General features: G+C 64.0%; 75 protein-coding genes, 1 pseudogene and 1 riboswitch (1 of these 77 only partly in view). Of the genes and pseudogenes, 45 read left to right on the top strand and 31 right to left on the bottom strand.

The window, feature by feature from the left end; all coding sequences use genetic code 11:
• The first annotated feature begins 157 nt into the window (after positions 1-157).
• From Q7C30_RS11475 to Q7C30_RS11460, 4 genes are all read left to right on the top strand, one after another.
• Positions 158-307: a hypothetical protein gene (locus Q7C30_RS11475; protein ID WP_317871569.1), complete on the top strand. Its 150-nt coding sequence runs from the start codon at positions 158-160 to the stop codon at positions 305-307.
• A 446-nt stretch (positions 308-753) separates the two neighbouring features.
• The gene (locus Q7C30_RS11470; protein WP_039577318.1) at positions 754-1,434 is read left to right on the top strand and encodes a response regulator transcription factor; all 681 of its coding nucleotides are present in this window, start codon (positions 754-756) and stop codon (positions 1,432-1,434) included.
• Complete coding sequence (locus tag Q7C30_RS11465; protein ID WP_116888084.1) at positions 1,412-2,803, top strand: HAMP domain-containing sensor histidine kinase; 1,392 nt, start codon at positions 1,412-1,414, stop codon at positions 2,801-2,803. The genes Q7C30_RS11470 and Q7C30_RS11465 overlap by 23 nt, the downstream gene beginning before the upstream one ends.
• Before the next feature lie 109 nt (positions 2,804-2,912).
• Complete coding sequence (locus Q7C30_RS11460; protein WP_116888083.1) at positions 2,913-3,482, top strand: N-acetyltransferase; 570 nt, start codon at positions 2,913-2,915, stop codon at positions 3,480-3,482.
• Between the two features lie 67 nt (positions 3,483-3,549).
• Here the strand turns inward: Q7C30_RS11460 and Q7C30_RS11455 are convergent, their stop codons facing one another.
• A complete protein-coding gene (locus Q7C30_RS11455; protein ID WP_029614050.1) occupies positions 3,550-4,296 on the bottom strand; it encodes an outer membrane beta-barrel protein in 747 nt (248 codons plus the stop codon).
• Between the two features lie 158 nt (positions 4,297-4,454).
• Positions 4,455-4,680, top strand: a riboswitch (cobalamin riboswitch).
• A gap of 107 nt (positions 4,681-4,787) precedes the next feature.
• Here Q7C30_RS11455 and Q7C30_RS11450 point away from each other — a divergent pair.
• The 3 genes from Q7C30_RS11450 (at position 4,788) to Q7C30_RS11440 (ending at position 8,395) form a co-directional block, all read left to right on the top strand.
• Entirely contained in the window at positions 4,788-6,917 is a 2,130-nt protein-coding gene (locus Q7C30_RS11450; protein WP_317871568.1) for a TonB-dependent receptor, read from the top strand.
• Positions 6,918-7,017: 100 nt separating this feature from the next.
• A complete protein-coding gene (locus Q7C30_RS11445) occupies positions 7,018-8,172 on the top strand; it encodes a DUF1624 domain-containing protein (RefSeq protein WP_317871567.1) in 1,155 nt (384 codons plus the stop codon).
• A 67-nt stretch (positions 8,173-8,239) separates the two neighbouring features.
• The gene (locus Q7C30_RS11440) at positions 8,240-8,395 is read left to right on the top strand and encodes a hypothetical protein (RefSeq protein ID WP_155290521.1); all 156 of its coding nucleotides are present in this window, start codon (positions 8,240-8,242) and stop codon (positions 8,393-8,395) included.
• Positions 8,396-8,414: 19 nt separating this feature from the next.
• Here Q7C30_RS11440 and Q7C30_RS11435 read toward each other — a convergent pair whose 3' ends face one another.
• Positions 8,415-8,753 (bottom strand): hypothetical protein, encoded by a 339-nt coding sequence (locus tag Q7C30_RS11435; RefSeq protein ID WP_317871566.1) that lies wholly within the window; start codon positions 8,751-8,753, stop codon positions 8,415-8,417.
• A 173-nt stretch (positions 8,754-8,926) separates the two neighbouring features.
• On the opposite strand from Q7C30_RS11435, the gene Q7C30_RS11430 reads away from it, so the two are divergent.
• A complete protein-coding gene (locus tag Q7C30_RS11430) occupies positions 8,927-9,406 on the top strand; it encodes a hypothetical protein (RefSeq protein ID WP_317871565.1) in 480 nt (159 codons plus the stop codon).
• A gap of 45 nt (positions 9,407-9,451) precedes the next feature.
• Here Q7C30_RS11430 and dgt read toward each other — a convergent pair whose 3' ends face one another.
• Genes dgt through Q7C30_RS11415 form a run of 3 tightly spaced genes read right to left on the bottom strand, consistent with a single transcriptional unit; the run spans position 9,452 to position 12,379 of the window.
• Positions 9,452-10,684, bottom strand: a complete 1,233-nt coding sequence (dgt, locus tag Q7C30_RS11425) for a dGTP triphosphohydrolase (RefSeq protein ID WP_317871564.1) — start codon at positions 10,682-10,684, stop codon at positions 9,452-9,454.
• Between the two features lie 44 nt (positions 10,685-10,728).
• A complete protein-coding gene (locus tag Q7C30_RS11420) occupies positions 10,729-12,141 on the bottom strand; it encodes a radical SAM protein (RefSeq protein ID WP_317871563.1) in 1,413 nt (470 codons plus the stop codon).
• Positions 12,131-12,379: a hypothetical protein gene (locus Q7C30_RS11415; RefSeq protein ID WP_317871562.1), complete on the bottom strand. Its 249-nt coding sequence runs from the start codon at positions 12,377-12,379 to the stop codon at positions 12,131-12,133. The genes Q7C30_RS11420 and Q7C30_RS11415 overlap by 11 nt, the downstream gene beginning before the upstream one ends.
• A 167-nt stretch (positions 12,380-12,546) precedes the next feature.
• Between Q7C30_RS11415 and Q7C30_RS11410 the strand changes: the two genes are divergently transcribed.
• The 10 genes from Q7C30_RS11410 to Q7C30_RS11365 all read left to right on the top strand — a co-directional run bounded on the left by Q7C30_RS11410 (position 12,547) and on the right by Q7C30_RS11365 (position 23,107).
• Positions 12,547-14,121, top strand: coding sequence for a sensor domain-containing diguanylate cyclase (locus Q7C30_RS11410; RefSeq protein ID WP_317871561.1), 1,575 nt, complete (start codon positions 12,547-12,549; stop codon positions 14,119-14,121).
• A gap of 79 nt (positions 14,122-14,200) precedes the next feature.
• Positions 14,201-15,262 carry a UV damage endonuclease UvsE gene (locus Q7C30_RS11405; RefSeq protein WP_317871560.1) on the top strand — a complete coding sequence of 354 codons (1,062 nt, stop codon included), beginning with the start codon at positions 14,201-14,203 and terminating at the stop codon, positions 15,260-15,262.
• 45 nt (positions 15,263-15,307) lie between these two features.
• On the top strand, positions 15,308-15,721 hold the full coding sequence (locus Q7C30_RS11400; RefSeq protein WP_317871559.1) for a hypothetical protein: 414 nt from the start codon (positions 15,308-15,310) through the stop codon (positions 15,719-15,721).
• A gap of 133 nt (positions 15,722-15,854) precedes the next feature.
• Positions 15,855-16,574 carry a TorF family putative porin gene (locus Q7C30_RS11395; RefSeq protein ID WP_317871558.1) on the top strand — a complete coding sequence of 240 codons (720 nt, stop codon included), beginning with the start codon at positions 15,855-15,857 and terminating at the stop codon, positions 16,572-16,574.
• 221 nt (positions 16,575-16,795) lie between these two features.
• On the top strand, positions 16,796-17,263 hold the full coding sequence (locus tag Q7C30_RS11390) for a (2Fe-2S)-binding protein (RefSeq protein ID WP_039577293.1): 468 nt from the start codon (positions 16,796-16,798) through the stop codon (positions 17,261-17,263).
• Positions 17,263-19,512 carry a molybdopterin cofactor-binding domain-containing protein gene (locus tag Q7C30_RS11385; protein ID WP_317871557.1) on the top strand — a complete coding sequence of 750 codons (2,250 nt, stop codon included), beginning with the start codon at positions 17,263-17,265 and terminating at the stop codon, positions 19,510-19,512. The genes Q7C30_RS11390 and Q7C30_RS11385 overlap by 1 nt, the downstream gene beginning before the upstream one ends.
• Before the next feature lie 13 nt (positions 19,513-19,525).
• The gene (locus Q7C30_RS11380) at positions 19,526-20,866 is read left to right on the top strand and encodes a cytochrome c (RefSeq protein WP_317871556.1); all 1,341 of its coding nucleotides are present in this window, start codon (positions 19,526-19,528) and stop codon (positions 20,864-20,866) included.
• A 53-nt stretch (positions 20,867-20,919) separates the two neighbouring features.
• Positions 20,920-21,942, top strand: a complete 1,023-nt coding sequence (locus Q7C30_RS11375) for an XdhC family protein (RefSeq protein ID WP_317871555.1) — start codon at positions 20,920-20,922, stop codon at positions 21,940-21,942.
• Entirely contained in the window at positions 21,939-22,529 is a 591-nt protein-coding gene (locus Q7C30_RS11370) for a nucleotidyltransferase family protein (RefSeq protein ID WP_317871554.1), read from the top strand. Before Q7C30_RS11375 ends, Q7C30_RS11370 begins: the two co-directional genes overlap by 4 nt.
• 77 nt (positions 22,530-22,606) lie before the next feature.
• Positions 22,607-23,107, top strand: coding sequence for a GNAT family N-acetyltransferase (locus Q7C30_RS11365; protein ID WP_304484384.1), 501 nt, complete (start codon positions 22,607-22,609; stop codon positions 23,105-23,107).
• Between the two features lie 38 nt (positions 23,108-23,145).
• Here the strand turns inward: Q7C30_RS11365 and Q7C30_RS11360 are convergent, their stop codons facing one another.
• From Q7C30_RS11360 to Q7C30_RS11335, 6 genes are all read right to left on the bottom strand, one after another.
• Positions 23,146-24,336: a multidrug effflux MFS transporter gene (locus tag Q7C30_RS11360; protein WP_317871553.1), complete on the bottom strand. Its 1,191-nt coding sequence runs from the start codon at positions 24,334-24,336 to the stop codon at positions 23,146-23,148.
• A 45-nt stretch (positions 24,337-24,381) separates the two neighbouring features.
• Positions 24,382-24,981 (bottom strand): thermostable hemolysin, encoded by a 600-nt coding sequence (locus Q7C30_RS11355; protein WP_052192019.1) that lies wholly within the window; start codon positions 24,979-24,981, stop codon positions 24,382-24,384.
• Between the two features lie 15 nt (positions 24,982-24,996).
• Positions 24,997-26,481, bottom strand: coding sequence for an AMP-binding protein (locus Q7C30_RS11350; RefSeq protein ID WP_317871552.1), 1,485 nt, complete (start codon positions 26,479-26,481; stop codon positions 24,997-24,999).
• Positions 26,478-27,410, bottom strand: coding sequence for a TauD/TfdA family dioxygenase (locus tag Q7C30_RS11345; protein ID WP_317871551.1), 933 nt, complete (start codon positions 27,408-27,410; stop codon positions 26,478-26,480). The genes Q7C30_RS11350 and Q7C30_RS11345 overlap by 4 nt, the downstream gene beginning before the upstream one ends.
• A 240-nt stretch (positions 27,411-27,650) precedes the next feature.
• On the bottom strand, positions 27,651-28,589 hold the full coding sequence (locus Q7C30_RS11340) for a LysR family transcriptional regulator (protein WP_116888067.1): 939 nt from the start codon (positions 28,587-28,589) through the stop codon (positions 27,651-27,653).
• Positions 28,590-28,614: 25 nt separating this feature from the next.
• Positions 28,615-29,121, bottom strand: a complete 507-nt coding sequence (locus Q7C30_RS11335) for a MarR family transcriptional regulator (RefSeq protein WP_317871550.1) — start codon at positions 29,119-29,121, stop codon at positions 28,615-28,617.
• Positions 29,122-29,241: 120 nt separating this feature from the next.
• On the opposite strand from Q7C30_RS11335, the gene Q7C30_RS11330 reads away from it, so the two are divergent.
• The 3 genes from Q7C30_RS11330 (at position 29,242) to Q7C30_RS11320 (ending at position 31,700) form a co-directional block, all read left to right on the top strand.
• On the top strand, positions 29,242-29,568 hold the full coding sequence (locus Q7C30_RS11330) for a hypothetical protein (RefSeq protein WP_317871549.1): 327 nt from the start codon (positions 29,242-29,244) through the stop codon (positions 29,566-29,568).
• 1 nt (position 29,569) lies between these two features.
• Positions 29,570-30,736 (top strand): MFS transporter, encoded by a 1,167-nt coding sequence (locus tag Q7C30_RS11325; protein ID WP_317871548.1) that lies wholly within the window; start codon positions 29,570-29,572, stop codon positions 30,734-30,736.
• 298 nt (positions 30,737-31,034) lie between these two features.
• Positions 31,035-31,700 carry a cytosine permease gene (locus Q7C30_RS11320; protein WP_317871574.1) on the top strand — a complete coding sequence of 222 codons (666 nt, stop codon included), beginning with the start codon at positions 31,035-31,037 and terminating at the stop codon, positions 31,698-31,700.
• Positions 31,701-31,749: 49 nt separating this feature from the next.
• Here the strand turns inward: Q7C30_RS11320 and Q7C30_RS11315 are convergent, their stop codons facing one another.
• On the bottom strand, positions 31,750-32,043 hold the full coding sequence (locus tag Q7C30_RS11315; protein ID WP_317871547.1) for a DUF1330 domain-containing protein: 294 nt from the start codon (positions 32,041-32,043) through the stop codon (positions 31,750-31,752).
• Positions 32,044-32,119: 76 nt separating this feature from the next.
• On the opposite strand from Q7C30_RS11315, the gene ribBA reads away from it, so the two are divergent.
• The 6 genes from ribBA to yghU all read left to right on the top strand — a co-directional run bounded on the left by ribBA (position 32,120) and on the right by yghU (position 38,386).
• Positions 32,120-33,241: a bifunctional 3,4-dihydroxy-2-butanone-4-phosphate synthase/GTP cyclohydrolase II gene (gene ribBA, locus Q7C30_RS11310; protein ID WP_029614063.1), complete on the top strand. Its 1,122-nt coding sequence runs from the start codon at positions 32,120-32,122 to the stop codon at positions 33,239-33,241.
• Between the two features lie 207 nt (positions 33,242-33,448).
• Positions 33,449-34,474, top strand: coding sequence for an ABC transporter substrate-binding protein (locus Q7C30_RS11305; protein WP_039577262.1), 1,026 nt, complete (start codon positions 33,449-33,451; stop codon positions 34,472-34,474).
• Positions 34,471-35,382 carry an ABC transporter permease gene (locus Q7C30_RS11300; RefSeq protein WP_029614065.1) on the top strand — a complete coding sequence of 304 codons (912 nt, stop codon included), beginning with the start codon at positions 34,471-34,473 and terminating at the stop codon, positions 35,380-35,382. Before Q7C30_RS11305 ends, Q7C30_RS11300 begins: the two co-directional genes overlap by 4 nt.
• A 6-nt stretch (positions 35,383-35,388) precedes the next feature.
• Positions 35,389-36,198, top strand: a complete 810-nt coding sequence (locus Q7C30_RS11295; RefSeq protein WP_029614066.1) for an ABC transporter permease — start codon at positions 35,389-35,391, stop codon at positions 36,196-36,198.
• Between the two features lie 18 nt (positions 36,199-36,216).
• The gene (locus Q7C30_RS11290) at positions 36,217-37,365 is read left to right on the top strand and encodes an ABC transporter ATP-binding protein (protein ID WP_039577258.1); all 1,149 of its coding nucleotides are present in this window, start codon (positions 36,217-36,219) and stop codon (positions 37,363-37,365) included.
• 181 nt (positions 37,366-37,546) lie between these two features.
• Positions 37,547-38,386 (top strand): glutathione-dependent disulfide-bond oxidoreductase, encoded by an 840-nt coding sequence (gene yghU, locus Q7C30_RS11285; protein ID WP_317871546.1) that lies wholly within the window; start codon positions 37,547-37,549, stop codon positions 38,384-38,386.
• Positions 38,387-38,428: 42 nt separating this feature from the next.
• On the opposite strand, the gene zwf is transcribed toward yghU, so the two are convergent.
• Positions 38,429-39,922, bottom strand: coding sequence for a glucose-6-phosphate dehydrogenase (gene zwf, locus Q7C30_RS11280; protein ID WP_029614068.1), 1,494 nt, complete (start codon positions 39,920-39,922; stop codon positions 38,429-38,431).
• Positions 39,919-40,950, bottom strand: a complete 1,032-nt coding sequence (gnd, locus tag Q7C30_RS11275; RefSeq protein WP_275898092.1) for a phosphogluconate dehydrogenase (NAD(+)-dependent, decarboxylating) — start codon at positions 40,948-40,950, stop codon at positions 39,919-39,921. Before gnd ends, zwf begins: the two co-directional genes overlap by 4 nt.
• Before the next feature lie 156 nt (positions 40,951-41,106).
• Between gnd and Q7C30_RS11270 the strand changes: the two genes are divergently transcribed.
• The 7 genes from Q7C30_RS11270 to glgX all read left to right on the top strand — a co-directional run bounded on the left by Q7C30_RS11270 (position 41,107) and on the right by glgX (position 52,476).
• Positions 41,107-41,274, top strand: coding sequence for a DUF6026 family protein (locus Q7C30_RS11270; protein ID WP_317871545.1), 168 nt, complete (start codon positions 41,107-41,109; stop codon positions 41,272-41,274).
• A 528-nt stretch (positions 41,275-41,802) separates the two neighbouring features.
• Positions 41,803-43,362 (top strand): glycogen synthase GlgA, encoded by a 1,560-nt coding sequence (gene glgA / locus Q7C30_RS11265; RefSeq protein ID WP_039577250.1) that lies wholly within the window; start codon positions 41,803-41,805, stop codon positions 43,360-43,362.
• Between the two features lie 15 nt (positions 43,363-43,377).
• On the top strand, positions 43,378-45,120 hold the full coding sequence (gene treZ, locus Q7C30_RS11260; protein ID WP_317871544.1) for a malto-oligosyltrehalose trehalohydrolase: 1,743 nt from the start codon (positions 43,378-43,380) through the stop codon (positions 45,118-45,120).
• Positions 45,117-47,186 (top strand): 4-alpha-glucanotransferase, encoded by a 2,070-nt coding sequence (gene malQ, locus Q7C30_RS11255; protein ID WP_317871543.1) that lies wholly within the window; start codon positions 45,117-45,119, stop codon positions 47,184-47,186. The genes treZ and malQ overlap by 4 nt, the downstream gene beginning before the upstream one ends.
• Positions 47,183-49,957 (top strand): malto-oligosyltrehalose synthase, encoded by a 2,775-nt coding sequence (locus Q7C30_RS11250; RefSeq protein ID WP_317871542.1) that lies wholly within the window; start codon positions 47,183-47,185, stop codon positions 49,955-49,957. The genes malQ and Q7C30_RS11250 overlap by 4 nt, the downstream gene beginning before the upstream one ends.
• Before the next feature lie 17 nt (positions 49,958-49,974).
• Positions 49,975-50,235, top strand: a complete 261-nt coding sequence (locus Q7C30_RS11245; protein ID WP_029614074.1) for a DUF2934 domain-containing protein — start codon at positions 49,975-49,977, stop codon at positions 50,233-50,235.
• 87 nt (positions 50,236-50,322) lie between these two features.
• Positions 50,323-52,476 carry a glycogen debranching protein GlgX gene (gene glgX / locus Q7C30_RS11240; RefSeq protein ID WP_317871541.1) on the top strand — a complete coding sequence of 718 codons (2,154 nt, stop codon included), beginning with the start codon at positions 50,323-50,325 and terminating at the stop codon, positions 52,474-52,476.
• 146 nt (positions 52,477-52,622) lie between these two features.
• Here the strand turns inward: glgX and Q7C30_RS11235 are convergent, their stop codons facing one another.
• The 7 genes from Q7C30_RS11235 to Q7C30_RS11205 form a co-directional block, all read right to left on the bottom strand.
• Positions 52,623-55,271, bottom strand: a complete 2,649-nt coding sequence (locus Q7C30_RS11235; protein WP_317871540.1) for a hypothetical protein — start codon at positions 55,269-55,271, stop codon at positions 52,623-52,625.
• 89 nt (positions 55,272-55,360) lie between these two features.
• On the bottom strand, positions 55,361-60,439 hold the full coding sequence (locus Q7C30_RS11230; RefSeq protein ID WP_317871539.1) for a SpvB/TcaC N-terminal domain-containing protein: 5,079 nt from the start codon (positions 60,437-60,439) through the stop codon (positions 55,361-55,363).
• The gene (locus Q7C30_RS11225; protein ID WP_317871538.1) at positions 60,432-64,976 is read right to left on the bottom strand and encodes a neuraminidase-like domain-containing protein; all 4,545 of its coding nucleotides are present in this window, start codon (positions 64,974-64,976) and stop codon (positions 60,432-60,434) included. The genes Q7C30_RS11230 and Q7C30_RS11225 overlap by 8 nt, the downstream gene beginning before the upstream one ends.
• A gap of 30 nt (positions 64,977-65,006) precedes the next feature.
• Complete coding sequence (locus Q7C30_RS11220) at positions 65,007-69,671, bottom strand: Ig-like domain-containing protein (protein WP_317871537.1); 4,665 nt, start codon at positions 69,669-69,671, stop codon at positions 65,007-65,009.
• Between the two features lie 200 nt (positions 69,672-69,871).
• On the bottom strand, positions 69,872-72,085 hold the full coding sequence (gene glgB / locus Q7C30_RS11215; protein WP_317871536.1) for a 1,4-alpha-glucan branching protein GlgB: 2,214 nt from the start codon (positions 72,083-72,085) through the stop codon (positions 69,872-69,874).
• A 70-nt stretch (positions 72,086-72,155) separates the two neighbouring features.
• Positions 72,156-75,467, bottom strand: a complete 3,312-nt coding sequence (gene treS / locus Q7C30_RS11210) for a maltose alpha-D-glucosyltransferase (RefSeq protein ID WP_317871535.1) — start codon at positions 75,465-75,467, stop codon at positions 72,156-72,158.
• A gap of 27 nt (positions 75,468-75,494) precedes the next feature.
• The gene (locus Q7C30_RS11205) at positions 75,495-77,528 is read right to left on the bottom strand and encodes an alpha-1,4-glucan--maltose-1-phosphate maltosyltransferase (protein WP_317871534.1); all 2,034 of its coding nucleotides are present in this window, start codon (positions 77,526-77,528) and stop codon (positions 75,495-75,497) included.
• 135 nt (positions 77,529-77,663) lie between these two features.
• Between Q7C30_RS11205 and Q7C30_RS11200 the strand changes: the two genes are divergently transcribed.
• A complete protein-coding gene (locus Q7C30_RS11200; protein WP_317871533.1) occupies positions 77,664-77,825 on the top strand; it encodes a hypothetical protein in 162 nt (53 codons plus the stop codon).
• Between the two features lie 49 nt (positions 77,826-77,874).
• Here Q7C30_RS11200 and Q7C30_RS11195 read toward each other — a convergent pair whose 3' ends face one another.
• Together Q7C30_RS11195 and Q7C30_RS11190 are read right to left on the bottom strand one after the other, a co-directional pair.
• Positions 77,875-79,539, bottom strand: a complete 1,665-nt coding sequence (locus Q7C30_RS11195; protein WP_317871532.1) for an AMP-binding protein — start codon at positions 79,537-79,539, stop codon at positions 77,875-77,877.
• Positions 79,540-79,824: 285 nt separating this feature from the next.
• Positions 79,825-80,481: a S24 family peptidase gene (locus Q7C30_RS11190; RefSeq protein ID WP_295488210.1), complete on the bottom strand. Its 657-nt coding sequence runs from the start codon at positions 80,479-80,481 to the stop codon at positions 79,825-79,827.
• A 129-nt stretch (positions 80,482-80,610) separates the two neighbouring features.
• Here Q7C30_RS11190 and Q7C30_RS11185 point away from each other — a divergent pair, with 129 nt between their 5' ends.
• Positions 80,611-80,919, top strand: coding sequence for a hypothetical protein (locus Q7C30_RS11185; RefSeq protein ID WP_317871531.1), 309 nt, complete (start codon positions 80,611-80,613; stop codon positions 80,917-80,919).
• A 104-nt stretch (positions 80,920-81,023) separates the two neighbouring features.
• Here Q7C30_RS11185 and proP read toward each other — a convergent pair whose 3' ends face one another.
• From proP to Q7C30_RS11170, 3 genes are all read right to left on the bottom strand, one after another.
• Positions 81,024-82,523: a glycine betaine/L-proline transporter ProP gene (gene proP, locus Q7C30_RS11180; RefSeq protein WP_317871530.1), complete on the bottom strand. Its 1,500-nt coding sequence runs from the start codon at positions 82,521-82,523 to the stop codon at positions 81,024-81,026.
• Positions 82,524-82,718: 195 nt separating this feature from the next.
• Positions 82,719-83,963, bottom strand: coding sequence for an NEL-type E3 ubiquitin ligase domain-containing protein (locus Q7C30_RS11175; protein WP_317871529.1), 1,245 nt, complete (start codon positions 83,961-83,963; stop codon positions 82,719-82,721).
• Positions 83,872-87,093, bottom strand: coding sequence for a DUF6543 domain-containing protein (locus tag Q7C30_RS11170; protein WP_317871528.1), 3,222 nt, complete (start codon positions 87,091-87,093; stop codon positions 83,872-83,874). The genes Q7C30_RS11175 and Q7C30_RS11170 overlap by 92 nt, the downstream gene beginning before the upstream one ends.
• Before the next feature lie 84 nt (positions 87,094-87,177).
• On the opposite strand from Q7C30_RS11170, the pseudogene Q7C30_RS11165 reads away from it, so the two are divergent.
• Both Q7C30_RS11165 and Q7C30_RS11160 read left to right on the top strand, forming a co-directional pair.
• A pseudogene (locus Q7C30_RS11165) lies at positions 87,178-87,273 on the top strand (glyoxalase superfamily protein); the annotation flags it as partial.
• Positions 87,274-87,386: 113 nt separating this feature from the next.
• The gene (locus tag Q7C30_RS11160) at positions 87,387-88,403 is read left to right on the top strand and encodes a branched-chain amino acid aminotransferase (RefSeq protein WP_029614697.1); all 1,017 of its coding nucleotides are present in this window, start codon (positions 87,387-87,389) and stop codon (positions 88,401-88,403) included.
• A gap of 90 nt (positions 88,404-88,493) precedes the next feature.
• On the opposite strand, the gene cysS is transcribed toward Q7C30_RS11160, so the two are convergent.
• Both cysS and Q7C30_RS11150 read right to left on the bottom strand, forming a co-directional pair.
• Entirely contained in the window at positions 88,494-89,876 is a 1,383-nt protein-coding gene (cysS, locus tag Q7C30_RS11155) for a cysteine--tRNA ligase (protein ID WP_317871527.1), read from the bottom strand.
• 9 nt (positions 89,877-89,885) lie between these two features.
• Positions 89,886-91,586 (bottom strand): glutamine--tRNA ligase/YqeY domain fusion protein, encoded by a 1,701-nt coding sequence (locus Q7C30_RS11150; RefSeq protein ID WP_317871526.1) that lies wholly within the window; start codon positions 91,584-91,586, stop codon positions 89,886-89,888.
• Positions 91,587-91,832: 246 nt separating this feature from the next.
• Between Q7C30_RS11150 and Q7C30_RS11145 the strand changes: the two genes are divergently transcribed.
• A complete protein-coding gene (locus Q7C30_RS11145; RefSeq protein ID WP_317871525.1) occupies positions 91,833-92,333 on the top strand; it encodes a peptidylprolyl isomerase in 501 nt (166 codons plus the stop codon).
• Entirely contained in the window at positions 92,330-93,052 is a 723-nt protein-coding gene (gene lpxH, locus Q7C30_RS11140) for a UDP-2,3-diacylglucosamine diphosphatase (RefSeq protein ID WP_317871524.1), read from the top strand. The genes Q7C30_RS11145 and lpxH overlap by 4 nt, the downstream gene beginning before the upstream one ends.
• Positions 93,053-93,096: 44 nt before the next feature.
• Here lpxH and Q7C30_RS11135 read toward each other — a convergent pair whose 3' ends face one another.
• Positions 93,097-95,412, bottom strand: a complete 2,316-nt coding sequence (locus tag Q7C30_RS11135) for an acylase (protein WP_317871523.1) — start codon at positions 95,410-95,412, stop codon at positions 93,097-93,099.
• 264 nt (positions 95,413-95,676) lie between these two features.
• Between Q7C30_RS11135 and Q7C30_RS11130 the strand changes: the two genes are divergently transcribed.
• A complete protein-coding gene (locus tag Q7C30_RS11130; RefSeq protein ID WP_317871573.1) occupies positions 95,677-96,012 on the top strand; it encodes a fe2+ zn2+ uptake regulation protein in 336 nt (111 codons plus the stop codon).
• Between the two features lie 19 nt (positions 96,013-96,031).
• Here Q7C30_RS11130 and Q7C30_RS11125 read toward each other — a convergent pair whose 3' ends face one another.
• Positions 96,032-96,220 carry a hypothetical protein gene (locus tag Q7C30_RS11125; RefSeq protein WP_029614693.1) on the bottom strand — a complete coding sequence of 63 codons (189 nt, stop codon included), beginning with the start codon at positions 96,218-96,220 and terminating at the stop codon, positions 96,032-96,034.
• A gap of 153 nt (positions 96,221-96,373) precedes the next feature.
• On the opposite strand from Q7C30_RS11125, the gene Q7C30_RS11120 reads away from it, so the two are divergent.
• From Q7C30_RS11120 to Q7C30_RS11105, 4 genes are all read left to right on the top strand, one after another.
• Complete coding sequence (locus Q7C30_RS11120) at positions 96,374-96,832, top strand: hypothetical protein (protein ID WP_317871522.1); 459 nt, start codon at positions 96,374-96,376, stop codon at positions 96,830-96,832.
• A 232-nt stretch (positions 96,833-97,064) separates the two neighbouring features.
• Positions 97,065-97,445 (top strand): Mor transcription activator family protein, encoded by a 381-nt coding sequence (locus tag Q7C30_RS11115; protein ID WP_039577197.1) that lies wholly within the window; start codon positions 97,065-97,067, stop codon positions 97,443-97,445.
• Between the two features lie 37 nt (positions 97,446-97,482).
• Entirely contained in the window at positions 97,483-98,151 is a 669-nt protein-coding gene (locus Q7C30_RS11110) for a DUF2589 domain-containing protein (protein ID WP_295488188.1), read from the top strand.
• A gap of 99 nt (positions 98,152-98,250) precedes the next feature.
• Positions 98,251-98,796 (top strand): DUF2589 domain-containing protein, encoded by a 546-nt coding sequence (locus tag Q7C30_RS11105; RefSeq protein ID WP_039577194.1) that lies wholly within the window; start codon positions 98,251-98,253, stop codon positions 98,794-98,796.
• 39 nt (positions 98,797-98,835) lie between these two features.
• Here Q7C30_RS11105 and Q7C30_RS11100 read toward each other — a convergent pair whose 3' ends face one another.
• On the bottom strand, positions 98,836-99,524 hold the end of the coding sequence (locus tag Q7C30_RS11100; protein ID WP_317871521.1) for a translocation/assembly module TamB domain-containing protein. The gene runs 2,986 nt beyond the window's last position; only the last 689 of its 3,675 coding nucleotides appear in the window; the start codon falls outside the window, past its right edge; the stop codon is at positions 98,836-98,838.

The following is a 99,524-nucleotide window of genomic DNA, read 5'->3' as shown; positions in this document are numbered from 1 at the left end:
CGGCCCCTGCGCTACGCGCAGGGGTTCCCTCGCGCCGGCGTCGCTCCGGGAGGACCGCGCTTAGGGGCCGTCCTGGCCCCAAGCGCTTGACGGGCATCCATGCCCGTCACCTCCCTGCGCAACGCCTATGCTCGGCCTCCTGAGGTCGCGATGGGCGGTGTTTGAACTACCGCGCACTAAGATCAAGATCAACGGCAACGGCAACGGCAACGGCAACGGCAACGGCAACGGCAACGGCAACGGCAACGGCAACGGCGATTCGATCGCGCAGCGCACCCGCACATCTGCCCCACCGCCCCGCTTCTAAGCGCGCAATCGTGCAGACGCCGCCCATCGCGACTTCAGGAGGCCGAGCAGAGGTGGCACGGAGGGGGTTGACGGGCATGGATGCCCGTCAAGCGCTTGGGGCCATGGATGGCCCCTAAGCGCGGTACCCCCGGAGTGCCACCGGCGCGAGGGAACCCCTGCGCGCAGCGCAGGGGCCGGATGCGGGAGCAAGCGGTTTTTGCCCCCCTTTTTTCCAAGAAAAAAAGGGGGTCGCCGTAAGGGCGAAAAGGTGACTAAGCCTCACCAAAGCCACCGGATATCCACCCAAACCCAGCAGCAGCAGCAGCAGCAGCAGCAGCCCCCCAAAAAAGGCCAAAGCGCCGAAGTAGCACACCCCCACCCCACCCAAGATGAATTTTTCTTAAATTCCTGCTTTTCTATTCTTTGGCACAATCCCTCCATCCACCCGCCGATCAGGTTATTAGCATGCCCCGCGTACTGACCATCGAAGACGACGCCGTCACCGCCCAGGAAATCGTCGCCGAGCTTTCCAGCCACGGCCTGGAAGTCGACTGGGCGGACAACGGCCGCGAAGGCCTGGCCAAAGCCATCGCCGGCGGCTATGACATGATCACCGTCGACCGCATGCTCCCGGAGGTCGATGGCCTGACCATCGTCACCACCCTGCGCAGCTTGAAGATCGCCACCCCCATCCTCATGATCAGCGCCCTCTCGGACGTCGACGAACGCGTGCGCGGCCTGCGTGCCGGCGGTGACGACTACCTGACCAAACCCTTCGCCTCCGATGAAATGGCCGCCCGCGTCGAAGTGCTGTTGCGTCGCAACAGCGTGCCCATGACCCAGACCCGCCTCCAGGTCGCCGACCTGGAGCTGGACCTGATCAGCCACGAAGCCCGCCGCGGCGAAAGCAGCCTCAACCTGCTGCCCACCGAATACAAATTGCTCGAGTTTCTCATGCGCCATTCCGGCCAGGTGATCACCCGGATGATGATCTTCGAAGAAGTCTGGGGCTATCACTTCGACCCAGGCACCAACCTGATCGACGTGCACATCGGCCGCCTGCGCAAGAAAATCGATCCCCCCGGCCAGACGCCCCTGATCCGCACCGTACGGGGCTCCGGCTATGCCATTGCCGAACCCGTCTAAAGGCTGGAGCTCCTCCACCAGCCGCCTGCTGGCGCTGTACAGCTTCCTGTTCGTGGCCTGGAGCAGCATCCTCATGGGCGTGCTGTACTTCGAGGTCACCAGCTACCTGAACAAGCTGACCCGCCACTCGATGCTGCAACGTCAGCACCTGTTCGTGCACATGTCCGGCAAGCAACTCGATGACGCCCTTATCGCCAGCCAGGCCTTCGAGGAGCGCAGCTTCGATGCCTATGGCCTGTTCGATGCACAACTCAATCCGCTGGGCGGGCGCATCCGCTCGGTCCCGTCCGAGCTCGCCCTCGATGGCAAGGTCCACGAACTCAAGCGCTGCCTGGACGCCGACGATCCGCACCTGCCGCGCGACAGTTGCGATGCCGTGGGTCTGCGGGTGGCCGATGGCCGCTGGTTGGTCCTGGTGCGCGATAACGGCTCGCTGTTCGTGGTCACGCGGATCATCCTGCACGCGCTGCTGTGGGGTATCTCGCTGACGTTGATCCCAGGCTTCGCGGGCTGGTACCTGCTGCGCAGACGGCCGCTCAAGCGCATTCGTGCGGTGCAGGCCAGCGCTGAGCTGATCGTCGCCGGCGACCTCACCCACCGCTTGCCGCTGTCGGCGCGGCGCGACGAGCTGGACATGCTGGCCGCCATCGTCAACGCCATGCTCGACCGCATCGAACGACTGATGCACGAGGTCAAGGGCGTGTGCGACAACATCGCTCACGACCTGCGCACCCCGCTGACCCGCCTGCGCGCCCAGCTCTACCGCATCCGCCAGCAAAGCGGCGCCGACTCCGCCCAGGCCGAGGCCCTCGACCAGGCCATCGGCGAGACCGACACGCTCATGGCGCGCTTTCGCGGGCTGCTGCGCATCAGTGAGCTGGAAGACCGCCAACGCCGCGCCGGCTTCGTCGAGCTCGATCCGCACAACCTGCTGGTCGAACTGCACGACTTCTACCTGCCCCTGGCCGAAGACGGCGGTATTCGCCTGACACTGCAACAGCCCGCGCACCTGCCCGCCTTGCACGGCGACCGCGAACTGTTGTTCGAGGCCCTGGCCAATCTGGTCGGCAATGCCATCAAGTTCACTCCCGAAGGCGGACAGGTGCGCATCCAGGCCGTGCAGGACGCCGCAGGCGTGCATGTGGCCATCGAGGACAGCGGTCCGGGCATCCCCGAACAGGAACGGACCGCCGTGCTCAAACGCTTCTATCGCAGCGAAGAAGGCCATCGTCATCCAGGCTTCGGCCTCGGGCTGTCGATCGTGGCGGCGATCGTCGACCTGCATGGCTTCACCCTTGAAGTCGGTGGCAGCGAATGGGGCGGCGCACGCCTGGTGCTGCACTGCCTGCCGGCCGACGCGCGCGCCTAGCCCCAGCACCGGTCTGATCGCCTCTGGCCAGCCCTGGACTCCTCATCCAGGCTTGCCAGGGGCCAGCCACGCCGCCAGACTTGCCTGCCCAGCCCTGGCAGGAATTCCCATGATCCAGCTCCGCCCCATGACCGCCGAGGACTTCGAGCGCTTCTGGCCGACCTTCCAGCACGTCGTCCAAGCGCGCGAAACCTACGCCTACGACCCGCAACTGACCCAGCAGCAGGCTCGCCAGCTTTGGCTCGACCTGCCGCTGCACACCTACGTGGCCGAGGCCGACGGTCAGTTGCTCGGTTCCTACTACCTCAAGGCCAATGCCGCAGGCCCCGGGGCCCATGTGGGCAACTGCGGTTACATGGTCACCGAGCAGGCGCGCGGGCGCGGTGTGGCCCGGGCGATGTGCGAGCACTCGCAGAAGCTGGCGCGCCAGGAAGGCTTTCTGGCCTTGCAGTTCAATTCGGTGGTGTCGAGCAACGAGGTGGCGGTGGCGCTGTGGCAGAAGCTGGGCTTCGAGATCGTCGGGCGCCTGCCCAAGGCCTATCGCCATGCCCACCTGGGACTGGTGGACTGCCTGGTGATGTACAAGTGGTTGGCCGATGAGCCGGTCACGGAAAAACCTGCGCTGCTGATCGGACGCAAGAACATCGAGGCAAAAGTGTCACGGCGACGCGGTCGGTAGAGGCTGTCGCACAGCCACTACCGATCACGTACGTTGCGCCCCTGCCGGACGGCGGGGGCACGCGGGGTCAGAACGCCAGACCGACCTTCACGCCAAACTCGTCACGCTTGAGCTTGGTGTTGTCGGCAGCCGGCGAATCTTCGTCGATCTTGTATTCGGTGCGGGTGTAGTAGAGGCCGGCCTGAATCGGCATGGCGCCTTGCTGGTTCATCAGCAGCGACACTTCGGCGTACGGGTTGGTACGGTCCTTCATGTCGACGCTGTCGCTCTCGAAGTCTTCGACCTTAAGACGCGCGCGACCGTCGATGCTGCGACGAGCGCCCACTTCCACACGCAGGGTGGAGGCGTCGAACTGGTGGTTGTAACCCAGCGCGGCCTTGGCGAACGGCGACTTGTAGGTCAGCTTGGTGTCCAGATCGTTGATCTCCGGTTCGAAGCGGGTCCAGCTGTAGCCGCCACCGATGATCACGTCGACGAAGTTGCGCGCATCCAGCGCGGCGCGCCAGCCCAGGTCCAGGTCAGCCTGAGCTTCCTTGAGCTTGTCGTCGTTTTTCTTGCCGTACTTGGCTTCGGCACCCACTTGGTAGATGAAGCCGGATTCGGCGGTCATCTTGTTGCCAAAGTTGGCGAACACGCCGCCTTGACCCATGTGCTCCTTGTCGGAGTCGCTGCCGCCTTCGAATTTGAACTTGTTGTACGAGCCCAGCAGACCAAAGGTGAACAGAGGATCGGTGCTGGGCGCAGCCATCGCTGCCAGAGGCGTACCGACCAGGGCCAATGCGCAAGCGTGACGCAGCAGTTTTGCAGTAAACATTCGCAGAAGTCTCCATGACTGAATAAATAGGGCGAACGGTCGTTTCGAGACAACGTGCAGCAGAAAAGTTCGAAAAAAATATGAGAAAAAAGCGTGAATTTGCGGTCTGTCACATCGCCATCCCCTCAAACGATTGACTCGCCCACAGGCAGGTGGTCATATGCGCGCCAGTTTCAGGTGTCCTGCGCCGCCGTGCGCAGGGTGAAACGGGAAGCCGGTGCGTCCATGTGGACAAGTCCGGCGCTGCCCCCGCAACGGTAAGCGAGCGAATCCTTCAACACACCACTGTGCATCGGCATTGCACCGGCAATGCATCGGCATGGGAAGGTGAAGGCTTCACGATCCTCGCAAGCCCGGAGACCGGCCTGAAGCTTCAGTTGGCAAACCCGCGGTGGGCGGGCGCAGGCCGGTGCCCCGCGCTTGCGTGCGGGGCCGCGCGTCTTTGCGTTGTTTCCACCGGGATCCATTCATTCCTGCAACAGTGGAACGACATGTCCCGACACTTCACCCTTCACACCCTGGCCGCCTGCATGGCCGTCTCCTTGCCGTCCCTGGCCGAAACCTCCACCGGCGGCGTGCTCGCACTGCCGGCAACGGCCGTCACCGACACACTGGAAGAATCACGCATCGACCTGGCCACCCCGACCCAGGCCGGCTCGCGCCTGAACCTCAGCGCCTTCGACACCCCGGCCAGCACCAGCAGCCTGACCGCCGAGCAGATCCAGCAGCGCGCCAACCGCACCGTACAGGACGCCGTGACCCGCGCGCCGGGCATCACCTCGATCGGCACGCCCGGCAACGGTAACACCGCCCTCTCCGCCCGAGGCTTCACCGGCCACAGCTCGGTGATGACCCTGTTCGACGGCTCGCGCCTGTACACCGGTGCCGGCACCCAGAGCTTTCCGGTCGATCCATGGATGGTCGAGCGCATCGACGTGATTCGCGGTCCGGCCTCGGTGTTGTACGGCGAAGGTGCCACCGGCGCGGTCATCAATGTGATCCCGAAAAAGCCCCTGGCAGGCGAAGTTCGCAACCACCTGCGCCTGGGCTACGGCTCCTGGGACCGCCAACAGATGGGCCTGGACAGCGGCGGTAGCCTGAGCGAGCGGCTCAGCTACCGCCTGGTCCTCGATCAGCAGCAGGGCAATGGCTGGGTCGATCGCACCGATTCGCGCAGCCTCGCGGTGAACGCGGCGCTGCGCTTCGACGCCAGCGACGACCTGAGCTTCACCCTCGCCCACGACCGTGGCGATGACCAGCCGGCGAACTATTTCGGCACCCCGCTGATCGACGGCCGCCTGCACGGCAGCCTGCGCGACAAGAACTACAACATCCGCAACGATGTGCAGCGCTACCACGACGAGTGGACGCGACTGAACACCGACTGGGCCATCAGCGACAGCGTCAGTGCCAGCAACCAGCTGTACTACGTCAAGAGCCGTCGGCACTGGCGCAATGCCGAGGATTACCGTTGGGACCCGGATCGCGACCTGCTGGCCCGGCAAAGCTACCTTGAAATCCGCCACAACCAGGAACAGGTCGGCGACCGCCAGAGCTTGAGTTTCGATCACACCCTGTTCGGTTTGACCAGCAAGACCGTGGTCGGCGCCGAGTACAACCGGATCCGCTTCAACGTCGACAGCAATTCGCCCTACGACGACCTGCAACCCGGCGACTTCATCGACCCCTGGAGTCCAGCGCCCGGGCGTTTCCAGAGCGCCAGCGCGACCCGCCCGCAAACCCTGTCCACGACTCGCACCTTCGCCCTGTTCGCCGAAAACCGTACCCAACTCAGCGAGCGCTTGTCGCTGGTCACCGGCATCCGCCGCGACCAGAACCATATCGAGCGCGACAGCCTGGTGGACGACAGCCGCGTCGACCGCAGCCTGAACGGCGGCAACTGGCGTGCAGGACTGGTGTTCGCGGTCAGCGACGACCTGTCGCTGTACGGCCAGTTTTCGACCAGTGAGGACGGCGTGGGCGACCTGGTCAGCCTCAGTGCCAGCCGTATCGGCTACGACCTCACCGAGTCCAGGCAAACCGAGCTAGGACTCAAGCAGCGCTTCTGGGAGGGGCGTGGCGAGTGGACCCTGGCGGCGTACCACATCGTCAAGAAGAAGCTGCTGGTGGACGATCCGCTGACCCATGACAAGCAGCAGGCCGGCCAGCAGCGCTCGGACGGACTGGAAGCCAGCCTGGAGCTGGACCTGGGCCAACACTGGCAACTGTCGGCCAACGCTGCGGTGGTGCGCGCCCGGTACGACGATTTCGATGAACGCGTCGATGGCGTGTTCCAGGATCGCGCCGGCAATCGACCGGCCAATGTGCCTCGGCGCACCGCCAATCTATGGCTGAGCAAAGGCTTCGGCGAGCGCGTCGATGCCGGCGTCGGCCTGCGCTACGTCGATCAGCGTTACGCCGACACTGCGAACCTGGCCAGCGTACCGGGCTATACCGTGGTGGACGCCAACCTTGGCTGGCAGGTGCTGCCCGAGGTGCGTCTTGGCCTGCAACTGAACAACCTGTTCGACCGCCAGTATGTGGTCGCGGCCCACAGTGGCGAGCAGTGGCTGCTGGGCACGCCGCGGTCGTATTTCGCGACGCTGGACTACCGCTTCTGACGCTGTGCCGCTTCGCTGGGAAAAGGCCTGCGAAGCGGCAAGACAACGCCACACCGCCAAAAGAAATAAGATAACATCTCGCTTTTTTCAGACTTCCCCCATGCCAAACTCAAACATTCCTGCTACTCGCCTGCACAGCATCGACGCCCTGCGTGGCCTGGTCATGCTGTTCATGCTGCTGGACCACGTGCGCGAGACGTTCCTGTTGCACCGCCAGGTCGGCGACCCGATGGACATCGACACCACGGAGCCTGTGCTGTTCTTCAGCCGCACCCTGGCGCACCTGTGCGCGCCGGTGTTCGTGCTGCTGACCGGTCTGAGCGCGTGGCTGTATGGCGAAAAATATCAGGGCCGGGGCGACGTTTCGGCGTTCCTGTTCAAGCGCGGCCTGTTTCTGGTAGTGCTCGAACTGACCTTGGTGAACCTCGGCTGGAGCCAGCAACTGCCGCCCAGCGTGGTCTACCTGCAGGTGATCTGGGCCATCGGCCTGAGCATGATCGCCCTGTCGCTGCTGATCTGGCTGCCACGCCCGATGCTGCTGGCATTGGGTGTGCTCATCGTGGCCGGACACAACCTGCTCGACGGCCTGCATGTCCCCCCCGATTCGCTGTGGCACGCACCCTGGGCGGTGTTGCATGAACGCAGTTGGCTCGAGGTGGCGCCACAACTGCGCCTGCGCGTCACCTACCCTCTGCTGCCCTGGATCGGCGTGATCGCCCTGGGCTACGGCCTCGGCCCCTGGTTCGCGCGCGGCAGCGATGCCGCATCGCGCGCCAGCAAATTGCTGATGGCCGGCTGCGGCGCCTTGTTGGGCTTTGTCGTGTTACGCGCGATCAATGGTTACGGCGAAGCGGCCTGGCGTGTGTATCCCGACCTCACGCACACCGTCATGAGCCTGCTCAACATCACCAAGTACCCACCGTCGCTGCTGTTCCTGCTGCTCACCCTCGGCATCGGTCTGCTATTGCTGCGCGCGTTCGAGCGCGTGGGTGATACACGCTGGATAACTGTGCTGACGGTGCTGGGCAGCGCGCCGATGTTCTTCTATCTATTGCACCTTTATGTGCTGAAAGCGCTGTACCTGATCGCCCTCGGCATGTTCGGGCGCAATCACGGCGATTATTTCGGCTTCGGCAGCGTCGCAGACGTCTGGGCGATGACGGTGCTGCTGGCCGTGGCCTTGTATCCGCCGGTGCAGCGTTTCGCCCGGTTCAAGGCGCGGCGCCGCGACATTCGCTGGCTCAAGTACTTGTGAGCCGGGGCGACGACAGACGGGCGATGGGGTTACCATCGCCCTCCCGCAAACAACCGAGGCCGGTCAGATGAGCAGAATGATTCAATTCCTGGTGGTCGTCGTGCTGTGTACGGCCATCGGCGTGCTGTGCGAACGCTTCGCCGTGAACCAGTACCTGAAGTGGCTGCTGATGGCATTGCCCGCCATCGTCTGGGTGCGCCTGCGCAATCCACTGAAGGAATGAGACGCGCCGCCTGGCGGCATCAGTACGCAGCGCGGTCGTAGCCTGAACCGTTGGTGGCACGCAGGAACGCGTCGTAGTAGCTGGCCAGATTGCTGCCTTTTTCGTACAGGATGGTGGCGAAGTCGGCCGGAACAATGGAGTCCTGTTCCCACAGCCGGTTCATCTGCCCAGAGCGCAGGTACGGCAGGAAGTCCTCGTTGACGCAGTCGCTGCCCAAGTGCGAGCGGCCGAAATACAGGGCCGAGATCAGTGCGATCTGATCGTCAGGCGCCAGGGTCGAGAGAAAGGCTTGCGCGGCCTCCACCGAACGGAAAGGCAGATGCGGGACAATGGCGTCAATCAGTTCGTCGATGTGCATGAAGCGCTCCTTTTGAAAGTCGAGCTGCATTAATCCGGCGCACCGCCCTGTGCGTCAAAAACGCGGTGTCGAGCAGCACGGCAGCGCTGCCAGTCGATTCTCAAGGACATTTCCCACGCTGTCGTCCGTACTGCCTTGCAGTACACTGTCGAGAACTTACCCGAGCCTCTTCCATGCCCCGCCTGCCGAAACTGCTGCTGCCCCTGCTGCTGCTCGCCGCCCTCACCGCCTGCGACCAGAAACCCACCCGCGAAGAGCGGATCCTGGCCAACCTGCCGCTGCAGCAAGCCTACGACCACAATATCGAGCGCATGGCCCAATTGCTGGCGATGACCCACCCATCCGTGCCGCAGGACACCATCAAGCAGGTGCTGCGCAAGCATCTGACCGTGGAAGACCAGCGCAACGACCTGTTCAAGCTCTACAGCGAAAAGCACTTCACCGACGCCGAATTCGACACCATCGTCGCGGCCACCCAGGACCCGGCCAAGGCACGGGCGCTGGGGGAAAGCGAAGAAGGCAAGCGTCTGAGCGAAAAGCTCACCGGGCTGATGCGCGCCACCGCCCAGGACAAGCAGGTCCAGGCCCTGGCCGCTCAGCGCATGCAACAGGTTCAGGATGAGTTGGCGAGCTTAAGCGCCGCCAATCGCTGAGACTGCACGGCGCGAAATGACTCCGTCAAAGCAACGGGGGCGTTATCAACGCCTGGGTTCGGCGAAGTAATAGCCGTCCAGGCTGCCCTTGCCGAAGTAGCGTTCATACTCTTGAATAGAATAAAGGTCCATCATGCCCGCAATATAGTCGGTGACCAGTCGGCTCTTGCATGCTGAAACCGACCGAAGCTCGGGCGGCAGCAGGCGGTTGTCGCGATTGTAGCTTTCGTCACTGTAAACCTCGAACAATCCACGGATCACACGTTCGCCACGCTTCTCATAGAGTTGGACATCCTTTTTTCGCAGGATCGCTTTGAACAGTAATTTCTTCAGGCCCTCTGCCAACTTGGCGTGGCTTTTATAGCCGAGTCGGGGGCCATCACTGCCTTCCACCAAACCGATATCTGCGCACAGCGTGTTGACGATCTTCGACGTCAACTCTTTCTTCAAGACCATCGTGTATTCTTCCGACGATCCGGAACGTTTGGCTTTCATGGCATCCCGTTCCACATCTCTGCAAAGGTTCTCGATGGTCGCGTGCGCAGCGGAAAACTCAGCGCTGATATGGAATTCATGGATGATTTCACCCAGGCTGATCAAGCCAAAAGACAGGGCGTCCTCGAGGTCATGCGCGGCGTAGGCAATTTCGTCAGCCAGATCCATGATTTCGGCGTCAATGCTCTTCTTGACATCCACCTCGCGCTCGGACAACGCGTTGTTTAAAAACGCATAATCATCGTCGTAAAGAAATTTGCGCGGATTTTGCTGTCGGGTATGAAAATACTTTGTCACGCCCATCAACGTGCGGACGTTGAGATTAAGGCCATCGTAGAGGTGATGCTTGCGTTCGAGTGTACGGAGTATGCGAAACGCCTGGGCATTACCCTCATAGCCGCCACACCCATGACACAGCTCATTGAGCACGGTCTCGCCGTGATGCCCGAAGGGAGGATTGCCTATGTCGTGGGCCAAGGCGGCCGCTTCTGCAACCACGGTTTCGTTCAGTTCAAGGTCGCTGGCAATTGAACGGGCGATCTGTGCGACCTCAAGACTGTGGGTGAGACGGTTGCGATTGAAGCGTCCCGCATCGATGCCCAAGAGTTGCATCTTTCCCTGTAAGCGGCGGAACGAAGACGAGTAGAGAATCCTCGCATAGTCTCGCATCAACTCTTTACGGCCCACTGTGCGCCCATCTTTGTGTTCAAAGACGCGATACTCTAATGGAGCGATTTTGATTTCCTGCGCTTTCGCATAATCGATGGCGTCGCGGTCGAACATACTAATTCCTTTGCTTGATACAGATCCGTGGGTAATGACGCTCATCATAAGCGGAATGGCAGGCACTGCACATCACTCTCTGCAATGTCCTTGGCATACTCGTCTGCTCGATAATCACGCGGGTAGTATGAGAAACACTTCAAGTCAAAATAGTCGGCAGACGACATATAACGTCGCGACAGCGCCATGCCGTGCGCTTCAGCGTCTTGCTGACTCATCGTCGAACTCAAATGCATCGCCGTGACCCCACAACCCTCTGCGCTTTGCGGGTCTACCGGACGCGCGCCCCACTCACTTAACTGTTGTATAAAGCCTGCGCTATGGCTGGGCGGACCATAAACGACCACCGGTCCGACTGATACGCCTTTGATGCAATGCGCATGCTCATCGAGCCAATCTTGTGTCTGGCGCAAGGTCAGCGCAGACTCACCCGCATACAACATCACGTTGACCTTGGCCCAAACGCCATGATGGGCGCAGGCTTTCAGCAATCGTGACGCCGACTCCAGATAGCGCTGCGGATCGCGCGCCTTGTTCATCGCCTTGATCTGCGTCTGCGAGGCCGACTCCAACCCCAGATCAATGACCTTCAGACCTGCCTGCGCCAACATACCGAGCGTTTCGGGCGTGATACTGTCCACGCGACTTTCAGTGCGCCAGGCAAGCCGGATGTCCCGCTGTTCGACTTCATCAGCCAACTGCCGCGCCCAACGGCGGTTGGGCAAAAAGTATGAAGACTGCAGATAAGGATGAATGTCGGTAGTGGCGTAGTCACTGGCCAGACGTTGCATGTGTTCTACGATTACCGACGGTGTTTGAAGATCGGATAAAGGGATGTCGCGCTCCTCACAGAATGCGCAACGCATGCCACAACCCCGAGACGCTTCGATACTGGGCTGATAGGTGAGGTAATCCTGGACAAGACGGTGATTTAAAAAACCACCCGTGTCTCGTTGCCCTGGACGACAGATAAGAGGAGAGCCTAATAGCCTAGGTAACTGCTCCTCCGCCAAGCCTTGCACGATCTCGCTGGCCCATGGAAGCTTGCCTGCAAGCCACGCTTTGTCCGGTCCCGTCACCCATCGCCCGCCCACGACAATCCGTAACCCCGGCTCTAGCTTGACCATCGCTGCGCAGAATGCCTGTGCCCAGGGCAACGCATAGAAACTGGGAATCGACAGCATCAGAGGAGCATCGCTTCGAACATCGCCCGCCCGATACAAACTCATTGCCAGTGTGGCAGGGCATTCATGCCCACCGTGCACCAGTTTGGCGGGCACTCCATTGAGATCGCAGCGCGTGGCCAAGGCCAAAGCCCCGTAGTTGAGGTAAAGCTGACGCCGGGCGAGTGGGTGATCCCGCTTTTTGGGTGCCAGCAACCCCGCCGAGACGAACAGTACTTGCCTGGCGGTACTACTGAGCAGACGAATCGATTGCGCCCTTTGTTCACTGCACATTGCACTGACGTCCGTTCTGCGTCTCGTGATCGACCCGAGGTTGGCTCTGCGTGCCGCGCTCGCGTCCTTTTGCAAAACGCCGATAAACTAAAGACCTGATCGATGTCATCCCTGTATCCCCCATGTCCGCGCGTTGAAGTTGAACAAGCGCCATTAACGGTTCCGCTTGCCAGCCGGTCAAAAACTTGAAGTTTGCCTGCACGCCTTCTTGGCAAATTTGTCCTACATCATCAATCACTTCTGACCCCATGAAGGCGACTGTAGCGGGCAAGTGGTGGCGCGTCTGGCGGCGGGGAGCCATTGATGATCGGCGAAGCTATCCGGCGGCGTATTAATCAACCCCCATAGCTGCCACCGCACATTCCGAGTAAGGTTATTCCGACCACCCAATCAGCGAGCCTAGGATTGCCATACGCTAAAAAAGGCCTGCGCATGGATCTGCGCACGCTCATCCTCCTGCTGTCGGCGCTCACCGCCGTTGTGATGCTTCTGAGCAGCTACTTCGCCAGCTACCGAGTGCAGCGCCAGTTGCTCATCGATCACGCGCTGGAGTCCAACCGAGTCTATGCGGCCAAGTTGGCGTCGATTACCGAGCTGTTCATGCAGAACGCACTCAAGCAATTGGCCTTCAGTGCCCACGATTTGTCGCAGGCATTGATCGACGGCACCTCGATGCTGGCCGAAACCGAACGGCTGCTCGCTCAGAGCAACGCGTTCAACTCCACCTTCGTCGTGGACAGCCAAGGCGTGCTGCGCAGCATCTCTCCAGCGCCCCTGCGCGGGATCATCGGCCAGCGCATGGACAGTCCCGGCACTGCCGAGGCGCTGCGGGTCAAACGGGCCATGGTGTCTTCGCCCTTCGTGTCCGCAGCGAACAACCTCATCGTAGTGGCTTCGCAGCCCATCTTCAGCGAAGACGGCCGCTACCTGGGATACGTCGGCGGCAGCCTGTACCTGCGCCAGCACAACATTCTCGAGAAACTGCTGGGCGAGCATTTCTACCAGGACGGCTCGTACATCTACGTGGTCGATGCCGAGCGCCGCATGCTCTACCACCCTGACCCCAACCGCGTGGGCATGCTGATCAAGACCAACAGCCTGATCAACGAACTGCACAGCCGCGGCAATGGGGTGCAGCAGGTGACCAACAGTTTCGGTGTGGACATGCTCGCCGGCTTCGCCACGGTCCCCAGCACCGGTTGGGGTATCGTTGCCCAGCAGCCGTTGACGCAGACCCTGGCGCCCACCAAGCGCTTGATCCTCGATGTAGTGGAAATCTCCGTGCCTCTGGCCTTGCTGGCCGGTATCGCCCTGTGGTGGCTGGCGCTGACCATCACCCGGCCCCTCTGGGAGCTGGCCGCAGGCGCGCGCGCATTCGACCGACCTGACACCCTGGAACGTATCCATGGCGTGCGCGCCTGGTACTTCGAGGCCGCCGAGCTCAAGCGCGCCTTGCTGTTCAGCCTGAAGCTGCTGCAAGAACGCATCGGCCGGCTCAACCAGGACGCGCAGACCGATCCACTCACGGGCCTGGGCAACCGCCGTCGACTGGACTTCACCCTGTCGCTGCTGCAGGCCGACGAGCGCCCGTTCTGCGCCATCGTGCTCGACATCGACCATTTCAAGCGGGTCAACGACCAGCACGGCCACGATGTCGGCGACCAGGTGCTGCGCGCACTGGCCGGCCTCATGCGCACCTGCTGCCGCGAAGGCGACGTGCTGTGCCGTACAGGCGGCGAGGAATTTCTCATGCTGCTGCCAGATGCCAGCCTGGAAGTCGCAGCCTTGGTGGCCGAGCGCCTGCGACTGGTGGTGCAGGACACGCCCATCGAGCCTGTCGGCGCGGTGACCATTTCCCTGGGGGTGGCGCGTTGGAGCGGTGGCGTCGACGATCCCGCGCAAGCCCTGAGCCATGCCGACCGAGCCCTCTACCTGGCCAAGCACAGCGGACGCAATCGCGTGCAGGTCAGCGAGAGTTGACCCGCAATCTCAGTGGATCGACTGACCCCGCTGCGCTGTCCTAGACAAAGACCTCCTTGCCCCGCTCAGGACACAGTTCATGCCGCGCCTCGGTTTTGCCTGCCAGTACCGCCATCCCCACCGCGACCAGTCAATCAAGGCACTGGAAGCCATCGAACGCGCCTTCAACCCGCGCACCACCACCCTGCGCTGGCTGTCAGGCGCCAGCCAGGAGGCGGCGCGGGCCAAATTGCTGGAACTGGTGGAGCACAACCTCGACGCCCAGTTGCGCCTGCTGGCCCACGTCGCCCAGTTGCCGCCGATGCTGCACATGCTGCGCCTGTCCAGCGACCTGCTGCCGCTGTACAGCCATCCCGACGTCGCCGCGTTCTACCAGGACGCCGACGTGCAAACGCTGTTGCAGCAACGCTTCGCTACCCTCGGCGCCTTCGCCCGTGCCCATGACATCCGCCTTTCGTTTCACCCAGGCCAGTACTGCGTGCTTGGCTCGGACCGTCCCGAGGTGGTCGAGAACAGCCTGGCGGAGTTCGAGTACCACGCCGACATGATTCGCTGGATGGGCTACGGCCAGCGTTTCCAGGATTTCAAATGCAACCTCCACATCGCCGGTCGCCTCGGCGCCGACGGCATCCGCGCCGTGTGGCCACGGTTGTCCAGCGAGGCGCGCAACGTCATCACGTTCGAGAACGATGAGAAGACCTACGGCGTGGACGATTGCCTGGGCCTGGCCGACCTCGCGCCGGTGGTGCTCGACATCCATCATTGCTGGATCCACGAGAACGACTACATCGAACCGCACGCGCCCAGGGTCGCGCAGATCATCGACAGCTGGCGCGGCGTGCGACCGACCATGCACTACTCGCAACCGCCCGAGCGTCTGCAAGCACTGGGCTTCAGCGCCACCGAGAAACTGACCCTCCCGGCGTTGCTGGAGCACGTGCCCAAGCGTGACCTGTACCAGCACAGCGAGTGCATGTGGAACGACTGGACCAACCGCTATGCACTGCAGTTCATCGATCGTTTCGACATCATGTTCGAAGCCAAGCACAAGAACCTTGCCACCCAGGACTTCTTCGAGCGCTACATACAGGCGCCCCAGACACTGCGACCTTCGGTCGATCCGGCAGCACCCCTGGACTGAAGCGCTGCCCGATCAAGGGCATCCCTCAGCAACAGGAGATCCATCATGATCGGCAAACGCATTCACGCAGGTCTCTTCGTCCTGTGCCTGGCCGCAGGCACACCCTTCGCCATGGCCGCCACGGACATGAATGACCAGCGCACGCCGGGCCAACAGACCCCCGGTATGGGCACCCAGCAAGGGGGTGCCAGCGGCATGGGCACGCCGGGCGACAGCATGGGCTCGGGCAGCGGCACCACCCGCGAAAACGGCACCCATGGCACCGGCGGCGATGGCACCGGAACCGGTAGCATGGGCAATGGCTCGGGCAGCATGGGTAACGGTTCCGGCACCACAGGCAACGGTTCCGGCAGCATGGGCAATGGCTCGGGTTCCACGGGCAATGGCGGCGGCATGGGTGGCGGCACAGGCTCCGGTGGTGGTGGCGCTGGCGGTGGTGGTGCTGGCGGCGGCAGCTAAGGTCGCGCCGCTCAAGGGCCGATACGCGAGCTATCGGCCCAGCGACCAGCGCTCAGCGACAAGCGAGGTTTTCTCAGTAGCGTTGTGGTTGTATCCTCTGGGGCTCTGACACGGCACTTCCAGGACAGCGCGCATGACCAGGCCCCTCCTGTTGCTGAGCGCGACGCTGCTTTTCAGCGCCCCTCTCGCGGCCCAGCAGATCCAACGACAACTGGGCGATTTCGACTTCAAGCTTGGCACCACGCCCTCGCGCAGCATGGCCCAGGGGCTGATCTCACCCAGCGCGTCCGGCGCCTTTCATGGCGGCCTGGACCTCACCCACCGCAGCGGCTGGTACGTCGGCCAGTACGCTCCCAGCATGGGCCTGAGTGCGGCCTCGACCTTCAAGCTCGACAGTTACTTGGGTTACAAGCAGCGCTTCACCGACAGCCTCGGCTATGAAGCGGGCCTGATCCGCTACAGCTACCCCACGCTCTCGCGCCCCGACAGCCACGCGCTGTACGGCGGCCTGTCCCTGCTCGGCACGCGCTTGGGCGGCGCGCTGAACGACAACCCGAGCAATCGCACCGGCACCCTGTTCGCCGATTTCGGCCACGTGCCGCTGATCCAGGCAAGCGTCACCCTCAAGGTGGCGCACCACCGCCTGGGCACGCCATACACCATTGGCGACGGCAGCCAGGTCGACAGCTTCAATGACTGGTCGCTGCAACTGTCGCGGCCCTGGCTGGGCGTGGACCTCGACCTGATCTACAGCAACTCCGACCTCAGTGGCGGCGGCTGCGGGGCGTACTCGGGCATGAATACCTTCTGCGACGGCATGGTCACGCTCAAGGCCCAGCGCAGCTTCTTCTGAACGTCTCTCCGGCGCATGCCTAGCGCAATCCACCTGAATCCTTGCCTGATCCTCTGAACTTGCTGACCGATGGATAGGAAACATCCCTGCCACGGTCTAGAGTTTTCAGGTCAGGAATCCGCCTCGCTGCCCAGCACAGGTCATCCTGCCAGTGCCGCGCCTCGCTGCGCCGTGCTGCCTATAACGACGACACAAGAACCGATGATCAGCGGGTGAACGCCATGGAACTACGCATCAACCAGAAGACCTACCAGGTCGACGCCGACGACGACACGCCCCTGCTGTGGGTGATCCGCGACGACCTCGGCCTGACCGGCACCAAGTACGGCTGCGGCCTGGCGCAGTGCGGCGCCTGCTCGGTGCTGGTGGACGGCAATGTGGTGCGCGCCTGCGTCACCCCGGTGGCCGGCGTGGTCGGCCGTGAAGTCACCACCATCGAAGCGATCGAAGCCGACCCGGTCGGCCAGCGCGTGGTCGCCACTTGGGTCGACCAGCAGGTGGCGCAGTGTGGCTACTGTCAGTCCGGCCAGGTGATGGCCGCCACGGCGCTGCTCAAGCACACACCGGCGCCCAGCGACGAGCAGATCAGCGCGGCGATGGTCAACCTGTGCCGCTGCGGTACCTACAATGCGATCCATGCCGCCGTGCATGCGCTCGCCACCCAGCCCGCCGGGAAGGAGAGCGCCTGATGAACGCCCTGTTCGAACGTGCCCTGGCCCTGCCTGACCTGCCGCTGGATCGTCCACTGAACCTGTCGCGCCGACGCTTCCTGGCCGGCAGCGCCATCGGCGCCTTGGTGCTCGGCTTCGGCCTGCCGCTGGGCTCGGCGCGGGTTCAGGCGGCAACGGCCGCCGCGGATCAACGCGGCACCCAGGTGCCGGCGTTCCTGGAACTGCGCCCCGACGGCAGCGTGCGCCTGCTGTGCCCGTTCATGGAGGGCGGCCAAGGCACCCATACCGCCATGGCGCAGATCGTCGGTGAAGAACTCGACCTGGACCCTGCCCGCTTCGTGGTCCAGAGCGCGCCGCCCGGCGAAGCCTACGTGGTCATGGAAAACGGCATGCGCATCACCGGCGGCAGCATGTCGGTGCGCATGAGCTACCCGACCATGCGCCGCCTCGGTGCCCTGGCCCGCGCCATGCTGCTGCAGGCCGCGGCCGAGAAACTGAAGGTGCCGGTCGGGGAGCTCACCACCGAGCCGGGCAAAGTGCTGCACGCCGCCTCGGGGCGCTCGCTGGACTATGGCGAACTGGCCAGCGGTGCCCTGGACCTGCCCGTGCCGGACCCGAGCACCCTCAAGCTGCGCGACCCCAGCCAGTTCCGCTGGATCGGCAAACCCGTGCGGCGTCTGGATGCCTATGACAAGTCCACCGGCAAGGCGCAGTACTGCATCGACATCGCCGTCGACGACATGCTCCACGCCGCCGTGCAACACGCCCCGCGCCTGGGCATGAGTGTCGGCAGGCTGCGCAACGAGGCGCAGGTCAAAGCCATGAAAGGCGTGCACTCGGTGCATGTACTGCCCGGCGCCGTGGCCGTGGTGGCCGAGCGTTGGTGGCACGCCAAGCGGGGCGCCGAAGCCGTGCAAGTGGACTGGCAAGAACCTGGCGCCGACGTGAAGGTGCGTACGATGCCGGCCGACTTCTCCAGCGACGCCTGGCGCGATCACCTGGCCGCGCAGACCGGCCCGTCACGCGACGACGAGCATGAAGGCGATGTGGCCGAGGCGCTCAAGGGCGCCAAGACCCAGGTAGAAGCCACCTACCACAATCAATACCTCAACCACGCCCAGCTCGAGCCGCCGTCAGCCCTGGCCCGCTTCAATGCCGACGGCTCGCTGGAGGTGTGGCTGCCGAACCAGGCGCCGGACATGTTCCGCGACGACATCGCCCAGCGCACCGGCCTGACCAAGGAGCAGATCATTCTGCACTCGCCGCTGTTGGGCGGGTTCTTCGGTCGCCACTTCCTCTACGAATCGGCCAACCCTTATCCCCAAGCCATTGCCCTGGCCAAGGCGGTCGGCCGTCCGGTGAAGCTGATCTGGACTCGCGAGGAAGAATTCCTGCGTGACGTGCTGCGCCCGGTGGCAGTGGTGAAATTCCGCGCTGGACTCGACGACAAAGGCCTGCCGGTGGCCATCGAGGCGATCAGTGCCACTGAAGGCCCGACCGAAGCGCTGGCCGGCAAACAGGGTGAAAAGATCGATCCGACCGCGCTGGAAGGGCTGTCGGGCAAAGCCTACGCCATCGCCAACAAACGCATCGCGCAGATCTACGTCAAAGGCCCGGCCATGCTCGGCTACTGGCGCTCGGTGGGCAACTCGCTGAACGACTTCTTCTACGAGTCGTTCCTCGATGAGTTGGCCGACAAAGGCGGCCAGGATCCCTTCGAGTTGCGCTTGCACCTGCTGCGCGACAATGCACGCCTGACCACCCTGCTCAAGGCCGTGGGCGAGCTGTCCGGTGGCTGGAAGCCGGGTCCCTTCACCGCCGAGGACGGCTCCCGACGCGCCCGTGGCGTGGCCATGGCCTCGCCGTTCGGCTCGGAGGCGGCAGTGATCGCCGAGGTGTCGCTGGAGAACGGCCAGGTCAAAGTGCATGACATCTGGCAGGCGATCGACCCAGGCAGCATCGTCAACCCGTCGATCATCGAGCATCAGGTCAACGGCGCCGTGGCCCTGGGCCTGTCGCAGACGCTGGTGGAGGAAGCGGTGTACGTCAATGGCCTGCCGCGCGCGCGCAACTACGACCTGTACCCGATCCTGCCGCCGTCGCGCATGGCCCGGGTGCATGTGCGCATCGTCGAGAGCGGCGCGAAGATGGGGGGCATCGGCGAGCCGCCGTTGCCGGCCGTAGCGCCTGCAGTGGCCAACGCCGTCGCGCGGCTGACCGGCCAGCGCGTACGCAGCCTGCCCCTGAGCCGTCATACCTTCGCCTGACACGGAAGCCGCCATGAACAATCGATTGTCCACCACCCTCCGCTGGTTGGCGCTGCCGTGCCTGGTCGCTGCCGGTTTCACCGCCTGGTACGTCAACCGCGAGATCGCCTCACCGTTCGAGCAGCAGGCGGCCGAGCAGGATCGCGCCTTGGTCAGCCGCGGCGAGTACGTCGCGCGCCTGAGCGACTGCGTGGCCTGCCATAGCCTGCCTGGCCAGGCGCCGTTCGCCGGTGGGCTGGAAATGGCCACCCCGCTGGGCGCGATCCATGCCACCAACATCACCCCCGACCGTGACACCGGCATCGGCGCCTATAGCCTGGCCGACTTCGACCGCGCCGTCCGCCATGGCGTCGCACCCGGTGGGCGGCGGCTGTACCCGGCCATGCCCTACCCGTCTTACGCCAAGCTCAGCGATGACGACGTGCGCGCGCTGTACGCCTTCTTCATGCAAGGTGTACAGCCGGTCCAGCAGGCCAATATCCCCAGCGACATTCCCTGGCCACTGAACATGCGCTGGCCGATCGCCCTGTGGAACGGGCTGTTCGCGGCCGACACGCCGTACGCGCAGAAGGCTACCGAAGACCCGCTGTGGAACCGGGGCGCCTACATCGTCCAGGGTCCAGGGCACTGCGGCAGTTGTCACACGCCGCGGGGCCTGGCGTTCAACGAAAAGGCGCTCGACGAGTCTGGCCAGGCGTTTCTCGCCGGCGCCCTGCTCGACGGCTGGTATGCGCCGAGCCTGCGCCAAGACCCCAACACCGGGTTGGGCCGCTGGAGCGAGGCGGACATGGTGCAGTTCCTCAAGACCGGGCGTAACCAGCACGCGGTGGTCTACGGCTCGATGACCGAGGCCTTCAACAACTCCACGCAGTTCATGAGCGACGACGACCTGGGCGCCATCGCCCGCTACCTCAAGTCGCTGCCGGGCGACCCTGCGCGCGACGGCACGCCCTGGCAGTACCAGGCGGTGTCGGCGGCCAGCGAGCTGGACAAGCCCGGCGCGCACAGCTATGTCACCCGCTGTGCGTCGTGCCACGGCCTTCAAGGCCAGGGCCAGGCCGAATGGATTCCGCCGCTGGCCGGCGCCAGCTCGATGCTGTCCAAGGAGAACGCTTCGGCGATCAACATCACCTTGAACGGCTCGCAGCGCATCGTCGCGGCCGGGGTGCCGGACGCCTACCGCATGCCGGCGCTGCGTCAGCAGATGAGCGACGAGGAAATCGCCCAGGTGCTGAGCTACGTGCGCAGCGCCTGGGGGAACCACGGCGGTGCCGTCGATGCCAAAGACGTTGCCAAGCTGCGTGAGCACACCGACCCGGCCAGCAGCAGCCCGATCGTGCTGCACATGCGCTGAAACTCACCCGCTGCGCCAGATGCAGCGGGTCTCGAATCGCCCAAGGAGTGCCCATGGAAAGTATCGACCTGTTGGTGCTGCGCACGGCGCGGGACTGGCTGCAGGCCGGCCACCGCGTGCTGTTGGCCACGGTTGCCCACACCTGGGGTTCCTCGCCGCGCCCGGTGGGCTCGATGATGGCCCTGCGCGCCGACGGCCGGGTGGTTGGCAGCGTCTCCGGTGGCTGCATCGAGGACGACCTGATTCATCGATACACCGACGCCTACGGCGGCCCTGGCTTGCCCGACAGCCCGCCGCAGCAGGTGCGCTATGGCGTCAGCGCCGACGAAGCGCACCGCTTCGGCCTGCCCTGTGGCGGCACGCTGGAACTGATCCTGGAATTCTCGCCCTGCTGGCAGTCGTTGTCCCACCTGCTCGAGCAGCTCGACAGCGGTCACCTGGTGCGCCGCCAAGTGGCCCTGCATGACGGAGAAGCGACCTTGCTGGTCACCGCCACGCCCGAGCAGTTCAACTGCGATGGCCAGTACCTGGTCAACACCCTCGGTCCCGGGTATCGCCTGCTGTTGATCGGTGCCGGCGCGCTGGCCGAATACCTGGCGACCATGGCCCTGTTCAACGGTTTTCGCGTGTCGGTGTGCGACCCACGGCCGGAGTACATCGCCGGCTGGAACGTGGCCGGGGTGGACTGCCGGGTGGGCATGCCCGACGACGTGGTGCGCGACTTCGCCGCCGACCTGCGCACCTGCATCGTCGCCGTCAGCCACGACCCCAAGCTCGATGACCTGGCCCTGCTCGAAGCCCTGCAGGGCCCGGCATTCTACATCGGCGCCATCGGTTCGCGGCGCAACAGCCAGCAGCGTCGGGCACGGCTGATCGAGCATTTCGAGCAGACCCCGGCAAGCCTCGCCCGCCTGCGCGGGCCCATCGGAATTTACATCGGCAGCAAGACCCCTGCAGAAATCGCCGTGAGCGTGATGGCCGAAATCCTCGCGGCAAAGAATGGTGTAGACCTGCCGGGGGCGGTCAGCGTGACCAAGGCCAAGCAGGCCCAGGAACTGGCGCAGCCGGCGGCATGAATCGAACCACCCCATATGCGCGCTGCGCCGCGCTGGTACTGGCGGCCGGACAAGGGTCGCGGTTCGGCAGCGACAAGCGCCAGGCGCAGCTCGATGATACGCACACCGTCCTGCAGGCGACGCTGGCGCGGGCGCTGGAAGGCTTCGACAGGGTCTACGTGGTGCTGCGCCCCGGTGATGATCCGCCTACGCTCGGCATCGGGAGTCGGGTACGCACCGTGCACGCCGAACACGCGCTCGACGGCATGGGCGCCAGCCTTGCCGCCGGCATCGACGCCATGGCGGCCAGCGATGCTCACGCCGTCGCCGTGTTGCTCGGCGACATGCCATGGATTGCAGCGGCAACGCTGACGACACTGGCCTGCCAGGCCGATCAGCAATCGATTGTGCTGCCGTCTTATCGAGGCCGACGCGGCCATCCGGTGATCTTCGGCCGACGCTTCTGGCCCGCACTGGCGCGCCTGGACGGCGACCACGGTGGGCGCGCGCTCATCGAGGCCAATCCTCACGCCTGCCAGGTGATCGAGGTCGACGATCCTGGCATCCTGCACGACATCGATACCCCAGGCGACCTTCAGCGCCATTGAAGGCTTGTCATCACCCTTTGCGGCGCCCCCGCGCACAGGTACGCTAGCGGCCTTGCCCACGACCTGGAGCTGCGCCGGTGACCGATACCCAGACCGTCTACTACCTGGAGATGACTTCCCCTGACCAGTTGCGCGCCAAGCCAGCACGCGACGATCTGAACGTTGTCGAGTGCGAAATCGTACAGCCGGCGTTCAATCGCTTTCTCTACCAACTGGTGGGTAGCGACTGGTCGTGGACCGACCTGGACCACTGGACAGACGAACAATGGCAGGCCGAGATCGGTCAGGCGTGCCACCGCACCTGGGTGGCCTACCACCGCGGGGCCATCGCCGGGTATTACGAGCTGCAACGGCCTGATGGCGAGAACGTCGAGATTCGCTATTTCGGCCTGGCGCCGCAGTTCCTCGACCGAGGCTTCGGTGGCCCCCTGTTGAGCCAGGCCCTGCGCGACGCCTGGAGCTGGCCGGGCACTCGACGCGTCTGGCTGCACACCTGCAGCCTCGACCACCCGGCCGCCCTGGCCAACTACCAGGCACGCGGCATGCGCCTGTACAAGCAGGAAGTGGAACCGGTCTAGTCGGTCGATCGCGCCCTGCACGCGCAGGGCGCGCAGCCTTACGCCAACGACGCCTGCCGGGCCACCCGCGCGCCGACCATCCCCGACAGCGACACCAGCAGCAGCACGCCGAATACCCCGGCGATCGCCAGGTTGCTTTCCACGTCCAGGCCACTGACGCTGGCCGAGGCCAGCGAGCCGAACACCAGCATCAAACAACCCTGCAGGCTCGCCGCCACTCCAGCGCGGTCGGGAAACAGCGCCATCGAGCGGGCCATGGCGTTGGAGAAGATGAAGCCCTGGCCAAAGGCGATGAGCATGATGCCACCGAGCAGCGGCGTCAGGCTCAAGGTCTGGGGCGCGGCGGTGATACACAGTACGCCGCCGAGGAACAGCGCCAGCCCGCTCCACATCAGGGTGTCCGGCGACAGCCTGCGAATCAGCGCGCGATTGACCAAGGTGCCGGTCAGGTAGCAGCAGCCTACGCCCAGCGCCGTACTGCCGAAGTAGTGGGCGTCGTGGCCGAGCACGTCCTGCACGATGTGCGGGCCGAACACGTTCCACAGCAGGAACGCGGAAAAGCTCGAGCCCAGCACCACGACGGCGGCGCGAAAGCCTCGGTCGGCCAGAATCACCCGGTAGCCGCCCAGCGTCTGCAACGGACGGCGCCGCGACTCGACGGGCAGCGACTCCTTGAGCCCGGCGACCACGAACGTCAGTACCAGCAGCGCATAGGCGGCGTAGAGCACGAAGTTGTATCGCCAGCCGAAGTGCACTTCGATCAAGCCGCCGATATAGGGCGCGATCACCGGGCCCAGGCCGAAGGCCAGGCTCAGGTAGATGATCGCCACGTAGAATCGCGGCCCCTTGACCACGTCCACCAGCACCGCGCGCGCCACCACCTGGCAGGCGCCAATGGCGAAGCCTTGCAGGGCGCGGGCCAACAGCAGCATCTCGATGGAGGTGGCGGCGGTCGCCAGCAGGCTGCCGACCAGGAACACCCCAAGCCCGAGCAGCACCGCCGGGCGTCGGCCCCGGGCGTCGGCCATGATGCCGAAGAACAACTGCCCCAGCGCATAGAACAGCAAGGTGATGGTGATGGTGTTTTGCATCAGCGCCGGGCCTGCACCCAATTCGCGACCGATGGATGGCAGGCTCGGCGCGTACAGGTCGATGGCGATGCCGCCGAGGCTGTTGACCAGCGGGGCCAGGAACACGATGAAGTTTTCGTAACGCTTGGTGGCGTGCATAAGCTCTCCGACAGACCGGGCACTCCAGCCCGGTCTGCTCATGGGTCAGACAGACGCCGTTGGGGCGTGCTGCGGTGAGGGTGAAAGCAGGGTCGGCGCCTTCAGCCAGGCACTGGGCGAGGACAGGCGCGAGGCCAATACTCGCGGTGCCTGCTGGTAGTAGCGGCCCCAGTTGACGGCGGGATCCTTGACCCGCCGGGGATCGGCCGCGCCCAGGTCGTCGAGGTTATCGACGATGGGCGCCAGCAGTTGGCGCACCTGCGGCGTGGCAGTCAGCACCACCAGGCCGAAATTGCGCAAGGCCAGGGTGCGGATGACGTTGTCCAGCAAGTACTTGCCGGCACCGCTGCCGCTCTGGAAGGAGGCAAACGCGCCGATTTCGGCGATACGCCCGCGGTCCAGCGCGTAGCGCTGATCCAGCGGCGTATCCAGGTAGTACTCGCTGAACAGCTTGCCGGAATCGCCGTAGCTGATGCCGGCGCAGGCATAGCCCGGCGCACCGCCACTGGAGCCGGTCAGGCAGACGAACAGGTCCGGCTGCGGCTCAGGCGTGGCGTCGTAGTGCTTGAGGTAGTGGGCGCGCACCGCCTCCTGCAGGCAACGGTAGCCGGGACGTCCCTTGTAGAAATTGCGCACGATGTACATGGCTGACGTCCTGTCCTAGGTGTACAAAAGGTCGATGAAGTGCGCTTCGATCTCGGCCCGGCGTGGGCGACCGGTCACGGTGTAGAAGCGCTCACGGAACGTGGCGATGTCGTCGATCACACGCAGCCGCCTGACCCGCGCGAAATCAGCCAGGCGTGGCTCCAGGCGAGTCATCTCGTTCCGTACGGCCGCCTCGTCGGCAGTGCTCAGCACCAGCGCGCACGGCTCGTCACGGCCCTCGCCCATGACGATCATGTCGTCGATCAGCGGGCTCTCCTTGTAGACGTTCTCCACCCATTCCGGCGAAATGTTGCGCGCCGTCGAGAGGATGATCACGTGCTTCTTGCGCCCGGTGATGTACAGGAAACCCTCGCGCAACTCGGCGATGTCGCCGGTGTGCAAGTAGCCGTCGGACAGGTCGCAGGCGGTGTCGTCGGCGTTGTAGTAGCCGGCGCACAGGGTCGGGGTCTTCACCAACAACTCGCCATCGACCAGTTTCGGCTCGATGCCGTCGAGCAGCGTGCCGGCCGAGCCGATGCGGCGTTGGGCGGGAGAATTGAGCGAGATGATCGACGAGTTTTCGCTCAGGCCGTAGGCCTCGAACACCTGCACCCCGTGCGCGTCCAGAGCGTGCAACACACTGGCAGGCATCTTCGCGCCGCCGGTGATGATGTGTGGCGCACCGGGACCGAACAGTTGCTCGACGCTGGCGCCCTGCTCCAGCAACAGATTGGCCTCCTCCAGCAACTTGGGCGGCAGGTACAGGAAGTTGGGCCGGTTCGGTGCGATCAACTCCAGATAGTGACGGGCATTGCCGCTGGCCGCACCGTACTCGGCCACCCCTTCGGGCATCAGGGTCAGGCTGCCGCCGGAAAGCAGTGGGATGAACACCCCCAATACCTGTTCGATCAGCAGGCTCATGGGCACGATGGAAAAGTAATGCAGCGGCTGCGGCGGCAGGCGCTTGAACACGTTGTCCACCAGCAGACCGACCGCTTCGTCGCGGATCATCACGCCCTTGGGCCGCGAGGTGGTGCCGGAGGTATGAATCACCGAGACGATGCCGGCGGGCAGCAACTCGTCGTTCTGCGTCCAGGGTTCACCCGGCCCCTGCGCCATCAACTGGCGGGGAATGAAGCTGGGTTTTTCCGGCAGGATGCGTTGCAGGCGCCGGGCAGTGCCCTGGTCGCTGACGAATACCGCCGCTGCTTTGCCCAGCAAGCTGCCGATCTGGTCGTCGGAGAACTCGATTGGCACCGGCAACAGCACACCACCAACTTTCTGGATCGCCAGCAGGGTGTAGACCCACTCATAGCTCGAGCGCATGGCGATACCGAAGACCTTGCGCTGGCAGTCGCCGACCCGCGCTTGCAGGGCATCGGCCAAGCGCTGCACGTCGTCGCGCAGGCCGTGCAGGGTGTAGCTGCGCCCGTGCATTTCGCGGATCGCCACGCGATCAGGGGTGCTGGCCAGGTAGCGTTGCATCATCTGGCTGATCATTGCTCGGCTCCTGCCAGACGGTAGCTCTGGGCGCCGAAGATGCGCCGGGCAAGATCGTCCAGACGGCGACGGCCATGCATGACCCGGGTGTTGTCGACGACCATGATGTCGCCCTTTTTCCAGAAGTGGCTGTAGGTGTTGCGGGCAGTCACTTCCTTGATTTCGTCCCAGATCTCCAATGCGATGGCCTCGCCGTCAGCCCAGGTGATGCGTGGCGGCTCGTAGTTGACGCTGGGGCCGAGCATGGAGTTGCAGAACGCCTGACGGCCGCTGAAGGCGCTGGTTTCCACGGCGCTGATGATCAGTTGCGAGGCGATCAGGTTCTGGTCGATGCGCCGATAGGTCTGGCCGGCCACCTGCTGGTTGACCTGCTCCAGGTGCTCGTCGGTGATGCTCTCCAGCGGCAGTTGCAACTCGATGCTCAGGAACCGTCGCACGTTGTGCCAGGGAATGCGCCGGGCGTAGCGGATGGGCTGGGTCTGGAAGCGCTTGCGGGTACTCGGCGACAGGTCGAACAGCACCCGCTCACCGTCGCACAGCGTGGTTTCGGAGCCCACGGCGGCCGCCTCCAGGCAGTAGAACCACTGCAGGTCCGGGTTGAACGGCAGGTTGCCGTTCTCCCGGTGCAGACCCATTTCGTGAACGCCTGCGTCGATTTCGGCGGTATTGGTGGTGGCCGCCTGGCGTGCTGGATCGAAGGTCACGCGCGAGGAATGGGCGCTGACGAAGTCGTTGAAGTGCTCGAGCGAATCGGCGAAATCGCGGTAGATCACCGCGCCGGTGTGGGCCAGATCCTCATAGAGGTCCGCCGTGCTCATCGAGTCGAAGACGCGCAATCCCGGTTCGACGGCATGAATGCACTCGAAGCCGTAGCACGGGGTGGGCTGACGGTAGAAGGGTAGGATTCTCGGTTGTGTATAGGCCAGCATCTGACATCTTCCTTGGGAAATGGATTACAGACAGGCGAGCAATCCGCCGCCTGACCAGACCAAGGTAGGGGAAATGTCGGGTGGGCTGGTTTCAAGAAACCGAAAGCCCTGATCAGAAATTAAAACCCTCTGCGCAACAGGGAACGTGCCTGCGCCGACGGTGGTCGGGGCGCACGACGGCGAGTTGTTCATTTTCGGTTCACTCATCCTGAGCACCTGTAGTCCTTGTTCGTCAGCGCCTCAACTGGCCCGAAGCAACTCGCTCGCCACATCCTGGATCAGGGTGCGCAGGCTGGCGACGTCGCCGCTGAGGCTGCGGTCGCGCGACCAGATCATGTCCACCGTGAACACCGGAAAGCCCATCGGCGGCTGGCATTGCATCACCCCCTCGGGGATACGCAGGTGCGCGAGCAGACGCGCCGGCAGCGACACGGTGGCGGGCACCGCCGCGAGTATGTTGACGCAGGCCTGGTAGCCATTGGCGCGCACCAGCACGTTGCGGGTGCGACCGATCTTCTCCAGCCAGCCATCGACCATGTTCTTTTCCGAGATCCACGGCGTGGGAAAAACGTGCGCCGATTGACAGAATTCGTCCAGGCTCATGACCCCCGGCTGAGCCAGACCCCGCTCGCTGGTCAAGCAGACGAATCCGTCACTGAGCACCGGCTGCCATTGCAGTTCCGGATGCAACTGGTGGTAGCTGGGGCCAAAGCCGATGGCCAGGTCGATATCACCGGCGATCAGCCGATCCACCGGCAGGTCGCGACTCAGCCGCTCCAGGTGCAGCGAGGTGTTGGCGTGGCTGCGCGACAGGCTGGCCAAGGCCTGTGGCAGAAAGGCCAACTCGAAATACTCCGGCGCGCACAGACGCCAGATCCGTGGCATGGCCACCCCATCGGCGGATGCATCGGCTTCGGCGCAGCGGTTGACCGATTCGATCACCACGCGCAGGTACGGGGCGATCTTTTCTGCCTTGGCCGTGGGCTGCAGCAAGCCTTGCGACGAGGCGAACAGGGTGTCGTCGAAGCATCCGCGCAGGCGCTTGAGGCAGTAGCTCACGGTTGGTTGGCTGACATTCATCAGTTCGGCCGTGCGCTTGGCGCTGCGGTGTTCCAGCAGGTTGAGAAACACCACGATGTCCTGCAGGTCGAGCTGCTTCAGGTAATTGCTGTGCAGCACGCACAGGTCTCCTCGCCAATGGGATTCATGGGATGGGTTCGCCATCTTCGGGCAGCGCCGCCAGCATGCGCTTGAGCATGCGTGCCAACGCCTCGCGCTCCTCCGGCGCCAGGGAAGAGAGAAACTGGTTCTGCAGCGCGGTATGGCTGCCGACAGCCTGCTCGATGCTGTGCAGGCCCTGGGTGGTGAGCGCCACCTTGTAGCTGCGCTTGTCGGCGGCGTCATGGAGTTGTTCGATCATGCCGGCGTCCTTGAGCCGGTTGAGGCGGTTGGTCATCGCCCCTGAGGTGATCAGCAGTGAGTTGTACAGTTCGGTCGGCGTGAGTTGATAGGGCGCACCGGCACGGCGCAGCGTCGCCATTACATCGAACTCACCCTCCTTGAAACCGTATTGTTCCAGCACCGCGCCGCGCCGGCGCTCCAGGTGCTTCTGCAGGCGCGCCATGCGCCCGAACACCTCCATGGACGAGGCGTCCACCGAGGGCATCGCCTGCGCCCACTGCGCGACGACGAAATCGACATGATCTTTCATTGCGTCACCGTTCGTTCACCCTGAACTGTATGGGCCATATCCCTGCCATCACCTGGCGCTTCCCAAGTATCTTAACGTTAAGTTATCTTGATATGCACGAGTTATGAACCGGGAGAGGACATGGCGTTCTTCGAACACGACCGAAATCGCGATCGCGACATTCACGCCGGGTCCGGCGTCACTGCGCGATTGCCGCGCGGCCGGGGCACTACCGACCGGCCTGGGCGCAATGCGCTGGCGGTGCCGCTGAGCCTGGGGCGCCGCGCAATCGTACCCGACCTGCGCGTCGACAGCGCGCCCATCGCCTCGAAGTACGCTCGACCGTTCTCCCGGGACAGTGCCCACGTACACCTCAATACCCTTGCAGGTCACCCTCATGTCTTCAACGTTTCCCATGCCCCGGCAGTCCACCGGGCACGTTCTGGTTTCCTGCAGGAGTTGCACTGAAATGGGCGATACCCCTTCCAAAGCCTGCGTGGTGGTCCTGGCGCTGCTGGTGGGTATCAACCTGCGGCCGATCATGGCCTCGATCGGACCGTTGCTCGATGTGCTGCAGGCCGACCTGGGCCTGAGCAACCTGCAGGGCGGCCTGCTGACCACGCTGCCGGTGATGATGATGGGCCTGTTCGCCCTCGCCGGCCCGTGGCTGCAACGCCGGGTCGGCGAGGTCAGGGGCGTGGCCATGGGCATGACCCTGATCGCGGCGGCCTGCGCGGTGCGCACCTATGTCGAGTCGTCCGCCGCGCTGATCGCCAGCGCCGCTGTGGGCGGGATTGGCATCGCCGTGATCCAGTCGCTGATGCCGGCCTACATCAAGCGCAATCATCCGCACAGCGCCGGTATGCTCATGGGCCTGTTCACCACGGGCATCATGGCCGGGGCGGCGCTGGCCGCAGCCCTGGCCGCACCCAGCGCCGGCATGCTGGGCTGGAACCTGACCCTGGGTTATGCCGCGTTGCCGGCGATGATCGCCTTGATCGCCTGGCTGCTAGCGGCCGGCCATGTACACGGCCAGGCGTCGGCCGCTGCACTGCCTTGGCGCAGCGGCCGTGCCTGGTTGCTGTTGGTGTTCTTCGGGATCGGCACCGGGGCCTACACGCTGGTGCTGGCCTGGCTGCCACCATTCTTCGTCGAGCTGGGCTGGCCGGCGGAAAGCGCCGGTTATCTGCTGGGCGCGCTGACCATCACCGAGGTCATCGCCGGGCTGTTGGTGTCGGCGCTGATTCACCGTTATCCGGATCGCCGCCGGCCTTTGGCACTGGTGATCCTGCTGCTGATCGGCGGCCTGCTGTGCCTGATGACCGCGCCGCTGACACTGTACCTGCTGGCCGTGCTGTGCCTGGGGCTGGGCATCGGCGCACTGTTCCCACTGTCGCTGATCGTGACCCTCGACCGCGCCCGCTCGCCGGCCGAAGCCGGATCGCTGCTGGCCTTCGTGCAAGGCGGCGGCTACCTCATCGCCGCGAGCATGCCCGTGGTGGCCGGGGTAGTACGCGACCAACTCAGCTCCTTGCATTGGGCCTGGGCAGTGATGGCGATAGGTGCCGGGCTGCTGCTGGTCCTGAGCACCTGGCTGCGCCCGGTGAGCCCTGAGCGCACCCTGGCACACGCCTGACGCCGAGCGATCAGGGCCACTCGCGGTCCTGATCGCCTGGCACTGAAATCGCTCACCTGGGCACCCGCGCGGTGCATAGCATGGAGCCAACCCCGCCACGGCGCCCTCTCCTGCACGCTCGCCACGTCGAATCCTGCCCCATTCGCGAACGTAGCTTTTTTAACGTTCGTAAGCACAAATTTACTAATTTCTCCTTCCCCCTCCGCGCTCCATGATCGCTTCCAACAAGAACGCGCCGCCTTCTGCCGGCGCGCATCCGGGCACCCGTGAAGTGCCCATCCTTGCCTTGGAGTTCCTCATGACCAGCGCAGCGCCTGCGGCCCCCCTCATCGAAAAACACACGATCGGATACGTGCCCCCCGAAGACCGCCATGGAAAGGTCAAGGACCTGTTCACCCTGTGGTTCGGCGGCAACATCGCGCCGCTGCCCATCGTCACCGGCGCCCTGGGCGTGCAGTTGTTCCACCTGAACCTGGTGTGGGGCATCGTCGCCATTCTGGTCGGTCACCTGCTCGGCGGCGTGCTGATGGCGCTGCACTCGGCGCAAGGCCCGCAAATGGGCATTGCGCAGATGATCCAGAGCCGCGCCCAGTTCGGCAGCCTTGGCGCATTGCTGGTGGTGGTGATCGCCGGGGTGATGTACATCGGTTTCTTCGCCTCCAACATCGTGCTGGCGGGCAAGTCGCTGCACGGCGTGGTCGACAGTGTGCCGGTGCCCGATGGCGGCCGCTATGGGCGCTACAACCCGCAGGCGCTGATTGCCTACACCATTGGCATCCTGGTGCAGATCCCGTTCATGAACACGCCGCTGTACGTCGGCCCGGTCTCGGCGCACATCGACGGCGCCGACCTGTCCTGGCTGGTCGGGCTGGCGGTGACCACACCGCTGTACGCGTGGCTGGCGAGCCGCGACAGTGCCTACCGCCGCCGCCAACGTGGCACCGAGCTCGCCACAGGACACTGAGACTGAGCCGTAGCCATCGCGCCTGCTTGGCAGGCGCATCCACCGAAGACTACGGCTCGACCCCTTCCACGATGATGACCTCGGCCATGGCCGCGCCGTGCCGATACTGGCAGGCGTCCTGATAGAGATCCGACCGATAGCAGGCCAACGCCTGCTCGTACGAATCGAACTCGATCACCACGCTGCGTTGCGGCGTGGCCCTTCCCTCCAACGCCTCGCTCTGCCCCCCTCGGGCCAGAAAACGTCCGCCGTAAGCCGCGAACGCCGCAGGCGCGCGCTGGGTGTACTGCTGATACTGCTGCGGGTCGGTGACCTCTACGTGGGCGATCCAATAGGCCTTCATCCAGCGCGCTCCTCTTAGGGTGATTTATGTATTATGGTATACCACAATACTCCACCGATCATCGCGAGCGTGCAACATGGCCTTCAACCGCATCGAAGAACTTCTCGAAGACTACCGCCAGGGCAAGATGGTCCTGCTGGTGGACGATGAAGACCGGGAAAACGAAGGCGACCTGCTGATCGCCGCCGAATGCTGCAACGCCCAGGTGATCAACTTCATGGCCCGCGAAGCACGCGGGCTGATCTGCCTGACCCTCACCGACGAGCACTGCCAACGCCTGGGCCTGGAGCAGATGGTGCCCAGCAACGCCAGCGCCTTTGGCACGGCGTTCACGGTGTCGATCGAGGCAGCCAGCGGCGTCACCACCGGCATCTCCGCCGCCGACCGGGCGCGCACCGTGGCCGCCGCCATGGCCGCCGATGCCCGCCCTGAAGACCTGGTGCAGCCCGGTCATATCTTTCCCCTGCGGGCCCGCGAGGGCGGTGTGCTGACCCGCGCTGGCCACACCGAAGCCGGCTGCGACCTGGCGCGCCTGGCCGGCTTCGCCCCGGCCTCGGTGATCGTCGAAGTGCTCAACGACGACGGCAGCATGGCGCGGCGCCCGGATCTGGAGCGCTTCGCCGCACAGCACGGCATCAAGATCGGCACCATCGCCGACCTGATCCACTACCGCCTGAGCACCGAGCAGACCGTCAAACGCATCGGCGAACGCGAACTGCCGACCGTGCATGGCACCTTCCGCCTGGTCACCTTCGAGGACCGCATCGAAGGCGGCGTGCACATGGCCATGGTCATGGGCCAGATTCACCGCGAGCAACCGACCCTGGTGCGTGTGCATGTCATCGATCCCCTGCGCGACCTGGTCGGTGCCGAGTATGCCGGCCCTGCCAACTGGACCTTGTGGGCAGCGTTGCAACGGGTGGCCGCCGAAGGCAGCGGTGTGGTGGTGGTGCTGGCCAATCACGAATCGTCCCAGGCCCTGCTCGAACGGGTGCCGCACCTCATCCAGGCGCCGCGGCCGTACCAGCGTGGGCAAACCAAGGTGTACTCGGAGGTCGGCACCGGGGCGCAGATCCTGCAGGACCTGGGCGTGGGCAAGCTGCGCCATCTGGGGCCGCCGCTCAAATATGCCGGGCTGGCCGGGTATGAACTGGAAGTCGTGGAGAGCGTGCCATTCGAGCCCACTATGCTCGCGTGAGGGGGTGACGCAGTGATGGCCGGTCGCCAACTCCCTCTTGCGAAAAGTTTGGAATACCATAATATGATATCCCGTAGACCTTAATGCTACCGGCCGTGCCTACACTCACACCACGGCCAGATTCCACTCGAAATAGCGGCTCCCGATTACAATGGGCGGGCGCGACACAGCCCCGCCTCGAATAACAAAAGTCACGAGGGCGTAACCATGCTGTTGAGTAAACGCGTCACCGCAGTGCTGTCCGCCAGCCTGCTGTCCCTGGCCTGCCAGACCACCCAGGCCGCCGACAGCCTGAACTTCGTCAGTTGGGGCGGGACCACCCAGGACGCCCAGAAACAGGCATGGGCCGACCCCTTCAGCAAGAGCAGCAACATCAAGGTCGTGCAGGACGGCCCCACCGACTACGGCAAGCTCAAGGCCATGGTCGAAAGCGGCAACGTGCAATGGGACGTGGTCGATGTGGAAGCGGATTTCGCCTTGCGCGCCGCCAGCGAAGGCCTGCTCGAACCGCTGGACTTCAATACCCTCCAGCGCGACAAGATCGACCCGCGCTTCGTCTCCGACCACGGCGTCGGTTCGTTCTTCTTCTCCTTCGTGCTCGGCTACAACGAAGGCAAGCTCGGCGCCAACAAGCCGGTGGACTGGAGCGCGCTGTTCGACACCCAGACCTATCCAGGCAAACGCGCCCTGTACAAGTGGCCAAGCCCCGGCGTGCTGGAGCTGGCCCTGCTGGCCGATGGCGTCCCGGCCGACAAGCTCTACCCGCTCGATCTGGACCGCGCCTTCAAGAAGCTCGACACCATCAAGAAAGACATCGTCTGGTGGGGCGGCGGTGCCCAGTCACAGCAACTGCTGGCCTCCGGCGAAGCGACCCTGGGGCAGTTCTGGAATGGCCGGCTCTATGCCCTGCAGCAAGACGGCGCGCCGGTAGGCGTGAGCTGGAAACAGAACCTGGTCATGGCCGACTTCCTGGTCATTCCCAAGGGCGCCAAGAACAAGGACGCGGCCATGAAGTTCCTGGCCAACGCCAGCAGTGCCAAAGGCCAGGCCGACTTCGCCAACGCCACCGCCTACGCCCCGGTGAACCTCGACAGCATCCAGCGCCTGGACCCGCAACTGGCACCTAACCTGCCGACCGCCCACGCCCAGGATCAGGTGACGCTCGACTTCGCCTACTGGGCCAAGAACGGCCAGGCCATCGCCGCGCGCTGGAACGAGTGGCTGGTTAAATGAAAGTCGCCATCAATGCCCTGCATAACGCCCAAGGTGCCGACCCCGGCACCCCGCGGGCGGCCTTGCGCCGCGTGCCCCTGAGCCAGCGCTGGCGGGGCAGCGGCAACCTGCTGCCGGCGCTGCTGTTCCTCGGCCTGTTCTTCTTCGTGCCGCTGATCGGCCTGCTGCTGCGCGGCGTGCTGGAGCCGGTGCCGGGGCTGGGCAACTACGAACAACTGTTCGCCAACTCCGCCTACGCCCGGGTACTGTTCAACACCTTCTCAGTGGCCGGCCTGGTGACGTTGATCAGCGTGCTGCTGGGCTTTCCGCTGGCCTGGGCGATCACCCTGGTGCCGCGTGGCTGGGGTCGCTGGCTGCTGAACATCGTGCTGCTGTCGATGTGGACCAGCCTGCTGGCGCGCACCTACTCCTGGCTGGTGCTGCTGCAGGGCTCGGGGGTGGTCAACAAGCTGCTGATGGCCCTGGGCATCATCGACGCCCCGCTGGAGATGGTGCACAACCTCACCGGCGTGGTGATCGGCATGAGCTACATCATGATCCCGTTCATCGTCCTGCCCTTGCAGGCGACCATGCAGGCCTTGGACCCGATGGTGCTGCAGGCCGGTTCGATCTGCGGCGCCAGCCCCTGGACCAACTTCTGGCGAGTGTTCATTCCGCTGTGCCGCTCGGGGCTGTTCTCCGGTGCGCTGATGGTGTTCGTGATGTCGCTCGGTTACTACGTCACCCCGGCCCTGCTGGGCGGTGCGCAGAACATGATGCTGCCTGAGTTCATCATCCAGCAGGTGCAGTCGTTCCTGAACTGGGGCCTGGCCAGCGCCGCGGCGGCACTGCTGGTGGCCATCACCCTGGTGCTCTTCTACCTGTACCTGAAGCTGCAGCCGGAATCCCCGGTCGGCAACGCGAGGTAATCCGTCATGCTCCTGTCCCCCAACGCCATGGGTCGTCCGCTGCGCACGGGCCTGTACCTGACCACCGGGATCATCGCCGCCTTCCTGCTGCTGCCGGTGGTGTTCATCGTGCTGCTGTCGTTCGGTTCCTCGCAGTGGCTGGTGTTCCCGCCGCCCGGCTGGACCGTCAAGTGGTACACCCAGTTCTTCTCCAACCCCGAGTGGATGGACGCCGCACTGGCCAGCCTCAAGGTCGCCGTGCTCACCACCATCGCCGCCGTGGCCCTGGGCCTGCCCACCGCCTTCGCCTTGGTGCGTGGGCGTTTCCCCGGGCGCGAAATGCTCTACGGTCTGTTCACCCTGCCCATGATCGTGCCTTTGGTGATCATCGCCGTGGCGGTCTACGCGCTGTTTCTCAAGCTCGGCTATACCGGCACGCTGTTCGCCTTCGTGGTCAGCCATGTGATCGTCGCCCTGCCCTTCACCATCATCTCGATCATCAACTCGCTGAAGCTGTTCGATCAGTCGATCGAGGATGCAGCGGTGATCTGTGGCGCCTCGCGACTGCAGGCGGTGTTCAAGGTGACCTTCCCGGCGATTCGCCCCGGCATGATCGCCGGCGGACTGTTCGCCTTCCTGGTGTCCTGGGATGAAGTGGTGCTCAGCGTGATGATGGCCAGCCCTGACCTGCAGACCCTGCCGGTGAAGATGTGGACCACCCTGCGCCAGGACCTGAGTCCGGTGATCGCCGTGGCTTCGACCCTGCTGATCGGCTTGTCGATCCTGGTCATGGTCATCGCCAGCGCCCTGCGCCGTCGCAACGAAATCAACGCCTGAGTGCCGGAGACAACAACCATGAGTGCAGTCATCCAAGACACCGCGCAGGCCAAGACCCTGGTCAGCCTGCGCAACCTGAACAAGCACTACGGCGATTTCGCCGCGGTCGACGACATCAGCCTGGACATCCAGGACGGCGAGTTCCTCACCTTCCTCGGCTCCAGCGGCTCGGGCAAGTCCACCACGCTGTCGATGCTGGCCGGTTTCGAGACGCCCAGCAGCGGGCAGATCCTGGTCGACGGCCAGTCGCTGGTCAACGTGCCGCCGCACAAGCGCGACATCGGCATGGTGTTCCAGCGCTACTCGCTGTTCCCGCACCTGAGCGTGCGCGACAACATCGCGTTCCCGCTGACCATCCGCAAGCTGGCCAGCGCCGAGATCGCCAAGCGCGTGGACGCCATGCTCAAGCTGGTGCAATTGGAATCGTTCGCCCATCGGCGCCCGGCGCAACTGTCCGGCGGCCAGCAACAGCGCGTGGCCATTGCTCGGGCGCTGGTGTACGAGCCGCGCATCCTGCTGATGGACGAACCGCTCGGCGCGCTGGACAAGAAACTGCGCGAAGACCTGCAGGACGAGTTGCGCCAGTTGCACCGGCGCCTGGGCATCACCATCGTCTACGTGACCCACGACCAGGAGGAGGCGATGCGCCTGTCCCAGCGCATCGCCATCTTCAGCCACGGCAAGATCGTCGGCCTGGGCAGCGGCTATGACCTCTACCAGAATCCGCCCAATGCATTCGTTGCGTCGTTCCTGGGCAACTCCAACTTCCTGCGGGTCAGCGCCACCGGTCATGGTGCGGCGACTTTCGAAGGCCAACCCTTGGCGATCCGCCTGACCGCAGGGCTCGCCGCTGGCCAGCCGGCGCTGGTGATGGTGCGGCCGGAGAAGGCGTTGGCACTGAGCAGCGAGCAGGCGAGCCGCGAGCCACTGCCAGCAGGCTGGAACGAGGTCGAGGCCAAGGTCGGCGAACTGCTGTTCCTCGGCGAGAGCCAGACCTGCCATGTGCACACCGACGGTGGTACAGCGATGACGGTCAAGGCGCTGTCGGCGGCCGGCATGCCGATGCGCCCCGGTGACCGGGTGAAGGTGCGCTGGGCGGTGGCCGATGCGTGCGTCTACACCCAGTGGGCCGAGAGCGACCTGAGCAAAGCGGCCGGCGCACACTGATCCGCACGGGGCCTGAAGCTGAAAGACGGCGCGCGCGGGTAAGCACCGTCTTTCAGATTACCGCTGCACGGCTACGGCAAGTCTTCCCAGCACCGCTCATCCTGCCCTAGTCTTGTGCACCGAACCCTGATCGCATCCGGCGATCGCACAGGGATCGAAGACACTCAGGAGATGAGATCGGATGAGCAAAAGCCCCTACGTTCCCCCGAAGGTGTGGAAGAACGATGCCGCCTCAGGTGGCCAGTTCGCCAGCACCAACCGCCCGATCGCCGGCCCCACCCATGAACGCGAGTTGCCCGTGGGCGAGCAGCCGCTGCAACTGTATTCGTTGGCCACGCCCAATGGCGTGAAGGTCACCATCATGCTCGAAGAGCTGCTGGCCCTGGGGCATGCCGGCGCCGAGTACGACGCCTGGCTGATCCGCATCGGCGAGGGCGATCAGTTCTCCAGCGGCTTCGTGCAGGTCAACCCGAACTCGAAGATCCCCGCCCTGCTCGACCGCAGCGTCGAGCCGCCCGTGCGGGTGTTCGAATCCGGCTCGATCCTGCTGCACCTGGCGGAAAAATTCGGCGCCTTGCTGCCTGCCCACCCGGCAGCGCGCACCGAAACCTTGAACTGGCTGTTCTGGCAGATGGGCTCGGCACCTTACCTGGGCGGTGGTTTCGGGCATTTCTACGTGTATGCACCGGAGAAGATCGAATACGCCATCAACCGCTTCAGCATGGAAGCCAAGCGTCAGTTGGACGTCCTGGAACGACGCCTGGCCGAAAGCCCGTTCCTGGGCGGGGAACACTACAGCATCGCCGACATCGCGGTATGGCCGTGGTACGGGCAATTGGTGCGTGGCAACTTGTATGGCGCGGCCGAATTCCTCTCGGTGCAGGACTACCCCAACGTGCAGCGCTGGGCCGACAGCATCGCCGCACGCCCGGCGGTGCAGCGTGGCACCCGGGTCAATCGCACCTGGGGCGAGCCAGACAGCCAGGTACCGGAGCGCCATTCGGCGGCCGACCTGGACTGAGTCACCCGCCAGGGCCGCACTGGCGGCCCTGGCTGAGCCGCTTCACCCCAGGCGGTGCCATTCGCGCTTGTCGCGGGTGAGCAATTCGTCACCCGCCTCGGGGCCGTCTTCGCCCGCCGCGTATTCGTGCACCTCACCGCCCTTGGCCCAGGCGTCGAGGAAGGGCTGCACCGCACGCCAACCGTTCTCGATGTTGTCGGCGCGCTGGAACAGCGTCTGGTCACCGGTCAGGCAGTCGTAGATCAGGGTTTCGTAGCCGGTGGCCGGGGTCATCTTGAAGAAGTCCTTGTAGGCGAAACCCAGCTCGACGTTCTCCATCACCAGCTCCGGGCCGGGGCGCTTGGCCTGCAGGTCGAACCACATGCCCTCGTTCGGCTGGATCTGGATCTTCAGGTAGTTGGGCTTGGGCCGCTCCAGCGCCGACTCGCGGAACTGCGCATAAGGGGCCGGCTTGAAGCAGATGGCGATCTCGGTGTCGCGCACGCTCATGCGCTTGCCGGTGCGCAGGTAGAACGGCACGCCGGCCCAGCGCCAGTTGTCGATCATCACCTTCAGCGCCACGTAGGTCTCGGTACGGCTGTCTTTATCGACGTTGCTTTCCTGGCGGTAACCGGCCAGGCGCTTGCCAGCGCCGTACTGCCCGCGCACCGAGTTCTTCAGGGCCAGCTTCGGCGTCCAGGGCCGGATCGCGCCGATCACCTTGGCCTTTTCACCGCGAACCGCATCGGCGCCAAACGCCGCGGGCGGCTCCATCGCCACCATCGCCAGCAACTGGAACAGATGGTTGGGCACCATGTCGCGCAACGCGCCGGTGCTGTCATAGAACGCCCCGCGCGTCTCGACGCCAACGGTTTCGGCGGCCGTGATCTGCACATGGTCGATGTAATGGTTGTTCCAGAACGATTCGAACAGCCCGTTGGAGAAGCGGCTGACCAGAATGTTCTGCACCGTTTCCTTGCCCAGGTAATGGTCGATGCGGTAGATCTGCCGCTCGCTCATCACCTTCAGCAGGCACGCGTTGAGCGCCTCGGCGCTGGCCAGGTCGGTGCCGAAGGGTTTTTCCACCACCACCCGGCGGAAACCACCGCCGGACTCGTCGAGCAGTCCCGCTTCGCCCAGGCGCTGCGCCACTTCCGGGAAGAAGCGCGGCGAGGTGGCGAGGTAGAAAATGGCATTGCCGTGACGGGTCTTGTCGATACGCTTGCCCAGGGCCTGGTAAGTGGCCGGGTCGAGAAAATCGCCGGTCTGGTAGTCGAGGCGCTTGGCCAGGCGCGCCCAGAGGTCGGGATCGAGGCTGGGCGGTGCGCCCTCGCCGCCTTTGTCGCGGCCAGCCATGAAGGCATGCAGGCGTTCGGCGAATTGTTCGGCGCTGGCTTCGTTGTGGTCGACGCCGACGATGCGCAGGTTGCGGTCCAACAGGCCATCGCGGCTGAGGTTGTACAGCGCCGGCATCAACAGGCGCTTGACCAGGTCGCCATTGGCGCCGAAGAGGAACAGCGTGCAGGGCGGTGCAGCGGGCGTGGTTCGTTTGCTCATGGGCGTTTGTTCTCGACGTGGCCACCGAAGCCCAGGCGCATGGCAGACAGCACCTTGTCACCGAAGGTGCCTTGCTGCTGGCGTGAGCGGAAGCGCGCGAACAGCGCGCTGGACAGCACCGGAACCGGCACCGCCTGTTCCACGGCGGCGTCCACCGTCCAGCGACCTTCGCCGCTGTCGGACACCGAGCCGCTGAACTGGGCCAATTGCGGGTCGGCCACCAAGGCGTCGGCGGTCAGGTCCAGCAGCCACGAGGTGACCACGCTGCCGCGCCGCCACACCTCGGCGATCTCGGCCACGTTCAGGTCGAAGCGCTGGTCTTCCGGCAGCTCGTTGCCACCTTTGCTGCGCAGCAGGTCGAAGCCTTCGGCGTAGGCCTGCATCAGGCCGTACTCGATGCCGTTGTGCACCATCTTCACGTAGTGCCCGGCGCCGGGTGGACCGGCGTGGATGTAACCGTGTTCGGCACGCACCGGCTCGCCGCTGCGCCCGTGGGTGCGGGGAATGTCGCCGACGCCTGGGGCCAGGGCAGCGAACAGCGGCTCCAGGCGCTCGAACACCTCACGCTCGCCGCCGATCATCATGCAGTAGCCGCGCTCAAGGCCCCAGACGCCGCCGGAGGTGCCCACGTCCAGGTAATGCAGGCCGCGCGTGGCCAGTTCGGCGGCGCGGCGCATGTCATCTTTGTAGAACGTATTGCCACCGTCGATGATCGCATCGCCCGGCTCAAGCAGATCGGCCAACTGCGCGATGGTCTGCTCGGTCGGCTCGCCGGCCGGCAGCATCACCCAGACGGCACGCGGCGCCTGCAGCGCCTGGACCATGGCGGCGAGGTCGTCAACGCCTTGCGCGCCGTCGCCGGCCAAAGCCGTGACCGCGTCGCGGTTGCGATCGTGCACCACCGTCTGGTGGCCGGCGCGCATCAGGCGCCTTGCAATGTTGCCGCCCATGCGGCCCAGCCCGACGATTCCCAGTTGCATGTGCCGATGCTCCCTCTTTGCGAATGAATGACAACGCGGTTCGGTGATTCAGGTTAGTCCAGCGCGCCGCCCGAGGGTTCACCGACGAACGGCATGACCACGATAAACAAAAAAGTTCCCATCGCTTGGCAAAGAATTCAAAATGCGCGCCGCACGAAGCGTCTACGCTTACTACCGTCACCAGCCAAACTGCGAGGTGTACTCATGGGTACCGTCATGCCTGCCACCGCCACCCAGACCCTCTACGTCACCGTACGCCGCGACGAACTGCGTCAGCTTCGCGACGAGCGTGATCAACTGCGCGCGCAGGTGGCCCAGCTCAACCTGATGCTCGAAGAAGCTCGCCTGAACGGCAAACTGCCCCAGCTCTGATCCTCACGCACTGTTTCGGGGCCTGATCAGACCCCATCGCCTTATTTCACGCCCTCCTCTCGCGCCTCGTTCCGCTCCCTTTCCGGGCACCTCCAACGGCGCGTGCTCTGCCGCCAACGTTTGCGCAGATCAACGGTCATGGAAAATGTGACCGGCGGGTCACCGCCGCTACCTTTCGTCACCTACACTCAGGCTCGGCCCGTGTTTTGCTGTGTCAGACGGTGAGTGCCACCTTTCGGCCCTCCCTCGACAACCAGTAAAGGCAGCTACTCCAAAATAAGTAGAACTTTCCAAAACATGGGTAGGTCAGCAACTAAGTAGGCCGCGCAAGAGGATCACCTCACGCGCCAGCCCGCCCACCCCAATCAGTCCAAACGCCCGTTCGACCGGACTTTCGAGCGCGCGGTGTTGCTGTGCACGACTCAGGGGCAAGGATCGCATCACGAACACCTGTAACAAAAAGCGAGAACCAATACGAGATAACGCGATGGGTGACGCACCCACCAGCGCAAGGGATGGAGAGAAGTAATGATCAGTGCCGCTGTCGAGCCTCATGTAGAACTGTTCAACCCCGATAATAGCGGGCCCCTGCCACCAGGGTTCGTCACGACAGGCAAGGCACCCGGTATTCAGCGCGGTCAGAACCCGCTCAAGCGCAAGGTGTTGTTCGTCACCTCGGAATTCGCCGACCTGGTCAAGACCGGCGGGCTGGGCGATGTCTCCGCTGCCCTGCCCCGCGCCATGGCCCACCTGCACGACGTCCGCGTGCTGATTCCCGGCTATCCGCAAGTGGTCGACAGTGACAACCCCATCCATATCGTCGGCGAACTGGCTGGCCATGCCGCGTTGCCGCCGTGCAAGATCGGCCGCATGGACCTGCCCGATGGCCTGGTCATCTATGTGCTGATCTGCCCCGAGCTATACGAGCGTGAAGGCACCCCCTACGGCGCCAACAACGGTCGCGACTGGCCAGACAACCATATCCGCTTCGCCCGCCTGGGCCTCGCGGCTGCGGATATCGCCGCAGGCGAAGGCATGATGCACTGGCGCCCGGACCTGGTGCACGCCCACGACTGGCCAGCAGGCCTGGCCCCGGCGTACATGCACTGGCGCGGCCTGAATACCGCAACCTTGTTCACCATTCATAACCTGGCCTACCAGGGGGTGTTCAGCCGCGCCTGCAGCCCCGAGCTGGCCATCCCCGACCATGCCATGCAGCAGGAAGGCATGGAGTTCTACGGCAAGCTGTCGTTCCTCAAGGCGGGCCTGGCCTACTCCAGTCACATCACTACCGTGAGCGCCACCTACGCCCAGGAAATCACCACACCCGAGTTCGGCTGCGGCCTGGACGGCTTCCTGGCCAGCAAGGCCCAACAAGGCTTGCTCGGTGGGATCCCCAACGGCATCGACGAAAGCTGGGATTCGGCCACAGATACTCACCTGGAGCACAATTTCAGCCTCAACGACTGGGAAGGCAAGGCACGCAACGCCGATCAGGTGCGTGAACTGTTCGGCCTCGAACCGTCCGAAGGTCCGCTGTTCGCTGTGGTATCGCGCCTGGTCTACCAGAAAGGTCTGGACCTGACCTTGGGTGTGGCCGAAGACATCGTCCGTCAGGGCGGACAGATCGCGATCATCGGTCGCGGCGAGCCAGAGGAAGAGCAGGCCATGCGCGAGCTGGCCCTGCGTCACCCGGGCCGCATCGGCGTGCGCATCGGCTTCAACGAAACCGACGCCCGCCGCATGTTCGCCGGCAGCGACTTCCTGCTCATGCCGTCGCGCTACGAGCCATGCGGACTCAGCCAAATGTACGCCCAGCGCTTCGGCTCGCTGCCAGTGGCGCGCAACACCGGTGGCCTGGCTGACACCATCGAAGATGGCGTCACGGGCTTCCTGTTCAACGAGTCGACCGTGGACAGCTACCGCGAAGCGCTGAGCCGGGCATTTTACGTGCATGCCCATAAAGACCTGCTCAACGCCATGCGCTGCCTGTCCATGACTCAACCCTTCAATTGGTGCCAGGCGGTGGAACCCTATGCCCGCCTGTACGAGGAACTGGTCTGCCAGGCACACGCCGGCGCCTACTGACAACGAGGTGTGAAGATGCACAGGCATGGCGCACATTCAATGGACGCCACGTCGGCGCGCTTCGCCCTCTGGGCGCCGGACGCGCGCAACGTGAGCGTGGAAATCCAAGGGCAGCCAGCGGTCACGCTGCTGCCCGAGCACGATGGCTGGTTTGCTGGCACCGCCCCTTGCACACCGGGTGACCGATACTTCTTCAAGATCGACGATAAGCTGAAAGTGGCCGATCCGGCCTCTCGCTATCAGCCTGAAGGCGTGCACGGCCCCAGTGAAATCGTCGAATTGTCTCACTACTCCTGGGAGCACCCCTGGCAAGGCCGGCCTTGGCACGAGGCAGTGATTCAGGAACTGCACGTGGGCGTGCTGGGTGGGTACAAAGGCGTGGCCCAGCAACTGCCGCGCCTGGCCGAGCTGGGTATCACCGCCATCGAATTGATGCCCGTTAACCAGTTTCCCGGCGAGCGCAACTGGGGTTACGACGGCGCCCTGCCCTTCGCTGCGCAGCATACCTATGGTTCGCCCGCCGAACTCTGCCACTTGGTCGACCAGGCCCACGGCCACGGCCTGATGGTCATGCTCGACGTGGTCTACAACCACTTCGGCCCCGATGGCAATTTCCTGCCCCAGTACGCCAGCACCTTCTTCCGTGAGGATCGTCAGACCCCCTGGGGCGCGGCCATTGATTTCCGCCGCCCCGAAGTGCGCGAATTCTTCATTCAGAACGCGCTGATGTGGCTATGCGACTACCGCATCGATGGTCTACGCCTTGACGCCGTACACGCGATCGACCAACCCGATTTCCTCGTCGAACTGGCCGCGCGCGTGCGCGAAGCGGTCGAACCAGGCCGACAGGTCTGGCTGGTGCTGGAAAACGAACATAATCAGGCAGCGCTACTGGAACAGGGCTTCGACGCCCAGTGGAATGACGATGGCCACAATGCCTTGCATGTGCTGCTCACCGACGAAACCGAGGGCTACTACGAAGACTACAAGGACCAGCCCATCGCCAAGCTCGCGCGCTGCCTGGGCGAAGGCTTCGTGTTCCAGGGCCAGCCCAACCGCAAGGGCGAACCGCGAGGCGAGCCCAGCGGCCATTTGCCACCCAGCGCGTTCGTGCTGTTCCTGCAAAACCACGACCAGATCGGCAACCGGGCGCTGGGCGAGCGCTTGACGCGGCTGTGCCCGCCCCAGGCACTGCGCGCCGCGACAGGGCTGTTGCTGTTGTCGCCGATGATCCCGCTGCTGTTCATGGGCGACGAGGAAGGCAGTTGCCGACCCTTCCTGTTCTTCACCGACTTCCACGACGAACTGGCCGATGCCGTTCGCGAAGGCCGTCGCGCCGAATTCGAACACTTCGCCGCGTTCGCCGACCCGGAAAAACGCGAGCATATTCCCGACCCCAATGCGTTGGACACCTTCACCGCCTCGCATCCCGCCGGCAAGCAGGTGCTCGCCGGCTGGCATGGTCTGTATCACCAACTGCTGCATATCCGCCAGCGCACGCTGATGCCGCGCCTGGTCGGCAGTCGCGCTCTGGGCGCTGAGGTCATCGGCGAAAAGGCCCTCACAGCGCGCTGGCGCCTGGGCGATGGCAGTGAGCTGCGAATCGATCTGAACCTTGGGCCAGCGGCGCAGCCCATAACCTTACCGGGCGCCGACTCGCGCCTGTTCGACAGCAGCGACAACGCCCACCCGGATTCCACCCTGGCCGCCTATAGCTGTGTGGTCAGTCTGCTTCCCCTTCGCCAGGAGACGCCATGAGCGATACGCCGCTGCACCGCCTCGCCGCCCGCGCAGGCCTGGCCCGTGACTGGACCGATGCCAACGATCGCCCGCAACGCGTTACCGATGAAGCCCTGCGCGGTGTCCTGCAGGGCCTGGGATTGCCTGCCGAAGACGACGCCGCCATCGAGCGCAGCCTGGCTGCGCTGGATGAAGCACATGACAGCGACCATCTCCCGCCCCTGCTGACGGTGGACCTGGAAAAGCCCTTGGCGCTCAAGCGCTGGTTCACGGCCGACAGCGCGGTGCGCTGTTCGCTCGAAGACGGCACCTCGCGCACGCTCACGCTCGACGCCCAGGCGCAGTTGCCCGGCGAGCTGCCGATCGGCTATCACCGTCTCGACATCGACGGGCGCACCTTGACCGTGGCCGTCGCCCCTGCGCGCTGCTATAGCCTCACGGACGTGGTCGAGCAACAGCCCCCCCGCTGCTGGGGATTGTCGGCGCAACTCTACAGCTTGCGTCGCCCGGGCGATGGCGGCTTCGGCGACTGCCTGGCACTGGAGCAATTTGCCCGCTGTGCCGCCGAGCGCGGCGCCGATGCCTTGGCGATCAGCCCGATTCACGCCCTGTCGCTGTTCGACCAACAACATTTCAGTCCCTATTCCCCCTCCAGCCGCCTGCTGCTCAACTACCTCTACGCCAGCCCTTCGGTGGTGGTGGGCGAACGTGAGGTGCGCATGGCCGCTGAGATGGCTGGGCTCACCGAAAGTCTGGAAGACCTGGAACAGCAAGCGCTGGTCGATTGGCCGCGTGCCGCCGACGTGCGGCACAAGCTGCTCAGGACGCTCTACGAAGAGTTCAGCAAGGGTGACCATCCCCTGCGTTCGGACTTCGACAGTTTCCGCGAGGCTGCAGGCGATGCCCTGGAGCAGCATTGCCGTTTCGAAGTGCTGCAGGCCGAAGCCGTGGAGCAGGGTCTGGGCGCCGATTGGCGTGAGTGGCCCGATGCCTGGAGTCGGCCCGACGCCGCCGAAGTCGAGGCGATGGCCGCCGCGTATCCTGCGCAAGTGGAGTTCCAAGCGTTCTGCCAATGGCTGACCGAGCGCAGCCTGCAACGCGCCCAACAAGCGGCCAACGGCGGTGGCATGCGCGTGGGCCTGATCGCCGATCTGGCGGTCGGTGCCGACGGCGGGGGCAGCCAGGCCTGGAGCCGTCAGGACGAATTGCTCGCCGAGCTCACGGTCGGCGCACCGCCGGACATTCTTAATCGCTCCGGGCAGGACTGGGGCATCAGCGGCTTCTCGCCCGAAGGCCTCAAGCGCAACGGCTTTCGCGCCTTCATCGAAATGCTGCGGGCCAACATGGCCCATGCCGGCGGCCTGCGCATCGACCATGTCATGGGCTTGCGCAGGCTGTGGCTGATCCCCAGAGGCGCCACACCCAAGCAAGGCGCCTACGTCGACTACCCGTTCGACGACATGCTGCGGCTGCTGGCGCTCGAATCGGTGCGCAACCAGACCATCATCCTCGGCGAAGACCTGGGCACCGTGCCTGAAGGCCTGCGCGAGCGCCTGGCCGACAAGGCCGTGCTGGGCATGCGCGTACTGCCCTTCGAGCAGAGTTCCACGGGCCATTTCAAGCCGCTGTTGGACTGGCCCGATTCAGCCCTGGCCACCACCGGCACCCACGATCTGTCACCGCTGGCCGGCTGGCTCAAGGCCCGCGACATCGACTGGAATCACCGCCTGGAACTGATCGACGCCGCCACCGAGTCGCATTGGCGGCAGGATCGCGAACAGGAAATTCATGGCCTGCGCCGTACCTTGGAATCCAACTACGGTCACTTGAAGGATAACGACGCCTTGATCGACGCTGCCATCCGCTATGTCGGCCACACCCGCGCCCCGCTGGTGCTGGTTCCGCTCGAAGACCTGCTGGGCTTGGAAGAGCAGCCCAACCTGCCCGGCACCACCGATGGGCACCCTAACTGGCGACGGCGCTTCGAGCGTCCGGTGACCGAATTGCTGGATGACGAACACGCCGCCCGCCGCCTGGAATTGCTGGCCCAAGCGCGGGTCCAGGCCGGGGAGCGCGACCGATGAACGCCTTGACTGCGACCCAACGCCTGCAATTTCACAGCGACTTCACCCTCGACGATGCCGTGCCCTTGGTGCCCTACTTCGCCCGATTGGGCATCAGCCACCTGTACGCCTCGCCCATTCTCAAAGCCCGCGCCGGTTCCCGGCACGGTTACGATGTGGTCGACCCGACCCTGGTCAATCCGGAACTGGGCGGCGAGGCCGCACTGCTGCGCCTGGTGGCTGCCCTGCGCGAGCACGGCATGGGGCTGATCCTCGACACCGTGTCCAACCACATGGCGGTCGGCGGCGCCGACAATCCTTGGTGGCAAGACTTGCTGGCCTGGGGGCGGCGCAGTCCCTACGCCGAGTTCTTCGATATCCAGTGGCATTCAAGCGATCCGCTGCTAGCGGGCCAGTTGCTGCTGCCATTCCTGGGCAGCGACTACGGCGTCGCCCTGCAAAACGGCGAGCTGCCTCTGACCTTCGACGCCGAACGCGGCGTGCTGGAAGTCGAGCATCACGAGCACCGCTTCCCGATCTGCCCACTGGATTACGGACGCGTCCTCGGCCACAGCGACGACGCAGCGCTGCAAGCGCTGGGCAAGCGTTTCGACGCCCTGAACGACTCCACCCAACCGCTGGCCGAGGCAGCGCCTTTGCAAGCCGAGCTGGCCCAGTGCGTCAACCAAGGCGCCAGTCTCGACCGGGCGCTAAAAGCCTTCGACAGTCACACCGAAGACGGTTTCCAGCGCCTGCACTTGCTGCTCGAACGCCAGAGCTATCGCCTGGCTAGCTGGCGCACCGCTGCCGATGACATCAACTGGCGGCGCTTCTTCGACATCAATGAACTGGGCGGCCTGCGCGTGGAGCGCTCGGCGGTGTTCGAAGCCACCCATGCCAAGCTCTTCGAGCTGATCGAACGCGGCTTGGTGGACGGCTTGCGCATCGACCACATTGACGGCCTGGCCGATCCGCGCCGTTATTGCCGCAACTTGCGCCGCCGAGTGGATACCCTGCTGGCCAAGCGCCCTACCGAAGCGAGGCTGCAGCACTTCCCGATCTATGTGGAGAAGATCCTCGGCACGGGCGAACACCTGCACCCGGATTGGCTCACCGATGGCACCACCGGCTATGAGTTCATGAACCAGGTGTCGCTGGTACAGCACGATCCGGCGGGCGAAGCGCCCTTGACCGAGCTCTGGCGCAGCGTGGCCGAGCGCCCCGAGTTCGACGAGGAAGTGCGCATTGCCCGGCGCCTGGTGCTCAACGCCAGCCTGGCCGGCGACTGCGAGTCGGTGGCCCAGGCCTTGTTGCAGGTGGCGCGCGACGACCTGATGACCCGTGACCTGACCCTGGGCGCGATCCGCCGGGGCGTGCAGGCGCTGGTCGAGCATTACCCGGTCTATCGTACCTACATCAGCGCGTGCGGCCGTCCCGAGCAGGACGAACCCTTCTTCCAGCAGGCCATGGAAGGCGCCCGGCAATCGCTCAGCGAGGCCGATTGGCCGCTGCTGGAGCAGTTGCAACGCTGGCTCGGCGGCCAATCCTGGCGCGAACTGCCCGTTGGCCGTGCGCGCAAGCGCCTGCGTCACGCCTGCGTGCGCTTCCAGCAACTCACCGCCCCCAGCGCGGCCAAGGCCGTGGAGGACACCGCGTTCTACCGCAGCGCACGACTGCTCTCGCGCAACGATGTAGGCTTCGAGGCCGAGCGCTTCAGCGCCTCGCCGGCCGAGTTCCATAACGAGGCGCAGCGCCGCCTGCGCGACTTTCCCGACAATCTGCTGGCCACCGCGACCCACGATCACAAACGCGGCGAAGACTGCCGCGCGCGCCTGGCCGTGCTCAGCGAGCGCGGGCCATGGTTGGCCAGCCGCGTCGGACATTGGCGCGAACTGGCCCATTCGCTGCTGGACGGGCAGGACGACGGTCCGGCGCCGAGCCCTGCCGATGAAATGCTGCTGTTCCAGACACTACTGGCCAGTTGGCCGCTGACGCTGGACCGCGACGACCGTGCAGGCTTGCAGGCGTTCGCCGAACGGGTCGGCCAATGGCAGCAGAAAGCGCTGCGCGAAGCCAAGCTGCGCAGCAGTTGGGCCGCGCCGAACGAGGCGTATGAGCAGGCCTGTTCACGCTATCTCGAAGGCTTGCTGATCAGCGAGGACCACCAACACCTTCGCCATTCGCTGGCCGACGCCGCCGAGCGTATCGCCTGCCCCGGCGCGCTCAACGGCCTGGTGCAGAGCCTGTTGCGCATGACCACGCCGGGCGTGCCCGATCTCTACCAAGGCAACGAATACTGGGACCTGAGCCTGGTCGATCCGGACAACCGCCGGCCGGTGGATTACGCGGCTCGACACGCCAGCCTGGAGCACGAAGCACCGCTGCACGAGCTGCTGACGCACTGGCGCGACGGACGTCTGAAACAATCGGTGATCGCCCGTGTACTGAACCTGCGCCGCGCCCATCCCGCCCTGTTCCAGCGCGGCGCCTACCTGCCGCTCGATGCCCAGGGCCGCCACGCCGACAAGGTGTTGGCCTTCGCCCGACTCGGCGAAGGAGAACGGGCAATTATCGTCGTGCCGCGTCTGGCCAGCGATCTGCTCGGTGCGGCCAGTATTCCGTTGATTGCGCCGCAGAACTGGGACGACACCCGCGTAATTCTGCCGTTTGCCGTTTCGCCTGCCACTTGCAGTGGACTTTTCCCAAACACCGTTGTCAGCCCTAGTAGGGAGCTGATGCTCAGCGAAGTGCTGTCGGAATGTCCGCTCAACCTGTTGATTGAACAAGCATGAAGATCAGGAGCGTCTAAATGAGTGTCGATGAAAAGCGTGTTCGCGAACTGGCCCACCAGATCTGGGAATCGGAGGGTAAACCCCACGGTCGCGATGAAGAGCATTGGAAAAAGGCGGTGAAGTTGGCCGAGGCGGAAGCAAAAGCGCCGGCGCCCAAGTCCAAGAAGGCACCCGCCAAGCCCAAGGCTCCGTCCGAGCCCAAGGCCGCGGCACTGCCGGGCGCCAAGCCTGCCCCACCGAAAAAGCCGCGCGCACCGAAGAAACCCGCAGCGCAGTAACGCAGTCGCGACACCGCGTCGTTGCCGGCCTTCCTACGGCAACGACGCCTAACCCTATTCCATTCGTTTGGCTAGACGAGAGCTGCCATGACCGCACGCACCCCAAAGAAAACCCGTTCCGTCGCGCCAACCCGTATTCGTGAAGGCCTGCCCTTCCCGCTGGGTGCCACCTGGGATGGACTGGGCGTCAACTTCGCCCTGTTCTCGGCCAACGCCACCAAGGTCGAGCTGTGTATTTTCGACGCCAGCGGCGAGAACGAACTCGAGCGCATCGAACTGCCGGAATACACCGACGAGATCTACCACGGCTACCTGCCCGATGCTCACCCAGGACTGGTCTACGGCTACCGCGTGTACGGCCCCTATGAGCCGCAGAATGGCCACCGCTTCAACCACAACAAGCTGCTCATCGACCCCTACGCCAAGCAACTGGTGGGTGAGCTGAAATGGTCCGAGGCACTGTTCGGCTACACCCTCGGCCACCCCGACGACGATCTTTCGTTCGACGAGCGCGACAGCGCGCCCTTCGTGCCCAAGTGCAAGGTCGTGGATCCAGCATTCACCTGGGGCCGCGACCAGCGCGTGCAGATTCCTTGGGAACAGACTGTGTTCTACGAGGCTCACGCGCGCGGTATCAGCATGCGTCACCCCGCGGTTCCGGAAAACCTGCGCGGCACCTTCGCGGGCCTGGCCAACGACGAGCTGCTCAAGCACATCAAGGACCTGGGCGTTTCGAGCATCGAGTTGCTGCCGATCCACGCCTTCGTCAACGACCAGCACCTGCTGGACAAAGGCCTGAACAATTACTGGGGTTACAACAGCCTGGCGTTCTTCGCGCCGCACCCCAAGTACCTGGCCAGTGGCAAGATCGCCGAATTCAAGGAGATGGTCGCGCACATTCACGAGAAGGGCCTGGAGGTGATTCTCGATGTGGTCTACAACCACACCGCCGAAGGCAACGAGCGTGGTCCGACCCTGTCCATGCGCGGCATCGACAACGCTTCGTATTATCGCTTGATGCCTGACGACAAGCGCTACTACATCAACGATTCGGGCACCGGCAACACCCTGGACCTGAGCCACCCCTGCGTGCTGCAGTTGGTCACCGACTCGCTGCGCTACTGGGCCGGCGAGATGCATGTGGACGGCTTCCGCTTCGACCTGGCGACCATTCTGGGCCGTTACCACGACGGTTACAGCGAGCGCCACAGCTTCCTCGTCACCTGCCGCCAGGACCCGTTGTTGCGCAGCGTCAAGCTGATCGCCGAACCCTGGGACTGTGGGCCAGGCGGCTACCAGGTGGGCAACTTCGCGCCCGGCTGGGCCGAATGGAACGACCGCTTCCGCGACACCGCCCGCGCCTTCTGGAAAGGCGACGAAGGCCAACTGGCCGACTTCGCTGCGCGCCTGACCGGTTCGGGCGATCTGTTCGACAATCGGGGTCGGCGCCCCTATGCGTCGGTCAACTTCATCACCGCCCACGACGGCTTCACGTTGCGCGACCTGGTGTCGTACAACGACAAGCACAACGAGGACAACGAGGAAAACAACCAGGACGGTACCAGCAACAACATCTCCTGGAACTGCGGCGTTGAAGGTCCGACCGAGGATGCCGAGATCAAGGCGTTGCGCATGCGTCAGATGCGTAACTTCTTCGCCACCTTGCTGCTGTCCCAGGGTACGCCGATGATCGTGGCGGGCGATGAATTCAGTCGCACTCAGCACGGCAACAACAACGCCTACTGCCAGGACAGCGAAATTGGCTGGATCAACTGGGACCTGGACGAGGAAGGCCAGGCCCTGCTGGCCTTCGTCAAGCGCCTGACCAAGCTGCGCCATGAGTATCCGGTGCTGCGCCGTTCCAACTTCCTGGTGGGCGACTACAACGAAGCGATCGGTGTAAAGGATGTCACCTGGCTAGCACCCGACGGCAACGAGATGGGCGTGGAGCAATGGGAGGATCCCCATGGCCGATGCCTGGGTATGCTGATCGACGGTCGTGCGCAGGTCAGCGGTATCGCCCGTCCTGGCGACCAGGCCACCGTGCTGCTGATCGTCAATGCTCACCATGACGTAGTGCCGTTCAAACTGCCCAGCGTGCCGCAAGGTGAACATTGGAGCTGTCTGATCGATACTGACCAGCCGGAGCAACGCAAGGCCAAACCGATGGCGTTCGACAGTACCTTCGATGTCACCGGACGTTCGGTGGTGTTGATGGTGTTACAGCGCGAGCAGGAGTGATGGGCTCCGGGTAACGACTGAGTGTGTGATGTACGCATGGATCCACAGAAGGTGGCACATCTGTGGATCCGTGCACATTGCTCACTCGAATCCGCGTGGCCATCCCGGTCCTGGCCTTCGTGCTGATCACTCTTTGACTCAGCCCCCTATAGCACGTGGCAAGGGATGTAAAGCGGGTCTGATTGCACGTCAGATCTGAACTCAAGTACGAAAGTACCCTTCTTGGTAATGGACTGAGCCGCCCAGAGTGCCCGAGTAAACTCTAAACTTACAGGTACTCTGTAAGTCGGATACATTTGAACGAATTGTTCCTCTAGGGTGATTTTAATAAAGTCGACACTGACGTTTATCGATTCTGGCCATCCCAAATCGTTTTTCGGGTGCAGTGTAAAGTCAGGTTCAGAAGTGATCACCTTGAGTGCCATCTCATCGTCATAGCGAGAGTCGAATCCCTCAGAAGTGACATAGAATTCGTCTTCGAAGCGATCAGCGAGCAGCAGGCATCGGATCCTGTAGGGTTGATCGAACCCCTCCGCATGGATGGTCAATTCGAAGCTACCACTGGAATAGGCGTTGCCCGTCAACGTCCACTTGAGGTTCGATGCTTCCAACGTACGCTTGTCACCGAATTCGGGCTGCGCACTCATCAGCGTGGCGGGCAGGGTATGGGCTGTGAAAGTTAACCAGCATGGCGTCTTGAAGACATTCAAGGGGCTCTCGGCTTTGGGGCGAGCGAACAGCACTTGTCCTTGTCCCTTATACGGCCGCTTGACAACCAGGAACTCGTTGACACCCATGCTCAGACTCGAGACATTGATTTCATCTTTCAAATGAGTGGAAAGCAAAAACGCCTGGTCGATTTCCAGCGTCTTGGAAAATACGCGATCGGAGACGACCACCCTCACCCCGAAGTCACCGCTGGCCTGGCCCCCTTGCAGCACCCATTCCACCCCATGTGCGTCGAGCGCACGGCCGTGGCCATACAAGGGCGCCGCTATCATATCGGGGGCGCCCAGGCTGCGGCCCACGAATTCCAGGTAGACGCTCAAGCCGAGTCCACCTAACGGACTATCGGCCTTGGGTTGCAACGTCAACGTGACTGGCTGTTCACGACGAAAGATCGCAGGATTCGGTACGGCCGCACCTTGTAGTTTCAACTCCGCTTCATCGCCCAGTTCGGCAGATAGTTGCACACCTTTGAGAGAAAACGGTGCCGACAGATCGTCCGTCGCGGTCTCCAGTACGAATGTCCCGGAGTCCGTGCCCCCCTTGAGTGTCCAACTGATGCCCTGCTCTGTCATCGTCTGCGCGGCAGTAGGCGTGAACGTGATCCCTCGCTCAGGCTTACCGTTGGGCCAGCGCAAAAGGATCGGCTTGCCGATGAAAAAGCTGTCCGTTTTTTTCGGTTTCAGGGTCAGATTGACCTCGGTCTGGCGTGTCAACAACAGGCCTATTTTTTCGAAGTCGGTAACAGGTTTGCCCTCGAACAGCACCTCCAGCTCGGCCCCCCACGGCGACACGGCGAACACCGGTAGTTTCTGCACTTGCTCACTGACCTGCTTCAGTTCGTCTTCGTAGACCGCTTTGAACACCGCGTTATTGTCAACGCCTTCGTCGCCGGGCTTGGGCAGATACTCGATGCTCGACAGCCCCTTGGCATCAGTGGGCTGGGTGGCGAACAGCGTGTCGTTCAACAGCCACTTGACCGGCCTGCCGACGGCCGGGCGCTCAGGGGCGAACAGGTTGTGCAGCATCACGCTCAATTGGGTGCTATTGCCATACTCGACCACCGGGACAACGCCATCCCACTCGATACCCCCAAGGTCATGGCGGAAATCACCGAGCTGCGCCTTCAACTCGAATCGCGGCGCTTGCCAGTAGCTGCCCAGGCCAAGGCCGATCTCACCGGCTTGAGCAGCGGTGGCGCCCGCCTGCAATTGCCATTGGGCACCGTCACCCTCGTCCAGCGGTTGGTAACGATCGTCCTGATCGCCCGCGTTCTGGTTCAAGGGTGGCCTGGCGCTCAGCCCGAAGGCACTCGGCGGGTGCTGATTGTCGTCCATCCAGATCAGACTCACAGGCTGACCCGACCAGGCGTCTCCGGCCGCCGCCTTGACCTGCAAGACATGCTCAGCGCCATGGCACAACAGGAACGGCTGGCGCGTCTGTTCGATCTGATTTTTCCCACCTGGATCCAGGACCAGCTTGACCGTGCTGGCCGAGGACAGCTCAGGCAAGCGTAGCTGCGAGATCACTTGGCGCAGATACAGCCTGGAAGTGATCTTGCCCTCCAGTCGGGTGTCGAACGCGACGCGCAACCGCGTCGCATCGACTGGCAAGGGGACGAGCCGCGGCGTCATGCGATGCCAGGTCGGCGCAGCGCCAGGGGCCAGAGGTTCATCCTCCAGCGTCCCCTGGCCCTGCAAACGCTCGATGAACACTTGTGCCCCTTCCTTGCCGTCTTCGAGCAGATGAACCGTCACCAGGCACTCCTTGAAATTGCTCAAGGCGTAGTCGCAACCCAGCCAGTACTGCGGCCGCGCGCCGTCAGCCTGCGGCGCGACGGGCAGATCGATGTCCTGCCAGACACGCTCGTTGCGCTGGATACCCAGGTAGGTCGAACCGTCTCCACCGTCGCTGAAATCGATCAACTGACCCAAGCTGCGCCAGGGCCCGTTGGCAGAGAAATCCGCTTGCTGCAGAAACGGCGCTTTGAGCACCGAATGGCCCTGGGTGTCTTGATCAGCATCAGCGGAAGCGTCGGGCGTGGCTCCAGCTTGTGTGCGTGGGCTCATGTCATTCTCCAGATAGATATCGCCCCTGAGGGTCGTCAGTTCATCGAGGGTTGCGCCTGACCGGGCACGACAGTCGCCAGCGACCAGGCTCACTGCACTGTGCTACGGGCCCTGAGTCGGGCCTGCTCGATCACCTCCAGCCAAGTGTCGTTCTCGTCTTCGGACACGGTGAACCAGGGGTACTGCTGCACACGTCGTTCGTAGTTCGCCCATTGCCCCTCGACCTCTTCGCCTGCCGCCCGCACCACGCGGTACTCGCGACCCAGCGCGTCGTAATAGTGGGTGTCGGCATAGATGCCCTCTCGGGCGCTGTCGTCGCTGACCCAGCGCCAGTCATCCAAGTAGAACGGCAGCCAGACACGCACGGCCTGGCCCTTGTTGTCGTACTCGGTCTTGCCGCTGACCGCCCAACGCACAGCCGCATCACGACTGACTGCGCCCCCCTGCGCATTGGCGAGCAACGCGCCCTGTTCGGTACGCACGAACGCTTCACCGGGAGGATTGAGCACCGCGGTCTGCAACAACTGCCCTCCCCCCGTCAGGGTCACGGTAACGCGCACCTGCTGTTCGGGGTCATCGTCGTAGCGGTCGCTGAGGATTTGCACGGTATGCGGCGGCGTGCGCCCAACCATGGCAAAGGGTCCCAGGCCGTTGGCGCTTAGCCGGGCTGCCATTCGCCGCCAGGCCAAGGCACCACACCGACGCGCGGGGTGGGTGCTACCGTCGGTGGTGAGCGCCAGCGGCATCCAGCTGTCGGCGACCACGGTGAAGGCGGTATGCACCGGTACGCCTTTGCTGTCGTTGAGTGCCAGGGCGTCCGCCACGGTCGGCGGCGGCGTGAACGGACGGCCCGAGCAGTAACCGGTCATCACCGCCTCATCGCTGCCCGCTGCGGTTTGCGTGCCGTAGAAGCGGGTATGCAAGACCCTGCCCAAGGCATCCAGGGCCACCTCACTGAGATTGTCGTTGGCATCCTGGATGCGCACCGGTTGCAGAAAACGCCAGTCGTGCGCCTCGATGGTCGATGTCAGTCCGGCGGCATCGCAGACCTTCACCACCACCACATCGTGCGCGCTGTAGCTCAGTTGGCTCGGCCCTGTGACAGTACTGTCCTGCAGACGGTCAGGCTGCCAGAAATGCAGAGCGTCCTGGTAATGGCTGATGCCGTGATGACCACAATAGGCCTGCTCTACCAGCGGCTCACCCGCAATGCAGGGTGCGCCAAGCCCATCGGGATCGGCGGCGTCGGCCAATTCCTCGGCATCCAGCGGCCGGTCCATGGCGATATAGCCACCGCGTTTGAGCAGTTCAGGCAGTGTCTCTTCCTGCAGCGGACGATCCAGCTCTTGCCGCACGGCCAGTAACCAGGCCTGCTCGGCTGCCGTGCGTGCAGGCGAAGACGATGCACGTTGCAACGCGGCCAACAGCGCTCGGCAGAACAGTGCGTCGGCGCTGCTGGCCGACAGCGCGCTGACCAGCGCACCGTGCAGCGTGGCCAAGACAGCGGCGTCTTGCGCGTGCTGTGCGCCGAACCAGACCAGCACCGACCCTAGCGCGGCGTCAGGTACACGACTTTCCTTGCGCAGCGCGCTGTGAAGGCCCTCAGGCAGCGCCTCGGCGGCTTCGTCCAGCAGCCGATCACGCAGGGCCTGTACCGAAATGACGTGCTTGAGCGCCTGGCGCAGCATCTGCGACGCCGCACGGTCGTCAGGCGCCTGTTGCAGATAGGACAGCAACAGCCCATAGGTGACGGCGTGTTCGACCACCGGCAGGCGTCTACGCAGGCGCCCCAGCACCGCCGGGTCGCTGGACGGATTGGCCAGCGCATCCTGCAACACGCCGAGCAGAGTCAGGTCGAACGCCGGACGCAGCACGTCGAGCGAGGCCTTGTCGAGCATCGCGGTGCGGGTGTAGGCCCGCAGTGCCTGGCGCGACGGCTCGCTGCTGGCGCCGCTGCCGTCGGCCTGACGCCACACCGTCTTTTCGTAGCTGGCCAGGACGGTGCGCGCCGGATCACTCAGGGGCAGTCCGTGCTCGAGCAGGTACTCGACAGTGAAGCCACCCTCGGGCACTTGGGCCTGGGCGAAATGCACCACGTCCCGGCGCATGGCGCCTGGCAGCCCGATCACGAAGTCGTCGTCCTTGACCCGGTTGTGCACCGTGGCGCGGCTGAGGCTCACCCAGCAGTCATATTGCTGCTCGTCGCAACTGGCCTCGATCAGCCCGGTCGGCAGGCTGGCCGGGTAGATCTTGCGCTCGACCTCCTCTCGGGCCAGCGCCGCCGGATCGAGCAGGCGTGGATACTTCACGGTGACGCTCTCAAGCACATTGCCATACCGATCCTGTCGCAAGACGATGGCCTGATCCACCTGGGGATCCTGCGGATAGCGCTCACAGTTCAAGCCCAGATGCTGCACGGCGGTGATCAGAGCGGACGGATGCAGGTCGTCAGCCGTGACGCAGGCGCGAATCTGCCAACGCGGGCGCTCGACGCTGTAGGGTTTGTCGGCCTGGGCCTGACCATCCAGGCCGTACACCTCCCGGCGCAGCAACTGCCCCCGCAGTGCGCGGTACAGCCATGTGCGTAGCGCCGGCTCCGGACTGAAGGGGTGCTCACCGTCGCCGGCACCCTGGGTCAAACGCACCTCACCCTGGGGGAACACAGCGTCCATGTCGGTGAAAGCCTCTTCGGCCAACTCATCGAGCGTCTCGATCCCGCAGTGAAACCAGCTCAGGACCCGCGTCGGCGGTGACAGATGGGTGGCCGATGCATCAACCAGCGCGTGGGTATCGGTCTGGACCAGGCGCCTGAAACCGGCGAACTCACGCTCGTTGGAATCCCAGACGCCACCGAGGTAGCGCATCTCGCTGCCAAGCATGACACCGGTGATTTCATTCACCGTGGTCACCCGGCTCAGGGTGTGCACGGGAAACGGCAGATGACTGACCGGTGCGCTGCCCGTGCGATGCGTCGCGGCTGCCTTCTCGTCGAGCCAGGCTTGGGCTGAGCTGCGGTAATCCAGCTCGGTGCGGCTGCCGAGATTGTCGACGATGGTGTGCAGCAACCAGGGACGCCGCTCGTTGAAGCGGTATAGCCAACTGCGCGGGGCATTGTCCGCGCCGTGAGCGGGTACGGTCAGCAACAGGTCGGCCGTGCCCTGCCCGCGCACATCGACGACTTGCACCTGGCACGTGTCGTCCAGGACCAGGCCGTCCGGCGCTTTGATGAAAGGGCCTTCCACGAAGCGGTTGCCGCACTGGCTGACGAACACGCGAATCCCATCGGGCTGCAGGTAAAGGATGTCGGTGGTGCCCGCGCCGTCGGTGTCGGCCAAAAACACCCGCGAGGGATTGAAGTCGGCCACCTCGAATCCGGGAATCCGCAGCGCATCATCGAACCGGCCGTAGCCCAGCGAGGGCCACAGGGTGACCCCCTGGCCGGTGATGCGCACCAGGTGTGCCTGGCCGCTGCCGGCAGGATCGGCGAAGACCACCAATGACTGGTCCAGCGAGGGCAGCGGTACGCTGCCGTGGTACTGCTCGGACCGCGCCGCCAGCCAGCCGCGATTGCCCGCCGAGGGGTACAGACGCACGCTGCGCGGCCCCAGCGCGCGCAACATCACCACGTCAGACTGGCCGTCGCCGGTCAGGTCGGCCAGGCGCATCTGTGGATGATCGTATTCGCTGGGCAACGCCGCGATCGGCACCAGGCCGCTCCAGGCGCCGTCCGTACCGAGCGTGAAGCTGCCCTGCAAGCCACCTGCGGTAACCACCCACTCGGGGCGACCATCGCCATCGAGGTCCATCAAGTCGGCGCGGCCAATGGCCGGCACCTGCGGCAGCGGCTCGGGCGGGCCCCAGGTGATGCAGTCTTCGCCATCGCCGCGTTGGGGCGCGCGATAGTGCCAGGCGTGCTCGTCCAGGTACAGCAACCCCGGCACGCCATCACCGTGAAGATCGGCCAGTTGCCAGGCGTCGGCCCAGAAACCCTCCAGCTCAGGCAGCGCCTCCCACTGCGGCACTGCCCGGCCCGGACGGCTCAGCTCGAACTCCAGCGGGGGCAAGCGCAGATCGACATCGGCGCTGAGTTGTGTTGCGGACACCAGGATGCTGGCCACTGGGCTGCTGTCGTATTCCAGGTGCAGGCGTGCAACCAGTTCGGGTGTCGGGTCTGCCTGCCCGTCCAGCCGCGCGGTACGGTGCCACAACAGCACGTCACGGCACAGACGACGAAGACGCACATTGAAGCCGTAACGCCAGAATGAGTGGCAGTCGTCGCGAACCGGCCAGGACTGCGCGGGTTCCAACACCGGAACCTGCTCAGGATCGGCGCCGCGCTCGCCATAGTCGAACACGGTGAAGGTCAGGAAGTCATTTTCGTCGAACGCCTGCGCCGGAATGAGCAGGCTTTCGCAGGGCGTGGCATTCATGGCGTACACCGCCTGCGGATAAACATTGACGACCCGCGGATGGGCCTCGAGCTCCTGCTGCGAACAGCCCTGTTCGTCCTCCGAGCGATAGCGATACACCACATGCTCGCCACGTGCGGACACCTGCTCTTCGAGGTACCAGCACGCGGTATGCCCGGGCTCGCCAGGCGCGAACAGGCGTGCCGAATCCGACCAGCCATACAGCGAAAGACTGCCGTCGGCCAGGTACTGCAGCCAAAAACCTGGTCCATCGGGATCCTCTTCGGCCTGCCAATGCTCCAGGCGCGAGTCCAGCCCACCGACACGCTCGGTCCACGGAGTGACGGCATACCCCGCAGGTGTCGCGCTGAACGGCAGGCGGGTGGCGCGTCGGGGCTCAGCGGCCCTCAGCAGTTCGCCCCCGGACGGACCGACCAGGCGGTCATGACCGTCATAGCGCGGAAAACCGAAGCGTGTCGTGCACGCCACCGCGGGCAGCGCGTACTCCCACCCCGCGCCGAAAGCACCGTTGCCGCCGGCGCTGGAATAGTTCAGCGCCAAGCTGGCCGATAAGGCTCGGCCTCTGGGCGAAGGCAGCGGCAGGTGCCAACCGGCCGCACCGTCTGGTCCGGCGCTGGACAGCATGCCGCCGCCCACCGAGACCGTGCCGCCACCTTTGGGCAGCGCAGGCGGTGTATAGAACGCCGGGCGCTCGGCGGACGCGTCCGGTTGCAGGTCCTGGGGGCTTTGTTCAGTCACGGCCTTTCCCCTGCTGAGCAGCCTCGGGGGCCGCGCCAGAGGCGTCGGCGCACAGCAATTGTTCGACCTGATCCTCGAACTCAGCACCGCCATGCAGCGCGTAGTAGCGGACCTCCAGAACAACGTCGCTCAAGCTCTCGATCATCTCGCTCTGTTGCGCGTGACGCGGGAAGCGCAGCGTCCAGTCGGAAACGGCTCCGGTGCCCTCGAACGGCAGGTAGCGGTCATCACTATCCGTGCCGCTGACCAGTCCCATGTCCTGCTGCGCCGAGGACAGGCACACCTGCTGCTGAGCGCGCAGGCTCATCATCACGCTTTGCGGCGCCGTCGCCACGTCTGTATCGCCATGGAGGAACTTCACGCCCTCGATGTCGGGCCGGATCAGCAAGCGGCTGCGCTTCTGCGCCAAGGTGGCGCGGATGTTCTGATAAGGCCCCAGCAAGGCAGGCAGCGACAACGCCACGCTGTGCAGACGGCGCAGGTAGTGGCCCGGGTAATCCAGGTCGAATAGGCGCTGCGACAGGGTCAAGCTGATTTCGCCGTCGTCAGTCAGGGCGTTGCGAATCGCGGCCCAGGAGTCCAGGGGGGTACCGGTCTTGTCCATCACCAGATCGAGTTCGAGCAGGGCGTGGAGGGATACGGTCTTGCGCACCTCCAAATGCCGCTCGCCGCGCAGCAGCATCTCCGACTCCAGGCGCATCAGGTCCAGGCGTAACTCCCCGCCAGCGTTGAGCCCATGGCGGTCGGCCTGCCACACCGGCGGACGAATCACGCGCTTCTGGTACTGGCCCGTCTCGTACTGCCAGCAGGCTTCGGCACTGTTGCACAGGCTCACCGCCACATCGAAGAGCGTCGAATGCCAGGCGGTGGCTTGCGAACGCAGCCAGCGATACAGCGCCTCGTTGCTCGAACGGTTCTGGTAGAAGGTGTAGGTCTGCTCAGCCTGGGCCAGCAGTTGGCGGCTGTGGGCCAGCGCGCGCTCGGCGGCCAGCGTGCCGTGCTGCTGGGCCTCGAGCTGCTTGTCGATGACGCGCAGTTCATGCTGCGCCGTCTTGCGCTGCAGATCCCATTCCTGGCGACGGCGGCGCCAGGTTTCAGTGTCGCGCAGGTTATCACTCGCGGTCAGCGCGATATTGGCGACGACCTCGGTGGTGTAGCCCAGTGCCATCAGCGGGCCTTTGTACTCCATGCCACCGTTGGCCAGGCCGAAGATCTTCGGCACCAGATCGGTGAGGTAGGACGCGCCAATGGCGGCACTGGCGACATTGCTGGTAGACCGCCCTGCGGTGTGCAGCCACTGCAAGGCCACCTCGCCGACCGTGACGTTTTCTTCGTAAAGCGCCGAGAAATGATCCACCCGCTGCTCGGCACCGGTGCGCTGCATCTGCAACACCTGCGCGTTGTGCTTTTGCTGCTCGTGCAGTTGCTCCTGAATGGCGATGGCGTACTGGGCGATCTGCGCCGCGTGCCGGAACTGCAGCACCTCCTGCTGGGTGCGCTCCTCCAGTTCCATGTAACTGCGCAGTTGCTCGCCGAACTGGATGAGTGCCGCCACCGCTTCGTGGGCCTTGAGTACCAATGTGCGGAAACGATAAGGCGGTACCACCGTGCGGTTACCCATGGGCCGGGACAACCCGGAGCCTCCGCTCATGCGTGCAGCGAGCAGGTCGAATGGATCGGCGGCCGGCGCATAGAGCGGCAGTTCCATGGGCTGTCCATCGAGCGTCAGGAAATGCCTCAGGTTGTACAGGCGCGCGTCGAGCAACTGCCAGGTATCGAGCAGCTTCTGGTTGACCGGCAGACGAAATGCCGGGTGCACGGCCACGCCGGCCCAGAAGAATGTGTTCAGGTGCTTGGGCAGCTCGCTGGGCTCGACGACCGAGGCCAAGCCCAGCAGCCGTTCATCGCCAGGGCTGGCGTCCAGCAACTGCGAAACGCTGGGAGATTGCCAGGTGCTCACCGAGCGTGCCTGGGGCGCCTCGCCCATCAGGCTGATAGCCATCCGGTAGAGCAGCCAGGCGTGGGCCAGGCTATCGCGGGTCTGCTGACGATAGAAGCTGTCTGCCTGGTCGATGAGCAGCGTGACGTACTGGATGAAAATCGCCTTGCGATAATGCGACGGCGCATGCAGCGCGATCACATGCGGGTCGCTCAGCTCATGCTCGAGTCCCGGCGCTGCCGTGTCCTCGAGCATCAACCAGGCACATTTCCAGTAATCCTGGCCGGGGTGCTCGGTGGCCTCGCGCTTGCGGTAAGGGTCGAAGATCAGGGCCAGCCACCGGCGCGCTTCGTCGTAACGCTCTTCCTCGTGCAGCCGCGAAGCGATCAGGTGCGGCACATGGAAGAACAGTTCGCGCAAATACATGCCGTTGGCATCGTCGATGCTCATGCCGGGGTCCGTAGCGCTTGGGCGCCACTGCTGGAGCTGACGCGCCTTTGCTTTCGCCACGAAGGCCGGTTCCTGCTGGTGCTGGGCATCCCAGGCGAATACCGACTCGGTAGACGCCTCGGCCCGATTGATCAGGTCAGGCACATGCTGGGAGTTCAGACGTACCGCCAGCGGCGCGCCCTTGCCGCCGATACCGGCAAACACCAGGAAATCGGTGCCACTGGACTGCTGATGGATCAACGGTGCCGGCGGCCTGGCCAGCACCTGGGAAGCGGCCAGCGTGACCGTGAAGGTGGACGTTTTATCGCCTGCATCGACGGTGATCTTGACCTCATCTGCGCTGTCATCCACAGCACTGACGAGCCAACCGCTGGTCGCTGCACCTGTGAGCGACCAGTCGCCTGTCCATAGCTCGGTCTCAGCGGCCTTCACCTTGACCGCCTTCACGGTGACAGGCTCGAACGCGATCGCCACGTGGTTCTGTGGGTCGCTCAGCGGGACAGGCGTTGCTGCATCGATCGCCACCTCGAAGCCGGCGCCCTCGCGAACCGCCTGCGGTGCCAGATCCTCCAGGCTCATGGCCTTGTCGAGCTTCACCGATCGACGCGCCACCCATATGAGAAAGGCTACGCCTTGACCACCGAGTTCCGGCTTGAAGTCAGCCCGGGTGAAGGTGGCGGCGTCGCTCAACGACGGATGGCTGAACACCAGTTCGTCGAAGGTCGGTAGTGTCAACATGCTGCAGAACAACTGAACCTCGAGCGTGTCCTGCATCGACACCTGGCATTTGACGCTTTGCGCACCGGGTGTATTGACGAACCGTGAGCAGTACAGCGCATGCAGCCGCCCCTGGTTGCGCCGCTCCAGCGAATAGGTCCGCACATGGAGTTGGTACTTGTCGTCCTGCCTGCTCAGTTGCGCCTCCAGCCCGACGAACTTGTCGTTGCCCGCAGCGGCGGTGACCTTGCGTACCCACTTGTCGCGCGCACTCAGGCGTCGCTGCAACCTGAGCTTGCCCGGCTCGCTGCGAAAATCACCGAGCAACGAGCCGGCCATGCGCTCGTCGAACGATCCTCTGGGGCGCTTGAGCACATCGCGCCACACGTTGAAGTGGTGGGTGTAGCTGCCATCGGCCTTGGGGCTGGCGCAGGCCACCAGCAGTTGATCGTCGCTGCCTCTTGCGCCGGCAATGGCCAGTGCCAGCAATTCATAGGCCGTCGGATCGAAGTTGCCATCTTCGGTGGTGACCTGCGCGCTCCAGAGCAGTTCGGGAGTCGACCAGATGTTGTCCAGGCCCAGGTAAATGATTTCCAGCCTCAGCGGGTAGGTCCGGGCGGCGGAATCCTGCTCCACCTCGAGCGGCGGCTGGTGGTGCAGCCACGCCAGGTGCAGTCGCCCGCACAGCAGCACAAGTCGCGCCTGAATCACGGTGTGCCCACTGGGCATGCCGACCAGTTCCCATTCCGACCAGGCGTCAGGGGCGATGCGCTGGGAATCCTGGTCCAGCCGGACGCTCACGCGACGATGGTAATACTGGCCCTCTGGATCCCTGCCCAGCAGGTAATAGTCGGAATTGGCGTAGGTGTAGCCTTCAAAGTGATCGCCATCGCGTTGTTCGTCGCGGTAATCGATGTAGCCGGAGACCACGCGGATACTGTTCTGGAATTCGTACTGCCGGAGGAAGGCGAGCACCGCGCTGCTGACCGAGGCATCTGAGATGCGCGCCTGCCCCAGGGCATCTTCCAGTGCCTGGAAGGGCTTGGTCTTGTCCAGGCGCAGGTCGGCGCGGATGTAGTTCTCCGGATAGTCCTCCAGCATCTGGTAGGCCGCCCACACCGAGTAGTTGGACATGCCCTGACGCCAGAAGGTGACCAGCTTTTCGTCGAACGTCGCGCGATAGCCAGGCTCGAGGTTGTTGAAGATCGCGTTGACGTAGGTCTGGGTACAGGCGATCGCCTCCGCCAGGTACGAGGTGCTGACTGCCGCGCACACCTGGGTATCGAGCATGAAATAGTGATCCAGATGCTCGGCGCTGATCATGTTCAGCGGGCCAGCATCCAGGCGCTGTGGCATGACGTGATGAATCACATAGGCACTGAGCGCATCACGCCATTGCTCGGTCAAGCGGGCTACCAATTCGGTGTTCATACTCACCTCTGTCATTCGCGTCAATCAGGGTCAAGGCTGCGCCGGCTGAACGATCAGATCGAGCCAGACCACGCGGCTTGCCTTACGGTAAGTAATGCCCAACTGCGGCCGGGACTCGTGCGAGAGCCCCGTCGAAACGGCGGTAAGCGTCCAGCTCACCGTGCGTTCCTCGAAGGAGGCGACCTCACCGAGGCCGGGCTCGAAACTCAGCCCCAGCGCCGGCGCGGAATCGCGTCCGTCATACAGCAGTTGCAGCCCTTCCTTGAGCAGGGGATGGTCGTCGGGCAAGGTGCAACTGAGCGTGTACGTGTCCTGCGCCGCGCCAGGTGCCGGTTGGCGAATGACGACCGGCCCGCCGATCGGCTGACCGTCGAAGCACACCAGCATGTCCAGCGCAGGCAGAAAGATCACCTCGTCGAACTTCACTGCTTGCGGGTCTTCGCCCCAGGTGGCAACCACGGTGCGCGGTCCGGGAGTGGTCGAGCTGAGGATGAACCGCGCCTTGCCTTGGGCGTCCGTGGTCATAGGCTGCGCAGGGTGGCCGCCTTCCTGCACCGTCCAGGTCACCGGACAGCGCTCGACCGGACGGCCATCGCGGGTGCGGACCTGGATCAGGAAGTCGCTGGCGTCGATGCCATCGGCCAGCGGCCAAACGAGCCCTTGCTCGGTCACCACCTCCAACGCGTCCGGCAGAACCTCCAGCGTCAGCTCGCGAGGGTGGAAGCCTGTTTCATCATCGTCCTTCGAGCGCAGGGCCACACGCACCTGCAGCGTCCCGGCCTCGGTGGCGTCGATGCGCAGCCGGGCCTCGCCGTGCTCGTCGGTCTGCGCTTCGCCCTCGAAGCTGGGGCCATCTTCGCCATCGCCACGGGTGCACGCCCACACCAGTTTCTGGCCGCTGGCAGGCTCGCCATTGACGCTGAGCACGGTGGCCTTGACGACGAGTGTGCCGACCACTGCCCAGGAGTCCAGCGCCAGCGCACGAATCGACGGCCGGTCTTCGAATTCCAGCGCGAATATCTGGGGATCGTCGGTACTGCCGGCGTACCACATGGCGACCCTGCCCTGGCCAGGATCCATGCTGCGCAGACGTGCCTGGCTCAGGCCTTCATCGTTGGTCAACGTTTCGCCCGGCGAATCGACGAACTCGCCGATATCGCTCGCCCAGTTGATCAGACGATCAACACCTGGATTGTCGTAGTCGTCGAACAGGCCCGCGACGATGACGTATTCGCCGAGGTTGCCTGCTGCTTGCCACGGCGCCGCAGGCAGCGGGCTCTGGCGAATGAGCGTCAGCGAGTCCTCGTCGCAGTCGATGACGATGGGCGGCGCATAGGCCTCGCTGTCGAGCAAATAGGTGGCCTTGACGTGAGCCACCCCCATCAGTTCTCCGGCGTCGAGTTCGACCGTCACCACGCCGTTGTGGTCGGTATAGCCGAAGCGGCTGAGCAAGGTCCCCAGATCGGTGGTCCAGCTCACGCGAATATCTGCCACCGGCTGGTTGCTCATGTCCAGCAGGGTCAGGCTGATTCGGGTCGATTCGTCCGGCTTGTTGGCGATCAGGCGCGACTGGCTGACCACGCAGCGCGTGGCCAGGCTCTGACGTAGCTCGGCGTCTTCGCCACGGGGCTCGCCGGGGCGGTTGAGGCTGCTGAGCATCTGTTCCGCTGCATCGCGGTGGTCCTGGGTAGAAGCGTGGGAGTCCAGTCGGCTGAGCTTCATCAGCGAGATCGCGCTCAGGCCCGTGCGGTCACTGATGGCTTTGACCTGGGCGAGTACGATCAGATGGTCCAGGTTGCGGACGATACCGTCGGACGTCAGGTGGGTCGCGACATCGAGCACCTCGCGAATGCCCCAGCCCATCCAGTTGGCAATCTTTTCCGCTGCGGCGTCCTTGATCAGGCGCCGCTCGTTCTCGCTCATCTCGCCCAAGGCCGCGATCGCCTGCCAGTAACCCAGCAACTGCTCCTCGGACTGACGGGCGCGTTCCACTGCATGGGTGTAACGCTCCAGGCGATACAACGTCGGCAAGGTCAGCTCCAAGTCGCTCAGGCTCAGGCGCGGACGCTGCGTCGTCGACAGCAGCGTGGCCAGCAGCAGCGGTGAGAGCTTCAGTCGCTCGGCCACCCGGGCATGCCGTTGCATGCGCTGAAGCAGCGGCATGATGGCCTTTGCCGTGGGCGATCGATCATCCAGGGCAGTGAATCTGGCAGCGCTTTCGAGCAGGGCGTGGACCTTGCCCCCCGCCCAGTACACGACCGCGATCACCCGGTCGGCGCTAAGCGCCAACGCTTGCGCCAGACGTTCCTGCACCACGCCCCACTGCTGCGAACGCACGCGCAGCAGCGTGCCCAGGATCAGACTCTTGAGGCGCTGCTGCTCGTCCGGGGCAAGCTCGGGCAATTCGGAATCCAGCGACCCGGGCGTAGCGACCAGCGCATCGATCACTACCTGGATCTCGCGCTCCAGGAACTGCTCGTAAAGCGCCGGTTCGAAGTCTTCTTCCGGCGTGCGCGCCTCGCGAAACAGCCCCAGTTCATCGACGATCTGCTTGAGCTGTTGCTGCCAGCTCGCGGTGCGCAGGGCCATCACGCCCGATTCGGCCAGGTGCTGGTCGAGGTCCTGGAATGGCAAGAGCTCGCGCTTGATGTCGCCCAGCAAGCTCAGCGTTGCCTGCGGCACCACATCGACGGTTTCGATCGGCAGCAACTGTTGCACCAGCCAACTGATCGGCAAGTCCTGCTGCTGACACCAGAGCACGCAGTGGGCTATCGCGTGGACCACGCTGAGGGTATCGGTCTGGGAAAAATTCCGGTGCATGGCATTGGTCGGTCGCCCGGCAGCCTGCAACGCGTAGAGCCCTTCGGGGCTGAGGGTTTCCAGCAACGACAGCAGTTCGATGGTGCTGATCGACAGCAGCCTTGCCAGCAAGGTCACTCGGTAAAACGCCGAGATCACCGGCAGCGAGCGGCGCAACGTCTCGCTGCCCTGCGCTTGCATGACCGTGCGGGACAGGTAGCGGAAGGTTTCCAGGTTGATCCCCAGGCCATGGCACAGTTGGTCGATGGTACGTTTGCTGTGCGGATCGTCCCCGGAGAGGCTGAACACCTCGTCGTCGAGCACCAACGGCAAGGCCGCGCCGCTGTTGAACACCCGGTCGAAGTGACTGGGGGTATCGCCAACGCCATGGACACCCATGTTCGACAATAAGGTGGCGAAGTCTTCGGCACTGCAGCCCAGGCGTTTGCGCAGGAACTGGAACACCCCCAGACCACGCAAGGTGTTGGTGCTCATCCACAGCGGGGAAGCCTCGAGCAGTGGGCGGCGCTTGAGTTCGGTGGCTGCAACCTGCTCGGCATCGATGATCGCGCAGACCACCTGATCGACCTGCACATAAGGCAACTGCAGGGCATGGGCCAGGCGCATGAAGCGGTTGATGCGATCCAGGCGCACCGGCGTCAGGTTCAGGAAGTAGTGCAGTTGCGGATCGACGGCACTGCTGTCGACCGCCACAGGCTCACCGACGCTACTGTTGATGAAGCGCGCACCGAACGCCGCGGCACCTGAATCCGCCACATCGCTGCGGACATTGTCCGAACGCCGAGGCGCGTGGCCGGCCAGGGCGAACAGCGACTCCATCTGCATCTGGTCGATCTGCACGACCTGGCAAAACGATACGACCCGGCGTAGCGTCGCCTCCCCTTGCACACCAAAGTTCTCCAGGAAAAACTGCGCGCTGGCGTCTCGCTCCTCGTCGGCATGGGCGGCACTGGTCGGATCGCGCAGTGCCAGCAGCTTGCGATTCTGTGGGTCGACGCGTAGTTGACTACCGCTACCGAAATACGGCCGTTCGACCAGGATGGACCGCAGCGCCGGGCCCAGCTCGCTTTCCTGCTGGAGGGCCGAATCGGACCAGTGCGAATGGGCCCCTGGCTGGATGAAATAGGGGTTGTCGAGATCGCCAAGACGCGCCACATCGCCCAGGTGCAGGTCGTTATGTGCAAGCACGGTGAGAATCTGCTGCCAATAGGTTTCATAGGGGAACAAACGCAGCGGATGACGAACCTGCAGCAGCCTGTCCTCGACGGCAGACGATTCCCCCTTGCGCTGCTGCTCATCGACGATTGCCCGTTCGAGCACCTGGTTGACCACCTCCACCTGCGGCACCTCTCGACTCAGGGTGCGATGGTCGAGGGTCAGTTCGAACAGGTCTGGGCGGCGCACCGCCAGTGGTCGCAGGTCGGGGTGCAGATTGTCGCCTTCGATGTACTGCTTGACGAAGCTGAGCATGTCGATCAGATACGCGGCAGGCGAGGTGGTGGCGTCCACGGCATCGGGCCGGGCGTTGTTGGCCCAAGAGGGCGAAAACTGGTTTTCGTAAGTGGGACCGGTGCTCAGGGCGAGCGGCCCTTTGCGTTCATCCAGTGGCCGTGGCGCAGTGGCGATGAGTCGCTGTTCACGGAACGCGCGCATCATGGCCGCGCTGGCGACGTCCAGACGCCCCTGCAGACGATGGACCTCGCTGGCTTGCAGGGTGGGAAACTGCGCCATCAAGGCCGCCTCACCGCTGCGCTGCAAGGCCATCACCGAGGACGGTACCTGCAGCGTATCGACCAGCGAGGCGTGAGCAGGCAACTCGCTCGCAAGAATCTTCTTCAGTAAAGCCTGCGTATCACTTGCTTTGCGTTTTGGCATAGCTGTTCCCCGAGCTCCGTCCGAGATGCCCCTGCGCGAGTGACTGGGCAGTCACGGCGCTTGAAGTTCAAGGGATCTTAGGAGCGACGAACAACTGGGGAAACTGACAAAATTATCAGGTGCAGCGCACCTACTGCTACACAGACGCCCTGGCCGCAGCCAGAACGGGCCGCTGCCAAGGCGCAGACTGCCTCATACGCTTACTGGCCAGGTCTCATCACCAATACGCCCAGCGGCGGCAGGTTCAACGCCAGCGACAGCCCCTGACCGTGGCTGGGCAACGGCTCTGCCTGGACGCCGCCAAAGTTGCCCACATTGCTGCCGGCGTAAAGCTCGGCATCGCTGTTGAGCAGTTCCTCCCAATGCCCTTCGAACGGCACCCCGACGCGGTAACCCTGGCGCGGCACCGGGGTGAAGTTGGCCACCACCAGCAACGGCTCGCCCGCGCTGCTCCAGCGCAGCCAGGCGTAGACGCTGTTCACCGCGTCGTCGCCGATCAGCCATTGGAAGCCCTGGGGCTGGCAGTCCTGCTCGTGCAGGGCGGGGTACTGGCGATACAGCCGGTTGAGATCGCCCACCAGCTTCTGCACGCCCTGGTGCTCGGAGTACTGCAGCAGGTACCAGTCCAACTGCTGGTCATGGTTCCATTCACGCCACTGGCCGAACTCGCAGCCCATGAACAGCAGCTTCTTGCCGGGGTGCATCCACATGAACGCCAGATAGGCGCGCAGGTTGGCGAACTTCTGCCAGCGGTCGCCCGGCATCTTGTCGATCAGCGAATGCTTGCCGTGCACCACCTCGTCGTGGGAAATCGGCAGGATGAAGCGTTCGGAATAGGCGTAGACCAAGCCAAAGCTCAGTTCGTTGTGGTGATGCGCGCGGTGGATCGGATCGTTCTGGATGTAGTGCAAGGTGTCGTGCATCCAGCCCATGTTCCACTTGTAGGCGAAGCCCAGGCCGCCCTGCTGGGTCGGCTGGCTCACGCCGGGCCAGGCGGTGGATTCCTCGGCGATGATCAAGGCACCCGGGGCCTCGTGCAGGGCCACATCGTTGAGCTGGCGAATGAACTCGATGGCTTCTAGGTTCTCGCGCCCACCATGACGGTTGGGCACCCACTCCCCCGCTTTGCGCGAATAATCCCGATACAGCATGGACGCCACCGCGTCCACACGCAGGCCGTCGATGTGGAAGTGCTTGAGCCAATGCAGTGCCGAGGCCAGCATGAAGCCACGGACTTCGTTGCGGCCCAGGTTATAGATCAGCGTGTTCCAGTCCTGGTGAAAGCCTTCGAGCGGGTTGTCGTACTCGTACAGCGCGGTGCCGTCGAAGCGCGCCAGGCCATGCTCATCGGTGGGAAAGTGCGCCGGCACCCAGTCCAGAATCACGCCAATGCCGCCTTGGTGACAGGCGTCGATGAAGGCGGCGAAATCTTCGGCCGTGCCATAGCGCGAGGTGGGCGCGAACATCGACAGCGGCTGATAGCCCCAGGACCCGCCGAACGGGTGCTCCATGATCGGCAGCAGCTCGATGTGGGTGAAGCCCAGTTCCTGCACATAGGGCACCAGGCGTTCGGCCAGCTCACGCCAGTTGTAGAAACGTGCGACTTCGCCGGTTTCGTTCAGCTCACAGCGCCAGGAGCCGGCGTGCAGTTCGTAGATCGACAGCGGCGCGCTGTAGGCATGGCGTTGGGCGCGCTGCTCCATCCACTGCTGGTCCTGCCACGTATGGCCCAGCGCACCGGCCACCTTAGACGCCGTGCTGGGCGGCAGTTCCGTGGCCCGAGCCAAGGGGTCGGCCTTGAGCGGCAGCACGCCATCACGGCCCAACACCTCGAATTTGTAGGTCTCGCCTATGGCCAAGCGCGGGATGAACAACTCCCAGACACCGGCATTGTGGCGCAGGCGCATAAGGTGGCGACGGCCATCCCAGTTGTTGAACGCCCCGACCACCGAGACGCGCCGGGCGTTGGGCGCCCACACTGAGAAGCACACCCCATCCACGCCCTCGACCTGCATCGGCTGGGCGCCGAAACGCCCGGAGAGGTCGCGATGGTTGCCTTCGGCGAACAGGTACAAGTCCATTTCGCCCAGTTGCGGGCCGAAGCTGTAGGGGTCTTCAGTGGTCTGCTCGCCCCCGGCCCAGCCGATCTGCAAGCGGTAAGGGCTGCGCGTATCCACATGCGCAAAGAACAGGCCCGGCAGGCTGCCCTGCTCCATCTGCGCCAGCACTCGATCGTCGTCGCGCGCCAGCACCCTCGCACTCAGCGCCCCCGGCAGGAACGTGCGGATGACGTGACCGCCTGCACCGTCATCGTGCGGCCCCAGCACTGCAAAAGGATCGGCATGCTCGGCGCTGGCCAGGGCGTCGAGATCGCGCTGCCGAAGTCCGCCATTGCTGCGCGTGGTTGGATTCATCTGACTCTTCCTTAACAGGTGATTTCGGTAGTGGGCTCAAACGTAAACGGTGACACCGGCGACATGTCCTTCAAGACTCGCCCCACGTGCTGATCAGTCCATGCAAGCCATGCAAAGGCACGGCCAGCCAGCTCGGACGATTCTCCGCTTCATAGGTGATCTCGTACGCGGCTTTCTCCAGGCAGAACAACTCCAGTGCCGCACGCTCGCCATCGGCCTGCTGCCAGGCATGGGGCATGGCGGCGGTCGCAAGGCCGTAGGCTTGAACGAAGGCATGACGTGACTGGTGCAGGTACTGCCGGGCGATGCGTTGACGGGCCTGGCCGGCAGCCTCGGACGAGTCCACCGCCGAGGCGCTGCGCAGGATCATCGCAGCAGCATAGTCGAAGGAGCGCAGCACACCGCTGACGTCTTTGTACGGGCTGTGCATGGCACGCCGTTCGTCCAGCGGACGCGAGGGCTCACCTTCGAAATCGATCAGATAGGCATCGCCCTGCACCACCAGCACCTGCCCCAGATGCAGGTCGCCGTGCACGCGCATCAGCAGCCCCCCTTGGGCCTGCTGCGCCAGGTGTTCGATGTGCTGGGCCAAGCCTTCGCGCTGTTGTTGCAGATCGTCGACCAACGCCTGGCTGTCGGCATCCAGCTGCGCGCGGTGCTGGCCCAGCAGGTCCAGCGCGTGGCTCAGTTCGGCGGCGATCTGCGCGCCCCAGCGCGCACTGTCGGTGGCATCGCTGGGGCGCGGTGCGAAGGCTGAATCATCGGTCGGCGCGCCAAGCAGCAGGTGCATCTCGCCCAGGCGTTGGCCCAGCAAGGTGGCAAAACCGGCCAGCTCGGCCAGGGCATCGGTATGCGCCTCGGCGCTGGCATGGTTGGGCTCCATCTCATCGCGGATCGCCCGCTCCAGGGTATTCTGGGTCCAGGACCAGGCATCGCCCTGATTGCTCAAGTAGCCTTGGGCGATCATCAACAGGTGCGGTTGCTCCTGCGCATCCACGCGGCTGACCCAGGCCAGTAACGGCGAGATATTGGCGAACCCGGCTGCCGTGAGGTAGGCGCTCATTTCCAACTCGGGGTGAATGCCCGGATTGACCCGGCGGATCAACTTGAGGACGACACGCTCTCCAATCACCACCGAACTATTGGACTGCTCGGCACTGAGGTAGCGCACCGCGCTGTCTTCGCCCAATTGCAGGGCAGCCAGTTGCTCGGTGCACTCGAAGCGCAGTTCGCCCGCTTCGGTCGGCAGCTGGCTGCCCTCCTGGCAGGCCCGCAGCACGGCGCGGATGAAAGGTTCCTGGACGAAGGCGTCGGTGATCAAGCCGACCTGACGCCCGCGACGCACCCGCGACAGCGCCAGTTGCTGGGGCAAGGCGCTGTTGATCTGCTCTTCGGGCAGCAGACCGAGTGGCAGTTGGTAATGGGTGCTCAGGCCGTCGCTGACCACCTCCAACTCGCTGAGCAGCACCGGGTTGCTCGGGGTGCCGAAGCGCACGCCATATCGGATGCGCACCGCATCGATCGGCGCTTCCTTACCGGCGAACCAGCGGCGCTTGGGCAGGTACTGGGGCAGGATGGCGTCCTGCAGGGTGTCGATGGAGGGCGCTTCGAGCAGTTCCTCCAGGCGCTGGCGCAGCACGAGCGTGGTCAATTCGGGCATTCCTTCGGAGGGTGTGTTGTGCCAGCTGGGCAGGCTGTCATGGGAGGCCAGCAGGAACCAATAGAAACCATAAGGCGACAGGGTCAGCAGAAACGGCAGTTGTCCGATCGGCGGGAACGCGTTGCCGCCGAGCATTTCCACCGGCACCTTGTCGACATAGGCCGACAGGTCCAACTCGGCGGCCTGGGCAGCGCGCGACACGTTGGCGACACAGAGGATGACTTCGGTATTGCCCTGGCCATCGGTGTACTCGCGCACGTACGCCAAGATGCGGCGGTTACTCGGGCTGAGCATCCTCAAGGTGCCGCGACCGAAGGCCTTCTGCTGATTACGCACCGCCAGCAGGCGGCGGTTCCAGTTGAGCAGCGAATGCGGGTCGTGGCCTTGCGCTTCGACGTTGACGGTCTGGTAGCCGTACAGCGGGTCCATCACCGGCGGCAGCACCAGGCGCTGCGGGTCGGCTTTGGAAAAACCGCCGTTGCGGTCAGGCGACCACTGCATCGGCGTGCGCACGCCATCCCGGTCACCCAGATAAATGTTGTCGCCCATGCCCAGTTCATCGCCGTAGTACAGCGTCGGCGTGCCGGGCATCGACAGCAGCAGGCTGGTGAGCAATTCGATGCGCCGACGGTCGCGTTGCAGCAGCGGCGCCAGGCGTCGACGGATGCCGAGGTTGATGCGCGCTCGACGGTCTTCGGCGTAGTAGTTCCAGAGGTAGTCGCGCTCGCGATCGGTGACCATCTCCAGCGTCAGCTCATCGTGGTTGCGCAGGAAGATCGCCCACTGGCAGTTGGCGGGAATCTCCGGGGTCTGGCGCAGGATATCGGTGATGGGGAAACGGTCTTCCATGGCCAGGGCCATGTACATGCGCGGCATCAAGGGGAAGTGAAACGCCATGTGGCATTCATCGCCATCGCCTTCGCCGAAATACGGGCGCGTGTCTTCCGGCCACTGGTTGGCCTCGGCCAGCAGCATGCGGTCGGGGTAGTTGGCGTCGATCTCGGCGCGAATCGCCTTGAGCACCCGATGGGTCTCGGGCAGGTTCTCGTTGTTCGTGCCGTCGCGTTCGATGAGATAAGGGATCGCATCCAGCCGCAGACCGTCCACGCCCAGGTCGAGCCAGAAGCGCATCACCCCGATGACCGCCTTCATCACCTGCGGGTTGTCGAAGTTCAAATCGGGCTGATGGGAATAGAAACGGTGCCAGAAGTACTGGCCTGCGACCGGATCCCACGTCCAATTGGACTTCTCGGTGTCGAGGAAGATGATCCGCGTGCCGTCGTACTTCTGATCGTCATCGGACCAGACGTAGAAGTCGCGGGCCTTGCTGCCGCGCTTGGCACGCCGTGCACGCTGGAACCAGGGATGCTGGTCGGAGGTGTGATTGATGACCAGCTCCGTGATCACCCGCAGCCCACGCCGATGCGCCTCGGCAATGAAGCGTCGGGCGTCGGCGAGGCTGCCGTAGTCCGGATGCACGGACTTGTATTCGGCGATGTCATAGCCATCATCGCGCCGTGGCGAGGGATAGAACGGCAGTAACCAGAGGGTGTTGACGCCCAGCGCGGCGATGTAGTCGAGCTTGCTGATCAGGCCGGCAAAATCACCGATGCCGTCGTTGTTGGCATCGAAGAACGACTTGATGTGCAACTGGTAGATCACCGCGTCCTTGTACCACAGCGGGTCGTCGATGAAGGCTGCCGGGCGGGAACGCTTGGCCATGGGGGACTCCTTGGAAGACGACCGTGATCAATCCAGACGGCTGATGCGCCAGATACCGAACGGCTGATACCCAGGATCGATGCGCATCCATTGGGTCTTGCCATGCCAGGTCCAGCGGTGCCCCGTCATCAAATCCTCGCCGTGGGTATCGGCGTGGTCGTCCAGCCCCAATTCCCACAGCGGCAGCTCGAAGTGCGCCTCCTGTGGGTTGTGCGGGTCCAGGCTGATGGCAATCAGGATGTAGTTGTCGCGCTCGGCGGTGCGCTTGGCGAAGTACAGGATCTGGTCGTTCCAGCAATTGAGGAAGGTCACCCCCAGATGCGTCTGCAAGGCGGGGTTTTGCCGGCGGATGCGGTTGAGCTGGGCGATCTCGGCGATGATGTTCCCAGGCGCGGTGAAGTCCCGCGGACGGATCTCGTACTTCTCCGAATTGAGATACTCCTCCTTGCCTGGCAGCGGCGCGCCTTCGCACAGCTCGAAGCCCGAATACATGCCCCACAAGCCCGAACCCATGGTCGCCAACGCGGCGCGGATGAGAAAGCCCGCACGGCCGTTATTCTGCAGGAAGAACGGGTTGATATCCGGTGTGTTGACGAAGAAATTGGGCCGGTAGCACAGGCTCCAGGGCGGCTGGTTCAGCTCTTCGAAATACTCGCGCAGCTCCGGCTTGGTGTTGCGCCAGGTGAAGTAGGTGTAGCTCTGCGCATAACCCACCTTGCCCAGCCGCGCCATCATCGCCGGACGGGTAAAGGCTTCGGCGAGGAACAGCACGTCAGGGTACTGGCTACGCACATTGGCGATCAGCCATTGCCAGAACGGCAGCGGCTTGGTGTGCGGGTTGTCGACCCGGAAGGTACGAACGCCCTCTTGCACCCAACCGATGATGACGTCACGCAACGCCAACCACAGCGACGGCATGGCGTCGGGCGCGTAGAAATCGACGTTGACGATGTCCTGATACTTCTTCGGCGGGTTTTCGGCATAGCGGATGGTGCCGTCCGGGCGCCAACTGAACCAGCCGGGGTGCTCGGTGAGCCAAGGGTGATCCTGGGAACACTGGATGGCGAAATCCAGGGCGATTTCAAGGCCGTGCTCGGCAGCGGCGGCCACCAGGCGGCGGAAGTCTTCACGGCTACCCAGTTGCGGATGGATCGCCTCGTGGCCGCCATCAGGGCTACCAATAGCGTAGGGACTGCCCGGATCGTCGGGACCGGCCTGCAGGGAATTGTTGCGTCCCTTGCGATGCTGTTTGCCGATGGGGTGGATGGGCGGGAAATACAGCACGTCGAAGCCCATGTCGCGGATCATCGGCAGGCGCTGATGCACATCATTGAAGGTGCCGTGACGTTCGGCCTCGTCGGTGATCGAACGGGGGAACAGCTCGTACCAACTGGCGAAAAGCGCTTGTTCTCGATCGACATCCAGCGGTAGTTCGCGGCTGCAGGTCAGGTAGCTGCGGTGCTCAGCCTTGCCCATCAGCTCGGCGCTGTGCGGGTCGAGCAGCAATGCCACCTGCTCATCGGCCGACAGGCTCGGCAGGCGCTGCTGCAACGTCTGCAACTGCTCACGCAACGCGCCTTCACTGCGGTCCACGCCCTTGCCCAGCAGCAGCCGACCTTCTTCCAACTCCAAGGTCACCTCGACCCCGGCGTGGTACTTCTTTTCCAGGTCGTGACAATAGGTGGCGTAGGGGTCGATCCAGGCTTCGATGCAAAACAGGTGAAGGCCCAACTCAGCGGGTGTGAATTCGGCGGTCCACAGGTCGTTGCCTTCGGCGAACATAGGCACCGCGTGCCATTGACGACTGTGCGCCTGGCGCCAGTGCAGCAGCACCGACAGGCGGTCGTGGCCGTCGCTGTAGACCTTGCTGGTCACCGCCACCGGCTGATTGCGGATGGCTTTCACGGCAAAGGCCCCACCGTCGAGCACCGGCGTGGTGTCTTCGATGACGATACGCGGCGCCAGCAGCGCCTGGGACAGATTGATGGCCTGGTCGGGATGATCGTTGGCCTTGGGCACTTGCTCGAAAGGCGCTGCTGCAACGGGCTCGTTACCTGACATCGGACCTTGCTCCCCTGGCTGGTGGCGGTAAGGGTTCAGAGCCTGGGGCTAGAGCGGGGTTCCATAAAAATTGAGCGATTGCTGCCCAAGTCATGTCGTACCTGTACACCCTTGGAACACCGACGAGGTCCGGCCATGAACATTCCGACCAATCCTGAAACACCCGATCCGAATATCGACGAACCGACACTGCCGCCGCCGGTGCCGGAAAAGGAGCCGGATCCCTTACCGATAAAGCCGACCGTCCCACCGACGGTGGGTGATCCGCCCAGTGATGAGCCGCCGGTCAAGGCGTGAAGATCCTTCAATGCACTGATCCGTCCTGGGGCGGATCGTGCTCTGCTGGTCAGTGTCCCTCCAACTGAGCAATCGTCAGTTCGCGCATGCGAAACTTCTGAACCTTGCCTGTCACCGTCATGGGGAATTCATCGACGAAGCGGATATGCCGCGGCACTTTGAAGTGTGCGATGCGCGCTTTGCACCAGTCCGACAGCGCCTCGACCGTGACGCTATGCCCGGGATGCAGCTTGATCCAGGCGACGATCTGTTCGCCGAAACGCTCACAGGGTATGCCCACCACCTGCGCTTCGGCGACCGCCGGATGGGTGTGGAGAAACTCTTCCAATTCGCGCGGATAAATGTTTTCGCCACCGCGGATGATCATGTCCTTGTTGCGTCCGACGATGCGCACATAGCCCTGCTCGTCCATCACAGCCAGATCGCCGGTGTGCATCCAACCGTCTGCATCGATCGCCCGTTCGGTCGCCTCTGGATCATTCCAATAGCCGAGCATCACGCTGTAACCCCGCGTACACAACTCACCAATCTCACCGCGCGCAACGATCTCGCCCTTCTCGTGCACCAGCTTGGTTTCGAGCTGTGGCTGGGTCCGCCCGACGGTGGTCACGCGTAACTCCAAGTCATCGTTCGGCCCGGTCTGCAACGACACCGGGCTGGTCTCGGTCATGCCGTAGGCGATCTGCACCTGGGCCATGTGCATCTGCTCGATCACCCGACGCATCACCTCGATCGGGCACGTGGCACCGGCCATGATGCCGCTGCGCAGGCTCGACAGGTCGAGGCGGTCGCGCAGCGGATGGTCGAGCATGGCGATGAACATGGTCGGCACGCCGTAAAGCAGGGTCGCTCGCTCCTCGGCCACCGTGCGCAGCGTGTGCTCGGGATCGAAGGCGTCGTTGGGATAGATCATCGTAGCGCCGTGGACGATACAGCCCAGGTTGCCCATGACCATGCCGAAGCAGTGATAAAGCGGTACCGGGATCACCAGGCGGTCGTGCTCGCTCAATCCGAGGCTGCGACCGACCATGTAGCCGTTGTTGAGAATGTTGCGATGGCTCAAGGTGGCGCCTTTCGGCGCGCCGGTGGTGCCGGAGGTGTACTGGATGTTCACCGCCAGGTCATCGTGCAGGGCGCACTCACGCGCGCGCAAAGCGGCCACCTCGATTTGCCCCGCGCGCTCGGCCAACACCGTCCAGGGCAGGAAACCTGCCGGCGGTTTGGTCGCCAGGCTGATTACCCCACGCAGGTCAGGCAAGCGTTCGCTGGCCAGGGGATGGCTGGCCAGTTCGGGCAACAGCGTCTGCAGCATCGCGTGGTAGTCGGATGACTTGAAGGCATCGGCGCACACCAGCCAACTGCAACCGGACTGTTGCAGCACATACTCGAGTTCTGCGCTGCGATACGCGGGGTTAATGGTCACCAGGATCGCGCCGACCTTGGCCGTGGCGATTTGCAGGATGCACCACTGGGCGCAGTTCGGCGCCCAGATACCGACCCGCTCGCCGGGTGCGACACCCAATGCCATCAGGCCGCGGGCAGTCGAGTCGACCTGCTCGGCCAGGTCGCGCCAGCGATAGCGCAGGCCCTGATGGCGCACCACCAGCGCCTCACGCTCCGGCCAGCGGGCGACCGTGGCATCGAATGCCTGGCCGAGGGTTTGGTCCAGCAGCGGCGCATCCTGGCGACCTTGGGTATAGCTTGGTTGACTCATGGCTGTCCCTTCTTGTGATTGTTCTGGGCATGACTGAAGCAAGCGAGCGATACTTTGGCGCAGATTGACGTTTACGTAAAGGTGAAAAATAGCGCGTCCGTTTGCGCCGAGGCGAGTCGGCCGCCCCCTGCCGTCTGGCATTCAGGCACAACACACGCGCCGGCGCGCGGACGCGACCGGAGACGTTATGTAAGAAAAGGGAAATAGCGAGGGGTGGTAACGATGCCAGTCTCGTTAGGAGACGCCTGATGACCGTGTAGGCAACGGCCCAACTGACGGGCGGCCTCAGTGCCGTCCGTGCGAACGCACCACCACACCCAACACCTGCAAGTCTTCACCGCACAACAGCTTGGGGTAAGTCGGATTCAGTGGGCTGAGGTAGCGCTGGCCACCGTCTTCCAGCAACTGCCGGAACACCGCCGACGTGCCGTTCTGTCGGGCGATCACCAATTTGCCCGGCGCGGCCTGCACGCCGGGATCGACCAGCACCAGCATACGCTCGGGCACACTGGGACCGGTGGGCGCGCTCATCGCATCGCTTTCCACCGGAAGCCAGAACGCCTTGCCCTGCGCGCAATAATCGGTCTGCTCGTGGACGATGCAATCCTGCGGCAAAGGCCCGTCCAGTTCGGCCCAGGCCAGTACTGGATAGCGGAAGCACATGATGTACTGCAGGAGATCTTCGTCGTCCGGCGCGTCGCCGGGATAACGGCCGCTTCGCTCGGCCAACTGATCGATGCGCTCCATGCGCAGCGACACGTGAAGATGCGCCAGGCCCAATGCCTGCAGCACATCATTCATCATGGCCACTTTCGGCTGACGCGTGCCGCGCAGCCAATGACCGACGCCACCTTGGGTGACCCCAACGCGTTCGGCGAGTTGCTCCTGCGAAAGCCCAAGCTCCCGCATCCTTTGCTTGACCAGCGCGATCCATTTTTCCATCGCCCGCACGATACGGACTGCCCGTCAGCGCTCAATACACATATTGTATTATTAATTGATCGATAAAAAATACTTTACGTACTAATATCGTGAGTGACTGATTTCCCTACAGCCCTCATAGGTAACAGGATGAAACCAACGACACATCCAGAAAAGGATTTGGACGGCGAAGCGGCACGCCGCGCTCTCGACTACTACCTCAACCCTACCCCGCCCCACGCCAGCATCGACGTGCTGCCCTGGACCGTGCGCGAAGACGTCTCGTCCGAGCAGGCCAGTGCCCATGCCATGGCCCTGTTGCGCTGCGCTGCCGCCACCGCCCAGGAAACCGGCAATCATCAGCAGGGCACCACCCGAGAGGTGTTGTTCGCCCTGATGCACATGCTGAACATGGCCCGGGCGCTGCTGGAACAGCGTCAAGGCTCATCGATCACCTAGGTGACAGGCGAAAAAAATCCCGGATTCTCAGCGCCCAGCAGGATCGCCTCGGAAACCGGGATTTTCTTGAGGAGCAGGCACTGCCTGCTCCTTGAACACGTCACTCAATCGATACGCGGATGCTGCTGCACCAGCAGCTTGCGCTTGCTCTCGAGTTCGGCGATCTGCTCGTCGATGTCCTCGATCTTCTGCTCGATGGTGTCGTGGTGCTCCTGCAAGAGCTCTCTAGCCTCTTCCAGATCCGAAGCGGCAGGTGCAGCGCCGCGCAGCGGCTTGTTGGCGGTTTCCTTCATGGTCAGGCCGGTGACCAGGCCAATCACGGCGATCACCATCAGGTAATACGCCGGCATGTACAGATTGTCGGTGGTCTCCACCAACCAGGCCGCAATGGTCGGCGTCAGGCCGGCGATCAGCACCGAGATGTTGAAGGCACTGGCCAGGGCGCTGTAGCGGATGTGCGTCGGGAACATCGCTGGAAGCGTCGATGCCATCACGCCAATGAAGAAGTTGAGTAGAATCGCCAACATCAACAGACCGGCGAAGATTATCCCGAGGCTGCCGCTGTTGATCAGCGCGAACGCCGGGATGGCCAGCACGAACAGGCCGATGCTCCCTACCAGGATGAAGGGCCGACGACCAACCTTGTCGCTGAGGAAACCGATCACCGGCTGCACGAACAGCATGCCCACCATGATCGCGATGATGATCAACACTCCGTGGTCTTCGCTGTAGTGCAGGTTGTGCGACAGGTAGCTGGGCATGTAGGTGAGCAGCATGTAGTAGGTGACGTTGGTCGCGATCACCACACCGATGCAGGTCAGCAGGCTGCGCCAGTGCTTGGTGGCCACCTCCTTGAACGAGACCTTGGGACCACCGGCCAGGCCTTCGCGGTCACCCTGCTCAAGCTTGTCGACGTGCTGCTGAAACGCTGGCGTTTCTTCCAGCGCATGACGCAGGTAGAGGCCAATGATGCCTAGCGGCAAGGCCACCAGGAACGGCAGTCGCCAGCCCCAGTCGAGGAATTTCTCCTCGCCGACGATGGCCGAGATCATGACCACCATGCCGGCGCCGAGCACGAAACCGGCAATCGAGCCGAAGTCCAGCCAACTGCCGAGGAATCCGCGCTTGCGGTCCGGCGCATACTCGGCGACGAAGATCGAGGCACCGGTGTACTCGCCCCCCACGGAGAAACCCTGGGCCATCTTCGCCAGCAACAGGAGTATCGGCGCCCAGATGCCAATGGAGGCATAGGACGGTATGAGGCCGATGGCGAAGGTGCTCAACGACATGATGACGATGGTCGCCGCCAAGACTTTCTGGCGGCCATAGCGGTCACCCAGCGCACCGAAGAACAACCCGCCCAGCGGGCGGATCAGGAACGGTACCGAGAAGGTCGCCAGTGCAGCGATCATCTGCACGCTCGGCGAGGCATTGGGGAAGAACACTTTACCCAGTGCATAGGCCACGAAGCCGTAGACACCGAAGTCGAACCACTCCATGGCATTGCCCAGTGCCGCAGCGGTGATGGCCTTGCGCATCTTGGCGTCGTCGACGATGGTGATGTCCTTCAAGCCGATCGGCTTGACTCTCTTGCGTGATTTCATAAGCGAATACTCTGTAGCTGATCTGTCATGACAATCCGCTGTCCCAGGGGGCAGATCGGGCGGGCGAACGGTGATTCGGCCCGCTACCCATGAAGATGGTGGCAACGGGCCCTATGGGGTCAGATACAAATGGACACTAAATAATTCCACGCTTGATGAATTTTTGTCCCTGCCATGAGCAGAAGCACAAAGGCTTCAGCCATCGGTGGGACGCGCCATCGTTCTCCAGGGATGCAACTGCAACAAGCGCTGAGTTCGCGCCAGGACCAACGATCGCTCGCCCTGCGCGCGGGCTTCGGCCAGCGCGTCGATGGCCGCGAGAATGGCCTGCTCCGGTGACTCACCGGCCTGCTCCATCAGCCTTTCCAGACGCTCGTGATAAGGCGCATTCAGTGCCTCGAACAGTTGCGGCTCGCTGTCGTGCAAGAAGGCCTGCCAGAACGGTCTGTTGACCAGAGAGTCCGCGATCCGCGCATCGCTTTCGGCCGCCAGAATCGTCTGCGCCGCCTGTCGCAGATGCCTTTCGCTCACGTCGGAGAACAGCCGGTGGTGCATGTAGCGCGACTGCGCTGGCAGGCCCAGCGGGCCGACCAACCCGGCGCGGTAGGCCAGGTACGTCTCGACCTCGTCGTGAACGCCGTAGGGATCGCGCGCGCGCGCCGAAACGATGTGCTCGCTGGCCAGACGGTCCACTTCATCCAGGCGATACAACTCACGGCCCAACTGCACCAGCGCGCCGGCCTGCCCGGCAGTGTCCAAGCCGGCAGTGCGCACCGTGACCAACACCCGCACTTCGAGCAGGCTGAGGATCAGCAGCATCTGGTCAGAGCACGTGCGCGGCCCTGCGGCTTGCTGGAACACGGCCTCGCGCACCTCAGCGTCCTCTGCGCAGACGGCAATCATCTGCCACACCCGCCGACGCAGGTCCATGCCTTGAAAATCGTAGTCTTGCGAGCGGCCCAGGTCTTCTAGAAAGCGCATCAGATCGCCACTGCCGGACGCCTGTGCCAGTGCCGACCAGTGTTCCGTGCGCACCTCCCGCTCGGCGTCAGTGGAGCCGTCCAGCCAGCGCTCGAGCGATTCCTGCCCACCGGCGCCGTGACGACGTGTCGGTAACACCCCATGGGATTCAGGACTCAAGACAGCCCGCGCCGCCGTTCGCGTCGCTTCGGGCAGCGGATTGTCATGCAGGCTCAGATGCGCCAGGCGCCGTCGGGAATGCAACAGCGTCGGGCTCAACTCGTCGAGGCGATTGTCACGCAGGTCGATGTCTTCCAACGACCAATGCATGTAGGCCTGCACCGGCAACTCGGTGAGGCCGGTGTCGCGCAGCGACAAGCGCCGCAGGTCAGGCATGCAGGCGATCGGTGGCACCTGTGTCAGGGGGTTGTGCGCCATGTCCAGTTCGCGCAGTCGAGTCAAACGACTGAGTCGAGCCATACCAGGTTCGTCGAGCACGATGTGGTTGCCCACCAGGTTCAACCGGGTGAGCTGGGTCAGCGACTCTATCCCCCTCAGGAATGCACTCCAGCAGGTTGTGGCCCAGGTCCAACCTGCGCAGATTGACGAATCGCGGCAGGAAATCGGCGGGCACGCTGCGCAGGTGCAGACGGCGCAAGGTCAATGCGCTGACATGCTCGAAGGTGATCCCTGCCGCAAGCATCGGCAAGCTGTCGAGCCGCTCGCTATCGATGACCAGACGATACTCGCCGTCAGCATCCGCACGCTTGCGCCGCCAGCAATGACGAATCCGCCGTGCAGCCAGGCGCCGACGCTCGACCAGTGCTGGTTGAGCGGCCTCGCGGCGCCATGCGGCCAGGTGTTCGGTGAGCTGCTCGAGTTGCTCGCTCAACCCTCTCAGATGCTCCCAAGGCCGCTCGCCACGCCGACGTACGCTGTCCAGATAGGCCTCCACCTGAATGTCGCTCAGGGTCGGAAAGATCTGCTGGTAGCCTCGTATCAACGCGCCGCGCGAGCGGTGTGGCCGCCCGCTCAAGGGGTAGCCCAGGCGACCGTCGCCCAGCCGCCAAGGCGCACGCATACCAGGGCCCACAGGCTGCAAACCGATCAGGGCGGCCGCCTGATCGCGGTCGGCGCAGGCGCGATCGGCTAAGGCGTTGGCCAGTCCGGCGCCAGACTCACCCGCCAGACCCAGGGAAGATCGCTGGTCCGCGTCCATCAACCACAACAGCGCCTGAAACAGATCGTCGCTGGCCTGGGCACCTGGCACTGCGATCCCGCCCTGGCCTACCGCCAGATAGCCTTCTCGGCCTCGCCATAACTGTCGCGTCTCGACCGTTGGACCCTGGCTTGTCTGCGCGCGCAGTAGGCCTGCGGCGTGAGTGTCGCGCACCTCCACCCGTACCCCACTCGGCCAGTTGGACCGCTGGCCGATAAGGCCCAGCGCCAGTCGCTCGGTGTCCGCATTCACCGCAGCGGCTTGCTCGAAACCCGCGCACGCCCTGTCCAGCCGACTGTCGCGCAGGTTCCCGCGAGCCCTCTCGGCCAGCGCCAGCGGGACCCGACCCTGTTCGAGCAGAATGTCCACCTGCTCGCCCGTCGCCTCGGCCAGGATCGCGCTCGCCGCTCGACTGGACAGCGTCGGAAAGTCCCGCTGCAACGGCTGCGCGGCACGCGGGGCAGTGGCCTGGGTCTGCCGGACATGGGCCTCGAACCCCTCGTCGCGCAGTTTCGGATACCACTGATGCAGGCGGTAGCGTTGGGCCGCATCGTAGAGCCGCGCCGGGGCCGGTGCGTTTTCCAGGTGCAAGCGCCGCACCTGCTCTGCGTTCATCCCAAGGCTGCGCAACAGCGCGTCGGCCGTTTCGTCGCTGACCTGGCTGAAGCCGGCGCCCAGACGACGCAGCAGTCGACCGGATCCCGACCAATGGGCCACCGGCTCCAGGGCATGGCGCAATCCGCCATCGGCGTTGTCCTCCAGCCTGATCAGCGCAGCCTCAGGTCGTTGAGGGTGGACCAGCACACCCGCGTCGACGCCCCCTTGCAGCCTGTAGGTCTGGCCTTCGATGCCCACATGGCCGACACCCTCGACCAGGCTGCGCTGACCGTGCGCGAGGGGGTGTTCGGACACCGCATAGCCCGGCAGACGCGGATCGATCAATCGCCACTGGCCGTCGGACGCCCGGGTCGGTGCCAGATCATCGACCAGGCGGCTGCGGGCGAATCCGCCCACGGCGGCCTCGACACCCGCGCCGAGCGCCAGCCCGGTGACGTTCAGCGCCACACCCAGCACATGCCCCAAGGCGGCCTCACGATCACCCAATTCCCAGTCGCGATAGCCCTCGAAGACCTCGTCGACCAGTTGCGCGGCAGCGATGGCCAGCAGCGGCAAGCCCAGTTGGGGCACATAGAAGCTGGCCAATCCCAGCAGGTCCAGGCCCAGCCCCTTGAGCCAGCGCAGACGCCGGTCGCGCTCGGCGCAATCGACCACACTGGTGGGCACGGCCAGCACCTGTGCGTCAGCCAAAAGCGTGTCGACCTGTACCCGGCGCAGGTGTGCGCACAGCGCCCCGGTCACCGGTTCGCTTCGCCCGTCGAGCGGCAACGCGTCCTGTGCCGCGGCACCTTCGATGAGTCGGGCCAAGGTCCGGGCGAAGGGCACGCGGTCCTGTTCGCTGACGAAGCGTTGGAAGAAGCGCTGATAACCGACTTCGCGCAAACGCTGGCCCAAGGTCATGAACAGTGCATCCCAAGAGGCATGCGTGCTCAGTGGCCCCAGCGGATCGTCGGGGATCCAGGCGATCAGTCCAGGATCCGTCGTGCCCGAAGCACGGTGCCTCTGGAACACCACGACGCCCTGCAACCGATGGCCCAGCACACGGATATCCATGGCCGTGATCAGGCTAGGCGTTGAGTCGGCGAGCGCCTGCTGCACCTCGGTGTGGACCGATTCATCGATGTCGCCCTTGAGTCGGGCCACCCACAAGGCCGCCTCCAGGCCAGTACGCCATCCGGTTTCCAGCACGGCCTCGCTGGCTCGCCGCCGAGCGTCGTCTTCCATGAGCACCGTTTTCAGGTGCTGCTGGTAGCGCCCGCCCAGATCCAGCGTTCGACAGACGCCGGCGAACGCGCGAGGCTGCAAGGCGATGGCGTTGCCTTGGGCGTCGAGCAGCACCGAGCTGTCCCGCCACGCCGCCTTGGCGGTTTCTTCACGCTCGAAATTGTGCAACGCACAGGCCAACAGGCTTTGGGTGAAAATGCGCGGCACGATGCCGTCCGGCACCCAACCGACCCCGGAAGGACTGCGGATCAACACCTGCCGACGCAATACGCTGCCTCGTACGTCGAGCGGCTGTTGCAGCAGTGTTTCCAGGGCTTCGCTGAGCAGAGGCGCGGCGAACTGATCCAGCGGTTGGATCTGCGCGAGTAACGTCTGTACCGCGTGCTGGGCACGCTGTTGGGCAACCAACGCCTGATGCACGGCGGGCAATTGCTCGGGGGTCGCGCTCTTGAGCCAGGTGGGTAGACGCTCGGCGATGAGCGTGTCGACCGAGTCGTCGGAAAGGGTATCGAAAGCCATGGGCAGCTCCAGTGCGGGATGAACGTGCATGGAGCCAGCTCCGGTCAGCAGCCGGTGGTACTTATGTCGAGCTCGCGGCCTGGCTGCATGGCTGGTCGCTCGCCAATCTCACGTGAAGCCGAACGTGTGGACTGGGGCCTGCAGATGCAGATCCATGACCCGTTCGGCAACCGCCTGCGGTTCTGCGAGCAGATCGACGAACAGCCGTAAAGCGCAATTGGTGACTGAACGTTTCCCATCCCTCGCGGATGTATTATCGTGGCGAGGTGCGCATTCAGAAGCAGCCCGACCGATCGGGCCATTGCAAGACGATAGAGGGTGTCATGAGCAACGAGATCAACTGGGACAAGCTGGGCTTCGACTACATCAAGACCGACAAGCGCTTCCTGTCCGTGTGGCGCGACGGCAAGTGGGACAACGGCACCCTGACCGAAGACAACGTGCTGCACATCAGCGAAGGCTCGACGGCCCTGCACTACGGCCAGCAGTGCTTCGAGGGGTTGAAGGCCTACCGCTGCAAGGACGGCTCGATCAACCTGTTCCGTCCCGACCAGAACGCCGCTCGCATGCAGCGCAGCTGCGCGCGTCTGCTGATGCCGCACGTGCCCACCGACATGTTCATCGAAGCCTGCAAGCAGGTGGTCAAGGCCAACGAGAAATTCATCCCGCCGCACGGCAAAGGTGCGCTGTACCTGCGCCCGTTCGTGATCGGCACCGGTGACAACATTGGCGTACGCACCGCGCCGGAGTTCATCTTCTCGGTGTTCGCCATCCCGGTTGGCTCCTACTTCAAAGGTGGCATGAAGCCGCACAACTTCCAGATCTCCAGCTTCGACCGCGCGGCCCCGCAAGGCACTGGTGCGGCCAAGGTCGGCGGCAACTACGCGGCCAGCCTGCAGCCAGGTGCCGAGGCCAAGAAGGCCAACTTCGCCGACGCCATCTACCTGGACCCGTTGACCCACAGCAAGATCGAAGAAGTCGGCTCGGCGAACTTCTTCGGCATCACCGCCAACAACGAATTCGTCACGCCCAAATCCGCCTCGGTGCTGCCGGGCATCACCCGTCTGTCCTTGATGGAGTTGGCGCAATCGCGCCTGGGCCTGACTGTCGTCGAAGGCGACGTGGAAATCGCCAAGCTCGATCGCTTCATCGAAGCCGGTGCCTGCGGCACGGCGGCGGTCATCACGCCGATCGGCGGTATCGAGTACAACGGCAAGCTGCACGTCTTCCACGACCTGGAGAAGGTCGGCCCGGTCACCCAGAAGCTGTACCACGAGCTGACCGGCATCCAGAGCGGTGACGTGGAAGCGCCGGCAGGCTGGATCGTCAAGGTCGCCTGACACTCGGCGGCGCAATGAAAACGGGGCGTCCCATTGGCTGGGACGCCCCGTTTTTTACATCGGTCGCAAGCCAGACGCCCGCAGCGCGACTCAGTCGGCCAGGCGCCAGGTGGTGGTGCCCTTGCTGTCTTCCAGGACCACGCCCATGGCGGTGAGCTGGTCGCGAATGCGGTCCGACTCGCCCCAGTTCTTGTCCGTGCGCGCCTGCAGGCGCGCCTGAATCAACGCTTCGACCTCGGCAGCATCGACCTTGCCTTCGGCACCGGCGCGTAGGAAGTCGTCGGCCTCCAGTTGCAACACGCCCAGCACGTCGCCCAGCTCACGCAGACGACCGGCCAGCCCAGCGGCGGCCGCAGGGTCGGCTTCGCGCAGACGGTTGATTTCACGCACCAGGTCGAACAGCACGGCGCAGGCTTCGGGGGTGCCGAAGTCGTCGTTCATCGCCACGGCGAAACGTTCGACGAAGGCTTCGCCCCCCTTGGCCTCGACCCGTGGCAGGCCGCGCAAGGCGTGGTAGAAGCGCTCCAATGCACCCTTGGCATCGCGCAGGCTGTCTTCGGAGTAGTTGATGGCGCTGCGGTAATGGCTGGCGACCAGCAGGTAGCGCACCACTTCCGGGTGATACTTGTGCAAGACGTCGCGAATGGTGAAGAAGTTGTTCAACGACTTGGACATCTTCTCGCCATTGATGCGAATCATGCCGCAGTGCATCCACGCCGCCGCATAAGGCTTGCCGGTCGCGGCCTCGCTCTGGGCGATCTCGTTCTCGTGGTGCGGGAACTCCAGGTCGCTGCCGCCACCGTGGATGTCGAAGCTTTCGCCCAGGCAGCAGGTGGACATCACCGAGCACTCGATGTGCCAGCCCGGACGACCTGCCCCCCACGGCGACTCCCAACTCGGCTCGCCGGGCTTGGCGCCCTTCCACAGCACGAAGTCCAGCGGGTCTTGCTTGGCCTCGTCGACTTCGATGCGGGCGCCGATACGCAGGTCTTCGATCTTGCGCCGCGACAGCTTGCCGTAGCCGACGAACTTGCCGACCCGGTAGTACACGTCGCCATTGCCCGGTGCGTAGGCATAGCCCTTGTCGATCAGGGTCTGGATCATCGCGTGCATGCCGGCGATGTGATCGGTGGCGCGCGGTTCCTGATCCGGCGGCAGGATGTTCAGACGACGCTCGTCCTCGTGCATGGCATCGATCATGCGCGCGGTCAGCGCCTCGAACGCCTCGCCGTTCTCATTGGCGCGGTTGATGATCTTGTCGTCGATGTCGGTGATGTTGCGCACGTACGTGAGCGCGTACCCGCTCTTGCGCAGCCAGCGGGTGATCAGGTCGAAGGCGACCATGCTGCGACCGTGACCCAGGTGGCAGTAGTCGTACACGGTCATGCCGCAGACGTACATGCGCACGTTGTTGCCGTCCAGGGGTTTGAACGCTTCCTTGGTCTTGCTCAGGGTGTTGTAGATGGTAAGCACGAAGGTTCCTCAGCTGCCCCACGAATCGCGCAGGGTCACGGTGCGGTTGAACACCGGACGTCCTGGCTGGCTGTCTTTCAGGTCGGCGCAGAAGTAGCCTTCGCGCTCGAACTGGAAGCGGTCTTCAGGCTGGGCGTGGCCCAGCGAAGGCTCGGCACGACAACCGGTCAGCACCTGCAGCGATTGCGGATTGATGTTGTCCAGGAAGCTGCCGCCCTCCTCGGTCTTCTCCGGGTTGGGCGAGCGGAACAGGCGGTCGTACAGGCGCACGTCGCACTCCACGCTGCCTTCGACCGGCACCCAGTGGATCACGCCCTTGACCTTGCGACCTTCGGGGTTCTTGCCCAGGGTGTCCGGATCGTACGAGCAGCGCAGCTCGACGACGTTGCCGTCGGCGTCCTTGATCGCTTCGTCGGCGCGGATCACGTAGCTGCCGCGCAGACGCACCTCACCGGCCGGTTCCAGGCGCTTGTAGCCTTTGGGCGGCGCTTCCATGAAGTCGTCGCGGTCGATGTACAGCTCTCGGGCGAACGGCAGCACGCGTACGCCCATGTCTTCCTTGGGATGGCGCGGCAGTTCGAGTTGCTCGACCTGGCCCTCGGGGTAGTTGGTGATGACCACCTTGAGCGGACGCAGCACGCACATGGCACGCGGCGCGGCGCGGTCAAGGTCGTCACGGATGCTGAATTCGAGCATCGACATGTCGACCACGCCGTCGGAGCGGTTGGTACCGACCATCTCGCAGAAGTTGCGAATGGATGCGGGGGTGTAACCACGACGGCGGTAGCCGGACAGCGTGGACATGCGCGGGTCGTCCCAGCCGTCGACGTGCTGCTCGTCCACCAGTTGCTTGAGCTTGCGCTTGGAAGTGATGGTGTAGTTCAGGTTCAGGCGGCTGAACTCGTATTGGCGCGGGTGCGCCGGCACCGGCAGGTTGTCCAGGAACCAGTCGTACAGCGGGCGGTGGCCTTCGAATTCGAGGGTGCAGATCGAGTGGGTGATGCCTTCGATGGCATCCGACTGACCGTGGGTGAAGTCGTAGTTGGGGTAGATGCACCAGGTGTCGCCGGTCTGGTGGTGGTGGGCATGACGGATGCGGTACAGGATCGGGTCGCGCAGGTTCATGTTCGGCGACGCCATGTCGATCTTGGCGCGCAGCACACGCTCGCCATCCTTGAACTCGCCCGCCTTCATGCGTGCGAACAGGTCCAGGTTCTCTTCCACGCTGCGCTCGCGGAACGGGCTGTTCTTGCCCGCTTCAGTGAGGTTGCCGCGATACTCTTTGGCTTGCTCGGGCGTGAGGTCGCAGACATACGCCTTGCCGCGCTTGATCAGCTCGACCGCCCAGTCGTGCAACTGCTCGAAATAGTCGGAGGCAAAGCGCACCGGACCGGTCCACTCGAAGCCCAGCCACTTGACGTCCCGCTGGATCGCGTCGATGTACTCCTGGTCTTCCTTGGCCGGGTTGGTGTCGTCGAAACGCAAGTGGCAGGCGCCACCGAACTCCTGGGCCAGGCCAAAGTTGACGCAGATCGACTTGGCGTGGCCGATGTGCAGGTAACCGTTGGGCTCCGGCGGGAAGCGGGTGACGATGCTGCTGTGCTTGCCCGAATCCAGATCGGCCTGGACGATCGGTCGCAGGAAGTTCGCGGGGACGGCGGGGGCGCCTTTGGCAGCGGCGTTGGTCGCGTTGTCGGTGGGCTTGCTCATAGGATCCTTGAATGCAGATGTCCGGTCCGGGTAGGCCGATTGAATCAAAACGCCTATCATAGCCGAAGCAGTCAAGCCGCTGACAGCCGGGCACGGACAAACTGGCGCGATTTATCGTGATGCCCGCGCAGCGCCGGCCAGATCGAACCCTGCACCCTTGTGCCGTCACAGCTTCGTGCCGCGTCAGTTCGTGCAAGCACGCTGCATACCCCTATTCCCCAATGCCTTGAAAGAGCGAGTTTCAGCATGACCCAAGTCAAACTGACCACCAACCACGGCGACATCGTCCTGCAACTGAATGCGGAAAAAGCACCGAAGACCACGGAAAACTTCGTTCAGTACGTCAAGGACGGTCACTATGACGGCACTGTGTTCCACCGCGTGATCAACAACTTCATGATCCAGGGTGGTGGTTTCGACACGACCATGAAGCAGAAATCGACCCGTCCTTCGATCCAGAACGAAGCCGACAACGGCCTGAAGAACACCAAGTACAGCATCGCCATGGCCCGCACCATGGAGCCGCATTCGGCTTCCGCGCAGTTCTTCATCAACGTGTCCGACAACGACTTCCTCAACCACAGCGGCAAGAACGTGCAAGGGTGGGGTTACGCGGTGTTCGGTGAAGTGATCGAGGGCCGCGAAGTGGTCGACGCGATCAAAGGCGTGAAAACCGGTTCCAAGGCCGGCCACCAGGACGTCCCGAGCGAGGACGTGATCATCGAGAAAGCCGAGATCGTTGAGTGATCCTGCTGATCTCCGATCTGCACCTGCAAGAAGAACGCCCGGACATTACCCGGGCGTTTCTCGATCTGCTCGACGGTCGCGCACGGCAGGCCCAGGCGCTGTACATCCTGGGCGACTTCTTCGAGGCCTGGATCGGCGACGACGCCATGACGCCCTTCCAGCTTTCGATCTGTCAGGCCCTGCGCACGCTGGCCGACAGCGGCACGGCGATCTACCTCATGCACGGCAACCGCGACTTTCTCATCGGCCAAACCTTCTGCCGCGCGGCCGGCTGCACATTGCTGGCCGACCCGAGCGTGGTCGAGCTTGACGGCGAACGCGTGTTGCTGATGCATGGCGATACGCTGTGCACGCGGGACGTGGGCTATATGAAGTTGCGCCGCTATCTGCGCAATCCGCTGAGCCTCTGGCTGCTGCGGCACCTGCCACTGACCCTGCGGCAGAAGCTGGCACGCAAGCTTCGCAGCGAGAGCCAGACGCAGACGCGCATGAAGAACACCGAGATCGTCGACGTCACGCCGGAGGAAGTCCCTCGCGTAATGGCCGAGCATGGCGTGCGCACCCTGGTCCACGGCCACACCCACCGCCCTGCCCTGCACAAGTTGCTGGTCGACGGGCAGCCTGCCCGGCGCATCGTGCTCGGCGACTGGGATCGCCGCGGCTGGGCGCTGCAGGTCGATGACCAGGGCATGCAACTGGCGCCGTTCGAGTTCACCTGAGTCGTGAAGACCCTGAGGTGCTTGCTCAGGGTCATCGGCTGGGTCTAACGGGTTGTCGCCTCCGACACAGGTTCATCACGCTCACCTATTCGGTATTCACGGTAGTGCGGATCCGCCTTTATCTGCGCGTCGGTGAACGGTATCGGTGCCAGTTGCCCGGCAGCGAAGGCGTGGGTCTGATCGAATGCGTGCGCTGACGCCGACTCGCTCGATTGCGAAAACACCAGCAAGCCCTCGGCCTGCGGCCCCTGATCGGTGAAGCTGACGACCTGCAGGTAACTGGTGCCGCTGATCACCAGACGCTTGCCCGGGCCCATCGGCACACTGACCATGGCGTTGTACACCCCCAGTGCCTGCGGCCCGCCCGGCACCGGTGTACCGTCCGCCGCCTGCTGTACCTGCCCCCAACGCAGCGTATTGTCCAGCCCTTGTTCGTGCACCTGCGTCATCGATGTCAGCGCCGCGTCATGCAGCAACCGGCGTACCGCCAGTTGCTCGACCGCCAGGCCACGCGGCGTGTGCTGAGGATCGGCAGGATCGAACGCCACGCGCCAGACCTGCGGCTGGTCGGCCAGCGCTTGCAGGATATTGGCGAAATGCACCAGCCCCAAGCCGCTGTCGGCCCTCGCCTTGCCATCCCACGCCCGAAGACTCGTGCACACGGCCTGCACATCGGCTTGCGCGTCTTCGCACCAGCGCAGTAACGCAGGCAGCTCCTGAGTGGCCAGGTACACCTCATCGTCGAGAACCAGGCCACGCAACGCCTGCGCATCGAGCTTGCCACGCCCCTGCAGGCGTTCCAGGGCAAATCGGCTGCGCTGACCCAGCGGCTGGTCCTGACGACTGATCAGCGGCGAGAACCCGGTCAATGGCTGGGCCGGGTTCACCTGCCAGGCGGAGTCGTTGGAATTCTGCACGAAATCAGCGCGCTCCAGACTCGGTTGCAGGTGCGCGGGGAAAATGCCCGGCTGGGCAGCGGCCGGGTCGATCTTCCAATCGCACGCGCTACGCGAACCGTCCAGTACGACCAGCGGGCCGGCTTGCGCCGCATCGCTGCACTGGGCCAGCAGCGCCTGATCGACATAGGGCACCACCGACTGATTCAAGTACAACGCTCGGCCGCTGCCGTCGACCGCCAGCGTATTGACCCAGGGAATGCCCTGAACAGACGCCACGGAGGTCTTCAGGGCATCGATGCCACTGGCCTTGTTGATGCCGTACCACTGCTCCAGCACGCGCGTGTTGTCGAGGTTGGCATCGCGCAGGGCATAGGCGTGGCGCCCATCCCAGTCCAGGCGCCCGGGCCACTGCACCACCGGACCGAAGCGCGACACATGGATCTGGCGCTGCACCGGTTCGAGCGTGCCATCCGCACGCTTGACCAGGACCTTGAGCGTGCGCTGCTGCAGGGGCAGCGACTGGCCATCGACCTGGTAACGGGTGGCATCCTTGGGGTCGAGTTGCAGCCGGTAGAGGGTGAAATGCTTCGAGGTGTCCACCGTGTGGGTCCACGCCACGTCCCGGTTGAAGCCGATATTGATCACCGGCAAGCCTGGCAGCGCGGCGCCCATAACGTCCAGTTGGCCGGGAATGGTCAGCTGCATCTGGTAGAAGCGCAGCCCGCCGACCCAAGGAAAATGTGGATTGGCCAGCAGCAAGCCATGACCGTTGGCCGAGCGCTGGGCACCGATGGCAATGGCGTTGCTGCCCCGCTCGCCGGCGAAGGCCTGCTGTCGCGCCAACGCCCAGCCGAAGTCGCGCGCGCTCGAAACGTGCGCCAAAGACGGCGGGGTCGCTGCCACCAGGGCTTCGGCGAACTGACCGATACCGCCTTCGGCCAACAGGCGGCGGGTCAACTTGACCAAGTCCAGCTCGGTGATCGGCCTGAGCCACTCGCCCGTCCCGCATTCCACTGGCAAGCCCTGTTGGCGGCGCTCGGCCAGCGCTCGGTTGTAACCCGCCGCGTAACCTTGCAGACGATCGCGGATGGCGCCGGACTGCGCCTGAAGGAAAGCCTTCACCGTATCGCCGTCATTGAGCCAGGTGAAGAACAGGTCGCTGTCGAGATTGTCGCGCTGCTCGACGGTCTTGCCTTCGGCACCGAAGAACTTCGAGCGCTCACCATTGACGGTGAGCACTTCATTGGCCAGCAGGCACAGGTTGTCCTGAGCGTAGGCATAGCCGATACCGTAGCCCAGGCCGCGTTCGTCATTGGCCAGGATGTGCGGGACGCCGAAGCTGGTACGGCGGATCTGCGCCGAGGCCTCGCCTGCGCCTTCGCGCGCCAGGGCCACGACTGCCGTACTGCTCAGGGCCAAGGCCACCGCCAGGCACGACAAGGGACGCGATAGTGTGATCACGGACACTCCAGGAAAAATGGGGATCATCCCGATCAGACGAGTCGCTGGATGAAAATTTTACGCAGTACAGGTGTTCGAAGCGTCTTGTAGGACAGGCAAGGTGGCGGAAAGCCATGAGGTCTGCGGCATATTTTTTAATCTGGATCGTTGCAGATCTGCTTTGCTGGTTCGTCTTAGTAGTCAGGCACCCAAGATCTCAGGACCATCAGGAAAAGGAGCATCCGCATGTACAACCCGCCACTACAGCCGCAGCGACATCGCCCGATGGAGCGCGCGACACCTGAGGCGAGCGCCGATACACCGGAGCGCGTGAGCAACGAGCAGATTCGCGAGTTGTTGCGCGCCTACGGCCTGCGCACCAGCCTGATCCGCCTCAAGGTGATCGACGCCCTGCATGCGGCCGATCGTCATGGGCGCAGCATCGGCGTGCGTGGCGTGCACGCGCAACTGGAGCAGTTGGATATTCCGCTGTCGTTTCTCAGCGTGCGCGAAGTGCTCAAGCGGCTGTGCAGCGAGGGCGTGATCACCCTCGGCGCGGATAAGTGCTACAGCCTGCAGCCCGAGGCACGTGCGGTGCTCGAACAAGGCGCCGGACGCTGAAGGCGACCGGCTGGCGGGCTCAGGTCTTGACCTTGCGCCGCATGATGCCGTTGATCACCACCACCACCACGGCGATGCCGATGGCCAGGTACTGGAACGTCTGCTCGCTGATCGTACCCTGCTTCTGCAAGTGGCTCAGGCCGAACAACGTCGCCATCATCACCGCAATGGTGAGAATCGAATACTTGAAGCGCTGCATGTGTGTCATCGGCAACTCCTTGGGACATCTGGGACAAGAGGCTCCTGGGGAGCCGCGCCTATGATACATCTGCCCCCCCTCAGACGAGACATTTCCTGCTGACCTGCGCGCAGCGTGCCTGAAACCATGGACTCCCGGCTACTTTCACGCCTTGGAGCCCCCATGACGCGCATCCTGCTCCTCAGCACTCTGCTGATCGTTCCCCCTCCCGTCCATGCCATCGATACTGCCCTGGTTTCTCGCGAACGCCTGCTCGAACTGGGCGCGCTCCTGGAGGCCGACAGTGGTTCAAGCCAATGGCAAATGCTCTGGCAACGGGTACGCAGCAGCGGTTTTTTCCTCAACCAGCCCGGGCAACTGCATTTCACCGTCAGTCCTTCGCAGTTGCCGGCCATGGCACGCCTGACGCTGGCGCGGGCAGACCAGGTCGAACCGTTCGCCAACACTCACGTGCGCTACCGCCGCGGGTTCGCGCCGCTAGTGGTCGGCCAGCGGGGCGACCAGGCGCTGGAGGCCTTGTGCGTGGACGTCGACTGGCGGGCCCTGCCGGTGAGCAGTGCCAGCCTGCCGCATGCCTATCTCAAGCTGATCACGCTTCGCAGGGCCTACCCCTGCGACTAACAGGGTGCACTGCCCCATCTACCCTTTTGCCGAGCCCCCATTCCAGCAAAACCGGGCCCTGTAGTCCTCAGGGCATGCAACGTCCTACACATGTGGACCTGGATGCCTGCAAGTGCCGATCAATTGAAACTACAACCTGCCGGCCGCTTGGCGCCTAGGAATGGTTGACGAGGGTGACTGAAAATCCTCACGACACCACTGCTCGGGCCCAATGGACCCAAGGAAAATGCACATGGAAATGCCAGACCTGACCGCCGTCGACGTCGCCCAACTGCCCCACTCGCTGCAATCACTGATCGAGTGCATCGGTCTTGAAAACGCCTATCGGTTGACCTGTGCCTACGGCGGACGCCCCAAGTACATTCCCAAACACCGGGATCGCACACGACTGGCCGACGTGCTGCCGGCCGATGCGCTCGACGCGCTGATCAAACGCTATGCCGGTATCGCGCTGGAGATCCCCAAAGCCGACCACTTCCAGCGTCAGCTGCGTAATCTGCAGATCCAGAAAGAAAGCGCCAACGGCCTGTCGCGCAGCCTGCTCGCGGACAAGTACGGGCTGAGCCTGCGTCAGATCGGCAACATCCGGCGCCAGGACAACCATGCCCATTGAGCCCTGTTTTCACCTGAACCCATGAGGTCGCCCACCCATGTCAATCGATAGCAATCTGATAGGCTCGGTCATCAACGCCTTGCCGATGGACCGTATGATCGCCGGCCCGTTGCAGGCGATGATTCAAGCCCAGGTCACAGCAAGCAAGTCATACGCCGACTTCCTGCTGAATGTGTGCATCAAGGACGGCAAAGCCGTGGCCATCCAGTTCGACTACGACGAAACCTTGGTCGGCCAGGATGGCGGCTACCAAGGCACCGTCAAGAAGAGCTTGAGCGTGCCGTTGCTTGCGGCCATCACCCATCCGAACATTGCGATCGAAGAAGGTCGCATCGAATTCGAGATGACCGTGAACCAGATGGCCGAAGACCGCTCCAGCAAGGATATTCAAGGCAGCCTGGAGGCGTCGCTGGGCTGGGGGCCGTTCAAGCTCGATGTCAAAGGCAGCGTGACCCACAAGTCGGAGCAGACTCGCAAGACCGACACGCGCGCCCGCTACGCGTTCAGCACCAGTGTCCGCCGCCAGGCGCCACCCGAGGCGATGATGCGCGTAATCGACTACCTGACCGACGCGGCGACCAAGCCTTCAGTGTTGCCCGGCGCAAAAGTGGATAACCCGGATCAACTGCCCAATGCCCCTGTCACGCCACTGCCTGGGCAAAAACCCCAGGCTGACCAGGGCGCGCCGCAAACCGATGCCCCTTGATCGCTGCGGGTAATCACGACCGCCGCAGGTACGCTTACCTGCGGCGCTTTGACAGGAGTCCGATGAGTGGACAGTCCAGACGACCACCAGCCATCACCTATGACCTCGAGCGATCTGCGCGATGTCACTCGCGGCCTTCAAGAAGCGGCCGCCGCAACCAACACACTGATCGCTCAGCAGTACCTGAGGCTGTTCGATCAGTTCTTCGACTTCGACCCGGAGCAACCCGGCCTGCCGATGCGCGCCAAGATGGTCGAGGTGGCCATGGACGACGCCCATCTGCTGCGCATTCCGCTGATCGCGCTGGTCTCACCCAAAGGCCTGGCACTGGAGCGCATGCAGGTGGACCTTTCAGTCCACGTCAAGGACGCACAGGCGCGCCAGGAGGCCGTACGCCAGGCCAGCGACCCGGCGTCATGCTCGCACTTCAAGGTCACCGTTGGCGCCCAGGCGCGTCGCGGCGAAGGGCGCGACCCCGACGAAGTGCAGATTCGCATGCAGTTTCACGCCTGTGAGCCGCCCGAGGCGATCAATCGACTGATCGAGGAATACACCAATCTCATTCAGCCGGTGCGTAAACCGCGTCCACCGACCAGCCCTGAGGCGGACAGCAACGAATTCATCGAGGCGGCCACCGTACGTTGAAGGCTGACGTCGCGGCGCCCCGGCCTGGGGCGCACAATCTTAGAAATCTCGCTTGTAGAAGATGTCCAGCGAGCTTGCCAGTCCACTGGCGGCTTCCACGTACACTTTCTTGCTGAGCTTGTAGCGCAGGGCGATGGTGCTGGCCGGCTCGAACACGCCGACCCCATAGCGCAGGCTCAGGCGCTCGGTCAGGTTGCCGCTGGCGACTACGCTGGTGCTGTTGCCCGAGCCCTGGGTATCAAGCTGGAAGTCATCGATGCCCAGCCGCGAGGCCAGGCCACCGGTGAGGCCGGCACTGCCGGCGAGCCCCAGGCCCAACGCCGCCTCCGCGAGCATGTTGTTGTCTTCCCCGGAATTGCCCAACGGACGCCCGAGTACCAGGTAGGACAACGCCTGCTCCTGGCTCATGGCCGGTTCCGAGAACACCGTGCTGGTCGGTTGCTCGGCGCTGCCGCTGAGGCGGATACCGGCAGTGACCTCGTTCACCTGACGGATCGCTTCGATGTCCAGGTAGGGCTGGTCGATGGGCCCGGCGAATAGCAGCCGGGCGCGGCGGATGGTCAGGCGCTGGCCATAGGCACGGTAGCGACCGTCGGCCAAACTCAGCTCGCCGCGGGTGTCGAGGTTGTCGCCGATGTGTACATGGCCCAGCAGATTGGCGGTCAGGCCGAAACCGCTGAACGACAGCTTGTCGCGACCGACCTCGACGTCGACGTCCATGGCCACCG

Origin of the sequence: Pseudomonas sp. RAC1 (assembly GCF_030658255.1) — a bacterium.
In the GTDB taxonomy this organism is placed as follows: domain Bacteria; phylum Pseudomonadota; class Gammaproteobacteria; order Pseudomonadales; family Pseudomonadaceae; genus Aquipseudomonas; species Aquipseudomonas boreofloridensis.
Note: the sequence above shows the minus strand (reverse complement) of the source record. Positions and strands in the feature narration are given on the sequence as shown.

Bases quoted from the DNA above. Each gene is read 5' to 3' on its own strand.
- Q7C30_RS11470 (WP_039577318.1), top strand. From the start codon at position 754: ATGCCCCGCGTACTGACCATCGAAGACGACGCCGTCACCGCCCAGGAA.
- Q7C30_RS11465 (WP_116888084.1), top strand. From the start codon at position 1,412: ATGCCATTGCCGAACCCGTCTAAAGGCTGGAGCTCCTCCACCAGCCGC.
- Q7C30_RS11460 (WP_116888083.1), top strand. From the start codon at position 2,913: ATGATCCAGCTCCGCCCCATGACCGCCGAGGACTTCGAGCGCTTCTGG.
- Q7C30_RS11455 (WP_029614050.1), bottom strand. From the start codon at position 4,296: ATGTTTACTGCAAAACTGCTGCGTCACGCTTGCGCATTGGCCCTGGTC.
- Q7C30_RS11450 (WP_317871568.1), top strand. From the start codon at position 4,788: ATGTCCCGACACTTCACCCTTCACACCCTGGCCGCCTGCATGGCCGTC.
- Q7C30_RS11445 (WP_317871567.1), top strand. From the start codon at position 7,018: ATGCCAAACTCAAACATTCCTGCTACTCGCCTGCACAGCATCGACGCC.
- Q7C30_RS11440 (WP_155290521.1), top strand. From the start codon at position 8,240: ATGAGCAGAATGATTCAATTCCTGGTGGTCGTCGTGCTGTGTACGGCC.
- Q7C30_RS11435 (WP_317871566.1), bottom strand. From the start codon at position 8,753: ATGCACATCGACGAACTGATTGACGCCATTGTCCCGCATCTGCCTTTC.
- Q7C30_RS11430 (WP_317871565.1), top strand. From the start codon at position 8,927: ATGCCCCGCCTGCCGAAACTGCTGCTGCCCCTGCTGCTGCTCGCCGCC.
- dgt (WP_317871564.1), bottom strand. From the start codon at position 10,684: ATGTTCGACCGCGACGCCATCGATTATGCGAAAGCGCAGGAAATCAAA.
- Q7C30_RS11420 (WP_317871563.1), bottom strand. From the start codon at position 12,141: ATGTGCAGTGAACAAAGGGCGCAATCGATTCGTCTGCTCAGTAGTACC.
- Q7C30_RS11405 (WP_317871560.1), top strand. From the start codon at position 14,201: ATGCCGCGCCTCGGTTTTGCCTGCCAGTACCGCCATCCCCACCGCGAC.
- Q7C30_RS11400 (WP_317871559.1), top strand. From the start codon at position 15,308: ATGATCGGCAAACGCATTCACGCAGGTCTCTTCGTCCTGTGCCTGGCC.
- Q7C30_RS11395 (WP_317871558.1), top strand. From the start codon at position 15,855: ATGACCAGGCCCCTCCTGTTGCTGAGCGCGACGCTGCTTTTCAGCGCC.
- Q7C30_RS11390 (WP_039577293.1), top strand. From the start codon at position 16,796: ATGGAACTACGCATCAACCAGAAGACCTACCAGGTCGACGCCGACGAC.
- Q7C30_RS11385 (WP_317871557.1), top strand. From the start codon at position 17,263: ATGAACGCCCTGTTCGAACGTGCCCTGGCCCTGCCTGACCTGCCGCTG.
- Q7C30_RS11380 (WP_317871556.1), top strand. From the start codon at position 19,526: ATGAACAATCGATTGTCCACCACCCTCCGCTGGTTGGCGCTGCCGTGC.
- Q7C30_RS11375 (WP_317871555.1), top strand. From the start codon at position 20,920: ATGGAAAGTATCGACCTGTTGGTGCTGCGCACGGCGCGGGACTGGCTG.
- Q7C30_RS11370 (WP_317871554.1), top strand. From the start codon at position 21,939: ATGAATCGAACCACCCCATATGCGCGCTGCGCCGCGCTGGTACTGGCG.
- Q7C30_RS11360 (WP_317871553.1), bottom strand. From the start codon at position 24,336: ATGCACGCCACCAAGCGTTACGAAAACTTCATCGTGTTCCTGGCCCCG.
- Q7C30_RS11355 (WP_052192019.1), bottom strand. From the start codon at position 24,981: ATGTACATCGTGCGCAATTTCTACAAGGGACGTCCCGGCTACCGTTGC.
- Q7C30_RS11350 (WP_317871552.1), bottom strand. From the start codon at position 26,481: ATGATCAGCCAGATGATGCAACGCTACCTGGCCAGCACCCCTGATCGC.
- Q7C30_RS11345 (WP_317871551.1), bottom strand. From the start codon at position 27,410: ATGCTGGCCTATACACAACCGAGAATCCTACCCTTCTACCGTCAGCCC.
- Q7C30_RS11335 (WP_317871550.1), bottom strand. From the start codon at position 29,121: ATGAAAGATCATGTCGATTTCGTCGTCGCGCAGTGGGCGCAGGCGATG.
- Q7C30_RS11330 (WP_317871549.1), top strand. From the start codon at position 29,242: ATGGCGTTCTTCGAACACGACCGAAATCGCGATCGCGACATTCACGCC.
- Q7C30_RS11325 (WP_317871548.1), top strand. From the start codon at position 29,570: ATGGGCGATACCCCTTCCAAAGCCTGCGTGGTGGTCCTGGCGCTGCTG.
- Q7C30_RS11320 (WP_317871574.1), top strand. From the start codon at position 31,035: ATGACCAGCGCAGCGCCTGCGGCCCCCCTCATCGAAAAACACACGATC.
- Q7C30_RS11315 (WP_317871547.1), bottom strand. From the start codon at position 32,043: ATGAAGGCCTATTGGATCGCCCACGTAGAGGTCACCGACCCGCAGCAG.
- ribBA (WP_029614063.1), top strand. From the start codon at position 32,120: ATGGCCTTCAACCGCATCGAAGAACTTCTCGAAGACTACCGCCAGGGC.
- Q7C30_RS11305 (WP_039577262.1), top strand. From the start codon at position 33,449: ATGCTGTTGAGTAAACGCGTCACCGCAGTGCTGTCCGCCAGCCTGCTG.
- Q7C30_RS11300 (WP_029614065.1), top strand. From the start codon at position 34,471: ATGAAAGTCGCCATCAATGCCCTGCATAACGCCCAAGGTGCCGACCCC.
- Q7C30_RS11295 (WP_029614066.1), top strand. From the start codon at position 35,389: ATGCTCCTGTCCCCCAACGCCATGGGTCGTCCGCTGCGCACGGGCCTG.
- Q7C30_RS11290 (WP_039577258.1), top strand. From the start codon at position 36,217: ATGAGTGCAGTCATCCAAGACACCGCGCAGGCCAAGACCCTGGTCAGC.
- yghU (WP_317871546.1), top strand. From the start codon at position 37,547: ATGAGCAAAAGCCCCTACGTTCCCCCGAAGGTGTGGAAGAACGATGCC.
- zwf (WP_029614068.1), bottom strand. From the start codon at position 39,922: ATGAGCAAACGAACCACGCCCGCTGCACCGCCCTGCACGCTGTTCCTC.
- Q7C30_RS11270 (WP_317871545.1), top strand. From the start codon at position 41,107: ATGGGTACCGTCATGCCTGCCACCGCCACCCAGACCCTCTACGTCACC.
- glgA (WP_039577250.1), top strand. From the start codon at position 41,803: ATGATCAGTGCCGCTGTCGAGCCTCATGTAGAACTGTTCAACCCCGAT.
- treZ (WP_317871544.1), top strand. From the start codon at position 43,378: ATGCACAGGCATGGCGCACATTCAATGGACGCCACGTCGGCGCGCTTC.
- malQ (WP_317871543.1), top strand. From the start codon at position 45,117: ATGAGCGATACGCCGCTGCACCGCCTCGCCGCCCGCGCAGGCCTGGCC.
- Q7C30_RS11250 (WP_317871542.1), top strand. From the start codon at position 47,183: ATGAACGCCTTGACTGCGACCCAACGCCTGCAATTTCACAGCGACTTC.
- Q7C30_RS11245 (WP_029614074.1), top strand. From the start codon at position 49,975: ATGAGTGTCGATGAAAAGCGTGTTCGCGAACTGGCCCACCAGATCTGG.
- glgX (WP_317871541.1), top strand. From the start codon at position 50,323: ATGACCGCACGCACCCCAAAGAAAACCCGTTCCGTCGCGCCAACCCGT.
- Q7C30_RS11235 (WP_317871540.1), bottom strand. From the start codon at position 55,271: ATGAGCCCACGCACACAAGCTGGAGCCACGCCCGACGCTTCCGCTGAT.
- Q7C30_RS11225 (WP_317871538.1), bottom strand. From the start codon at position 64,976: ATGAACACCGAATTGGTAGCCCGCTTGACCGAGCAATGGCGTGATGCG.
- Q7C30_RS11220 (WP_317871537.1), bottom strand. From the start codon at position 69,671: ATGCCAAAACGCAAAGCAAGTGATACGCAGGCTTTACTGAAGAAGATT.
- glgB (WP_317871536.1), bottom strand. From the start codon at position 72,085: ATGAATCCAACCACGCGCAGCAATGGCGGACTTCGGCAGCGCGATCTC.
- treS (WP_317871535.1), bottom strand. From the start codon at position 75,467: ATGGCCAAGCGTTCCCGCCCGGCAGCCTTCATCGACGACCCGCTGTGG.
- Q7C30_RS11205 (WP_317871534.1), bottom strand. From the start codon at position 77,528: ATGTCAGGTAACGAGCCCGTTGCAGCAGCGCCTTTCGAGCAAGTGCCC.
- Q7C30_RS11200 (WP_317871533.1), top strand. From the start codon at position 77,664: ATGAACATTCCGACCAATCCTGAAACACCCGATCCGAATATCGACGAA.
- Q7C30_RS11195 (WP_317871532.1), bottom strand. From the start codon at position 79,539: ATGAGTCAACCAAGCTATACCCAAGGTCGCCAGGATGCGCCGCTGCTG.
- Q7C30_RS11190 (WP_295488210.1), bottom strand. From the start codon at position 80,481: ATGGAAAAATGGATCGCGCTGGTCAAGCAAAGGATGCGGGAGCTTGGG.
- Q7C30_RS11185 (WP_317871531.1), top strand. From the start codon at position 80,611: ATGAAACCAACGACACATCCAGAAAAGGATTTGGACGGCGAAGCGGCA.
- proP (WP_317871530.1), bottom strand. From the start codon at position 82,523: ATGAAATCACGCAAGAGAGTCAAGCCGATCGGCTTGAAGGACATCACC.
- Q7C30_RS11175 (WP_317871529.1), bottom strand. From the start codon at position 83,963: ATGGCTCGACTCAGTCGTTTGACTCGACTGCGCGAACTGGACATGGCG.
- Q7C30_RS11170 (WP_317871528.1), bottom strand. From the start codon at position 87,093: ATGCACGTTCATCCCGCACTGGAGCTGCCCATGGCTTTCGATACCCTT.
- Q7C30_RS11160 (WP_029614697.1), top strand. From the start codon at position 87,387: ATGAGCAACGAGATCAACTGGGACAAGCTGGGCTTCGACTACATCAAG.
- Q7C30_RS11150 (WP_317871526.1), bottom strand. From the start codon at position 91,586: ATGAGCAAGCCCACCGACAACGCGACCAACGCCGCTGCCAAAGGCGCC.
- Q7C30_RS11145 (WP_317871525.1), top strand. From the start codon at position 91,833: ATGACCCAAGTCAAACTGACCACCAACCACGGCGACATCGTCCTGCAA.
- Q7C30_RS11130 (WP_317871573.1), top strand. From the start codon at position 95,677: ATGGAGCGCGCGACACCTGAGGCGAGCGCCGATACACCGGAGCGCGTG.
- Q7C30_RS11125 (WP_029614693.1), bottom strand. From the start codon at position 96,220: ATGACACACATGCAGCGCTTCAAGTATTCGATTCTCACCATTGCGGTG.
- Q7C30_RS11120 (WP_317871522.1), top strand. From the start codon at position 96,374: ATGACGCGCATCCTGCTCCTCAGCACTCTGCTGATCGTTCCCCCTCCC.
- Q7C30_RS11115 (WP_039577197.1), top strand. From the start codon at position 97,065: ATGGAAATGCCAGACCTGACCGCCGTCGACGTCGCCCAACTGCCCCAC.
- Q7C30_RS11110 (WP_295488188.1), top strand. From the start codon at position 97,483: ATGTCAATCGATAGCAATCTGATAGGCTCGGTCATCAACGCCTTGCCG.
- Q7C30_RS11105 (WP_039577194.1), top strand. From the start codon at position 98,251: ATGACCTCGAGCGATCTGCGCGATGTCACTCGCGGCCTTCAAGAAGCG.